Source organism: Actinoplanes sp. NPDC048796 (genome assembly GCF_040650035.1).
Classification (GTDB): domain Bacteria; phylum Actinomycetota; class Actinomycetes; order Mycobacteriales; family Micromonosporaceae; genus Actinoplanes.
In genome coordinates this window covers 168,819-278,986 of the sequence record NZ_JBEZGO010000001.1, presented here as the reverse complement: position 1 = coordinate 278,986, position 110,168 = coordinate 168,819, and the positions used below count along the sequence as shown (strand labels likewise).

Genomic DNA, 110,168 nt, shown 5'->3' with positions numbered 1-110,168 from the left:
TCTCGTTCGCGGTCGAGCGGGGCGAGATCTTCGGCATTCTCGGCCCCAACGGCGCCGGCAAGACCACCACGGTCGAGTGCGTCAGCGGCCTGCGCACGGCCGACGGCGGCGTGATCAGCGTGCTCGGCCGGCCGCCGGCCGACACCGCGCTGCGCCGCCTGGTCGGCGTGCAGCTGCAGGAGAGCCAGCTGCCCGACAAGCTCAGCGGCCGGGAGGCGCTCGAGCTGTTCAGCTCCTTCTATCCCGGCCCGGCCGACTGGCAGGCGCTCGCCCGCGACCTCGACGTCCCGCTGACCACCCGCTACGCCAAGATGTCGGGCGGGCAGAAGCAGCGGTTGTCGATCGCGCTGGCGCTTATCGGCAATCCGGAGATCGCCATTCTGGACGAGCTCACCACCGGGCTCGATCCGCAGGCTCGTCGCGACACGTGGGGTCTGATCGAGGCCGTCCGTGCTCAGGGGGTGACGATCCTGCTGGTCACGCACTTCATGGAGGAGGCCGAGCGGCTCTGCGACCGGCTGGCGGTGATCGACCGCGGCACTGTCGTCGCGCTCGACACGCCGGCCGGGCTGATCGCCGGCACCACCACCGAGCAGCGGATCCGCTTCCGCCCGTCGGCGCCGGTCGACGTGGCGCTGCTCGAGGCGCGCCCGGAGGTGCGCCAGGTGCTCCGGCACGGCTCGCAGCTCGAGGTCGCCGGCACCGGCAACCTGCTGCACGCGGTCACCTCGGTGCTCGCGGCCAACGACATCATCGCCAACGACCTGCGCATCGAGCAGGCCAGCCTGGACGACGCGTTCGTCCAGCTGACCGGCCGGTCCGACACCGGGGAGTGACCACCGTGAACGTGTTCGCCAAGCTGACCCTGACCGAGCTGCGGCTGTTCCTGCGGGAGCCGATGTCCGCCTTCTTCGTCATCATCTTCCCGACCGTGCTCGTGGTCATCCTCGGCTGCATCCCGGCGTTCCGGGAGCCGCAGGACAGCCTGGACGGCGGCCGGGTGATCGACCTCTACGTCGGCATCGCGGTGGTGCTGACCTTGGCCATGGTGGCCGTCCAGATCGCGCCGGCCGTGCTGGCGACGTACCGGGAACGCGGCGTGCTGCGCCGGTTCGCCACCACCCCGGTGTCGCCGCTGAAGCTGCTCGGCGCGCAGCTCGTGACGAACCTGCTGTGCGCGGTCGTCGCCACCGCGCTCGTGCTGGCGGTGGGCCGGATCGCCTTCGACGTGCCGCTGGCCTCGCAGTTCGCCGGTTTCGTGCTGACCTTCCTGCTCAGCGCGGCCGGGGTGCTGGCGATCGGCCTGGTCATCGCCGCTCTGGTGCCGTCCGGCAAGGCCGGCAATTCGGTGGGTACGCTGCTGTTCTTCCCGCTGATGTTCTTCGCCGGGCTGTGGACGCCGCGCGAGGTGATGCCGGAGGCGCTGCGTACCGTCGCCGACTTCACGCCGCTGGGCGCGGCCGAGCGGGCGCTCAACGACACCATGACGGGACATTGGCCGGCGGCCGTCTCGGTTACGGTTCTCCTCGGGTACGTGGTGGTGTTCGGGTTCCTCGCGGTCCGCTGGTTCCGCTGGTCCTGAAGGGATTGACGGTGACGGTCATGGCAGTGGGCGGGAAGTCCGATCGGCTGATCACGGTGGTGCCGTACATAGCCCTGGTCTGCTCGATCGGCCTGATCGCGCTGGGCGATCTGGCCGGTGTGCCGCACCAGCCGTGGCCGATCATCGGAGGCGCGCTCGCCGTGACCGCGGCCTGGCTGTTCTGGTGGGTCACGATGCACCCGGAGTGGGAGCAGCATCGCGGCAAGATGGCCGTCTTCTTCGGCGGCCTGATCGTGCTGATCTTCTTCCTCGTCTGGTGCAGCCCGCTGTTCGGCTTCTTCGCGTGGACCGGCTACCTGTTCACCGCGTACGCCTTGCGGAGCCGGTGGATGGTCACGGGTGGCGTGTTCGTCGCCATCCCCGCCGGCCTGTCCCAGGCGGGCGGCTTCTACGTGCTCGACCAGAAATCGGCCTGGCCGGTCATCGCGGTCCTGCTGATCATCAACATCGGTGTCTCGGGCACCATGATCAGGCTGACCGCGCGGGCCGACGAGCGGGCCGCCCAGCAGATTCAGGAGATCGACGAGCTGGCCGAGGCGAACGCCAAGCTGGCCGCCGCACTCAAGGAGAACGAGAGCCTGCACGCCCAGCTCATGGTGCAGGCTCGCGAGGCCGGCAAGCTCGACGAGCGGCAGCGGATGGCCGGCGAGATCCACGATGTGCTGGCCCAGGGCCTGACCGGCATCGTGACCCAGCTCGAGGCGGCCGGCTCGCCCGGCGGCGACCGCGACCGGCATCTCGAGGCGGCGAAGAAGCTGGCCCGCGACAGCCTCACCGAGGCCCGCCGTTCGGTGCACGCGCTGCGGCCGCGCACGCTCGACGCGGCCGCGCTGCCCGAGGCGATCGGCGAGGTGATGACCAGCTGGTCGCGGCTCAGCGGGGTCGGGGCCGATCTGGTCACCACGGGCACCGCCCGGCCGCTGCTGCCCGAGATCGAGGCGACCCTTCTGCGTACGGCGCAGGAGGCCCTGGCCAACGTCGCCCGGCACGCGTCGGCCGAACGGGTGACGCTCACGCTGTCCTACATGGAGGATGTGGTCACCCTGGACGTGCACGACGACGGCGCCGGCTTCGACCCGGCGGCCCCCCGGGCCGGCGGCGAGAAGGGCGGATACGGCCTGGTCGCGATGAAGGAGAGGCTGCGCCGCATCGCCGGCACGCTCGAGGTGGAGTCGGAGCCGGGCGGCGGCACGGCGGTGTCGGCCTGCGTGCCGGCCCTGTTCGCGGGGGCCGGCGCGTGATCGGGCTGCTCATCGTCGACGACCACCCGGTCGTCCGGGACGGCCTGCGCGGCATGTTCGCCGGCGACGGCCGCTTCGCGGTGCTGGGCGAGGCCGGCGACGGCCGGGAAGCGCTCGCGGTGGCCGGCTCGGTCGACCCGGACGTGGTCCTGCTCGACCTGCGGATGCCGGTCATGGACGGGGTCAGTACGATCCGCGCGCTCGCCGGGCAGGGGTCGCGGGCGCGTGTCCTGGTGCTCACGACGTACGACACCGACAGCGACGTTCTTCCGGCGATCAAGGCGGGGGCGACCGGCTACCTGTTGAAGGACACGCCGCGCGAGGAGCTGTTCCGGGCGGTCGTGGCGGCGCACCGGGGCGAGTCGGTCCTGTCGCCGGCGGTGGCCGGCCGTCTCATGGGGACGCTGCGCTCGCCGGCCAAGGAGCCGCTGAGCCAGCGCGAGGTCGAGGTCCTGAAGCTCATTTCCCGGGGGCATTCCAACCGCGAGGCGGCCAAGCTGCTGCACATCAGCGAGGCCACCGTGAAGACACACCTTCTGCACGCCTATGCCAAGCTCGGGGTACGGGACCGGGCCGCCGCCGTGGCCGCCGCGTTCGAGCGCGGGCTGTTGTAGTCCCGACTACTGGGAGAACTTGCCACGAACACTCTCCGTTTCCTATTCTCACCAAACCAACTTGCTATGTGGGATATCTAGGGAAACGGTGGTCAGGGACATGCGCAAGCTGTTGCTCCTCGCCCTGGTCGGCCTGGGCGCCCAGTTGGTCGACGGGAGCCTGGGCATGGCCTACGGCGTCACGTCGACCACGCTGCTGCTCGCGATCGGCACCAGCCCGGCCGCCGCCTCGGCCACCGTGCACCTCGCCGAGATCGGCACCACCCTGGTGTCCGGGGTGTCGCACTGGAAGTTCGGCAACGTCGACTGGAAGGTCGTCCTCAAGATCGGCGTACCCGGCGCGATCGGGGCGTTCGCGGGCGCGACCTTCCTGTCGAACCTGTCGACCGAGACCGCGGCCCCGCTGATGTCGATCATCCTGCTGGCGCTGGGCCTGTACGTCTTCATCCGCTTCACCACGCAGGGCCTGCCCAAGGACCGCCTCGGCAAGCCGCTGCGCAAGCGCTTCCTGGCTCCGCTCGGCCTCGTCGCCGGCTTCGTCGACTCCACCGGTGGCGGCGGCTGGGGCCCGGTCGGCACGCCCGCCATCCTGGCCAGCGGCCGGCTCGAGCCGCGCAAGACGATCGGTTCCATCGACACCAGCGAGTTCCTGGTGGCGGTGGCGGCCAGCCTCGGCTTCATCGTCGGCATCGGCAACGAGAACATCAACTACACCTGGGTGCTGGCCCTGCTCATCGGCGGCGTCATCGCCGCGCCGATCGCCGCCTGGCTCGTCCGGCACATCCCGCCGCGCGTGCTCGGCTCGCTGGTCGGCGGCCTGATCATCCTCACCAACACCCGCACCCTGCTGCGCAGCGACTGGATCGACGCCCCCGACGGCGTCCGCTACACGTTCTACGCCGTGATCTACGCGGTCTGGGCGGCGGCGATCGCCTACTCGGTCGCGCAGTACCGCAAGCACCGCACCGAGGACGAGGCCATCATCGCCGAGGCCGAGGCCATCGTCGCCACCGACGACCGCCCCGACGAGAAGGCCCCCGCCCCCGCCGCCTGACCTTCAGGCCGGTGTCCCTCGGTAGGTGCCGAACTGCCACAGGTTGCCCTCGGGGTCGCGGGCCGCGAAGTCACGCGAGCCGTAGTCGGTGTCGTACGGCGCCCGGAGAATGTCGGCGCCGGCCCGGACCGCCCGCTCGTGCAGGGCGTCGATGTCGTCGGCCACCACGTAGCAGCCGAACGTTCCGGGCTGGAGCTTCCAGAGGCCGCCGTCCTTGACGTCGCCGAGCATGATGCCGCCGCCGAGCGGCCAGGCCAGCTCGGCGTGGGCCACGCCGGTGTCGTCGCCGTGCACGACGGTCTCGGTGAAGCCGAACGCGTCGACGAGGAAACGGATCAGGACGCGGGCGTCGGTGGCCACCAGCGTCGGCCACACCTGAGGGCGAGGTTCAGTCATACCGCTCATGGTGCGCGTCCGCGCCGGCCATGGCTTGGACAAAACCGAACTCGTCGGCCAGCCAGGTCCCCGGCGCGCATCCGGCGAGCGCGTGGAACTCCCGGACGAAATGGGACTGATCGAAGAACCCGAAGCCGCCGGCGACATCGGCGATCCGGGCGCCCGGCCGCAGCGCCCGGCGGGCCCGGTCGAACCGCGCCACGCGCGCGGCCTCCTTCGGCCGGAGCCCGACCTCGGCCCGGAAACGCGCGGTCAGATGGCGCCCGCTCCAGCCCACCTCCGCCGCGACCGCGGCGACACTCACGCTTCCCGTCATGAGGCGTTCCCAGGCGTACGCCACCTCAGGCGCCCCGGATTTGGGAAAGCCGCCGTGAGCTGGTGCTTCGGGATCGTTGAGGGCGCCGCCGGCTGCCCAGCCGATCCGCACGGGGCGGTCGAGAGCCCGGCACAGCGCCTGGTCGACCACCGCGAACCGCTCGGGCCACGCCGCCGCCGCGTACAGTCGCTCGCGGATCTCGGCGATCGGGGCGTGGCCGAGAAGAGACGACGCCGGTAGATCCAGACCGGACAATTCGCCCGCCGGCACTCCGAGCAGCGCCCGGCATCCCAGCGGCCGCAGAGCCACCTGCACCCCCGACTGCCGCCCCTCGTGACTGATGATCGCCGGCCCCAGGTGAAGCCCGCCGATCAGCGCGTCGTAACTGCCGCCCCGCTGCCGCGGATCCGGATGAGCGTCGACGATCAGCGGCTCGTCCATCGTGAAGATCAGCGTCAGGTACGGCGACGGCAGTCCCCGATGCCGCCCGGGCGCGACGCCGCGCTGCCGATAGCCCGAATAGAACGCGACATGCGGCCGCAGCCGAGCGGATGGCCGGCCGGTCGCATACTCATCGACGACGGACACGGGTCGAGCATGACACGATGCGACCATGCCGAACGCCACAGTCATCGGAGCCGGAGTGGGTGGCCTGGCCGCCGCCGTGGCCCTGGCCCGCCGGGGCTGGACGGTCACCGTCCTGGAACGCGCGGCCGGCCTGGAGAACGTCGGCGCCGGTCTGGCCGTCGCCCCCAACGGCCTGCGCGCCCTCGACGTCCTGGGCCTCGGGGAGCGGGTGCGCGCCCTGGCCGCCCTGCAGGGCACGGCCGGCATCCAGCGCCCCGACGGCACCTGGATCACCCGTACCGACGCGGCGGCCGCCGAGGCCCGTTTCGGTCTTCCCACGATCGTCATCCACCGGGCCACCCTGATCCAGCTCCTCGCCGACGCCGCGACGGCCCATGGCGTCACGCTCAACCTGAACACGCCGGCCGAGGACGCCGAGGTGCCGGGAGATCTCGTGGTCGCGGCCGACGGGCTTCATTCGGCCGTACGGCGAAAGCTGTTCCCCGAAGCACCCGGCCCCGCCTACACCGGTGTGACGAGCTGGCGTTTCGTGGTGCCGAGGCCACCCGGCGAGCTGAAGCTCTCGGAAACCTGGGGCGACGGCGCCGTGGTCGGCGTGGTCAACCTGGGTGACGACCTCGTGTACTGCTACGCGACGGCCCTCGCCCCACCCGGCGAGAAGGCCGGCGACGAGCGCGCCGAGCTCCGGCGCCGGTTCGGCGCCTGGCATCAGCCCATCCCGTCCCTGATGTCCGCCGCCACCGAGATCATCCGCACCGACATCCGCTGCCTGGACATCCCGCTGCCGCAGTTCCACAAAGGACGGGTGGCGCTGCTGGGCGACGCCGCCCACGCCATGACCCCCAACCTGGGCCAGGGCGCCTGCCAGGCCCTGGAGGACGCGGTGACCCTGGCCGCCCACGCCGGCGACCTGCCCGGATACTCGAAACAGCGAGCATCCCGTACGGCCACCGTCGCCGCGGCCTCCCGCCGCATCGGCCGCCTCGCCGCCCTGCGCGGCCCCGCGGCCGCCCTGCGCAACGCGGGCATGACTATCGCCGGCCGCCTGGGTCCCAACCTGGTCCTGCGCCAGATGGATCCCATCTTCAGCTGGCGCCCGTAGGCGCGGATCGTGGCCGTCCCGGACGGCCACGATCCGCTCCGGCGCTAGTCGGCCAGGGCCTTGGCCAGGTCGTCGCGGAAGGCGCGCTCGTTGTCGGTGACGGTTTCGGCGCCGATGCCGAGGACGCCACCGGTGGAGGCGGCGCCGACGACGCTCTCGGCGATCTCGACGAGCCAGTGCTTGTAGGTCTCGGCGTCGGCCTGGTCGGCCTTGACCGTCAGCAGCGCGTTCGCCTCGGCGGCGCGGCCCAGCACGTCCTCGGCGTAGGCGATCGGGTCGCCGGGCTCGATGACCGGGGGCTCCTCGCCCAGGTCGGGGTCGCCGACCCGGGAGACGATCGCGCCGGCCACGGCGGCCACGAGCGGGCTGGCCGACGCCCGGGCGTCGGAGATGACGTCGAGCCCGGCGGCGCTCTCCTGCCGGGTCTTGCGGGTGCTGTCCGGCGAGGCGGCGCTCGCCGCGGTGAGCACCGACTGGGGAAGGCCGACCAGCAGCCCCCACTCGGGGTCGGTGAAGCCCAGCTTCGAGTACAGCGGCTCGTCACTCACAGGTGAAATCCTCACATCCAGCGGTCAGTTGGCCGCTGCACTTATACCCCACGGGCCCGCGTCCGACGCGGAGCCACCGTCAGACCTTCAGAACGTCGATGTCGTACAGAGCGACCGAGGCATCGCGAGAAACCAGCGTCAGCCCTTCCACGGCCGCCTGAGCCACGAGCATCCGATCGAAGGGGTCGCGGTGGTGAAAAGGCAGACGCGCCGCCGCTGATCGCCCACAAGGCGATGGGGGTGTCGAGGAGCAAACTCATTCGCCGAGACCGAACCCGACTGCGATCTCGGCGTTGGTCGCGGGCGAGTCCCAGTCACGTAGATCGCAGGGTGGCTCGACACGATCGTGCCGGGTAGTAGCCGCGGGCCCGGACGCCGGCGGCCGGCCCCCCGGCCCGGGGCGCCGGCGTCCGGGCCGGTCTCAGGCGGCCAGGGGCTGGGGCTCGGGGGCCGGGACGGCCGTGCCGGCGATCAGTTCGGCGGCGGCCTGGCCGCAGGCGCGGGTGGCGCCGTAGGTGGCGATGTGCACCGCGCCGAGGATCGTCACCGGGAGGCCCATCTCGACGACGATCGCGTCGGGGCGGGACGCCAGCCAGGTCGTCAGGGCTTCGGCCTGCCACGGGTGGCGGTGCACGTCACGGACCACCACCACCAGCGGGCGGTCGCCGGCCTCGTCCAGTACGGCCGTGGGGTCGTCGTCCTCGGTGAGGCGGACCGTCTCCGTGCCGGGGAGCAGTTCGTCCAGCGGCGCGCTCAGGCCCCACGGCGTTTCGGCGCCGATCGCGATGTTGCGGGGCGGGGCGAACTCGACCACGTACGCCGGGCCGGTGATCGGCAGGGCCGGGGCGTCCTCGGTGCGGGTCACCCGGACCGCGCGGCGGGCCGCGTCGAAACCGATGCCCGACCCCGCCGACAGCACTGCCACCTCGGGGCCGGCGTCGGCCACGGCCCGGGCGCCGGTCGCCGTCTGGGTGCGGGTGGTCCATTCGCCGAGGTCACGGACGCGGGCCGCGGCGTCGCGCAGCCGCTGTTCGGGCAGGGTGCCGTCGAGCACCGCGGCCACGATGGCGTCGCGCAGTTCGGTCGCGGTGTGCTCGTCGGCGTGGTCACCGCCGACGCAGATCGCGTCGACGCCGGCGGCCAGGGCGCGCACGGTGGCGCCGGTCAGGCCGTACTTGCGGCGCACGCCCTGCATCTCGATGCCGTCGGTGACGATCAGGCCCCGGAAACCCAGCTCCTCACGGAGCAGGCCGGTGAGGATGCGGCGGCTGAGCGTCGCCGGGAGTTCTTCGTCGTACGCCGGGACGAGCAGGTGCCCGGTCATCACGACCCGGACCCCGGCCTCGATCGCGGCCCGGAACGGCACGAGTTCGCACTCGGCCAGCTGCTGCCGGTCGCGGTCGATCAGCGGTACGTCGTGGTGCGAGTCGACGCTGGTGTCGCCGTGGCCGGGGAAGTGCTTGGCGCAGGCCGCGACGCCGGCCGCCTGGAGGCCGCGGACGAACGCCGCCGAGTGGCGGGCCACCAGGTGCGCCTCGGCGCCGAACGCCCGTACGCCGATGACCGGGTTGGCGGGGTTGCTGTTGACGTCCGCGTCGGGCGCGTAGTCGAGGGTGATGCCGGCCTTGGCCAGGTCGTCGCCGAGGTCGCGGGCGACGGTCTCGGTCAGCGCGGCGTCGTCGATCGCGCCCAGCGCCAGGTTGCCCGGACGGGAGCTGCCCAGGCGCGACTCGAAGCGGGTGACGTCGCCGGCCTCCTCGTCGATGGCGACCAGCACGTCCGGGCGTTCGGCCCGCAGCTGGGCGGTCAGCGCGGCGACCTGGGCCGGCGACTCGACGTTGCGGGCGAACAGCGCGACACCGCCGAGCCCTTCGCCGAGCCAGCGGCGGACCCAGTCGGGTGCGCTGGTGCCGACGAAGCCCGGCTGGAGCACCGTCGCGGCAAGCTCCGGCAATTCGCCAAATTTCGGCATTTGTCCCCCGTACGTTCCGGCTGCCTGGTCGCGTGCGGTCCCAATGGTCACATCGCTCCGCGATTTAGTCAACAAACCTTTCTATTAGCTGAGATTGAGTACGCTGTCGCCGTGACTGCCATCCCGCTCGCCGCCTCGGGCGTCGACTGGTCCGAGGTGCACGCCGTCCGTCTGCTCGGCGTCGCCCTGGCCGCGCTGTTCCTGCTGTGGGCCATCCGCCGCATGTTCGGCGGCAAGAAATAGGGGTATCTCCGGCGGTATGCGCATCGGATACTTCCTGTCTTGCGAGGAATACACCCCGGCCGAGCTGATCGAGCAGGCGCGCGGCGCCGAGCGGGCCGGCTTCCAAGGCCTGTGGATCTCGGACCACTACCACCCGTGGGTCGACGCCCAAGGCCAGAGCGCCTTCGTCTGGTCGATGATCGGCGCGATCAGCCAGGCCGCGCCCAGCCTCGAGATCACCACGGCCGTGACCTGCCCGACCGTACGGATCCACCCGGCCGTCATCGCCCAGGCCGCCGCCACCAGCGCCGTGCTCACCGGCGGCAAGTTCCGGCTCGGGGTCGGCACCGGCGAGGCCCTCAACGAGCACATCTTCGGCGACGCGTGGCCCGAGCTGGACGTACGGCTGGAAATGCTCGAAGAATCCATCGAGATCATGCGCGGGCTCTGGACCGGCGAGAACTACTCCCACCACGGCAAGCACTACACAGTGGAGAACGCCCGGATCTACACCCTCCCCGACAAGCCGGTCGAGATCCACATCTCGGGCTTCGGGCCGAAGGCGACCGAGGCCGCCGGACGGCTCGGCGACGGCTACGTCAGCGTCATGCCCGACGGCGACCTGGTGTCACGCTTCCGCTCCTCGGGTGGCGGCGACAAGGTCGTCCAGGGCGGGTTCAAAGCGGCCTTCGCGGCTTCCGAGGAGGAAGGGGCGCGGATCGCGTACGAGAAATGGCCTAACTCCGGCGTGCCCGGTGAGCTCTCCCAGGTGTTGCCGTCGCCGAAGCACTTCGAGCAGGCGTCCGAGCTGGTCACCCAGGACATGGTCAAGGAGAGCTTCGTCTGCGGCAACGACCCCCGCGCGCACCTCGAGATGATCGAGCAATACCGCAAGGCCGGGTTCGACGAGGTGTACGTGGCCAACACCGGACCGAACTACCAAGGCCTCTTCGATCTGTACGCCAAGGAAGTCCTCTAGGCGTTTGCGCACCGGTGAGCCGGGGCACAATGGCCGCTCGATGAAGATCCCCGTCTACGGACCCCGCCTGCGCAAGGCCGCCCGCAAGCACTTCGGGTGGCCCTCCCTGCGCCCCGGCCAGTTCAAGCCGATGCGCGCCGTGCTGCGGCGCCGCGACGCCCTGGTCGTCCTGCCCACCGGCGCCGGCAAGTCGGCGATCTACCAGATCCCGGCGGTCCTGCTGCCCGGCCCGACAGTGGTGATCTCACCACTGCTCGCGCTGCAGCAGGACCAGATCGCCGCCCTCAACGAGCGCGACGACCCGGCCATCCGCGCCGTGCGGGTGAGCTCGGCCGAGACGCCGGCGCAGCAGCGCGCGGCCATCGCCGAGATCGCCGAGGGGCGGGCCGAGTTCCTCTTCATCACCCCGGAACAGCTCAGCGACCCGGAGCGGATGGCCGAGGTGCGCGCGCTGCGCCCGGGCCTGGTCGCGGTCGACGAGGCACACTGCATCTCGTCGTGGGGCCACGACTTCCGCCCCGAGTTCCTGGCCCTGGGCGACCTCATCAAGGGCATCGGCCGCCCGCCCGTGCTCGCCCTGACCGCCACGGCCTCGCCGCCGGTCCGCGAGGACATCATCGAGCGGCTGCACCTGAACAAGCCCGAGATCCACGTCTCCGGCCTGGACCGGCGCAACCTGTTCCTCGAGGCCGCGTACTGCCCCGACGAGAACTACCGCTGGCGCAACCTCACCGCGCTGCTCGACTCGGCCGGCCGCCCCGGCATCATCTACGTGCCGACCCGGCGCTCGGCCGAGGAACTGGCCGAGAAACTGACCGAGGCCGGCTACCCGGCCGACTTCTACCACGGCGGCATGGCGGGCGGCGCCCGCGAGCAGAAGCACGAGGACTTCACCAACGACAAGGTCGAGATCATGGTGGCGACCTCGGCCTTCGGCATGGGCATCGACAAGCCCAACATCCGCTGGGTCGCCCACATGGCCCTGCCCGACTCGCCCGACAGCTACTTCCAGGAGATCGGCCGGGCCGGCCGCGACGACGACCCGGCCCGGGCGCTGCTGCTGTGGCGGGCCGAGGACGAGGCCATCCAGCGCTTCTTCATCGGCGGCGCCCCCGACGAGACCGAACTGCGGGAGCTGGCCGCGGCCGTACGGTCGGGACCGTCGACAAAGGCCGAGCTGAAGGAGAAGACCGGCCTGGGACCGCGCAAACTCTCGGCCTACCTGGCCCTGCTGGAAGAGGTCGGCGCGTCCGTCACGGGCCGCGGCAACCGGATCACCGTGCCGGTCTTCGCCCCGCTGCCGGCGGCGGCCGCGGCGGCCGCCCTGAAAGTCCACGAACGCCAGCAGAGCCTCGACCGCTCCCGCACCGACATGATGCGCGGCTTCGCCGAAACCCGGGCCTGCCGTACGCAGACGCTGCTGGCCTACTTCGGCGAGGAGCTGCCCAAGCCGTGCGGCCACTGCGACAACTGCTCGGAGGGCTCCGCCCAGGAGATCGAGCAGGCCGCGGGCGACGAGCCGTTCGCGGTGCACAGCAAGGTCCGCCACGCCGAATGGGGCGAGGGCATGGTGATGAGCTACGAGGAGGAACGGGTGACGGTCCTGTTCGACGAGGTCGGCTACAAGACCCTGTCAGTGCCGGTCGTCGTCGAGAACACCCTGCTGACCGCGGTCTGACAGCCATTGCTGGAAGCTGGTCCGCCCGACGCGGGCGGCACCGAGCGGGACAAGCGAGTCCCGCACGATCGGCACCCCGAAGTACGAGGCGGCGGCGCTCGGCTTGACCGGCCGGTCGTCGCCGTCCGCGGCGAGCACCGGCCCGACGAACCGGGCGAACGGCGCCCGCTCCGGTCCGGCGACTTCCACCGCACCGCCGGCCGGCGCACCCAGCACGACATCGACGAGGGCGGCGGCGACATCGTCAGCGGCGACCGGCTGAAGGTCGGCGGTGGGAAGCACGATCACGTCGTCCTCGGCCATCCCGGCCCCGATGGTGAGAAGGTTCTCGAAGAACTGCGTGGCCCGCACGATCGTGAACGGCACTCCCGAGGAGGCGACGAGCCGTTCCTGCGCGGCCTTGGCGTCCAGATAGCCCGGGTACGAGAGCCGGTCGACCCCGACGATCGACAGCACCACATGATGGCGCACCCCGGCCGCCCGCCCGGCCTCCAGCAGAGTTCGGGTCGAGGTGGTGAAGAAGTCCATGACCACGGCGGGCTCGAACACCGCCCGATTGGTCACGTCGACAACGGCGTCGGCCCCCGCGAAAGCCTCGGCCACACCCCGCCCGCTGATCGTGTCCACCCCGGCCTGCGGCGCGGCGATCACCACGTCATGCCCCAGCGGGCGCAGCAAGTCGACCACCTTCGACCCGATGAGCCCGGTTCCCCCAGCAACGACGACGCGCATGGCCACACCTCTCACATTCAGCCGACAACATCGTGATGACCATCGCGCCCACCAGAATGTGACAGCCGGCCGGTCAGATGTACGCGCGGGCGGTCCAGGTCTGCACGGCGGTGGCGGTCCAGGCCTCCGCGTCGACCGAGTAGACCTCCACCCGGCCCTGGTGCGTTCTGTCGTAGACCGGGCTGGCGTCGGAGGCGGCGTACGCCTCGTCACCGGTCAGGGCGGAGGCCAGGTCGGCCAGCACGCCCACAGTGGCCGCTCCCCACTTGAGGCAGGGGTCGATCCACGGCAGGGAGTCCGTGCAGACCGTCGTCGACGTACGGACCTTGACGGTCACCGTCGCGCCGCTGCGGAAGGTCACGACGGCTGACCTCTTCGTGCCGACGCCTCCGGAGCCGCTGAAGAGCGTCTGCGAGTAGCGCTTGTTGACGTAGACCTTGATCGCGTCGGCGCTGCTGGTCCGGCCGCTCGCGGTCGCCGTGAACGCGCCGCTCCTGAGCGCTTTGACGGTGGTGGTGTACTTGCCGTTCTTCTTGCCGGCCTTGACGTTCTTCACGGCCTTGCCGTTGAACTTGATGGTCACCGTGGCGCCCTTGGCCGCCTTGCCGGTGATCCGGATCGGGGCGCCGGCCTTGGTGACCTCGGCGGCGTCGATCGTGGGCTTGACCTTGGCGGCGGCCGCGGCCGGATCGGCGGCGAGGGCGATGGCGCCGACGGCGAGGGCCAGGGCGGCCGAGGTGCGCGCTGTGCGGTTCAACAGAGAGTTCCTTCGGTACGTGTTCCGGCTGAGCCCGGTGATCATGACAGAAGGAAGCGGCCTGAATTTCGGTGCGGGGTGGCCACCTTCGCCGAGGCCATCGAGGTCACGTTGCGCGCCGGTGATCGCCCGCGTCAACCGCCCCATCCACCAGATCGAGGGCGCCGTCGGCTACGCGTTCGACCTCGTCCGGGACGGCGACGCGAGACTCCCGGTCCTGATCCTGCGCCTGCGCACCGGCGAGGTCGTCGCGCTGAGAGGATCGGCCGGCCCTCGCTCGACGACGTTCGCCCTGTTGCACCGCGGCCCGGCCGACCACGCCAAGACCCTGCCCCACTTCCGCGACCTGACCGGCTTGAGCGACATCGAGCCGCTCTGAGCCGCGGCGAGCCTCAAGCTGCTCCGGCGCCGGCGACGCCCAGCGCGCCGGCGAGGAAGACCCAGAAGAAGACGAGGATGGCGGGTGCCAGGCAGACGTAGCCGAGGACCAGGCCGGCGATGGCCATGCCGCGGCCTTCCTTGGGGGTTCGCTTCATCTCGTTGAGGGCGGCGTGCCCGAGGACCACGGCGAGGATGCACGGGACGGCGAAGGTGCACCAGCCGCCGAGGATACCGACGATGCCCAGCACCATCGAGGCCACGGCGTAGCCGGAGGTGGGGGCCGGGTGGCCCACGACAACGAAGGGTGCCGCGGCAGGAGAGTAGGCGCCGGGCGGAAACGGGGGCGGGTAGGCGCCGGACGGCGACGGCGATGGATAGGCGCTGGACGGTGAAGGGGGTGGATAGGCGCCGGGCGGTAACGGGTGGGTCTGGGGAACCACATCGGGCGGAACGGGCGGGTGGCCGTTCTGGTAGTGGTGGGGTGCGGGATCGTACGACATGGCGCTCCGAGTTTTTGATCTTTGTTGCCGCCTCATTCCAGCGGATCGGGGCGGTGCGCGCAGTCGGCCGATCGTCCACGTTCGGGCGGACGGAGCTGGTGTTTCATCGGAGCTGATCAATTAACATCAATGGATGGGCCGCCCGACGATTTACGATGTGGCTCGCGAGGCCGGGGTGGCGCCGTCCACCGTGTCGCGGGCCTACGCGCGTCCGGGGCGGGTCAACGCCGACACCGCGGATCGGGTCTTCGCGGCCGCGGACCGGCTGGGCTATCGGGTGCGGCCGGTTCGGCGCAGCGCCGGCGCCGAGAAGGTTCCGCACAAGGCGATCGCCCTGGTCATCGCTGATGTCACCAACCCGTTCTACGGCGACATCATCAAGGGGGCCTACGAGGCGGCGCGGGACGCCGGCTACCAGCTGATCCTGTCGCACACGAACGAGTCGCCCCGGGTGGAGCGGCAGACCATCGAGCAGGAGCTGGAGCAGGTCGACGGTGTCGTCATCGCCAGTTCGCGGATGACCGACTCGGCCCTGCGGATGGTGGCCCGGCGTAAGCCGGTGGTGCTGTTGAACCGGATCATTCCGGAGGCCAACTGCGTGCTCAACGACGCCGAGCGCGGCATCAAGCGGGCGGTGGAACATCTGGCCGAGCTGGGACACGAGCGGATTACCTACGTGGCCGGGCCCGAGACCAGCTGGTCGGACGGCGTCCGCTGGCGGGCGCTGCGGCAGGCCGCGGCCGAGCTCCATCTGGATGCCCGGCGCGTGGGCCCGTACGGCCCGACCGTCCTGGCCGGTCTGAGCGCGGCCCTGCGCGTGGCCGAACTCGAGGCGACCGCCGTGCAGGCCTACAACGACCAGTTGGCGATCGGTGTCCTGAAGGGGCTGCGCCAGCTCGGCATCGGCGTCCCCGAGCAGGTGAGCGTGGTCGGCTTCGACAACATCATCTTCGACGAGCTGGTGGAGCCCCAGCTGACGACGATCGCCTCGCCGCTGTACCGGATGGGTTTCACCGGCATGAGCAACTGCATCGCCATCACCCAGGGCGCCCGCCCCAGCGGTCAGCCTCTGGTTCTTCCCGTACGTCTCGTGGTGCGCCGTTCGACGGCCCGGGTCAGTGGTCGACGCGGCCGGCGAGGGCCTTCCGGGCCCAGGTGAACGACATGCGGTGCGACTCCCGTCTGGAATCGACGCTGGGCTCGTCCACCTCGATCATGTAGTCGCCGTCGTAGGCCGGCGGGATGGCGTCCAGGACGGCGTCGAAGTCGACCACGCCCAGGCCCGGTTCGGCCCACAGGCGCTTCGACGCGGTGGCCTCCCGGTAGGACCTGGTGCGGTCGCCCAGCAGGTCGGGGAAGCAGTCCTTGATGTGAATGCCGCCCAGCCGGTCGGCGTAGCGGCTGATGAACGGGGCCGGGTCGATGCCGGCCCAGCGCAGGTGGCCGGTGTCGGGGCCGAAGCCGATGACGCCGGGGCCCAGTTCGTCCAGCAGCCGGGTGATGTCGTGTTCGGTTTCGAAGATGCCGCCGACGTGCGAGTGGTGCAGCGGGCGCAGCCCCTCGGCGGCCAGGGCGCGGCACACCTCGCCGCACATGTCGATGGCCCGGGTCAGGCGGGCCTCGTCGAAGCCGGCGCCGGCCGCGGGGTGGGCCAGGCGTTCGGGGCGGCTCATCGAGGAGACCATCGTGCGGTCGAGTCCGAGCGCGACCTGGGTGGCGGCGAAGCGCTTGGCCTTCTCGATTTCGCCGGCGGCGGTGACGGTCTCGTCGAACGGTGAGTTGAACAGGCTCAGCGCCGGTTGCAGGCCGTAACCGGCGATCCAGTCACGGTACGTGCCGGCGGTCATGTCGTCGGGGACGTCGGCTTTGACGGCGGTGAATCCGATGTCCTGGAAGTCGGCGAACGCCTCGGCCAGGACGGCCCGGGTTTTCCCGGCGGTGGCCCAATACGGGATGGGATTGGCGGCGATGCGGCTCATCCGAGTTTCACCGGCTTTCCGGTGCGGGCCGACTCGTAGACGCCGGTGATGACGGCTATCGATCGGCGGTTCGTTTCCAGGTCGACCACCAGACGTTCGGTTCCGTCCAGAGCGCCCAGGAAGTTCAGGTATTGCCGGCGGTGCGCGTCGGACAACGAGCCCGGGTTCGCGGCGGCCACCGAATCGGATTCGGTGCTCGACAGGGTCTGGGTCCCGCCCATCAGCTTCTCCTCGATGTCGACGCCGGCCGGGGTGGCGTGGAAGAACGCCAGCTGGTCGTTGTCGATCACGGCCGAGCCGCGGTCGCCGTGGACGTGCAGGCGGGCGCTCAGGCCGGGGTAGGCCGAGGTGGTCGCGTGCAGCACGCCGAGCGCGCCGGACTCGAAGCGGACGACGCCGGCCGCCACGTCCTCGACCTCGATGCGCTCGTGGGCCAGCGTGGCGGCGTACGCGAAGACCTCGACCGGCTTGCCCAGCGCCGCCACCAACAGGTCGACCGTGTGCACGCCCTGGTTCATCAGGGCGCCGCCGCCGTCGAGGTCCCAGGTGCCGCGCCAGTCGCCGGAGTCGTAGTAGCTCTGCCCGCGCCACCAGTCGATGGCCGCGATACCCGAGGTGATCCGCCCGAACTGTCCGCCGGAGATGGCCTCGAGGACGCGAACGGTAGACGGATCGAACCGATGCTGGGAGATGACCGTGACCAATTTATCCGACTTGTCACGCGCGCGGATGATCTCATCGGTCCGCGCGACGGTGATCTCAGCCGGCTTCTCGATGATGACGTGCTTGCCGGCCGACAGCGCCTCGATCGCGAGTGGACCGTGCAGGCCGGTCGGCGTGCAGACGACCACGACGTCGATCTCCTCAGCGGCCAGAGCAACGCTCAAGGAATCGTAAGGCCGTCCCCCGTGAACCGAGGCCAGCGTCGCGGCCCGCTCCCGGACCACGTCGGCGACCGCGACCAACTCGACCGCTGACGACAGCTGGCTGATGACCATCCCGTGATGACGCCCGATGACGCCGGCGCCGGCCAGGGCGATGCGGTAGCGGCTCATGCGTACTCGATCTCCTCTTTCTTCAGCAGGCCGGTGAAGGCCTGCCACGCGGTGCGGAACAGCTCGGGCCCGGAATAGCCGCCGTAGGCGTGCCCCGACGCGAGATGCGGCTCCAGCGAGAAGAACCCGTCGAATCCGTCGTGGCGCAGCGCCCGGATGGTCGCCGCCACCTCGCCGTCGCCCGCACCGGCCGGAACGACAGTCCCGTCGGCGAACAGCGCGTCCTTGATCTGCACGTACTCCACGTGCGGGCGCAGCATCGCGTAACCGTCGGTGTAGGGCCGGACCCCCACCTGGACGAAGTTGGCCGGATCCCACGCCAGCCGCAGATAGGGCGAGCCGACCGACCGGATCAGGTCGAGGCAGCGGGCCGGCACGTCCCCGTAGATCTCCTTCTCGTTCTCGTGCAGCAGGATCAGGTCGGCCTGCTCGGCGACCCGCACCAGCGCCCGCATCCGCTCGATGACCTCGGCGCGATGGGCGGCCGGGTCGGTGAGGAAGAAGGAGAAGATCCGGATGTACGGGGCCTCGAGCAGCTTCGCCACCTCGGCCGCGTGGCGCATCCGCTCGAGGTGAGGCCCGAAGTCATCGTCGATGGGGATCTTCCCGATGGGCGATCCGATGCTGGAGACCTTCAGCCCGTACCGCGAAAGCGTCTCCCGCATCGTCGCCAGCTGATCGGCTGACAGATCGAGGATGTTGACGTCCCAGGCGCTGCGTACCTCGAGATAGCGCAGGCCGAGCCCGGTCGCGACCTCGCACTGCTCGGTGAAGTCGGGCGAGATCTCGTCGGAGAAGCCGGACAGAGTCCACATGGTGTAGCCCTTTCAGATGTTCTGTCGGTAGATCTCGTCGACCAGGCGCAGGGACTTCATCCCCTCCTCAAGATCAACGGCAAAGCGTTCCCCGGTACGCAGGCAGCGGTAGAAGTCGGCGATCAGCAGCTCATGCGAGGCGCCCCAGTAGTCGCGCCCACCGGAGTCGGCCCGCCGCTCGGCGATGACCTCGACCCGCCCGTCCGCGTGCCGGACGGTCAGATCGCCCCGGATGGTCAGCGTCGCCGACGCGGTCGCGATCTCGATGGTCACCGGCGAGTCCACCGCGTTGGCCACCGTGGAGAAGAAGACACTCCGCGCCCCGCTCGCATGATCGAGCACGGCCGAGGCGGTGTCCTCCACTTCCCGCCCGGCGAAATATCCCACTTGAGCGCGCGTCTCGGAGACGTCGCCCAGCAGCCACTGCAGGAGATCGAGCGTGTGGATCGCCTGGTTGATCAGAACGCCACCACCGCTGCGCCCGATCTGCCCGCGCCAAGGGCGAGCCTCGTAGTACGCGTCGTCGCGGTGCCACATGACCGTCGCCGACGCGCCGGCGACCGGCCCGAGCGAGCCGGAGACAAGCAGCTCCCGGGCCGCCGCCGACGCCATGTTGTAGCGGTTCTGCAGGCACACCCCGACCGTCACCGAGGGGTTGTCCTTCGCCGCCGCCAGCAGTTCGCCGGCCGCCGCCACCGTGTGCGCCACCGGCTTCTCCAGCAGCACGTGCACGCCCCGCGCCAGGGCGTCCAGCGCCACCGGCACATGCTGATCGTGGGGAGTGCAGATGTGCACGGCGTCCGGGCGTACCTCGTCAAGCAGCACCCGATGGTCGCGATAGCGACCCTCCGACGTCGCGACCAATTCCACGCCGAGCCGGGCCAGAGCGGCCAGATGCACCACCGACACCGTGCCGAGGCCGATCACCGCCACCCTCACTTGACGCTGCCCGCCGTCAGGCCGCCGACCAGATAGCGCTGGAACGCCAGGTAGAGCAGGACCACCGGCAGCGCGCAGATCAGCGCGGCCGCCATCATCTGCGAGTACACCGGCAGCGCGCCGCCCTCCTGGGCCGAGCCGAAGATCGACAGGGCGACCGCCGCCGTGTGCGTCTCGGGCCGGGTCAGGACCGAGGCGAACAGCACGTCGTTCCAGCCGAGCAGGAAGGCGAAGATCCCCGCCACCACGATCGCCGGCAGGCTCAGCGGGAAGATGATCCGCCACAGGATGACCAGCGTGGACGCGCCGTCCGTACGGGCCGCCTCCTCCAGTTCGCGCGGCAGCCCGCGCAGATAGGTGACCATCACCCAGGTCGAGAACGGCAGCGCGAAGGTCAGGTAGGCCACGAACAGTCCCCACCGCGTGCCGATCACGGTCAGCCCGAGGTAGTTGCCGGCCGAGGAGAAGAGCACGAAGACCGGCAGCAGCATCAGCGTGCCCGGGATGCTCTGCAGGCCGACCAGCCCTCGCAGGATCGTGAGCCGCCCGAGGAAGCTGTAGCGGACCAGCACGTACGCCGTCGTCGTGCCGAGCAGGGCCGAGGCCACCGCCGTACAGGAACACACGATCAGGCTGTTGACGATGCCCGTCGACAGATCCGCCGTGGTCCAGATCTTGGTGTAGCTCTCCAGGCTCCACGAGCTCGGCCAGAACTCGCCCGCGGCCACGCCGACGTCCGAGTTGAGCGGGGCCAGCACGATGTACGACACGGGGACCAGCACCATCGCGCAGAGCAGCACGGTCAGGGTCGCGAGCATCGGCCGCGGCAGCAGTCGGGTGGCTTCCGCCGACGCGCTCATCTTTTGCCCCCTTCCTCATGGACGTCGAGACGGACGGCTCGCAGGTACACGTACAACGGGATCGCGATGATGATCAGCGACACCACCGCCATGGCCGCGCTGAGCCCGAACCGCAGACTCTGGAAGCTGGTGACGTAGACCAGCATCGGCATCACGTTCACGTCGTCCGGGGCCGGCGCCCCGAACAACACGAACGGCAGCGTGAAGTTGTTGATGTGGTTGAGCGTGGCCAGCAGGCAGGCCAGCAGCACCGGCCCGCGCAGGTAGGGCAGGATCACCCGGCGCAGCTTCGGCCACCAGGTCACCCCGTCCACCGCCGACGCCTCGTGCACCTCGTGGTCGACCGACTGCAGCGCCGCCAGCGCCATCAGATAGATGAACGGCCAGGCCGCCCAGATCTCCACCAGCACCAGCGTCCAGTACGACTTCGGGCCGCTCAGCCACAGCCCGGCGTCCACGCCCACTTTGGACAGCCACGCGTTCACCACGCCGTCCGGTTGCAGCATGGTCCGCCAGACCGAGGCCACGACGAAGGACGGGAGGACGTACGGGATGAGGAAGGCGGCCCGCACCAGACCGCGCCCCCGGTAGGCGTTCTGGGTGACCAGCGCCGCCGCGATGCCGATCGGCACGGTCGCCGCCGTCGACAGGACCGAGAACGAGACGCTGATCCAGATCGAGTGCAGCAGGCCGGAGTCGAGCGACTCGACGTAGTTGCCCAGCCCGATGAACGGCGCCTCGATCCACCGGCGCAGCGTGTACTGGTCGAGGTCGAGCAGCGAGAGGTAGACCGCCAGGGCCAGCGGGATCAGCACGATCAGGATCAGCAGGATCCCGCCGGGAGTGAGCAGCCACAGCGGGCGCTGCTGCTGGGTCACACCCTTTTCTTTGGCCGGAGCCTTCTGTTCCGGCCGCACCAGGGTGGTCACTACTTCGCCCGGTCGAGCGCGGACTGTGCGGACTTCTGCGCGTCGGCCACGCGGGCCTCGATCTGCGCCGTGCTGATGGAGCCCTTGGCCAGGTCGGGCAGCGACTGCACGGCCACGTTGGTCAGCGCCAGCTGGATGTCACCCCAGGCGCCGGTGAACGGCGTGGCCACCGACTTCTTGGCCGCCTCGGTGACCGGGCCCAGGGTCGGGTCGCCGGCCAACGTCTGCAGGGCGGCGGCATTGGCCGGCAGGTTGCCGAACTTCTTGTAGTAGTCGAGCTGAACCTCCTGGTCGGTCACGAGTTTGACGTACTCGAAAGCCAGGTCTTTGCTCTTGGAGTAGTCGGCGACGAGCAGGTTGTCGCCGGAGAGGATGCTGGCGGCCTCGACACCGCCGGCCGGGCGGCTGGTGGCGCCGGGCGGCACGGTCGGCAGCAGGGCGAACTTCCACTTGCCCTTGACCGAACCCTGGTTGAGCGAGTTGGCGGCGGTCGTCGTGGTCAGCGCGAAATATCCGGTCTTGCCCTTGGCGAACGCGGCCACGGCCTGCGGGTTGGTCCAGCCGACGGCGGCCGGGTCGACCACCTTGTCCTTCGCCAGCCAGCCGAAGTACGTCTCGTACGCCTTCCGCACGGTCGGGTCCTGCAGCCGGGCCGTCTTGCCGTCCACCAGCGGATTCCCGGCCTGGGCAGACATCCCCCAGACGAACTTCCACGGGTCGAAGTTGTCCTTGTAGGCGATCGCCAGCCCGTACTGGTCGCCCTTGGTCAGTTGTTTGGCCTGCTGCCCGAGCTCGTCCCAGGTCGTGGCCGGCTTGTCGATGCCCGCGGCCTTCAAGATCTCGGTGTTGTACGCCATGACGAACGGCCGGCTGACCCACGGGATCCCGACCTGGTTCTGCTCGTCCGGCCCGGAGATGCCCAGCGTGGCCGGGTTGAACTTCTCCTTGCCGCCGATCTTCTTCCACTCCTCGTCGCCCAGCTTGACGAAGGCGCCGGTCGAGTACGCGGTCGGCGTGAAGGTGGTGCCCACGGCGTACACGTCCGGCCCGGAACCGGCGACCACCGAGGTCTGGATCTTCGTGAGCTCGTCGTTGGCGCTGGCGAAGGTCTCGAACTTCACCTCGGCCCCGGTCTGCGCCTTGAACTTGGCGCTGATGTCCTTCTGCCAGGCCTGGAACTCGTCCGGGTACTGGGTGTTGGCGCCGATCAGGACGTTGAGCGTCTTGCCGTCACCGCCACCGCCGTCGTCACCGCCGCCACAGGCCGTCAGCGCGACGGCCAGCACCGTCGCACCGGCCAGCGCCGTCGCCGCACGCATCTTCCTCATCTCGTCTCCTCCGCGCCGCCGGTGCGGGGGTGACCCGCATCACTGTTACGCGATGGTTTCGTCGAGGGCACGGCGGCGGCAAAGAGTTGCCAGTTGTTGCTCGGCCGGCCCGCACACACACCCGGGACTTTGGTCCCGGGCCGCCGCGGGAAAGATGCGCCAAGATGGACTCATGAGAGCCAAGGACGTGATGACCAGCCCCGTTGTCACCGTCGCGCCGACCGCGCCCGTGGAGGCCGCGGTAGCCCTGCTCACCGAGAACGGCGTGACCGCCCTGCCCGTCATCGCCTCCACCGGCGACCTGGTCGGCATGGTCAGCGAGGGCGACCTGCTCCGCCACCGGGTACCGGCCGACCTCACAGCCCACCTGCTCACTCCGGCGCCGGCCACGGAAACCCGCCCCACCGCGGTGGCCGAAACGATGTCCTCCCACCCGATCACCACCTGGCCCGGAGCCGACCTGGCCGAAATAGCCGAAACCATGCTCAGACACGACGTCCGGAGCATCCCCGTCCTCGACGACGGCACGGTGGTCGGCATAGTGAGCCGCCGAGACATCCTGAGAGCCATGGTCCGTACGGACGAGGCCCTGGCCGCCGAGGTCCAGCACCGCCTGGACGACTACGCCCCACACTGGACCGCCACCGTGAAGTCGGGCGCCGCCACCATCACCGGCCCGTTCACCGACGACACCGCCCGCGCCGTGGTGACCGCCCTGACCCGCACCGTACCCGGCGTCGTCGCGGTAGACCTTCACGACCTGTCGTAGGGCGGCTGTTCCTCGGCGAAACGCTCGGTGGCCGCTCCCTCCTCCGCAGCGGCACATGACGTGTCGCGGCTTTCTCCATGCCGGGCGCCGCGAACGTCGCCCCGCGAGAGGACGGCCCGGCTCGGCCGCGCGATCCTGAGGATCGGCTTCTCCGACGCCGCCTCGTACCGGCGGCCCAGGCCGGCACGGACACCGTCCAGCGCCGCGAAGCCGCCGCCGCGATTCCGGCGACATGGCGCCGCGGAGGCCCGGTGAAACTCACGTGCTCCTCGGGGACTCGTCACAGACCGGTGCCAGTCGGCCGATGACGCCTCGCCCTTTGCCGGCGCGCACGCGCCGGCGGGTGGTCAGCGGGGGCGGGGGACCAGGCGGGTCAGCTGGGTGACGTGGGCGGGGGTCAGTTCCTCCAGGGAGTGGGCGCCGAGCAGCTTCATCGTGCGGATGATCTGGTCGGTGAGGATCTGGATCGTGCGGTCGACGCCGGCCCGGCCGCCGGCCATCAGGCCGTACAGGTAGGCGCGGCCGATGAAGGTGAACTTCGCGCCCAGCGCGATCGCGGCCACGATGTCGGCGCCGTTCATGATGCCGGTGTCGATGCTGACCTCGACGTCGTTTCCGACCTCGCGGACCACCGACGGGAGCAGGTGGAACGGGATGGGGGCGCGGTCGAGCTGGCGGCCGCCGTGGTTGGACAGGACGATGCCGTCGACGCCGAAGTCGGCGAGACGACGAGCGTCCTCCACTGTCTGGACGCCCTTGACGGCCAGCTTGTGGGGCCACATCTCGCGGATGACGCGCAGGTCCTCGTAGCTGATGGTCGGGTCCATGGCCGCGTCGAGCAGTTCGCCGACCGTTCCTCCGGTGGCCGACAGGGAGGCGAACTCGAGTTTCGGGGTGGTCAGGAAGTCGTACCACCACCAGGGGCGGGGGATGGCGTTGGCGATCGTCTTCACGCCCAGCTGGGGCGGGATGGAGAAGCCGTTGCGCTTGTCGCGCAGGCGGGCGCCGGCCACGGGGGTGTCGACCGTGAAGAACAGGGTGTCGAAGCCTGCCTTGGCGGCGCGTTCGGTCAGGGCGTACGAGATCTCGCGCTTGTTCATGACGTAGAGCTGGAACCAGTTGCGGCCGGTCGGGTTGGCCTCCTTGACCGTCTCGATGCTGGTGGTGCCGAGCGTCGAGAGGGTGAAGGGGATGCCCGCCGCGCCGGCCGCGGAGGCTCCGGCCGTCTCGCCCTCGGTCTGCATGAGGCGGGTGAAGCCGGTGGGGGCGATGCCGAACGGCAGGGCCGACGGGCCGCCGAAGACCGTGGTCGAGGTGTCGACGTTCGCCACGTCGCGCAGGACGTTCGGGTGGAACTCGATGTCTTTGAACGCCTGGCGGGCCCGGGCCAGGGAGAGCTCGCCCTCGGCGGCGCCGTCGGTGTAGTCGAAGGCCGCGCGCGGGGTGCGGCGCTTGGCGATCAGCCGGAGGTCTTCGATGGTGAGCGCGGCCTCGAGCCGGCCGGCCCGCCCGAGTCGAGGCTTCTTGAACTGCATGAGCTCGAAGATCTCGGCGGGTTTGGGGAACTGACGTTGGACCACCGGTGTCTCCTCAGGCGCGGGACTTAAGACACTAGTACCGGCCGGACCACCGCGGAGAGGGCGGGCCACAGGCTGGGAGCGGCGCCGATGGTGAGCTCGGGGGTGAAGTCGTCGCCGTGGCCGCCGAGGACCACGCCGGCCTCGCGGGCGATCAGGGCGCCGGCCGCGATGTCCCACAGGTTCGTGTCGAGGGCCAGGCCGCCGTCGAGGCGGCCGGCGGCCTGGTAGACCAGGTTGAGCGCGGCCGGCAGGCGGCGGATGTCGCCGGAGACGGGCAGCAGCTCGCGGACGACCTTGGCGGCGCGTTCCTTGGTGGCCGGGTTGGGCTGGAAGCTGACGCCGACCAGCGCCTTGTCGAGCGAGGGGCCGCCGGTCACGGTCAACGGGTGGTCGTCGAGGTAGGCGCCGCCGCCGTCGACGGCGCTGAACGTCTCGCCCGCGACCGGCTCGTGCACGACCGCGACGCGGGGCTGGTCGCCCTCGTACAGGGCCACGCAGACCGACCACGGGCCGGTCCGGCTGATGTAGTTGCGGGTGCCGTCGAGCGGGTCGACGACCCACATCCAGCCGCTCGTGCCGTCCCGGCCGTGGCCCTCCTCGGCCTGGACGGCGTCGCCGGGCCAGGCCGCGGTGATGGCGTCGACGATGAGGCGTTCGCTGGCGATGTCGACGTCGGAGACGACGTCGTTGGCGTGTGCCTTGGGCGCGCCGACCCGCAGGGTGTCGTGCCGCTCGAGCTGCAAGCGGCCGGCCTGGGCGGCGACGGTGGCGGCGAGGTCACGCGCCGCGGCAAGATCCCGGTTCATCGCCGGAAACACTAGCGGTAGTCGGCGACCAGGTCCTCGTACTCCGGGTGCTCGGCGACGAACTGGGCGAAGAAGGGGCAGGAGGGTACGACCTTGACGCCGCGGGCGCGGAACTCATCGAGGGTACGGGCAGCGAGCTCGTTGCCGAGACCGTGGCCGCGGAAGGCCGGGTCGATCTCGCTGTGCACGATGACGGCCACGCCGTCGCGCATCCGGTAGTCGGCCTTGCCGCCCCACTCACCGTCCACGGTGAGCTCGAATCGGCGGTGCGAGGGGTTGTCCCGTACCTCAATGTCGCTCATCGACCCAATGTAGGGTCGCGCGGTCCCCGTATCCTGGCAAGGGTGTTGAAACCCACCCGGCGAATCGCCGCCGCACTCACCTCAGCCGCCCTCGGCCTCGCGTTGCTCACCGGTTGCAGCAGCGACAACGTCGACTGCGGACTCGACCAGTGCACCGTGACGATCCAGCGGGAGACGAGCGCCAGCGCGAGCTTCCTCGGCGTCGAGGCCAAGTTCATCAGCGCCGACGCCAACACGGTCACCCTCGAGGTGGCCGGCGAGCAGATCAGTCTGACCAAGGGCCAGCAGGCCGTCGAGGTCGCCGGCTTGCAGGTGCAGTTGGACAGCGTCACCGCTGACACAATCGGACTCCAGGTGTCAAAGGCCTGATAAGTCTTTAGTCGAGTCAAGGGCGGCGGTGGGGTGGTTGGATGGGGAGTTTGGGGATCTTGTGTTCTGGTGACATTCAGGGGCATGACGAGCACCGCCTCTAACGCCAAGTACGCAGCCTCTCGGGCCGCCGACAGTAAGCCGCTGGAGTATCTGGCCCGGGGCGGCTTCATCGGCTACGGCATCATCCACCTCATCTTCGCCTGGATCGCCCTCCAGGTGGCCTTCCAGGGTTCCTCCCAGGAGAGCGACCAGTCGGGCGCCCTCCAGACGCTGGCCGGCAACGGCCTCGGCAAGACGCTGCTGGTCGTCATCGCGATCGGAATGGCCGCGATGGCGATCTGGCAGGCGTTCGAGGCGGCCATCGGCGAGAGCGGCGAGCAGAACCGCATGGCCATCGCCGAGCGGGTGCTCTCCGGCGTCCGCGCCGTCCTGTACGGCTACCTCGCCTTCCTCGCCGTCAAGATCCTGCAGGGCTCGAACGCCTCGATGGGCGACAACTCGCAGAGCAAGTCGTCCACGCTGATGGACAGCACCGGCGGCCGCTGGCTGATCGGGCTGGCCGGCCTCGTGGTCCTCGGCGTCGGCGTCGGCATGGCGATCTACGGCCTGAAGCGCAAGTTCGTCAAGCACCTCAACACCCAGGAGATGACGCACGGCACGCGCCAGCCGATCATCCGGCTGGGCATGGCCGGGTACGCGGCCAAGGGCGTCGCCTACGCGATCGCCGGTGTCCTGTTCGTCGTCGCGGCCGTCACGTACGACCCGGAGAAGGCCCGCGGTCTCGACGCCGCGCTCAAGACGCTGGCCGGCAACTCGTGGGGCGTGTGGCTGCTGGCCCTGATCGCGGTCGGGATCGCCGCTTTCGGCGTCTACTGCATCGCGCAGGCCAAGTACCGCAAAGTGTGAGCATTTCCCTCTTCCGCTGCGGGACAGTTGCGGGGACCGGCGACCTGGGCAAGGTAGGTCGCCGTTCCCCGTTTTCGGCGACAGGAGAGGAATGTGCCTGACGTACTGAGGGCAACGCTGATCGTTCTCGGGTCGGCGGCCCTCGCCGTAGTGGTGGTGGAGATCCTGCACCGGCTGGTCACCAAGGCCGGTCACCGGTCGGCCATCGCGGCCGACCTGGCCCGTACGACCCACCGCCCGTTCCTGGCCACTGCCACGGTCTTCGCCGTGCAGCAGGCGATCCGGGCCGGCGCCGGCGAGTTCCCGGCCCGGGCGGGAGTGCTGCACACCCTGGTGATCCTGTTCATCGCCTCGTTCGCCTGGCTGGTGGCGGCGTTGTTGCTGGTGCTGGAGGACGCCGCGCTCAACCGCTGGCGCCTCGACGTGCCGGACAACCTCAAGCGCCGCCGCTTCAAGACGCAGGTGGTGATCCTGCGCCGGGTCACCGTGGCCGCCATCGTGGTCATGGCGCTCGGCGTCGCGCTGATGACCTTCCCGAACATCCGGGCGCTGGGCGCCAGCGTGCTGGCCTCGGCCGGCATCGTCAGCGTGGTCGCGGCCCTGGCCGCGCAGAGCACGCTCGGCAACGTCTTCGCCGGCCTGCAGCTCGCCTTCAGCGACGCCGTGCGGGTAGACGACGTCGTGGTGGTCGAGGGGGAGTGGGGCCGCATCGAGGAGCTCACCCTCACCTACGTGGCGGTGCAGATCTGGGACGACCGGCGGCTCATCCTGCCCACCTCCTACTTCACCACCAAACCCTTCCAGAACTGGACGCGTACGGGTTCCGCGGTGCTCGGCACGGCGGAGGTCGACGTGGACTGGGCCACCGACATCGAGCCTTTGCGTACGGAGTTGCGCAGCACCTGCGAGGGCTCGGAGCTGTGGGACGGCCGGGTCTGCGTGCTCCAGGTGACCGACGCGGTGGGTGGCATGGTCCGGTTGCGCGCGCTGGTCAGCGCCAACGACGCCGGCGCGCTGTGGGATCTGCGCTGCCTGGTGCGCGAGCGGCTGGTCACCTTCATCTGGCGGCACCAGCGCGACTCGATGCCGCGGGTGCGGGCCGATCTGAGCCAGCCCGGCCCGGCCGGTCCCGTACGGCCGGTCCCCAAGCCCGATCCCGACTCGCCGGACTCCCGCGTTTTCTCGGGAGGGGACGACGGCGACAGCCGGGGCATCGCCTTCGGCGGGCCGGAGGAGCCGGTGGCGGCGACGGGCCAGCGTTGATCGCTTTTGCCGGGTTTCCAGCAACAGGATTGACTCTCCGGTGATCAGGGCATACACCGGGACACGGAAGGAGGTCACCATGGCCGATGTTCTGAACGGCAGTGAGGCCAAACCGCTCGCCGATCAGTCCACCGCCGAGTTGGTGCAGCGCGCGAGCGACCAGATCAGCAGGTTGGTTCGTGACGAGCTGGCGCTGGCCAAGGCGGAACTCGCGGAGAAGGGCAAGCACGCCGGCATCGGGATCGGCCTGTTCGCCGGAGGCGGCGTCTTCGCGCTGTACGGCGTGGGTGCCCTCATCGCGACGCTGATCATCGTGTTCAGTCTGTTCCTGGACCTGTGGCTGGCGGCTCTGATCGTCACGGTGGCGCTCTTCGTGGTCGCCGGCGTGCTGGCCCTGATCGGCAAGAAGCAGGTGTCCAAGGCGGTGCCGCCCGAGCCGAGCGCCGCGATCGAGAGCGTCAAGGCCGACGTCGACGAGGTCAAGCTGGCCGTCGCTAAGGAGCGGAACCGGGCATGAGCGTGGACGACAAGAGTCAGCCCCCGGCGCCGAAACCGACGGTCGAGGAGCTGCGGGCCGAGATCAAGCAGACCCGGGCCGAGCTCGGCGAGACCGTGCAGGCGCTCGCGGCCAAGGCCGACGTCAAGGCGCGGGCCAAGGACCAGGTCGAGCAGACGAAGCAGCGTGTCCTGGACAAGGTGCGCTCGACCGCCGACAAGGTCAACCAGACTGGTGAGGACGCGGTACGGACCAGTCCCGTGCCGCTGCAGTTGGTCGTGGCCGGTGTGGTCGCGATCGTGGGTGTCATTCTGATCGTTCGAGGGAGGCGCCGGTGAGCGGCAAGGTTTCCAAGCTCGCCTACAAGCCGGTCGGGATTCTGCTGGGCATCGGGGCGGGCACGATCGCCGGCTTCGTCTTCAAAGAGGTCTGGAAGGTCGCCTCGGGAGACGACGACGCGCCGAACGCCACCGATGAGGACCGTGGATGGGGCGAGATTCTCGCGGCGGCCGCGTTGCAGGGGGCGATCTTCGCACTCGTGAAGGCGGCCGTCGATCGAGGCGGCGCCGCCGGTGTTCGGAAACTGACTGGTCAATGGCCGGACTGAAGATGTCTTAACGAGTGAAGGTCTCCCACATCGCGAGAGCGAAGTGGGGGACCTTTTCCGAATCAGCTGACCTTTTTCGTATTGGCTTGGGGGGAGCTTTACGAGGCTCTTTTCAGGTACAGTGTGGCCAGTTTTTGCGTACGTGGTTCGCTGCTTCCGCCGAGATCCTAGATCTTGACGGATGGGACGTGCTCTGAAAGGCCGCCTCACGGCGCCGCTGCTCGAAAACGGTCATCGGCCCGGGCATCACGGGGTCGGCATTTTCAGAAGGAGAGTTCAGCATGGCGCAAGGAACCGTGAAGTGGTTCAACGCAGACAAGGGCTTCGGCTTCATCACCGTTGACGGCGGGGGTGCTGACGTGTTCGTCCACTTCTCGGCCATCCAGACGAGCGGTTACCGCACGCTGGAGGAGAACCAGCGGGTCGAGTTCGAGATCGCCCAGGGCCAGAAGGGCCCGCAGGCGGAGCAGGTTCGCCCGCTCTGAGACCCTGTCGGCCCTAGGCCGGCTGCCGATCGCCTGGCGGAGGTCGGCGTTCCAAACCAATGAATCCCCCGCATCCGGTCTCGGATGCGGGGGATTCGCTCTTTCCCAGAGCTTTTTCAGGCTCGCTTGGAACGGGCCCGGGCGCGCTGACCCAGAATGATCAGAATCAGTCCGGCGATGGCGATGGCGGGGCCGACGAACGACCAGATGGCGACGCCGCTCATCCGACTGTCGGTGATGATGTCCAAACCCTGCAGTGTCCACAGAGCACCGACGACCAGCGCCAACACCCCTAAAGACATGAGAAGCCAGCCTTTGAGCTTTTTCGGAGGCGTTGCCGCTTCGTTCACCATCTGTCGTGAACCTGCGGGCGGATCAGCTCGTCATAGACGGCCGTGACCGTCTCGTGCGTCTCCGCGGACAGGGGCGCGAGGTCGGCCGCGGACGCGTTCGCGTGCGCCTGCGACTGGTTGCGGGCGCCCGGGATGACGACCGTGACGGCCGGCTGGTCGATGATCCAGCGCAGGGCGAACTGGGCCATGGTGGCGCCCGCGGGCACCAGCGGCCGCAGCCGCGACACCGCCTCGAGGCCGGTCGCGAAGTCCACGCCGGAGAAGGTCTCGCCGACGTCGAACGACTCGCCGTGCCGGTTGTAGTTGCGGTGGTCGTTCGCCGCGAAGGTGGTGTGCTCGTCGTACTTGCCGGAGAGCAGGCCGCTGGCCAGCGGCACTCGGGCGATGATGCCCACGCCGGCCTCGGCCGCCGCCGGCAGCACCCGCTCGAGCGGTTTGAGCCGGAACGCGTTGAGGATGATCTGCACGCTGGCCGTGCCCGGGCGGGCGATGGCGGCCAGGGCCTCGTCGACCTTCTCGACGCTCACCCCGTACGCCTTGATCCGCTTCTCCTGGACGAGCGTGTCGAGGGCGTCGTAGACGGCGTCGGTCGAGAAGACCGGCGTCGGCGGGCAGTGCAGCTGCACCAGGTCGAGGGTGTCGACCCCGAGGTTGGCCCGGGACCGGTCGGTCCAGGCCCGGAAGTTGTCGAGCGTGTAGTTGCCGGGCTCCTGGGCGACGCGACGGCCCATCTTGGTCGCGACGGTGAGCTGCGGTTTGTCCTTGATGAAACTGCCGATGATCTGCTCGCTGCGGCCGTCGCCGTAGACGTCGGCCGTATCGATGAAGGTAACGCCGGAGTCCACCGCGGCCTGCAGGGTCGCGTGCGCGTCGGACTCGCTCACCTCGCCCCAGTCGGCACCCAGCTGCCAGGCGCCCAGGCCGATGACCCCGACTGTCCGTCCCATCCTGCGAAAACTTCGATTCTCCACAGGTTCGCACCCTACCGTTCTCCTGATAGTTTGCTTGCAAAACGTACGTACGGTTTGGGAGGAACGATCATGTGGGATCCGGCCGTCTATGCCCGGTACGGCACCGAGCGCTCGCGCCCCTTCTTCGACCTGGTCAACCGCGTCGGCGCGGCCTCGCCCCGAGCGGTCGTGGATCTGGGCTGCGGCCCCGGCGAGCTGACGCTCGCGCTGGCCGAGAGGTGGCCGTCGGCCCGCCTGACCGGCATCGACTCCTCACCCGAGATGATCGAGAAAGCGCGGGCGCACGGTGGGCCTGCGGGTTTCGAGATCGGTGACGTCCGCGACTACCGTCCCGCCGCCGACGTCGACGTGCTGGTCACCAACGCGACGCTGCAGTGGGTGCCGGGACATCAGGACCTGCTGGCCCGCTGGGCGGGGGAGCTGCCGGCCGGCGGGTGGCTGGCCATGCAGGTGCCGGGCAACTTCGGGGCGCCCTCCCACCGGCTGCTGCGCGAGGTCGGCCGCCGCTACGGGCTCGGCGACGTGCTGCGCGAGGCGCCCGTCGACGACCCGGTCGATTACGCCGGGCTGCTGGTCGCGGCCGGGGCCGAGGTCGACGCGTGGGAGACCACATACGTCCATCTGCTCCCGGCCCATGAGCCGGAGCATCCGGTGCTGCGGTGGATGGAGGGGACGGCATTGCGTCCCGTCAAGGCCGCGCTGGACGAGAATGCTTGGCAGTCGTTCCGTGCCGACCTGGCGCGGGAGCTGGCCGGCGCCTACCCGGCGGCCGGCGACTACGTCGCGTTCCCGTTCCGCCGCGTCTTCGTGGTGGCCCGGGTCGCCGCTTGATCGCTCCTGGAGAAGAAATGACCGAGCTGACCTCGTTCATCGCCGGCCTGCCCAAGGCCGAGCTGCACGTCCACCACGTCGGCTCGGCGTCGCCGCGGATCGTCGCCGAACTGGCCGCGCGCCACGAGGGCAGCACGCCGGTGCCGGCCGACCCGGCCGCGCTGGCCGACTACTTCGCCTTCCGCGACTTCGCGCACTTCATCGAGGTGTACCTCAGCGTCGTCGACCTGATCCGCGACGACGAGGACGTGCGGACGCTGACCTACGAGGTGGCCCGCGAGCTCGGCCGCCAGCAGGTCCGGTACGCCGAGCTGACCATCACGCCGTACTCCAGCGTGCGGCGCGGCATCGCGGCCCCGGCCTTCTGCGCGGCCATCGAGGACGCCCGGCGGGCGGCCGCCGAGGAGTTCGGCGTCGAGCTGCGCTGGTGCTTCGACATCCCCGGCGAGGCCGGTCTCGTCTCGGCCGAGGAGACGCTGCGGGTGGCGTTGGAGGAGCAGCCCGACGGCCTGATCAGTTTCGGGCTGGGCGGACCCGAGATCGGCGTACCCCGGCCGCAGTTCAAACCGTTCTTCGACAAGGCCCGCGCGGCCGGGCTGCACAGCGTGCCGCACGCCGGCGAGACCACCGGCCCCGAGACGATCTGGGACGCGCTGCGCGAGCTCGGCGCCGAGCGCATCGGGCACGGCATCTCGGCCGCCCAGGATCCGGCGCTGATGGCCCACCTGGCCGAGCACGGGATCCCGCTGGAGATCTCGCCGACCTCCAACCTGCGGACCCGGGCGGTGCCCTCGCTCGACGAACACCCACTGGCGACCCTGGTCGGCGCCGGCGTGCCGGTGAGCATCAACTCCGACGACCCGCCGATGTTCGGCACGACGCTCGATCAGGAGTACGCGGTCGCCGCCCGCCTGCTCGATCTCGACGCGCGTGGCGTCGCCGGGCTGGCCCGGGCCGGTGTCGAGCAGAGCTTCCTCGCGCCGGAACGCAAGAAGGCCCTGCTCGCCGAGATCGACGACTACACGGAGCGCAACGCGTAAAGGGGCTCCTGCCACACCGCCAGCACGACCACGATCCCGATGGTCAGGATCGCGATCACGCGGATCAGGCGGCGCTTGTTGAACCTGGCGGGGCCCTCCTCGGGCTCTGCCAGGGGCTTGCTCAACGTGCTGGGCATGGCTACCTCCCGGTTCAGTCGGGTACCGCCGTCCAACTCTGGTGACGCTGGCCGTTGCCGTTCTGGAGCACGAGCACCCGGTGGGCGCCGAAACGCTGGCCGCCCACCCCGGCGACCAGGTCGCCGACGGTCGTGCGCAGGGTGAATCCGTACGGCGAGGCCTGCAGGGTCCACTCGGCGCCGCCGGCCGCGCAGTCGACCTGCACGAGGGGCGCGCCGGCGACCACGTCGCCGCCGAGCGGGCCGACGCACTTGTTGGTGGCCCGCGACACCAGCGAGTAGCTGCCGCGGCCGGCCGGCACCAGCTGCCACTGCTGCTGGGCGTCGTCGTCGGTGCCGCTGAGGGTGATCGGCGTGCCGAGGGCGGTCCGGGCCGCGTACAGGTCGGCGGCGCCGCCGGTCAGCGCGTTGGTCAGGGTGAACCACGAGCTCTGGGCGGGCCGGGCGGCCGGCGCCGTCTCGACGGTGACCCGGGCCGCGTACCCGAGGACGGATTTGACCGTGAGCTGATAGCGCGCGGCCGGCCTGAGGCCGATCAGCCGGGCCCGGGTCGCCTTGGTGGTGGCGATCGGCTGCTTGTCGACCCAGACCTCGTACGTCGCGGTCTCGGAGGCGGCGCTCCACGTGAGGCGCACCGAGCTGCTCGTCGCGTCGCGGACCTCGACCACGGCCTGGACCGCGCCGCCCTCCTGGACGCCGTCGCGGGCCGGCACCTTCTCCGTCGGCACGGTGGTGGCCGACGGGCTCGGGCTGACCGTCGCGGCGACCGGCAGGGCCGCCGCCTCGGCCCCGGGGTCCACGGTGGTCTCCTCGTCCGGGACGGCCGGGCTCTCGCTCGGGGTGACCGAGGGGGACGGCGGGGCGTCGCCGCCGCCGTCGGCCGTGCCGGGACCGGCGCTGGGCGTCTCGGTGGGCGCCGGCGTCGTGCTCTCGCTCGGCGTGGGGGAGGACGGCGACGTGGTGGCCGTGGCGGGCGGAGCGGCCGTCTCGGCCGGTTCCGGGGCGCCGGGCACGTCCGGGATGTCGTCGCCGCCGTCGCTGCGCAGCAGGAACTCGCTCTGCGCGACGTTCCAGTTCTTGTCCAGGTAGCTGCCCGGCCTGGGGTCGGTGCTGAAGTAGTCGTCGTGGCCGCAGTCGAGACGCGTCTCGTGCTTCTTGGGGCAGACGGTACGCACCTGCTTGCCCGAGCGGTCGGGCCCGCACAGCAGGTCGTAGTCGTCGAGGCAGTTGCCCAGGCCGCTCGAGTTGGGCGAGCCGGCCTGCATGGCGCCGAGCGAGCGGGTCAGCTCCTGGGCGGCCATGGCCGAGCTCCAGCAACCCGCGTCGACCCGGCCGTACGACGGGCCGCCGTTGTTGCGGTTGCTCAGCCCGGGGCGCCGGTCGGCGACGTAGGTGGCGATACCGCAGTAGACGTTGGCGTCGGCGAACAGCAGGTATTTGCGGTCGGTGCGGTTGTAGCCGAGGGTGCGCAGCGCGGCGATGCTGCCGGCGAACGACCCGAGCTTGCCCGCGGGCACCTGCACCTCGGAGACGTCCACCCGGCACTGCGGGGTGGTCACGAAGCGGACGTGCCGCGAGCCGCCGGTCTCGGCCGCGCTCTCGTCGAAGATCTGGTCGACGCCGGCCGACCACGTGCGGATCGAGCCGAGGAACTCGGTGTACCGGCTCGGCGTGCCGAACTCGTGCAGGTAGATGACCTGGACGCGCTTGCCGCCGCGACCGTCCCCCTCGCAGGCCACGTCGTGCGCGCCGATGATGAAGTCGGCGTCGCCGGGCGCGGCGTCCGGGATCAGGGCCGGCGCGTCGGCGGTCAGCGCGCTGCCGCCCTCGTCGCGGGCGATCTCGGCGTCGGCCGGCACGGCCGAGGCCGGCTCGCGCCGGGGCTGCACCGGCTCGGGGGCCTTGTCCGTGACCGGGCTGACGTCCCGGCGCACCTTGAGGCCGACCGGCGCCGGGTCCGGGCCGTGCGTGCACGTCTGGTCGTCGACCTGGTAGGACCCGGCGCAGACGGTGCCCGCCCGGGCCGGTTGCAGGCCGTCGTAGACCAGGCCCTGGTCGGGCACGTCGCGCGGCATCGAGGTGAGCGCGAGGTCGCGGGTCGGCGCGGTGCCGGCCACGTTGTCCACCACGCTGGGGCCGACCACGCCGCCGACACCCAGCAGCGCGAGGCCGAGGGCGACGGGCAGCAGCCGGTGGCTCCGCGAGCGGGCCGCTCGGCGGTGACCCTTGGGGACCGGCCGGCGGTGGGTGGACAACTCAGCTCCTTGCCTGACGGGTGCGCGGTGGGAGGTGGCGATGGGGCGACCACCTCTCACCGCGCGGGGGCCTCCGCGGCTCGTCTCGTGGGGACGGAACGGGCCGGGAAGCCGGATGGGATCGGAGGGAAGGTTGCCAGCCCGGGCGCGCGGAGGGAACCCCTTTAATACAGATCTAAGCAACGATTCGGTCCCGTTCAATCGTCAGCGGGACGGCTTGCCGCCGCGCTCGCGGGCGAGACGTCCGACAAGGCCGAAACGGTTCACCTGCTTGGGTGTCGCCTCGGCGTCGGCGAGCAGCATGACGACGCTGGCGCCGCCCATCGCGGCCCGGTCGAGGTCGACCGATCCGCCGGCGGCCTGGGCCGCGCGGCGGGCGATGTCGAGCCCGAGACCGGTCGAACCCTGATTGCTCTGGCCGCGTTGCATCGCTCTCTCCGGATCGGGAATTCCCGGGCCCGCGTCGTCGACCCGCACCGCCACCCAGCCGTCGCGCCGGGAGATGCCCACTTCGAACGCCGTGCCCTGAGGGGTGTAGCGGAACACATTACCCAGAATCGCGTCGAGGGCGGCCGCCAGTTCGGCCCGGGCCACCGGCACCGGGATGCGCATCTGCGCCCCCACCACCCGGTAGGTGCGGTTCTGGTCGTCGGCGAGCGCCGACCAGAAGGTCATCCGTTCGCGTACCACCTCGCTGACGTCACAGACGCCGGGCTCGGGCGCGGAGGCCACCTGGGCCGCGACCGCCTGCCGGGTGGTGTTGATCAGCTGGTTGACCTCGCCCTCGAGGGTGACGATGGCCTGCCGGATGCGGCGGATGCCGCGCCGGCGGTCGACCTCGTCGGCGGTCAGGTCGATGATCTGGGTGTCGTCCGGGTCGAGCGCCTCGGCGTCCAGGCGCAGCGCGGTCAGCGGGGTGCGCAGCCGGTGCGACAGGTCGGCGACCAGCTCGCGTTCGTTGGTGCGCGAGGTGACCAGGCGGTCGGCCATCCGGTTGAAGGCGTACCCGGCCTCGGCCAGCTCGCGCGGGCCGGACGGCGTGATCCGCACGCCGAGGTCGCCGCCGCCGACGGCCAGGGCCGCGTGCACCAGGTTGCGCGCCGAGTTGACGGCGCCCCGGGCCAGCCGGTCGACCACGATCACGGCGCCCGCGACCAGCACCAGCGCGATGCCGAACAGCAGCCACCAGTCCCGCGCGGTGCCCTCCCTCAGCTCGGCGTCGGGCACGAAGACCTCGACCACGGCCGTACGGCTACCGACCGTCACCGGTTGCAGACGGGCCACCCCGCCGTCCACGTCCACGGTGATCGTGCCGCCACTGCTCGCGGCGCGCCGTACGTCCTCGGCCGGGGCCTGGCCGCCGGCGGCCTGGCCGGGCGGGTGGACGGTGGTCTGGCCACCGGCCGCGACCACGGTGGCGGTCACGCCCTTGGCCGGCGCGCCCGAGGCGATGGCGCCGGCCACGGTGGCGCTGCGCCGTTCGGCGGCGGCCAAGGCCTGGTCACGGTGGTCGTTGCGGAGTTCCCAGCCGAGCGGGATCAGGAAGGCCAGCGCGGCCACGGCGGTGGTGGCGGCCGTCGTGTAGGCCAGCCGGGCCCTCAGTCCGGCGCCACCAACCGGAATCCGACCCCCCGCACGGTGCGCAGGTAGCGAGGTTTCGCCGCGGACTCGCCCAGTTTCCGGCGTAGCCAGTACAGGTGCACGTCGATCGTCTGGTCCTCGCCGACCGATGGCTGTCGCCATACCTCCTCCAACAGCTCACGGCGTGAGACAACTCGGCCCGGACGGGCGGCGAGGTACGCCAGCAGGTCGAACTCCTTGCGGGTCAGCGCCAGCGGCTGATCCGCCAGGGTGGCGCTGCGCTCGCCCACGTCCACCCGCAGCTCGCCCACCTCGTGCACGGCCGGCTGGGCCGTGCGGCTGGCGCGGCCGACGCGCCGCAGCACGGTGGCGATGCGGGCGTCCAGGTGGGCGCCGGTGAACGGCTTGACCATGTAGTCGTCGGCGCCGGCGCGCAGCAGCCGGACGACGGTCTGCTCGTCGTCGCGGGCGGTGGCGATGATGATCGGGATGTCGGTGATGCCGCGCAGCATGCGCAGCGCGTCCGAGCCGTCCAGATCGGGCAGCCCCAGATCGAGCACCACCAGGTCGGGCGTCTCGGCGGCGACCCGGCGCAGCGCGTCCAGCGCCGTGCCGACGGCGTGCACGGCGTGTCCCCGATCGGCGAGCGAACGGAGCATGGCGCCGCGCACGACGTGATCGTCCTCGACGAGCAACACCGTGGCCATGCGAAGAAGGTACTGCGGTTGGCAAGCTGGTCCTAACCGGTCATCCAGGGACACCGGTCGATTACCTAACGTGACCTATTACTATCCGTACTGCCGATGTCATTCACTCTTTTTCCCGGTACGCGCTTGGCCCTGGCCCTCGAGAGCCTTGCGGGCCTGAGCGTGGGCGACGCGCTCGGCGCTCAGCACTTCGTGGCCAAGGTCGACCTGGCCGATCCACCGCCCGCACCCTGGGAGTGGACCGACGACACCGAGGAAGCCTGCTGCCTGGTCGCGGTGCTCACCGAGGGCGACTTCGACCGCGACCGCTTCGCCGACCTGCTCGGGCGCCACCACGACCCGTACCGCGGCTATGGTCCCGGCGCGGTGGTGATGCTGCGCGAGATCCGCGAGGGGCTGCCCTGGCCGATCGCCGCGGCCGCCGCCTTCGACGGGCAGGGCTCGGCCGGCAACGGCGCCGCCATGCGGGCCGCACCGCTCGGCGCCTGGCACGCCGACTCGCTGACCCACGCGGCCGCCCAGGGCGCCCGCGCCGCCGAGGTCACCCACGCGCACGCCGAGGGCATCGCCGGCGGGGTCGCGGTCACGGTCGCGGCGGCCGTGGCGGCGGCGGGCCGGCTCGACGGGCAGCGGCCACCGCTGCTGCGGGCGGTCGCCGCGCACACCCCCGACGGGCCCGTGCGCGACGGCCTGGTGGCCGCGGCCCGGATCACCGACCCCGGCGAGGCCGCGTACGAGCTGGGCAACGGCGCCCGGGCCATGGCCCGCGACACCGTGCCGTTCGCGGTGTGGGTGGCCGAGAAGTTCCTCGACGACTACCCGGCGGCGATCGGCGCGTGCGCCACCGCCGGCGGCGACGTGGACACCACCTGCGCCATCGCCGGGGGCATCGTGGCCGCGTACACCGGCCTGGACGGCATTCCGCCGTCCTGGTTGTCGGCCCGCGAGCCGCTGCCCGGCTGGCTGGCCGCCGCGACCGAGTGACCGGCCCGGTGATCTGCCACCCATTCGCTACCTCGGGTCGGGTCAGGTGAATCCGGCGGGCGCCGATCTGCACCGCCGTGATCAAGAGCGAGAACGTGCTGGCCGGTTCGGGCCTCATCGTCGCGGCAGCGTGGTGGCTGATCGAGCCGACCGCCCGCGGCGGCGTGGAGGCGGCGGCCATCCTGGTCATGCTGGTGCTGCTCTCGCGCCTGCTCGCCGACCGGAACGAGAGCCTGCGCGCCCTGCGCCGGGCGGTCGCCCGGGAGCACGTGCTCAGCCAGCTCGGCACCTCCCTGATCATGACCACCGAGGCGGCCGAGGTGCACCGGCTCGCGGTGACCGCCGCCGGCGAGCTGCTGGCCGAGTGCCCCGGCGCCCGGGCCTCGACGGTCGAGGCGTCGGCCGAGGGCTTCTCGATCGCCGACTCGGCCGGTGACGACACCGGCGCCGTGCTCGGCCGCCAGGTGCCGGCGGCCAGCGTCCCGCCCGAGATCCTGACCCGGCTGATGGCCGGCGAGGTGGTCCGGGTGGCCGACATGGCCGCGGCCGGGTACGCCGACGTCGACCGGGCGACCCAACGCCCGTACATCCTGATGCCCCTGCGCAACGGCGACCGGTTCCTCGGCGTGCTCAGCGTCAGCGCCGACGCCGAACTGCCGGCCGAGGTGTTCCAGGCCCTTCAGGCGCTGCGCACCCAGGTGTCGCTGGCGCTGGCCAGCGTGGCCCTGACCGCCGAGCTGACCGATCGTGCCCTGCACGACCCGCTCACCGGGCTGGCCAACCGCGCGCTGCTGCGCGAACGGCTCACCGTCGCGCTGTCCCGCTCGCGCCGCAGCGGCCGCCCGGTCGGCGCCCTGCTGCTCGACCTCAACGGCTTCAAGCGGGTGAACGACATGCACGGGCACGCGGCCGGCGACGACCTGCTCAAGGTGGTGGCCGAACGGCTGCGCCGGTGCGTGCGTACGGAAGACGTGGTCGGCCGCCTCGGCGGGGACGAATTCGTGATCATCGCCGAGGACCTGCGGTCGGCCCGCGACGCCATGGTGATCGCGGACCGGGTCGTGGCCGCGCTGAACGAGACGGTACCGGTCGGGCGCCGGCAGCTGAGCACCCCGGCCAGCATCGGCATCGCCCTGTCCCACACCGACGTCAAGGACCCCGACGAGCTGCTGCGGATGGCCGACGCGGCGATGTACACGGCCAAGCGGCGCGGCGGCGGATCGTACGAGCTGCACGGCGCCACGTCGTACGCACCGGATGTCCTTCCCGCCGGGACCGTCCTCCCGGCCGCCGGGACCGTGGACCGGCGGCGGCCTAAGCTGCCCGTGTGACGGACGACGCTGCGTACGCCGAGACGGGTGAGCCGGACGGCCTGGAGCGGCTGTGGATGCCGCACCGGCTGGCCTACGTCACCGGCGAGGACCGCCCCGACGGCTGCCCGTTCTGCCTGGCCCCCGGCCTGCCCGAGGCGGACAGCCTGGTGGTGGCGCGCGGCGAGACCGTGTACGCGATCCTGAACCTGTACCCGTACAACCCCGGCCACCTCATGATCGTCCCGTTCCGGCACGTCGCCGACTACACGGACCTGACCGAGGACGAGACGGCCGAGCTGGCCGCCCTCACCCGGACCGGCATGCGGGTGCTGCGCTCGGTGAGCAGCCCGCACGGTTTCAACATCGGCATGAACCAGGGCTCGATTGCCGGCGCCGGCATCGCCGCCCACCTGCACCAGCACATCGTGCCCCGCTGGGGCGGCGACGCGAACTTCATGCCGGTGATCGGCCGCACGAAGGTCCTGCCCCAGCTGCTCGGCGAAACCCGGCAGCTCCTCATCAAAGCGTGGCCGTCGTAGTGCGGATCGCGAGCGTGAACGCGTGGGGTGGCGCGCTGTTCGACCAGCTGGCCGGGTGGCTGCCGGAAAGCGGGGCGGACGTCGTCTGCCTGCAGGAGGTGACGCGGACCCCGGGCCTGAGCGGGTGGACGCGCTTCGCGGACGAACACCGAAGTCTGCCCCAGCGAGCCGACCTTCTGCGGGACGTCCAGGTCGCGCTGCCAGGCCACCAGGCGATCTTCGTGGCGAGTGACGCCGGGCCCGTGGCGGACGGCGAGGGGGTTCGCCATCGACAGGACTTCGGCGTGGCGACGCTGATCGCCGACCATCTGCCCGTCATCGGTGTCGACTCGGCGTTCGTCCACGGCGAATTCGCCGATCACGTCGAATGGAGTGTCGCGGACCGGCCCCGCGTCGCGCTTGCCGTGCGTACGGCCGACCGCGCCGCCGGCCGCCCGGTCTGGATCGTCCAGGTGCACGGGCTGCGCGACCCGGCGGGCAAGGCGGACAGCCCGGCCCGTCGCCGGCAGGCGGAGCGGCTCGCGGAACTCGTGGTCCGCATCCGCGGCCCGCGTGACCTGGTGGTGCTCTGCGGAGACTTCAACCTGCGGCCCGAGAGCGAGACGTTCGGCATCCTCGCGGAGGTGGGTCTCACCGATCTGGTCGGAGAGGCTGACACCCGGACATCGCACTACGGCAAGCCGGTACGCCACGCGAGCTACCTGCTGGTGTCGGACATCGCCGCGGTCAAGAACTTCGACATCATGGCCGCGCCGGAGGTCTCGGACCATCGCGCGCTGATCCTCGACCTCTGAGCCGCGGAAGCTGCCCTCAGGCGCTGGGGCGGGGCAGCTGCTGGAGGCCGGCGACGATCTGGTCGGGGCCGGGGGCGCCGGCCGGGTCGGTCAGCCACTGGGTGACGATGCCCGAGAGCAGGGCCATCTGTACCGAGCCGACGCCGCGGGCGGTCGCGTCGTCGATCTGATCCTCCGGTACGCCCAGCGCTATCGCGGCCATGCCCCGCCGGCCCGCGTCGAGGCCGGCCGCCAGCTGTTCGCGAAGGACCGGGTTGTGCTCGGCCTGGATCATCACCTCGACGCTGGCCAGCCACAGCGGCCGGTCGGCCTCGATCGACGCGATGATGCGCCGCCAGAAACCGGCCGGTGTGCCGTCGCCGGAGGACAGGGCCCTGTCCAGGGTCTCGCCCCACTCCTGCATGGCGGCGAGCATGGCCGCTGTCATCAGCGCCTCGGTCGAGCCGTAGTGGTAGCCGATCGATCCCAGGTTGGTGCCGGAGAGGGCCACGATGTCGCGCGCCGTGGTTCGCGCGTACCCCTTCTCGTACAGCGCTCGCTTGGCTCCCGCCAGCAGGTCTTCCCGGTGCCCCATGACCGTGGATCCTAACTTCTATACAAACGTATAAGACGTTTGTATAGTACGAGGCATGACGATCCTCATCTCGGGCGCCGGCGTGGCCGGCCCGGCATTGGCTTACTGGTTGACCCGGCACGGGCGGCGGGTCGAGATCGTGGAAAGGGCGCCGGAACCGCGCGCCGGCGGCTACAAGGTCGACGTGCGCGGAGCGGCCAGCACCGTGCTCGGGCGGATGGGGCTGCTCGCGGCGGCGAAGGCGGCCGACACCGGGATGCGCCGGATCACGTACGTCAGCAAGCGGGGTAAGACGATCGCGGCGCTGCCGGCCGACCTGATCATGGGGCGGCGTGGGGACGACGTGGAGATCATGCGAGGGATCTGGGGCGGATCCTGCACGACGCGACCGTGGGGGAGGCCGATTACCGCTTCGGGGACGCGATCGCCTCGCTCGAGGACGGGCCGGACGGGGCCGACGTCACGTTCACCAGCGGGCGTGCCGGGCGCTACGAGCTGGTCGTCGGGGCCGACGGGCTGCACTCGGCGACCCGGCGGCAGGTGTTCGGGGAGGTGCCGCTGACCCACCTCGGCGGCAACATCGCCATCTTCACCACCGAGAACACGCTCGGGATCGACCGGGAGGAGATCATGTACGCCGAGCCGGGGCGCCTGATCTTCGCGTACGCCGCGGGCGGCCCGGCCCGAGTCGGAATGATCTTCGCGGGGGAACCCAAGAGCTCCATCGACGAAGCCTTCCGCGGCGGCGGCTGGCGCACGGCGGAACTGCTGGCCGCCATGCAGAAGGCCGGCGACCTGTACTTCGACTCGCTCAGCCAGGTCGAGGCGCCGCGATGGTCGTCGGGCCGGGTCGCGCTGCTGGGCGACGCCGCCCACTGCCCGTCACCCGCCTCGGGCCAGGGCACGAGCATGGCCCTGGTCGGGGCGTACGTCCTGGCCGAAGCGCTGGCCGAGGCCGGTGACCACACGGCCGCGTTCGCCACGTACGAGAGCCGGATGCGCCCGTACGTGGCCAAGAACATGGCGTTCGGCCGCCGGATGGTCAAGGACATGGTGCCCGGCGGCAGCTTCGCCATCGCGTTCCGCAACTACGGCATGCGCACCCTCAAGTACCACCCGCGCAAGGAGCAGGTGATCGAGAGGGTGCTGGCGCCCCTGCGCGAGGCGGCCACCGCGATCGCTATTTAGAGCTGTGATCCTTGCGTACGGCCTCGGCCAGGTGCGACGGCATCGGCTCGTGCCGGACGTACGTGCGGGTGAAGGTGCCCGAGCCCGACGACAGCGCCCGCAGCTCGACCGCGTAGCGGACCAGTTCGGTGGCCGGCACCTCGGCGCGGACCAGGCTGTGGTCACCGTCGTTGTCGGTGCCGAGCGGGCGGCCGCGGCGGCCGGACAGGTCGCTCATCACCGGGCCGACGTAGACGTCGGGCACCCGGACCACGATCTCGTCGATCGGCTCGAGCAGGGTCACCTGGCCCGCGCCGGCCGCCTCGCGCAGGGCCAGCGCGCCAGCCGTCTGGAACGCGGCGTCCGACGAGTCGACGCTGTGCGCCTTGCCGTCGTGCAGCGTGACCCGCAGGTCGACCACCGGGTAGCCGGCTACCAATCCGCGTTCGAGCTGCGCCCGTACGCCCTTCTCGACCGACGGGATGTAGTTGTGCGGCACCGCGCCGCCCACCACCTTGTCGACGAACTCGAAGCCGGAGCCGCGGGGCAGGGGCTCGACGGTGATGTCGCAGACGGCGTACTGGCCGTGGCCGCCGGACTGCTTCACGTGCCGGCCGTGCCCCTTGGCCGGGCAGCCGAAGGTCTCGCGCAGCGGCACCTTCACCGGCTCGGTGTCGAGCTCGACACCGCCGGAGCGCAGCCGGTCGAGCACCACGTCGGCGTGTGACTCGCCCATCGTCCAGAGCACCAGCTGGTGCGTGTCGGCGTTGCGTTCCAGGCGCATGGTCGGGTCGCCCGCGACCAGCCGGGCCAGGTTCTTGGCCAGGGCGTCCTCGTCCGAGCGGGACTTGGCGACCACGGCGATCGGCAGCAGCGGCTCGGGCATCGACCACGGCTCCATGAGCAGTGGCTGGTCCTTGCCGCTGAGCGTGTCACCGGTCTCGGCGCTGCCCGACTTGGTGATCGCGCAGATGTCGCCGGCGATGGCGTACGGGACCTCGCGCAGCTGGGCGCCGAGCGGCGAGTAGACGTGGGCGACCCGCTCGTCCGCGTCGTGGTCGGGGTGGCCGCGCTCGGCCAGGCCGTGGCCGGAGACGTGCAGGACCTGCTCGGGGCGCAGGGTGCCGGAGAAGACCCGGACCAGTGAGACCCGGCCCACGTGCCGGTCGATGGTGGTCTTGACCACCTCGGCCACCAGCGGGCCGTCGGGGTCGCAGGTGATCGGCGGCCGCGGCGAGCCGTCCACGCCGGTGACCACCGGCGGCTCGTGTTCCAGCGGCGACGGCGCCCCGGTGACCAGGCCGTCGAGCAGCGCGTCGAGGCCCACGCCGGTGCCCGCGCAGACCGGGATGACCGGGTAGAAGTTGCCCCGGGCGACCGCCTTCTCCAGGTCGGGGACCAGGGTGGCGGTGCTGATCAGCTCGCCGCCGAGGTAGCGGTCCATGAGGGTCTCGTCCTCGCTCTCGGCGATGATGCCCTCGATCAGCGCGTTCCGGTCGTCGGAGATCGGGTTGAGGTGTTCCCGCTCGGCCTCGCGCTCCTTCGGCGGGTAGCCCTCGGAGTAATCCAGCACCCGCAGCGTGACCAGCCCGATCAGGCCGACGACGGACTGGCCGTCGTCGCCGAGCATGGGCTGGTAGATCGGCATCACGTTCTCGCCGAACTTCTCCTGGCAGTCCTCGAGGGTCTGCTCGTAGTCGGCCCGCGGATGGTCGAGCCGGGTGATGGCGACGGCCCGGGGCATGCCGACGGCGGCGCACTCCTCCCACAGGGCGGCGGTGGCCTCGTCGACGCCGTCGACGGCCGAGACGACGAAGAGCGCGGCGTCCGCGGCCCGCAGGCCGGCGCGCAGCTCCCCGACGAAGTCGGCGTAACCGGGCGTGTCCAGGAGGTTGATCTTGGTGTCGTGGTAGCTGAGCGGCGCGCAGGACAGCGACACCGAGCGCTGCTGGCGGATCGCGGCCGGATCGTGGTCGGACACCGTGGTGCCCTCGGTCACCGAGCCGGCCCGCGAGATCGTGCCGGTGGCCGCCAGCAGGGCCTCGACCAGGGTCGTCTTCCCCGAGCCGGAGTGTCCCACCAGCACCACGTTGCGTACTCTGCCGGGCTCGGTCACCACCGGCGCCGTGGCGCCGTTGAGCCCCTTCTCCGAGGAGGTCTTCTGCGCCATTGCGGCCCTTCCCGTCCGTTTCATGACTGTTACGAGCCTGTTTGTAAATCCCACACCCAGCGGTGTGTGACTGGCAACCCTTTGTAGTTGGCGCCTTTCGACAAGAGGCCTTCAGGCATTTTAAGGGCGGCGGCGGGGCGGCCGGATGGGGACGATACGGCCACGGTGGCTTGCCGAGGCGCCAGGACCCCGGCCTCGCCGATAAGGTGGTCAGGCCATGGCAAAGATCGTCCAAGTTCCCGCGCGCGCCGTAGTCGCCTACGGCGTCAACCCGACCGCACGCTTCCTGCTGCGCATCGGGGTCACGCCCAACGCCGTCACCATCGCCGGCACCATCGGTGTGCTGATCGGCTCCTACTTCGGCGCGAGGGGTCACCTGTTCTGGGCGACCTGGATCGTCACCGCCTGCGCGCTGACCGACGTGCTCGACGGCACGATGGCCCGCATGCGCGGCGGCGGCGGCAAATTCGGCGCCCTGCTCGACTCGTCGATGGACCGGATCGCCGACGCCGCCGTCTTCGGCGCTGTCGCGTTCTACCTGGCCGGCGAGGACAACCCGTACGGCGGAATGATCGCCGCTCTGATCAGCCTGGCCGCCGGCCAGGTCGTCTCGTACGTGAAGGCGCGCGCCCAGAGCCTCGGCCTGAACGCCGACGTCGGCATCGCCGAGCGTCTCGAGCGGCTGGTCATCGTCGGCATCGGCGGCCTGCTCGGCAGCGCCGGGCTCGACTGGGGCCTGCCGGCCGCGCTGTGGGTGCTGGCCGCCCTGTCCATCGTCACGATCTTCCAGCGCCTGGTCTCGGCGAGCCGCTCCGACCTGCCGGCCGGCGCGCGCACCGAGCCGACAGTGGCCGACTCGCCGGTCGCCGTCCCGCCGGTCGACCCCAAGGATCCGGCTGCGTGAAAGACGGCCTGATCGAGTTCGGCTACGCGGCCGGGTGGCGGCTGGTCCGCGCCCTGCCGCTGCCGGTGGCGCGGCGCCTGTTCACGGCCGCGGCCGACCGGGCGTACGGCAAGAACGGTCCCGGAACCCAGCGCCTGCGCCGCAACCTTCAGCAGGTCGTGCCGGACATGCCCGACGAGCTGGTGCGCGACGGCCTGCGGTCGTACGCCAGGTACTGGATGGAGGCCTTCCGGCTGCCGTCGCAGACCAGGCAGCAGTTCCTGGACGGCTTCGCCATCTCCGCCGAACACTACGACTGGCTCAAGACGGCGATGTCCGACGGCAACGGCGTGGTCCTCGCGCTGCCGCACGTCGGCAACTGGGACGCGGCCGCGGCGTGGGTCGTCTCCAACGGCTGGCCCATGGTCACCGTGGCCGAGCGGCTCCAGCCCGAGGGCGTCTTCCAGCAGTTCGTGGCCTATCGCGAGAAGCTCGGCATGGAGGTGCTTCCGCTCACCGGCGGTCAGCGCCCGCCGCTCGACGTGCTCGCCGAACGTCTCCAGCAGGGCTTCGCGGTGTGCCTCCTCGGCGACCGCGACCTCTCGCGGAGCGGGGTCGAGGTCACCTTCTTCGGCGGCCGTACGAAGATGCCGGCCGGCCCGGCCATCCTGGCCATCCGCACCGGCGCGCCACTGTTCGGCGTCGACCTGTCATTCACGGACACCCAGACGGTCGCCGTGCTGCGGCGGGTCACCCCGCCGACGGACGGGCCGTTGGACGTACGGGTCAAGCAGACCACCCAGATGCTGGCCGACGCCTACGCCGAGGGCATAGCCGAGCACCCGCAGGACTGGCACATGCTGCAGAAACTGTGGCTGTAGGGAGAGTGCCATGCGGATCGGGATCGTCTCGCCCTACTCGTTCGACGTGCCCGGCGGCGTGCAGAACCACATCATGGACCTCTCCGAGGCCCTGATCGGTCTCGGGCACGAGGTGTCGGTGCTGGCGCCGGCCGACGAGGACGCGGACCTTCCGCCGTACGTGGTCCCGGCCGGCCGGGCGCTGCCGCTGCCCTACAACGGCTCGGTCGCCCGGATCGCCTTCGGCCCGGTCTCGACGGCCCGGGTACGGCGCTGGCTCAACAAGGGCCAGTTCGACGTGCTCCACGTGCACGAGCCGATGACGCTCAGCCTGTCGCTGCTGGCCGTGCTGTCGGCCCGCGGCCCCGTGGTGGCCACCTTCCACACGGCGATGACCCGCTCCCGGGCCCTGTCCGCCGCCCAGGGCCTGCTCCAACTGGTCGTCGAGAAGATCACGGCCCGGATCGCGGTCAGCGAACTCGCCCGCAAGGTTCAGGTGGAACACCTGGGCGGGGGAGCGGTGGAGATCCCGAACGGGGTCGCGGTGGCCAAGTTCGCCGGCGCCGAACCCATGGACGGCTGGCCCGGCGACGGCGGCACGCTCGGCTTCCTGGGCCGCTTCACCGAACCCCGCAAGGGCTTCGAGCTGCTGCGCTCGGCCTTCGTGACGCTCGCCGCCCGCCGGCCCGGCCTGCGCCTGCTGGTCGCCGGCCCGGGCGACCGGGACGACCTGTACGGCCCGATCCCGGCCGAGCTGCACGACCGCGTGACCTTCCTGGGCCTGGTCTCGGAGGCCGACAAGGCGCGCATGCTGCGCAGCGTCGACGTGTACGTCGCCCCGAACACCGGCGGCGAGAGCTTCGGCATGATCCTCACCGAGGCGATGGCGGCCGGCACGGCCATCGCGGCCAGCGACCTGGACGCCTTCCGCCGGGTCCTCGACGGCGGCCGGGCCGGCGCGCTCTTCCCGACCGGCGACGCCTCGGCCCTGTGCGGCCTGCTCGACCAGCTGCTGGACGATCAGGAACGCCGCGCCGCCCTGTCGGCGGCGGCGAGCGTCGCGGTCGGCGCCTTCGACTGGCCGAGCGTGGCCCAGCGGGTGCTGGAGGTGTACGCGACGGCCATCGAGGCCACCGACGGCCGTGTGATGGACGACGAGCCGTTCACTTCCTGAGTCTCGGCTGTGACGGGCCGGACATGCCCTAACATGCGCAAGCGCCGGGGCACTACCATTCCCGCCATGTGGTGGGTCCTGGCAGTCGTAGCGGTGGTCGCACTGCTGACGGCATATCTGGGCTGGACCGCCCACCGGGTCGAGCGCGTCCACGTGCGGGCCCAGTCGGCCGAGCGGGCCCTCGACGCCCACCTGATGCGCCGCGCCGCCGCAGCCGCCGTGGTGGCCGAACACGGCGACCACGTGGAGCTCTACGCCGCGGCCCGCCTGGCCCTGGACGCCGCCCCCGGCGACCGCGAGTCCGCCGAGAACGACCTGACCCGCCAGCTCAACGCGGTCCAGGTCGACGAAACCGACCCGGCCGCCCGCACCTTGACCGCGACAAGCCGCCGCGTGGTCCTGGCCCGCCAGGTACACACCGACACGGTCCGCGACGCTCTGACGGCCCGCCGCCGCCTCCTGGTCCGCGCCCTGCGCCTGGCTCGCCGTTATCCCCGCCCTCAGTACTTCGACATCGAAGACCCAGCCCTGCCCCTGGCAGCGGTCCCGGCCCCCGCCGCCCCACCGGTCCCCCTGGAAGCGGTCTAACCCACCCCGCGGACGGGCATCGCCCCAGCGGCCCCGTGGAACCTAATCCACCCTCCGCGCGCGGCATCCGCCCCAGCGGTCCTGTGGAAGCTGTCCACCCTCCGCGCGCGGCATCCGCCCCAGCGGTCCTGTGGAAGCTAATCCACCCTCCGCGCGCGGCATCCGCCCCAGCGGTCCTGTGGAAGCTGTCCACCCTCCGCGCGCGGCATCCGCCCCCAGCGCCCTCGTGCGGGCGCCCCCTGCTTCCTGCGTCAGCGCTGGTCCGCTCTTCTCTGCGTAAGCGCTGGTCTGCTCTTCTCTGCGTAAGCGCGCGTTCGCTCTGCTGCGGAGCGCCCGCCTGCCCATACTCGCCGCCCTTCTTCCGCGCGCCGAGACGGCATTCTGTTTACCGCTCGCGCACAACCTCTAAGTGAGATTTGTCCGTACTTATGAGGACTTGGCAGGTTGGGCTCGGCGGGAGCGAGCGCTGCGGAGGGGCTACGAGAGCTGCTGAGCGTGTCGGGGCGCCGTGAGGATTGGCTTGCCGAGGGGCGCGGAAGGGGGAGTCGTGGGGCATGGCGCGGGAGGGGTCGACAGTGGGCGCTGGGGTTGGCGCGGGAGCGGCTGGAGGTTGGAGCGTGGGAGTGGGGTGGGCGCTGGGGTTGGCGCGGGAGCGGCTGGAGGTTGGAGCGTGGGAGTGGGGTGGGCGCTGGGGTTGGCGCGGGAGCGGCTGGAGGTCGGAGCGTGGGAGTTGGGTGGGCGCTCGGGTCGGCGCGGGGGCGGTCGCGGTCGGAGGTGGCGGGAGCTGGGCGGGTTGGGGTTGGCGCCGAACCGGCCGGAGGGCGGTGCGGAGAAGGAGTTGCAGGGAGGCCGTCGCTGCGGCGGGGGCGGTCAGGGTTTGGCGGAGCGGTGTGTGTGCGTACCGCTGGAAGAGCGTGACCTGACCGCCCGGGCTTGCGAAGGCGCCGGCGGGGAGTTACCAGCCGCGTTCGGCTAGGCGGTGGGAGACGGGGACGTCGTCGACGTTGATGCCTACCATGGCCTCGCCCAAGCCTCGGGAGACCTTGGCCAGGACGTCGGGGTCGTCGTGGAACGTGGTGGCCTTGACGATGGCGGCGGCGCGCTGGGCCGGGTTGCCCGACTTGAAGATGCCGGAGCCGACGAAGACGCCCTCGGCGCCCAGCTGCATCATCATGGCGGCGTCGGCGGGGGTGGCGATGCCGCCGGCGGTGAACAGGACGACCGGGAGCTTGCCCAGTTCGGCTACCTCTTTGACCAGGTCGTACGGGGCCTGGAGCTCCTTGGCCGCGACGAACAGCTCGTCCTCTGGGAGAGTCTGCAGGCGGCGGATCTCCTGGCGGATCTTGCGCATGTGGGTGGTGGCGTTCGAGACGTCGCCGGTGCCGGCCTCGCCCTTCGAGCGGATCATGGCGGCGCCCTCGGTGATGCGGCGCAGGGCCTCGCCCAGGTTGGTGGCGCCGCAGACGAACGGGGCCGTGAAGTTCCACTTGTCGATGTGGTTGGCGTAGTCGGCCGGGGTCAGCACCTCGGACTCGTCGATGTAGTCGACGCCGAGCGACTGCAGGATCTGCGCCTCGACGAAGTGGCCGATGCGGGCCTTGGCCATCACCGGGATGGAGACGGCGTTGATGATGCCGTCGACCATGTCGGGGTCGGACATGCGGGAGACGCCGCCCTGCGCGCGGATGTCGGCCGGTACGCGCTCGAGGGCCATGACCGCGACCGCGCCGGCGTCCTCGGCGATCTTCGCCTGCTCGGGGGTGACGACGTCCATGATGACGCCGCCCTTGAGCATCTCGGCCATGCCGCGCTTGACGCGGGCGGTCCCGACGGCGGGCTTGTTGTCGGACATGGGAATCGGCTCCTCACGCAGGGATGTCGGTGCCGAGAAGCGTAGGCAGCGGCCGGGGATCGGACGATGGCCAATCGACCCCCAGGTGGCCTGCTGTCACGCCAGCAGCTGCGGGATCCGGGCGAAGAGCTGCTCGGTGTACGTGATCATCTCGTGCAGCATCCAGTTGCCGGAGAACAGCAGGGCCGCACCGACGGCGGCGGCCTTCGGGACGAACGAGAGCGTCGCCTCCTGGATCTGGGTGACCGACTGGAACAGCGAGATGGCGAAGCCGACGACCAGCGCCGTGATCAGCGTCGGCGCGCACATCTTGGCCGCGATGGTCATCGCCTGCAGGCCCAGCTCCACGATCATCGTGTCGGTCATACCCTGCTGTTCGGGCCTTGCCGGGAGCGCGCTGAGTGCGGGACGGTTGCGAAACGGTTAGAACGCTCAGGTTCGCGGCTCGACGAGCACCAGCCAGTTGCCGGTGTTGTCGCGCATGACGGCCTCGACGCCGTACGGCCGGTCGGAAGGCTCTTGAAGGAAGACCACGCCCGCGGCGCTGAGTTCGGCGTACGTCTTGTGACAGTCGTCCACGCGCAGGCCGAGGCCGCCGATCTGACCCGACTCGAGCTGCTTGCGCACGAGATCGGCGGACTCCGGTGACAGGGGCGGGCCCGGCACCATGAGGGTGACCTCCAGTTCGGGCTGGGCCGGATGCGCGATGGTGACCCAGCGGAACTCGCCGAGCATGGTGTCGACGCGCGGCTCGAAGCCCAGGTGCTCGACGTAGAAGTCGCAGGTGGCGTCCTGGTCGAGGCAGTAGACCGTGGTCAGCGAGATGTTCAGAATCATGGGCTGACGCTAGGCCCGGTGTCGCCGGCCGCGCTTCTCCCCGATTGCGGTATGACGCCGCGCATGAACAGATAGCAGCCCGGAATGTGGGGATTGTCGGTGGCGTAGCGGCGCTGGTAGGCGGCCGGGCTCTCGCCGACCAGCTCGGTGAAGCGCGAGGAGAACGAGCCCAGGGACGAGAAGCCCACGGCCATGCAGACCTCGGTGACGGTCAGGTTGGCGTGGCGCAGCAGCTCCTGGGCGTGCGCTATGCGGCGGCGGGACAGGTAGTGGATGGGTGTCACGCCGTACGCCGACCGGAACGCCCGTACCAAATGAAAGCGCGACATGCCCGCCAAGCGCGACAAATCGCTCAGCCTGATCTGGTCGGCGGAATGCCGGTCGATGTGGTCGCGCACCCGGCGCAGGGCGAACACGCGACGAGCCTAAGCTTGCCCGGTGAACATCGGAGTGCTGGCCCTGCAGGGCGACGTGCGCGAACACCTGGCCGCGCTGGCCGAGAGCGACGTCCTGGCCCGGCCCGTCCGGCGGCCCGAGGAGCTGGCCGACGTCGAGGCGCTGGTGATCCCCGGCGGCGAGTCGACAGCCATCAGCAACCTGGCCGTGGCGTTCGGGCTGCTCGACCCGATCCGCAAGCGGATCGCCGACGGCATGCCCGTCTACGGCTCCTGCGCCGGCATGATCATGCTGGCCTCCACGGTGCTCGACGGACGGAAAGACCAGGAGTCCTTCCAGGGGATCGACATGACCGTGCGGCGCAACGCGTTCGGCCGGCAGGTCGACTCGTTCGAGGCCGCGGTGACGATCGAGGACATCACCGGCGACGATTTTCACGCTGTTTTCATCCGCGCGCCATGGGTCGAGGAGGTCGGCGACGACGTGCGGGTGTTGGGCCGCGTGAGCGACGGACCCGCCGCCGGTAGGATTGTCGCCGTTCGGCAGGGCAACCTGCTCGCCACGGCTTTCCACCCGGAGCTCACCGGCGATCTTCGCGTCCACCGGTACTTCGTCGAGATGGTCCGCCAGGCCGCCTGACAACACGGAGGTTTTGCATGTCCGGCCACTCCAAGTGGGCGACGACCAAGCACAAGAAGGCCGTCATCGACGCCAAGCGCGGCAAGATGTTCGCCAAGCTCATCAAGAACATCGAGGTCGCGGCCCGCACCGGCGGTGGGGACCCGGCGGGCAACCCGACCCTCTACGACGCCATCCAGAAGGCGAAGAAGAGCTCCGTCCCCAACAACAACATCGACAACGCGGTCAAGCGGGGCTCCGGCCTCGAGGCCGGCGGCGCCGACTGGCAGACGATCATGTACGAGGGTTACGGCCCCAACGGCGTGGCCCTGCTCATCGAGTGCCTGACCGACAACCGGAACCGCGCGGCCACCGAGGTGCGGACGGCCCTGACCCGCAACGGCGGCACGTTCGCCGACGCCGGCAGCGTGTCGTACCTGTTCAACCGCAAGGGCATCGTGATCGTGCCGAAGGCGGGCCTGAGCGAGGACGACCTCATGATGGCCGTCCTCGACGCGGGCGCCGAGGAGATCAACGACCTGGGCGACTCCTTCGAGGTCGTCAGCGAGCCGACCGACATGGTGGCGGTCCGCACGGCGGTCGTCGACGCCGGCATCGAGTACGACTCGGCCGAGTCCTCCCTGGTCCCCACGATGACCGTCCCGGTCGACGAGGAGGCCGCCCGCAAGGTCTTCAAGCTGATCGACGCCCTCGAGGACTGCGACGACGTCCAGAACATCTTCGCGAACTTCGACGTCAGCGACGAGGTCATGGCCGCCATCGACGCCTGATATCGCATCCGGGAAACGGGGCCTGGTCGCTTGGCGACCGGCCCCGTCTCCTTTTGGCACTCCTGGTCCGATGACATCTAGTCGTGAGACCAGTATCGTCCATGGCGACGGATCGATCGGTTCGTCGCCATCGGCGTCTTGATGGGCAGGTCCACCATGGTGATCACGCTCGAAGCGGATACGCTGACCGGCGAGGGGGTGTCCGTGATGACCAGCATTTCTCTGCCGCCGATCGAGGACCTCGACGTCGACGACCTGGCCTCGTTGCCCGAGGGCTACCGATACGAGTTGCGCGGGGGAAATCTCGTCATCATGACGCCTTCCAGCTTCTGGCACAAAGAGTTGGCGTGGCGCATCTGTACGATGCTGCGCGCGGCCGGAGCCAAAGCCTTCGAGGATCCTGGCGTCCGCGGGAAGTTGCCCCGGGACTGCCGTCTTCCCGACGTTGGCGTGGTCACCACCCTGCCGTCGGGGCTGCAGGAGGTTTCGAGCCTGCCGGGATCGTCCTACAGCCTGGTCGTCGAAGTCGTGTCGGAGCGGTCACCGAACGGTGAGTACACCGAAAAGGCTGCTTGGTATGCGGAGCAGGGCATCCCTGAGTACTGGATCGTGGATCAGGCCGAGGGGCGCCCCGACGACGACGGGCTCGTACACATCCACCGCCTGACATTGACCGGTGACGTGCCTGCCTACATCCGGGAACGCAATGTCCTTCTCGCCGAGCTCGAGTCCGAGTACCGCACCCGTTGAGTCGGCGCAGGACAATGTCCGAGGTCGATGCCTAATCGCGTGCTCAAGGCGTGGTGGAGATCGAGGTCATGAATTGGATCATTGCGGCTATCAGGAGGATGCCGCCGACTATGAGGCGGCCGGCTCGGTGCCACAGCTGGCGGCGGTAGGCCTGGACCCACGCTATGCCGGCGTCGGCGGTGGCCTCCACGCCTGAGCGGTGCGTGTCGGGGAGCAGGTCGGCCTTGCGCAGGGCCAGGGACGCCGTGGGGCCCGAGCGGCTGTAATAGGCCGGCGGTGGGGGGATCACCCGTACGTCCACCTCGTAGAACTGGTCGTCTCGCCACTGTTTTGTCCTCGTGGCCAGGCGGTGGGTCATGTAGTCGGCGGCGGCCTGGGGGTGGCCCAGCAGGCGGCGGCGCCAGAGCAGGCGGCGCCAGTGGCAGGCCACGTCGGCCAGGACGTCCATGTACAGGTGGGCGGCCTCGCGGTCGCCGCCGACCAGGCGCAGCGTCTCGCGGCGCAGGTCGTTGACGTGCAGGGCGACGAACGTGACGTAGTCGGGTGGTGGCTCGTCGTCCATGGGCGGCACGAGATACATGGGGCTCACCCCCTCCACTGCCATCGTCGGGGCGTGTCGCTGCCGGGCGCAAGTGGCGGCCGTACTAGGGTGTCGAACACACGTACGTGAGGCAGGGGAGGTCCATGGTGCGCGTGCTCGGCATCGACCCGGGGCTCACACGCTGCGGAGTCGGAGTCGTCGAGGGCATGCCGGGCCGTCCGTGCAAGCTGGTCGCCTACTACGTGGTCTACTCCGAGCCCGACGACGACATCGCTCTGCGGCTGCTGCATCTCGACAAGTCGCTCGGTGAGCTCGTGGCCGAGCACCAGCCCGAGAGCGTTGCCGTCGAGCGGGTGTTCTCGCAGCACAACGCGCGGACCGTGATGGGCACCGCCCAGGCCAGCGGCGTCGCCATTCTCTCCGGGGCGCGGGCCGGGCTGCCCGTCGAGACCTACACGCCGAGCGAGGTCAAGGCCGCCATCACCGGGTCCGGTACGGCCGGCAAGGCGCAGATGACCGCGATGGTGACCCGGCTGCTCGGGCTCGACGCGCCGCCGAAACCGGCCGACGCGGCCGACGCGCTCGCCATCGCCATCTGCCACATCTGGCGCGGCGGCACCCGCGCCCGTATCCAGGCGGCGGCCGTCGCCGCGGCCACCAAGGTGGCCGCCCAGCGGGCCGCCGCGCAGAAACTCAAGGGGGGAACCCGCCGATGATCGCCAGTGTGCGGGGGGTCGTGGCCGCCATCGCGGCCGACAGCGCCGTCATCGAGGTCGGCGGGGTCGGCCTGCAGCTGCACTGCGCGCCGGGGACCCTGGCCGGGCTCAAGCCGGGAGCCGAGGCGCGACTGGCCGCCAGCATGGTCGTACGGGAAGACTCGCTGACCCTTTACGGTTTCGCCGACGACGACGAGAAGCACCTGTTCGAGCTCTTGCAGACGGCCAGCGGCGTCGGTCCCCGCCTCGCCCAGGCCGTGCTGGCCGTGCACTCGCCCGAGACCGTCCGCCGGGCTCTCGCCGGTGGTGACCTGGCCACCCTGACCCGGGTTCCCGGCATCGGCAAGAAGGGCGCCGAGCGCATGGTCCTCGAGCTGCGCGACAAGATCGGCCCGATGCCGATCGCCGGCGAGAACGGCACCATGCTCAGCGGCGCCTGGCAGGAGCAGGTGCGCCAGGGTGTGCTCGCGCTCGGCTGGTCCGCTGCCCAGGCCGACCAGGCCGTGGCCGCGGTCGCCGAGTCGATCGACGGTGAGGTTCCGCCCGTTCCGCAGCTGCTGCGCCAGGCGATCAGGCTGCTGGGCAAGACCCGATGAGCGATCTCGTCTCGGCCGACGCGGGCGACGAGGATCTCGACGCCGAGGCCAGCGTCCGGCCGCGCCGGCTGGCCGAGTTCATCGCCCAGCACCGGGTCCGTGACCAGCTCGACCTGCTGCTCAAGGGCGCGATGGGCCGCGGCGCGCCGCCCGACCACATCCTGCTGTCGGGGCCGCCCGGCCTCGGCAAGACCACGCTGGCCAACATCGTCGCGGCCGAGCTCGGCACCGGCATCCGCACCACCAGCGGCCCGGTGATCGAGCGCAGTGGCGACCTGGCCGCGATCCTGACCAGCCTCGCGCCGGGTGACGTGCTGTTCATCGACGAGATCCACCGCATCGCCAAGCCGGCCGAGGAACTGCTCTACAGCGCGATGGAGGACTTCCGGGTCGACGTCGTGGTCGGCAAGGGCCCCGGCGCCACCGCCATCCCGCTCGACGTCGAGCCGTTCACCCTGGTCGGCGCGACCACCCGGGCCGGCCTGCTGTCCGGCCCGATGCGTGACCGGTTCGGCTTCGTGGCCCACCTCGACTTCTACTCACCGGCCGATCTGGACGCTCTGCTGCACCGCTCGGCTCGCATCCTCGGCGTGCCGATCACCGAGGAGGGGGCGGCCGAGATCGCCGGCCGGTCGCGGGGGACACCGCGTATCGCAAACCGTCTCCTTCGGCGCGTTCGGGACTTCGCCGAGGTACGCGCCGACGGCGTGGTGACCGAATCCACAGCCCGTGACGCCCTCAAGGTGTACGACGTGGATGAGCTGGGCCTCGACCGTCTCGACCGGGCCGTGCTGCGGGCGCTGATCGAGTCTTTCCGGGGCGGGCCGGTCGGTTTGTCCACCTTGGCGGTGGCGGTCGGCGAGCAGTCTGACACCGTGGAGGAGGTGTGCGAGCCTTTCCTGGTGCGGGCCGGGCTTCTGGCCCGTACGCCGAGAGGCCGGGTCGCCACCGAAGCGGGTTGGGTGCACCTGGGAAAGACGCCCCCGTCGGGCGTGGTCCAAGGGGATTTGTTCGCACGCGACGCGTGAGAGATTCCTCGTAATGCGAACGTGATGTGTGCCGCATTCGGACTTCCCAGGTTGACCGATTAGACTCGCCGCCGTTCCAACCCGGGATGTGTTTATCGCCCCGGTCACGCGCACGGGCGCGTCGCCGGCGGCCTACGGAAGGCTTTTTTGGTGATTCAGGCAGCCGAGGCATCGGGTGGTGGCAGCTTCACGCCGCTGCTTCTCATCGTCCTCCTCTTCGCCGTCATGTACTTCCTGATGATCCGGCCGCAGCAGAAGCGCCGCCGCGAGGCGCAGCAGATGCAGAACGCGCTGGGGCCGGGCGACCGGATCGTGACGATCGGTGGCCTGCACGGCACCGTGGTCTCGGTCGGCGACGACGTCGTCCACCTCGAGATCGCCGACGGCGTCGAGGTGCAGTTCGCGCGCCCGGCGATCGCCCGCGTCGTCTCGCAGGCCGACGCGCCGGTGGAGACCGGCGTGATCGAGGAGGCCGCCGAGCCCGCCGTCGAGGAGCCGGTCGCCGACCCGATCGTCGACACGCGTAAAAAGGACTGACAGTTCACTCCGGCGGGCCGGTCCAGACGGGCCGGTCCGTCAGGCCGCGCGCGGCCACCAGATTCGGACATTAAGACACAGGGAGACCGAAAGCCGTGGCACGACCACCACAGGGACAGATGCATCCCGGACGGCAGCTCGCCGTGCTCGGCTTCATCTTCGTCGTTCTGTATCTGCTGGTCTTCTTCGCGGGTGGCGCGAGTGGCAGCTTCACCGACCGGTTGCACCCGAAACTGGGTCTCGACCTGGTCGGTGGCACGCAGGCCACCTACATCGCCTCCGTGCAGGGCGGCCAGGTGCCGTCCAAGGAGAGCATGGAGCAGGCCCGCGGGATCATCGACCAGCGCGTCAACGCGCTCGGCGTCTCCGAGGCCGAGGTGGTCATCCAGGGTGACCGCAACATCGTGGTCTCCCTCGCCGGTAAGGCCGACGACCAGCTCAAGGACCTGTCGCAGGCGGCGCAGATGCGCTTCCGCCTGGTGATCGGCGCGACCGGCGACGTCTCGACGGTGGCGCTGAACCCGCCGACCGCGACGCCGGCCCCGAGCGCGTCCGGCAGCGCCAAGCCGAGCGCCGGCTCCAGCGCCAAGCCGGGCGCCGGCTCCAGCGCCAAGCCGTCGACCCCGGCGAAGGCTCCGGCCGCCTCCAACAGCCCCTCGTCCGGTGGTCAGGGTGGCGGCGAGGTCGTGAAGGCCCCGACGCCGACCCCCACGCCGTCCGCCTCGGCGAGCGCGAGCGCGAGCCCGAGCCCGAGCGCCGCCGCGACGCCGCCGGCCACGGCCGACGAGAAGGCGCTGCTGGCCGAGGTCCAGAAGAAGGTCGGCACCGCCGTCTGGGCCGCCGCGAGCAAGCTGACCGCGCCGGTCGACCTGAGCACCGACCCCAACGCCGGCAAGGCGTACGCCCCGTTCGCGAAGCTCAGCGGCGACGAGGTCAACGTCCTCACCCCGCAGATGCAGATGTACGTGCCGACCGTCGGCTGCCCGCAGCTCGACGCCCGTCCCAACGGCGCGATCGACAACAAGGACAGCCAGGTCGTCGCCTGCTACAACGGCGGCAAGATCCTGATGGACAAGGCGTCGGTCGTCGGTGACGACATCGACAAGGCCAGCCCGCAGCTCGACCAGCAGACCGGCCAGTGGGTCGTCTCGCTGGACTTCAAGAGCGAGGGCTCGACCAAGTGGGCCGCGCTGACCCGGCAGGCCTTCGAGGCCACCTCGTCGGCGCCCTGCTACACCGCCGCCACGGCGATGTACGGCTCGATCGAGCACTGCGCCGTCGCGGTCGTGCTCGACAAGTCGGTCATCTCGGCCCCGCAGATCCAGGGCGTGCTCACCGGCACCTCGCAGATCACCGGCCAGTTCAACGCGAAGAGCTCCAAGGAGCTCGCCGACCAGCTGAACTTCGGCGCGCTGCCGGTCACCTTCAGCTCGGGCCCGGCCCAGACCGTCTCGGCCACCCTCGGCACCCAGCAGCTGCAGGCCGGTCTGATCGCGGCCGCGATCGGCATGGGCCTGGTGGCGATCTACGCGTTCTTCTACTACCGCCTGCTCGGCTCGGTCATCTTCCTGAGCCTGCTGCTGTCCGGTCTGCTCACCTTCGGCGCCCTGGTCTTCCTGGGCCGGACGGTCGGCTTCACCCTGACCCTGGCCGGTATCGCCGGATTCATCGTGTCACTAGGTGTCGCGGCCGACTCGTTCGTCATCTACTTCGAACGGTTGAAGGACGAGATCCACGAGGGCCGCAGTCCACGCAGCGCGGTGCCACGGGCCTGGGCCCGCGCCCGCCGTACGATCATCTCGGCGAACACGATCACGATCCTCGCCGCCGTGGTGCTGTACATCGTCTCGGTCGGCGCGGTGCAGGGCTTCGCCTTCGCACTGGGCGTCGCGACGGTGCTCGACCTGGTCGTGGTGTTCCTCTTCCGTCACCCGATCATGACGATGTTCGCCAGCACCAAGGCGTTCCTCTCGCCGCGCGTGAGTGGTCTCGGCCGCGTGCTGCGCCGCGCTCCGACCGACGTCAAGGAGGCCTGACATGGCCAGCCAAGGTCTTGCCGCCCGGCTCTACGCGGGTGAGGCCAATGTCAACATCATCGGCCGGCGCAAGCTGTGGTTCACCATCGCGGCCGTGCTCGTGCTGATCTCCATCGCCAGCATCGCGGTCCGCGGGTTCCACCTGGGCATCGAGTTCGCCGGCGGCACGTCGTTCAGCGTGCCGGCCACGACCGGCAGCACGACCTACACCGAGGACGAGGTGTCGGACGCGGTCGATCGGGCGATCAAGTCGGTCGACCCGGCCGCCAAGGTCGTCTCGTCGCAGACGCTCGGCAGCACCGGCGGTGGCGGCGACACGTACACCGTCCGGGCCTCGACGCTCACCGCGGCGCAGGCCGAGCAGGCCAAGACCGCGCTGGTGAGCGACCTCAAGCTCGACGCCACCAAGGTCAGCGACGACCAGGTCTCCGCGGCCTGGGGTGGGCAGGTGACCCGGCAGGCGCTGCTCGGTCTGATCATCTTCCTGATCGTCGTCATGATCTATCTGATCATCCGGTTCGAGTGGCGCATGGCGGCGGCGGCCGTCTCCTCGCTCCTGCTCGACCTGATCTTCACGGCCGGCGTGTACTCGCTGGTCGGCTTCGAGGTGACGCCCTCGACGGTGGTCGGCTTCCTGACGATTCTGGGTTATTCGCTGTACGACGTGGTGGTCGTGTTCGACAAGGTGCAGGAGAACACGCGGGGCATCACCGCGAGCAGCATCCGCACCTACAACGAGGCGGCCAACCTGGCGGTCAACCAGACCCTGATGCGCTCGATCAACACCGGTCTGGTGGCCCTGCTGCCCGTCGGCGGCCTGCTGTTCATCGGCGCCGGCCTGCTCGGCGCGGGCACGCTCAAGGACCTCGGCCTGGTGCTGTTCGTCGGCATGGGCTTCGGCGTCCTCGCCTCGATCATGTTCGCGGCGCCGCTGCTGACCGTGTTCAAGGACCGCGAGCCGAAGATCAAGGCGCACACCGCCCGGGTCCTGGCCCGGCGGGCCCAGGCCAAGTCCGGCGACGTGGCCCGCGGCGAGCGCGCCGGCCGCCAGTCGAACCTGACCGAGTCGGACGAGGCCCCGGCCCTGGCGTCCTCGGCGCCGCGTCCCGGCGCCCGGCCCACGGCCAAGCGCAGCACCGGCGGTAACGCCAACCGCGGTCCGGGCAACCGGCCGGGCGGCAAGCGCCGCTGACACGTCGGCACAGAAAAGGGCGGCCCGGTCGGGCCGCCCTTTTCGTTGTGAAAGGCTTGCCCCCGTGACAGACCAGCACACCGACCTGGCCGCCGTCGTCGAGAGCGGCACCGTGGACGTGCCCGACTTCCCCAAGCCGGGTGTCGTCTTCAAGGACCTCATGCCGCTGTTCGCGGACGGGCCGGCGTTCCGCCGGGTGATCGACGGGATCATCGCGCACCACGGCGCGGACAGTTTCGACGTCGTGGCCGGCGTCGAGGCCCGCGGTTTCGTGGTGGCCGCGGCCATCGCCTACGCCACCGGGACCGGCGTGGTGCCGGTGCGCAAGGCCGGCAAGCTGCCGCGCAAGGCCCTGTCGGCCTCGTACGAGCTCGAATACGGTGAAGCCACCCTCGAGGTGCACGAGGACGCGTTCATCGCCGGACAGCGCGTCCTGGTGGTCGACGACGTGCTCGCCACGGGCGGTACGGCGACCGCCGCGCTGGAGCTGGTCGAGCGGGCCGGCGGCACGGTCGCCGGCTTCACGGTGCTCATGGAGCTGGCGTTCCTGAAGGGCCGGGAGCGGCTGCGCCCCCGTACGGTGCACGCGCTCTTGACCGTCTGATTCTTTTCTCGGGCTTCGGCCGGGTTATCGGGGAAGAGGGTGCGGGTAGGATGGCGTTCCTAACCAGGTGAACCAACCCACTATTGACGAGGGTGTGAGGAGGCCGGTGTCCAGCGACGTCGCCCCTCCGGCGGAGGGCACGGTGCAGCCGACCGAGAACACACGGACCGGTGCGGACGCTACGGCGCCCGCTGTCGAGTCACAGCCTGACGGCCCCCGGCCGGCCGTTCCCGCGGCCGACGCCGAGGCCACCCAGCCGCTGCCCGGGGGTGAGGAAAGGTTCGGCCTGGCCAGCGCGCCCACCGGGCGCCGGGTCCGGGCCCGTCTCGCGCGCTTCAACGCGCCGTGGCAGAGCACGCAGGTCAGCGAGGTTCTCGAGCCGCTGATCGCCACTCACCGGGCGAGCCACCCCAAGGCCGACGGGCGCATGCTCCAGCGCGCCTTCGACGTGGCCGCCCGCTGGCACTCGGGTCAGTACCGCAAGTCCGGCGACCCCTACATCACGCATCCGCTCGCGGTGGCGACGATCCTGGCCAACCTCGGCATGGACACCACCACCCTGGTCGCGGCCCTGCTGCACGACACGATCGAGGACACCGACTACTCGCTCGAGCAGATGAAGGCCGACTTCGGCGCCGAGGTGGCGCTGCTGGTCGACGGCGTCACCAAGCTCGACCGGGTCAAGCTGGGCGACGCGGCCAAGGCCGAGACCATCCGCAAGATGGTCGTGGCGATGGCCAAGGACCCGCGGGTGCTGGTCATCAAGCTGGCCGACCGGCTGCACAACATGCGCACCCTGACCTTCCTGCCCCGTCCCAAGCAGGAGCAGAAGGCCAAGGAGACGCTGGAGATCCTGGCCCCGCTGGCCCACCGCCTCGGTATGAACACGATCAAGTGGGAGCTCGAGGACCTCGCCTTCGGCACGCTGTTCCCGAAGCGGTTCGAGGAGATCAACCGCCTCATCGGCGAGCACCAGCCGCAGCGTGAGGCGCTGCTGCGCCAGGTGACCAACCGGGTCTCGCTCGACCTGAAGTCCGCGAAGATCAAGGCGGAGACCACCGGCCGCCCGAAGCACCTCTACTCGATCTATCAGAAGATGATCGTGCGGGGCCGGGACTTCAACGACATCTACGATCTCGTCGGCGTCCGCATCCTGGTCGACACGGTCCGCGACTGCTACGCCGCGCTGGGCGTCATCCACGCGAACTGGCAGCCGGTGCCGGGCCGGTTCAAGGACTACATCGCGATGCCGAAATTCAACATGTACCAGTCGTTGCACACCACGGTCATCGGCCCGACCGGCAAGCCGGTCGAGATGCAGATCCGCACCTTCGCCATGCACCGCACGGCCGAGTTCGGCATCGCCGCCCACTGGAAGTACAAGGAGCAGAAGGGCGCGACGATCGTCGGCCCGCCGGCGCACATCGACGAGATGACCTGGCTGCGGCAGCTGCTCGACTGGCAGCGCGAGGCGAGCGACCCGTCGGAGTTCCTCGACGCGCTGCGGTTCGACCTGTCGAGCCAGGAGGTGTACGTCTTCACGCCCAAGGGCGACGTCATCCCGCTGCCGACCGGCTCGACCCCCGTCGACTTCGCGTACGCGGTGCACACCGAGGTCGGGCACAAGTGCATCGGCGCCCGGGTCAACGGCAAGCTGGTCCCGCTCGAGTCGACGCTGTCGAACGGCGACGTCATCGAGATCTTCACGTCGAAGTCGTCGAACGCCGGCCCGACGCAGGACTGGCTCGGCTTCGTCAAGAGCCCCCGGGCCCGTACCAAGATCCGGCAGTACTTCAACAAGGAGCGCCGCGAGGAAGCGATCGAGGTCGGCAAGGAGGCGATCGTCAAGGCGATGCGCAAGCAGGGCCTGCCCCTGCAGCGCATGCTGACGAACGAGAACCTGACGACCATCGCCCGCGACCTGCACCTGCCCGACGTGGCCTCGCTGTACGCGGCCATCGGCGAGAACACGGTGAGCGCCCAGTCCGTCGTGCAGAAACTCGTCGCCGGTTTCGGTGGCGAGGAGGGCGCGGTCGAGGACATCGCCGAGACCGCCGTCGCCACCCGCCCGCCGCGTAACCGCAGCACCGCCCAGGACCCGGGCGTGGTGGTCAAGGGTGTCAGCGACGTGTGGGTCAAGCTGGCCCGCTGCTGCACCCCGGTGCCGGGCGACGCGGTCTTCGGCTTCGTCACCCGGTCCGGCGGCGTCAGCGTGCACCGGGAGGACTGCGCCAACGCGGAGGACCTGCGCGAGCAGGAGGAGCGCGTGGTCGAGGTGACCTGGAAGCCGACCAGCGCGTCGACGTTCCTCGTGGCCATCCAGGTCGAGGCGCTCGACCGGCACAAGCTGCTGGCCGACGTGACCCGGGTGCTCTCCGAGGAGCGGGTGAACATCCTGTCGGCGACCGTGACCACGACCCGCGACCGGGTGGCGGTCAGCCGGTTCACGTTCGAGATGGCCGACCCGAAGCACCTGGGCCACCTGGTCGCCGCGGTGCGCAAGGTGGACGGTGTGTTCGACGCGTACCGGGTCACGTCCGGCGCCTGACTTCGCCACAGACGAGAACGGCGGAAATTGACCGAAGAGCCCGAGGGAATCCCCTCGGGCTCTTCTGTCGCGTTGTGCGGAATGTCAGGCGGCCGCCATGGTGAGCGACTTGATGTCGATCTCCTGCTTGGGGTGGCCGTCGCCCTGGCCGTTGGCGTTGTCACTGCCGGCCTTGGCCACCTTCTGGACGATGTCCAGGCCCTTCGTCACGGTGCCGAGCACCGTGTACTGCGCGGGCAGCGAGGCGGCCGCGATGTCCCCGTACACCAGGAAGAACTGGCTGCCCGTGGTGCCCGGCTGCTGGGTACGGGCCATGGCCAGGGTCCCGGTCGGGTAGGTCGGGTCCTTGCCGACCGGCAGGTTCTCCTCGGGGTACTCGAAGTTCGGTCCGCCCGAGCCGTCGGTCTGGCGGTATCCCTTGCCGGTGGCGAAGGGGTCGCCGCACTGGAGGACCTTGATGCCCTCGGTCACCAGGCGGTGGCACTTGGTGTTGTCCCAGAACTTCTTGCTGGCGAGGAATTCGAACGCCGCCGCCGTGCAGGGCGCCTTGGTCTTGTCGACAGTGGCCGAGATCGTCCCGAGGCTGGTGGCGATGTTCATGGTGTCGGTGCCGGTGTTCGGCACGGTGGCCGGGGGAGTGCCGCCGACATCCTTGATCTTGGCGCCGGTCGACGTGTCCGTGTTCGGCGTCCACGTGCAGGCGACCTGGCCGGCCGGCACCGGGCTGGCCGACGACGTGCTCTTCTTGTCGTCCTTGTTGAGCTGGGTGACGACGAGCACCGCGGCGCCGGCGATCAGCACGACCGCGATCGCCGAGCCGATGATGGCCTGGCGCTGCCGGCGCTTGCGGGCTGCCGCGGCGCGCTCGGACATCTCCTTCTCGAGCCGGGCCCGCGCCGCCGCGCGCTGCCGGTCCTTGATCGACGACACGGTGTTCCTCCTGCTGTGTTCGGCCGTGGGGATTAAGACTGAGTGCTCGCCGACGGAGACGGGGCGGTGGCCTCGTCGCCGACAGTCAGGCTCTTGATGGTGATCTTCTGCTTGGGCTTGACCTTGTCGCCGGTGGCGTTCGCCACCGTCTCGATCTTGCTCATCTTCGTCACCGTCTCGAGGCCGCCGGCCACCGTGCCGACGATCGAGAACTCCGGCGTGGCCGGGCTGTAGTCCTTGGCGAAGATGAGGAACTGGCTGCCGTTGGTGCCCGGCGGGTCGCCGATCAGGGCGACGGTGCCCTTCGGGTAGAGCGGCGCTTTCCCGGCCGTGCCGGTGGAGGCCGACGGGCTGGGCTCGGGCGCGGACGGCACGTTCTCGTTGTAGACGCTGTACGTCGGGCCGCCCTGGCCGGTGCCGCTCGGGTCGCCGCAACGGATCGCCCCGTACGTGGTGATCTCGTGGCAGTCGGTGTTGTCGTAGAACTTCTTGCCCGCCAGGAACGCCAGGCTTTCCGCACCGCAGGGCGACAGCGTGTTGTCGAGACTGACCTTGATCGGGTCACCCTGGTTGGTGGTGATCGTCATGGTCCGCGTGCCGGAGGTCGGGATGTCGGTCGTGGGCGGGGTGCCGACGTCCTTGAGGTTGGGGTTGGCGGTCGCGCTCTGCGGCGTCCACGCGCAGATGTCCTCGGCCGCCGTGGTCTCGGCGTCGTCGGAGTCGAAGGCCCCGCCGGCCCAGGCGATGCCGGCGACGATGAGCAGGACCGCGACACCGGACCCGACGCCCGCGAGCATGCGGCGTCGGCGGCGCTCCTTCACGGCTCGCCGGGCCATCTGCCGATCGAGCTTCGCCCGCGCCAGCTTGCGCTGCCGGTCCCTGCTGGATGCCACCGAAACCTGTCCTTCCTACGACCCTTGTCACACGCCCGCAAGAGTGTACGGGTACCTCCTGGGAAAGTGGTGTGCGACCGCCGGGCTACTCTCGTTACGATTTCGCTCTAATCTGTGAGAGAGGGGCCGTTGTGCTCGTCACCGGCTTTCCGGCCGATGCCTTCGGCACCAATTGCTACGTCGTGGCCACCGGCCCCGGCGAGCAATGCCTGATCGTCGATCCCGGCATCGGTGTTCTCGACCGCCTCGACGAGGTGCTGGCCGAGCACCGGCTGCACCCGGCCGCGGTGCTGCTCACCCACGGCCACCTCGACCACACCTTCTCCGTCGCGCCGGTGTGCGGCGCGCGCGGCATCACGGCGTACGTGCACCCGGCCGACCGGGAGATGCTGGCCGACCCGTCCAAGGGCCTCAGCATGGACCTCAATCAGCTGTTCGGCGGCCGCATCGAGTACTCGGAGCCCGAGGACGTCGCCGAGCTGACCGACGGCGCCACGCTGTCGCTGGCCGGCCTCGAGGTGACCGTCGACCACGCGCCGGGCCATACCGGCGGGTCGGTGCTGTTCCGACTGCCCGGCGCGAGCTCCACGTGGGACGCGGACCAGGTCTGCCTCTCCGGGGACGTCCTCTTCGCCGGCTCGATCGGTCGCACCGACCTGCCGGGCGGCAGCACCGAGACGATGCTGGCCAGCCTGCGGGACAAGATCCTGCCGCTGGCCGACGACACCGTCGTCCTGCCCGGCCACGGACCGGCCACGACCATCGGCCGCGAGCGCGCCCAGAACCCCTACTTGCGGGAACTGGCTGACGCACCGCGCCGTGGTCTCTGAAGACTTTTTTCCTAGGAGATTCTGAGAATGCCCATTTCCGGTTTTCCCGAATGGATGCCGCCGCAGCGCATGATCGAGCAGCGGGTGATCGACCGCGCGCGGGCCACGTTCGAGCTGTATGGCTACGCCCCGCTGGAAACGCGATCGGTCGAGCCGCTGGAGACCCTGCTCAGCAAGGGGGAGACCTCCAAGGAGGTCTACCTGCTGAGCCGCCTGCAGGCCGAGGAGGGTCAGAAGAGCGACGACCAGCTCGGGCTGCACTTCGACCTGACCGTGCCGTTCGCCCGCTTCGTCACCGAGAACGCGGGCAAGCTCCAGTTCCCGTTCAAGCGCTACCAGATCCAGAAGGTGTGGCGCGGCGAGCGGCCGCAGGAGGGCCGCTACCGCGAGTTCCTTCAGGCCGACATCGACGTGGTCAACCGGGGGACGCTGCCGTTCCACTACGACACCGAGATGCCGCTGGTGATCGGGGACGTGCTGTCGGGGCTGCCGCTGCCGAAGGCCCGCATCCAGGTCAACAACCGCAAGGTGTGCGAGGGCTTCTACCGGGGCCTGGGTCTCGAGGACACGGCTCAGGTGCTGCGCGTTGTCGATAAATTGGACAAAATCGGCCCCGCCAAGGTCATCGAGCAGTTGATCGAGACGGCCGGCGCGTCCCAGAAACAGGCCGAGGCGTGTATCCAGCTGGCGGAGATCTCATCGGAAAACGGCTCGTTTGCCGATGCGGTTCGCCAACTGGGCGTCACTGACCCGCTCCTGGACGAAGGGCTCGAGGAACTGCTCCAGGTCGTCGAGACGGCCCGCGACATCAACCCCGGCCTGGTGGTGGCCGAGCTGAAGATCGCGCGGGGCCTCGACTACTACACCGGCACGGTCTACGAGACCCAGCTCGAGGGCTACGAGCGTTTCGGGTCGGTCTGCTCGGGTGGCCGCTACGAGAACCTGGCCACCGTCGGCAACGAGAAGTTCCCCGGGGTCGGCATCTCGATCGGCGTCTCCCGCATGCTCGGCGTCCTGTTCGGGCAGAACGCCCTGTCCGTCTCCCGCTCGGTGCCGACCTGCGTGGTGGTCGCGCTGCCCAACGAGGAGCTGCGGCGCTCGTGCGACCGGACGGCGGCCGCCCTCCGCAAGCGCGGCATCCCGGCCGAGGTGGCGCCGACCGCCGCCAAGTTCGGCAAGCAGATCCAGTACGCCGACAAGCGCGGCATCCCGTACGTCTGGTTCCCCGGCCGCGAGGGCGAGCCCGACACGGTCAAGGACATCCGCTCGGGGGAGCAGGTCGAGGCCGACGCCGCCACGTGGGCCGCGCCGGCGGCCGACCTGTACCCCGTGGTCAGCGGGTCCTGAACGGTTCCACGTAGGACGACTTCAGGGTGACGGCCTGGTCGCCGCAGAGCGCGGTGACCAGGAAGTCGCTCGCCGCCACGTCGATCGGGTGCGGTTCGGTGGGCGAGGTCTGATAGAAGGCCATGCTCTGCGCGTACGTCACCTGACGCACCCCGTCCGGGCTGTGCCAGGAAACGGTCTGGTGGCCGATGGTTCCGCCGTCGTGTCCCCAGATCCGGCCGCACGGCAGATCCACGTAGTAGAGGCCGAGCCCGTACCCGTCCACGCCCGTGGTGGTCTTCATCTGGGCCAGCAGGGACGGCTTGAGCAGGCGGCCGGTCAGCAGCGCGCGGTAGAACACGTTCAGGTCGCGGGCGGTGGAGACGATCTCGCCCGCGGCCCAGCCCCACGACATGTTGCAGCGGGTGAAGTCGCGCAGCTCGCCGTCGGTCCACGGGACGTACGCGTGCATGTGCGGCCCGCGGATCAGCGGATCCGTACCCTCGAAGTAGGTGTCCCTGAGCCCGAGGGGCTGCAGGATCCGCCGGCCGATCTCACCGCGGTAGCTGTGCCCGGTGACCTTCTCGACGATCAGCCCGGCCAGCACGTAGTTGGTGTTCGAGTACGAGTAGACGCCGGGCTCGGTGGGCGGGGCGGCCAGCCCGATCCGGACCAGCTGCTCCGGCCGGTACGTCCGCTCGCACAGCGTGATGATGTCCTCGGCCGTCTTCAGCAGTTCGGTGTCGTAGTCGCCGATCCCGCTGGTGTGGTTGAGCAGCGTCCGCAGGGTCACCCGCCGCCCGACGTCGGCCGGCACCAGCCGGGGCAGATAGCGCCCGATCGGCGCGTCCAGGTCGAGCCGGCGTTCCCCGGAGAGCTGGAGCACGGTCGTGGCCAGGAACGTCTTCGAGATGCTGCCGACGCGGTGGCGCAGGCCGTCGCGGACCGGCTCCCCGGTGGCCACGTCGCTGACCCCGGTCGTCAGCCGCAGGGTCTTCTTCCCGTCCCGCACCTCGGCAAACGCACCCGGCATGCCGGCCGCGTGCACGGCGTCCAATTTCTCCTGCAAAAGCGACTTGTCGGAAGCGGCCGCGGGAACGGCCGGGGCGATCAATCCGACGGTGGCGATCAGAGCGATGAGCGCGCGTCGTACCAAGACTGCCTCCTCGAGGGTCGGTCGTGGCCATCCATCGTGGTCGACGCGTGCCAGCCCCGCGCTCACCGGCGGGGTGGGGGAGTAACCTACGGTTGCGTAACCGTAGGGAGTGCTGGGCAGTTGGAGGTTGGGGACATGGATCAGACCGCCTTGCTCATCGAGCTGGAGCCCGTTGTGGCGACCAACCTCGACCGGCACCTCTCGCTGGCCAAGGAGTGGTTCCCCCACGAGTACGTGCCGTGGAGCGACGGCCGCACCTTCGACGGCCTGCTCGGCGGCGACCCCTGGCGCGAGGACGACTCGCAGATCCCCGACGTCGCCCGCACCGCCCTGATCGTCAACCTGCTCACCGAGGACAACCTGCCCTCGTACCACCACGAGATCGCCACGCTCTTCGGCCGCGACGGCGCCTGGGGCACGTGGGTGCACCGGTGGACGGCCGAGGAGGGCCGGCACGGCATCGCCCTGCGCGACTACCTGACCGTCTCGCGGGCCGTCGACCCCACCGAGCTGGAACGCGCCCGCATGTCACACATGCAGGCCGGTTACAGCAACGGGCACCCCGACGAGATCCTGCACTCGATCGCCTACGTGGCCTTCCAGGAGCTCGCCACCCGCATCTCGCACCGCAACACCGGCAAGGCCACCGGCGACCCGCTCGCCGAGCAGCTGCTCGCCCGCGTCGCCGCCGACGAGAACCTGCACATGGTCTTCTACCGCAACTTGCTGGCCGCCGCCTTCGACCTCGACCCCAACCACGCCATGCGCGCGGTGACCGACGTGGTCAGCTCGTTCGAGATGCCCGGCGCCAACATCGAGGGCTTCGGCCGCAAGGCGCTGTCGATAGCCTTGGCCGGCATCTACGACCTGCGCCAGCACCGCGACGAGGTCCTGCAGCCCGTCATCCGCCAGTGGAACGTCTTCAGCCGAACCGACCTGACCGGCGACGGCGAGAAGGCCCGCGAGGAACTGGCCGCCCACATGGCCGACCTGGACACCCAGGCCGCCCGCTTCGAGGAGAAGCGCGAGGCCCGCCGCCAGCGCCTCCTGCGCAAGACCTCTTAGAGATACGGAATCAGCGACAAGCCCCCGCCGCAGGGCCCAGCTGAGAGGTGGTCCGGGCCGTCCCCGGCCGCCGGGCTGTCCGGCAACGCCCGCGCCTGGCGGCGCTGACTCAACCCACGCCCGGCGAGACCGCTCCGGCCTCAGAGCCCGCCCAGGCCGTTCCGGGCGGCGTGACTGGGTGACAGGGTGATCGGCCCGGCCCACCCCCGGATGACGGCGCGGATCTGGCTGCGCCGGGGTCGAGCGGGATGGACATCACGGCCCTGTGCCCAGTTGTCCAACAGGCCCCGAGTGGTCTCCAGCGCGGTGGTCACCATGGTGTGGGCCGGTCCGGTTCACCGCAGCCGTCGTCCGGGAAGTGATGGTGCCGAAGAATGCGCGCCAGTTCGTTGACCGAGCGTTGCAACGGGGTGGCGTCCGCCGGGTCGTCGCCACACGTTTGCCATCCCTCCTCCCGTGCCGCGGCGACCACGTCAAGGGCGAGCAGCTCGATCTGCCGTAGGTGATCCCGCCCGTCGAGTTTCTGCCTCCAGCGTCGGCACAGTGTGGTCGATGCTGGAGAATCCTGTCGCACGATTTGGGCCGGGGCCGGCCGGCGGCGCTGTCCAGTGGTGCTCCTCGACCGGGCCGAAGACCTGCTCGTCCCGGGGGCGGTCATTCGCCTGCCAGGTCTCGTAACCGTCGGAGGAGGCCATCTGGAGGCGCTCGACGCACATCGGGTCGAAGAAGAGGCGGGTGCCGTGGTGGAGGCGGAACTCGGCGCAGCGGACCAGGAACGAACCGGGGGCGGGGTCGGGTTCGAGCGCGCCGAAGCGGGCGGTCGCCGCGTAGCGGATCTCGGTTATCGGGTGGGGCATGGTGGTGTCGAAGAACAGGGAGCCGATCGAGGCGGTGGCGAACTCCTCGTCCTCGCCGATCATGTAGTCCGAGGTGGTGGGCTCGGTGGCGAAGCTGAGGGTCAGGAAACCTTCGTAGGCGGTGCCGTCCAGGTGGAGCAGGCGGTCGCCCAGGTCGAGGTAGGCACGGCCCATCAACCGGGCGAAGCGGGGTGGTCCGTTGTCGGTGTCCAGGTATCCGGGTAGCAGGATGTCGTGCAGGTGGGCGCCGTCGAGGGCGGTCAGCAGGGAGTTCATGGTTTGAGCTTTCGTTGCAGGACAGCCCGGCGGCGGGCGACGGCCCGGACCACGACGGCGCTGATCCCCGTGGCGGGTGGTCTTTCGTCGATCCCGTATCGCTAAAGGTTGAAGAGCATGCAACTCGACATGGCCTGAGCCACCAGGCGGTCCTGGGAGTCGGTCAGGCGGGCCTCGGCCAAGGCGGTGCGGCGGCCGCTCTGCAGGACGCTGCCGGTGCAGGTCAGGCGGCCGGAGGTCAGGGTCACGGGGCGCAGGAACTTCACGTTGAGGTCGAGGCTCGTGTAGCCGACGCCGGCCGGCAGGGTGCTGTGGACGGAGCAGGCGGCGGCCGTGTCGAGCAGGGTGGAGATGACGCCGCCGTGCATGGTGCCCAGGGGGTTGTAGTGGAACTCCTGGGGGTCCAGGTAGACGGTGACCGCGCCCTCCTCGACGTGCATGCCGGCCGAGTCGATGAGGTGCATGATCGGGGGCGCGGGGAGTTCGCCCGAGGCCATGGCCCGCAGGAGTTCCAGGCCGGATCGGCGGCCGATGAGCTCGGCGTGGACCGCGGGGTCGGTCCAGCTGAAGGTCCGGGTACGCGTGTCCTGCTGGGTCTGGGTCATGGACGCAGCCTCGCAGTCGTTTGCTGGGTCTGTCCAGTGGACTTAGCCTGGTGTCGTGAATTCCACTGAGGCGCTGGAATGGTCGGTAGATGCCTGCACGATCGAGCGGTCGATGGCGATCCTCGGGGAGAAGTGGACCGTGGTGGTGCTGCGGGAGATCTTCAGCGGGATCCGGCGCTTCGACGACATGCGGGTGCGTACCAGGATTCCGCGGCAGGTGCTGACCAACCGGCTGGCCACCCTGGTCGAGAACGGGGTGCTGCGCCGCGAGCCGTACCAGGAGCCAGGGGCGCGGGTCCGGCACGAGTACCGGCTGACGGCCAAGGGGTTCGACCTCTACCCGGTGATGATCGCGGTGGCCGCGTGGGGCGACCGTCACCTGGCCGATCCGGAGGGGCCGCCGCTGCGGTTCGAGCATCGCGGCTGCGGTCACGAGGTAGGTGTGCGGGTGGTCTGCGACGGCGGGCATGAGGTCGGTGATTACCGTGAGGTGCTGCCCCGGCCGGGGCCGGGAGCGCGGCGCCGGTAGATTCTCGCGGTGAGTCCATGGTCGCCGCTCCGGGAGCGGGTCTTCCGTCATCTCTGGATCGCCGTGCTGGCCGGCAACGTCGGCACCTGGATGCAGACGGTCGGCGCGCAGTGGCTGGTGGTCGGCGAGCCGAACGCGGCCACCTGGGTGTCGCTGGTGCAGACCGTGACCATGCTGCCGGTGCTGCTGCTGGCGCTGCCGTCGGGGGCGCTGGCCGACGCGGTCGACCGGCGGCGGTTGCTGCTGGCCGTGCAGCTCGGGCTGTTCGCGGTGGCCGGCGTGCTGACCGTGCTGACGATCCTCGACCTGATGCCGCCGGTGCTGCTGCTGGTCTTCACGTTCCTGCTGGGCGTGGGGCAGGCGCTGACCCTGCCGACCTGGCAGGCGGTGATCCCGGAGGTGGTGCCGCGCGACGAGCTGCCGGCGGCGTCGGCGCTGGGCGCGGTCAACACGAACCTGGCCCGGTCGGCCGGGCCGGCGGTGGCCGGCCTTCTCGTCGCGCAGACGGGGTCGGCGACGGTTTTCGCGATGAACGCTTTGTCGTACGGGGTTTTCGCGCTCGCTCTTTTCCGGTGGCGACGGCCCGCCCGGAAACTCCCGCAACCTGAACCTTTCGGGCAGGCGGTACGGGCGGGCGCGCGATATGTCCGCTATTCGCCGACGGTCATGCGCATCCTGGCGCGAGTTGTGGCTTTTGTCGTGCCGGGAGCGGTCGTCTGGGGACTCCTCCCGCTGGTCGCTCACCAGGAGCTGCGCATGGGCGCGAGCGGCTACGGCATCCTGCTGGCGGCACTCGGCGTGGGCGCGATCGCCGGCGCGCTGCTGATGCCCCGGATCCGGCAGCGGCTGTCGCCGAACCGGCTGATCGTGCTGGCCGGGCTCGTCTACGGCGGGGCGCTGGTGGTCACCGCGCTGGTGCCGAACGTGATCGCGGTGACGGCCGTGCTGGTCCTGGCCGGGCTGGCCTGGATGACGCTGGTCTCGCGGATGAACGCCACCCTGCAGCTCTTCCTGCCGAACTGGGTACGGGCCCGCGGCTTCGGGATCTACCAGGTGGTCTTCGCCGGGTCGCAGGCGCTCGGGGCGCTGGTCTGGGGGCAGGTGGCCTCGCTGTTGGGCCTGGACACGGCCTTCCTGGCCGCCGCGGTGGCGCTGCTGGCGGGCACGGTGACGATCCGCTGGTGGCCGGTGCACGAGCAGGACGGCGCCGACCGGAGCCCGGCCATCTTCTGGGCCGAGCCGCACATCATGCTCGAGCCGCACCTGGACGAGGGGCCGATCCTGGTCACCGCCGTCTACCGGGTCGCGGCGGACAAGGCCGGCGAGTTCGTCGCGGCCATGGAGGCGGTACGGGGTTCGCGGCAGCGCACCGGCGCGTCGCGGTGGGGTCTGTTCCGGGACGGCGAGGAACCGGGCAAGTACGTCGAGGTCTACCAGGTGCCGACCTGGGAGGAACACCTGCGCCAGCACGAGGGGCGGATGACCGGCAGCGACGAGCAGGCCGAGAAGCGGGCGCTCGCGCTGGCCGCCGGGCCGCCCGAGGTCACTCACCTCCTGCCCGCCCATAACGCCGATTAGCCGGATGTTTCGGTTTTGTTCCGATTAGCCTCCTAGTGAAGGGGGGCGCGTCGCATGAAGATCGAATCCCTGCGCCGGCTGCGCGGCCCGAACGTGTACCTCTCCCGGCCCGCCATGGTCGCCCGGCTGCGGCTGGAGGAGCTGACCGGCGTCGAGACCTCGGACGTGACCGGCTTCGCCGAGCGGCTGCTGCGGGCGCTGCCGGGGCTGGCCGAGCACCACTGCGCGGCGGGCGCGCCGGGCGGGTTCGTGAGCCGGTTGCGCGGGGGGACGTACTTCGGTCACGTCACCGAGCACGCCTGCATCGAGCTGTCGCAGATGATCGGCCGGGACGTCAGCTTCGGCCGTACGGTGTCGGCGGGCGCACCGGGCCTCTACGACCTGATCATCGAGTGCCCGGTGGACGAGTCGCCCGACTCGTCCCTGCCGGCCGAATTGCTGCAGGCCGCGGTCGACCTCGTGCTGAGCGCGCACGCCGGCGGCGCCGTGGGAAGGACCGGGCTCGAGCGCTTGTCCGATCTGGCCGAGAGGGAAGCGGCCGGGCCGAGCACCCGGGCCATCATCACGGCGGCGCGGCGGCGGGGGATCCCGGTCGAGCGCTTCGACGACCTCAGCCTGCTGCGGCTCGGCTGGGGTGTGCGGCGGCGGCTGGCCTGGGCCGCCATGACCGACCGGACCAGCGGCGTCGGCGTCGACATCGCCGGCGACAAGCAGGTCACCCGCCGGCTGCTGGGCGAGGCGGGAGTGCCGATGGCCGAGGGCGGCCCGGCCCGTACGGCCCGGGAAGCAGTTGATCTTCTCGCCCGCCTCGGCGGGCCCGTCGTGATCAAGCCCCGTCAGGGACGGCACGGCGAGCACGTGACGCTCGACGTGGGCACCGCCGCGCAGGCCGAGCGGGCCTTCGAGGCGGCCGGCCGGGACGTGATCGTGGAGCGGCAGCTCGCCGGCCGTGACTATCGCGTGCTCGTCGTGGCCGGTGAGGTGGTGGCCGCGGCCGAGCGGATCGCCGCCCACGTGGTCGGCGACGGCCGGTCGACGATCGCCGAACTGATCGGGCGGACCAACGCCGACCCCCGCCGCGGCATCGGCCATTCCCGGTTGCTCACCCGGGTCGAGGCCGACCCGGACCTGCTCGAGCGCCAGGGATGGGCGCTCACGGGCGTACCGCCGAGCGGGGTTGCCGTCTGGCTGGCCGGCACGGCGAATCTCTCCACCGGCGCCACCAGCCACGACGTCACCGACCGGGTGCATCCCGACGTGGCCCGGCTCTGCCTGCGGGTGGCCGCGCTGCTCGGCCTCGACATCGCCGGGATCGACCTGCGGCTGCCCGACATCGCCGAGCCGGTGCCGCCGGTGACCGACGGCGGCGAGGTCGCCGGGGGCGTGATCGAGGTCAACGCGGTGCCGGGCCTGCGCATGCACCTGGCCCCGGTGCGCGGCCGGGCCCGCGACGTGGGCGACGCGATCGTGCGGGCGATGTTCCCCGGCGGCTCCGACGGGCGCATCCCGACCGCCGCCGTCACCGGCACGAACGGCAAGACCACGGTGGTCCGGCTGGCCGCGCATCTGCTGGCCGCCGGTGGTACGGGGGTGGGCCTGACCACCACCGACGACGTGCGCGTGGGCGGGCGGGTGATCTACCGGGCGGACGCCACCGGGCCGCTCTCGGCCCAGATGGTCCTGGGTGACCCGAGCGTTCAGGTGGCCGTGCTCGAGACGGCGCGCGGCGGGCTGATCCGCCGCGGCCTGGGCTACGACTGGTCGGACGTCGGCGTGATCACCAACATCACCGCCGACCACCTGGGGCAGGACGGCCTCGAGACGATCGAGGACCTCGCACACGTCAAGGCGCTGGTCGCCGAGCGGGTCCGCGAGGGCGGCACGCTGGTGCTCAACGCCGACGACCCGTGGGTGCGCAACCTGGTCGAGCGGCCCCGGGTACGGGCCGACCGCAAGCGGATCGTCTGGTTCGGCCTGGACGCGCGGCAGCCGGTGGTGGTCGAGCATCTGGCCAAGGGCGCGACCGCGTACCTGCTCCAGGACGGCTGGCTGACCCAGGCCACCGGGGCCCGGCGGACCCCGCTGATGCGGATGGCCGAGCTGCCCGGCGCGTACGGGGGAGCGGCACCCCACGTGGTGGCGAACGCGCTGGCCGCGATCGCCACCGCCCGCGCGCTCGGCGCCGGCCAGGAGGACGTGGTGCGCCGCCTGACCGAGTTTCGGTGGACGGTCGACAACCCGGGCCGGGCCACGCTGCTGCGGCTGGGCGACGTCTCGGTCTTCGTGGACTACGCGCACAACCCGGCCGCGCTCGCCGCCACACTGCGCACCCTGCACAAGCTGTGGGGCCCGGACCGCTGCGTGGTGGCGCTGACCCTGCCCGGCGACCGGCGCGACGACCTGCTGGCGGGAAGCGCCCAGGTGGTCGCCGACGGCGTGACGCGGGCGGTCCTCTACGAGGATGAGGACCCGGGCGGGCGGGCTCCCGGTGAGGTGTCCGAACTGGTCGAGCGGGAGATGCGGGCGCGCCGCCCGCAGCTGACGGCGGTGCGGGCGCGGGGCTACGAGGAGGCCGTGCCGGCGGCGCTGCGGCTGGCCCGCGCGGGCGATGTGGTGCTGGTCATCTACGAAAAGCTCGACCCGGTGCTGGACCTGTTGGCTCGGCTGGGCGCGCTCCCGGCCGGGGAGGCGCCCGTGCCGGTGCGGCTGACTCCGCCGAAGCGGCCGTCGCCGGCGTCGGTACTTTTCGGGAACGGGAGCGTTCCCGCGACGGATCGACACGCCGCGTTCTCAGGTTGGCATGAGAAATAGGCTGATCAGCGGAGGTATTCACCCGATCAGCGGGGGTTGCTCAGGTCAAGGCTTCAACAATTGCCCTACGGTAAGTAATTGCTCATGATCGTTACCTGTGGCGGTCCGTTATCTTTCGGCGACCGCCAGTTAAGCGGCTCTTAAGGGGCGGCGGGAATCTCGTTCCTGCCGTCACTTCCGATGAAGCGGGCATTCACCGCCTTATCCGGATATCGCCACCCGACGTCAGTCGGAGATCCGACTTTCGGGGGTCTTCCCCCTGGGCGCCACGGCCGGGATGCGTCGTGAAACGGACGGTAACGAACCGCAGGTAGACCGCCCGACGCGGGATTCTGATACAGGCGATCATCGGCTAGCATCCGACCCGTCGATGGGGAAAGCTTCCCCCGGCGCTGAGGAGCATGGCGGTGCGACTCGGCGTTTCTCACGAGGCGCGCATGTGGGGGCACATGAGCCAGCCGGACCTGCCCGGTTCGAGTTTGCTGGCCGGTCGTTATCGACTGGTCGAGCGGCTCGGCGCCGGCGGGATGTCAGTGGTGTGGCGAGGGTTCGACGAGGTCCTCGGGCGCCAGGTCGCGGTCAAGGTGTTGCCGCCGTCGACCAGCACGGACCCGGCGTTCCGCCGCCGGCTGCGCGCGGAGGCGCAGGCGGCCGCCCGTCTCAGCCACCCGAACATCACCAACGTCTACGACTACGGCGAGGCGACCACCGCCGACGGTGAGCCGGTGCCGTACGTCGTGATGGAGCTGATCGACGGCGAGTCGCTGGCCGCCGTGCTTGCCCGCGCGCGCAAGCTTCCCTGGCAGCACGCCGTGCGGATCACCGCCGAGGTCGCCGCCGCCCTGGCCGCCGCGCACGCCCGCGGCATCGTCCACCGCGACGTCACCCCGGCCAACGTCATGCTCACCCCGACCGGGGCCAAGGTCGTCGACTTCGGTATCTCGGCCCTGATCGGCGAGAACGACATCGACCCCGACGGCAGCCTGCTGGGCACGCCGGCCTACCTCGCGCCCGAGCGGCTCGAGGGCGGCCAGGTCAGCCCGGCCACCGACGTGTACGCGGTGGGCCTGCTGATCTACCGCACGCTGATCGGCCAGCTGCCGTGGGACGTGGGCACCACCACGGCCCTGCTCCGCGCTCACCAGTACGTCGAGCCCGACCCGCTGCCGCCGGTGGAGGGCCTGCCGGCCGAGGTGGACGCCCTGGTCGGCCGCTGCCTCGAGAAGCGGCCGGCCGACCGGCCGTCCAGCGCCGAGCTGGCCCGGATCCTGGCCGCGCTTTCGGCGGGCGCGCCCGCGGTGGCCCGCGGTTATGTGCCCGAGTGGGCCGACGACGCCGAGAACACGACGATCCTGCCGACCGCGAACGAGTACATGACCGAGGCGGCGGCGGCCGCGGCGGCCGCGGCCGCTCCGCAGTCCCCGGCGCCCACGTCGGGCAACCCGGCCGCCCCGGCCCGCAACAGCCGGTTCGCCGGCCTCGAGTCGGTGCCGATCGAGGCCGGGCAGCAGCTGCGCCCGGCCTACGGCAACCAGGCCGCGCCGGCCGCGGGGCAGCGCGGCCCGGGCAACCGGACCCGGCGCATCCTGGTCGTCACGGCCGGCGTGCTGCTGCTGGCCATCGGCACGTACGGCTGGAGCGCCAGCGGGAGCAGCCCCAAGGACAAGACGGCGATCGCCGGGCCTCAAGTGGTGGCGCCGACGGGCGAGTGCGTCGTCAACTACGCGGTCGTGAACGACAGCAACGGCCGGTTCAGCGCCCAGGTCACGGTGGCCAACAAGGACGACACCCCGGTCAACGACTGGAAGCTCTGGTTCCTCATGCCGGGCGACCAGACCATCTCCGGCAACGGCCGGACCACGCTGAACCAGAACGGCCAGAGCATCGAGGTCAGCTCGCCCACGGCGGCCGCGATCAAGGCGAAATCGACGGTGAGCGTGCCGATCACCGGCCGGTACACGTCGACCAACATCGCGCCGCTGACGTTCACCCTCAACGGCGCGACGTGCGAGACCTTCGTGTCGACCAAGCCGGGCGGCCCGCCGCAGAAGGTGGAGCAGCTCAGCGATGGCAGCACGCGGCTGGTGCCGACGACGACCGATCCGGGCTACAGCATCGCGCCCGACGGCACCGTCACGATCACCCCGACCGTGAAGCCGACCGGGGGCGTCAACGTCAAGCCGATCACCACGTCGCCCAAGCCGGGCACGACGACCACGCTGCCCAAGCCGGGCACCACGACGACCGGGACCACGACCACCCCGGCAACCACCCCGACGGGAACGCCGACCACCACGACCGGCGGCGGCGCGCCCGACCCCGAGCCTCCGCCACGTACCACGCCGACGCCGACACCCACGCCGACACCGACGCTGCCGGTCGAGGAGGGGCCGACCGATCCTCCGGCGACGCTCAACTGCGACGACCCGGAGGAGGATCCGAACTGTGACGCCGGTGCCGGGCCCAACCTGCCGCCCGACGTCCCCTGATCCACGGTGCTGCACAGGGCCGGCCCGGCTTCCGGGCCGGCCCTGTCGCGTCCGCCCCTAAAAAGCAGACGACACCCCGCGCGGCACGGAGTTAGGGTGAACCTGATGGCGCATGCATTTTCTCCCGATTCGCCCGGCGTGTTGGCCGGGGCGGGAGGGGCGCGCGAGGAAGATGAGGTTTGCTCTTTCCGCTCCGATCGGTTGTAACCACCGCCGACCGGGCATTAAGGGCAGCGCACTAGTTGTCGTACATCGGGGAGTTCGACATGATCAGCATTGTCAAGGATCTGGCGGCGGAGGCCCTCTTCGTCTCGGATCTCCAGCCGTCCCAGTGCCCCAGTCAGGCGGCCGTCGAGCGGGCGGTCACCGCCATGCTGCTGCTGCACGGCAGCGACGGATGCGCGGCGGAGGTGGCGCTGGAGTTCGGCGACCACCCGGACATCGCCGTCACGCGCATGCACTGGGTGCACGAGGAGCTCACCGGGGTCCTGCGGAACCGGCACGTCGCCGCCTTCCACTGAACCTGAGCTTTTCTCACGAAAAGCACCCTAATAGCAACCGAGTTCGGCCGCCTTCGCACCTTTCGTTCGTAAAAGTTCTTCTCGTTAGCCGGTTTTCACGCAACCGGTCGAATAGCGAGGAGGACCACGTGAGCGACACGACCGAACTCCCCGCCACCATCGGCACGACCCACGACGCGCCGTCCGCGCGGGACATCGAGGACCTCGTCCGCGAACACATGCCGATGGTTGGCCACCTGGTCCGGGAACTGCTGAACCGCGTACCCGGCCACGTCCACGCGGACGACCTTTCCTCGGCCGGATTCGCCGCCCTGCTCGGCGCGGCCCGGTCCTTCGACGTCACCCGCGGCATCCCGTTCCACCGATTCGCCGCGGTACGCATCCGCGGCGCGCTCCTGGACGAGCTCCGCGGCCAGGACTGGGCCAGCCGCTCGGTCCGGGCCCGGGCCCGGCGCACCGCCGCCGCCCGCCAGGAACTGACCGCCGCGCTCGGCCGCACACCCACCGACGCCGAGGTGGCCGAGATGCTCGGCATCGGGGTGCAGGAGCTGGCGACGGTCGAGGACGACGTGCAGAAGGCGGCGCTGCTCAGCCTCCAGGGCTTCCCCACCGGGGCGGCCGAGGAGATGGTGCCCGAGCTGTCCGAAGGCCCCGAGGACCTGCTGCTCAAGAGGGAGCGCCTCGGCTACCTGCACCAGGCGATCCAGGCGCTGCCCGAACGGCTGCGCCTGGTCGTCACCGAGTCCTTCCTGCAGGAACAGCCCCTCAGCGACGTGGCGGCCCGGCTCGGCGTCACCGAGTCGCGCATCTCCCAGCTGCGCACCGAGGCGCTGCAACTGCTGCGCGAGGGCCTGAACAGCTCCCTGGCCCCGGAACTGCTGACGGTGGCCGCGGGCGGCCCGAGGACACGTAAGGGCTGCATGCAGCGGCGCCGCAGCGAGTACTTCGCCCGCGTGGCCCAGCAGGGCAACCTGCACACCAGGCTGGCCCTCACCGACGCCCACGGCGTACCGATCGCGGTAGCGGCCTGAGCTCACCCGACGGCGAGGGCGGCTCCGGCCGACCTCGCCGCGTACAACGGATCGAAGGCCGCACACAACGGGTCCAGGGCCGCGCGCACCTGCCGGATGTCCCGGCCGACCGCGGTGGCCAGCATGCCCGGGCCGGCGAGCGGCATGAGCACGGCCTCGCCGCCCAGCAGCGCGGGATCCGCGACGGTGGTCGTGACCACGGTGCCGATCGCCCGGCCGCCGCCGAGCACGGCGGCGCCGGACCAGCCGGGAGCGGACGGGCCCACCGAGAGGTCATGGCGGTAGAGGGTCCGGCCGGCATGACGGACGGTGGTCTCGGTCCGTACGTCGCCGGGGTCCTCGCCGTGACGGCCGCAGACCAGATCGTCGCGCCAGAGCAGGCGGCCCCCGTCGGCCACCTCGACCCGGGTGACGGTGACGTGGTCGCAGCCGGCGGCGGCGATCAGCGGCTCGGGAAGCCAGCGCAGCTCACCGCCCTCGGCCACCCGGGCCTGGACCTCGTAGCGGGACGTGGGCAGATGGGACCGGCCGGGGAGCGCGAGCTGAGCCGCGACGCTGCGAATCTCTAGGGTCGCCCCGGAACCGACGGCGATCTCCAGGCGGAGGTCGTCGCCGCGCAGCGGTCCGGCGGCGCCGCCCACGAGGTGGACCCGGCCCGGCCCGGTGCGCCGCACCAGCAGCGGCGACTCCCCGCGCAGCTCGGCGGGCCGGGTGCCGCCGCGCCCGTCGGACTCGGCGGCGATCCGCGCGAACGCCTTCACCGTGCGGCGACCAATCCCCGGACCCAATCGGCCACCGGGGTGGCGGCGCGGTCCTCGACCAGAGACAGGAAGACCGTGGGCAGCTCGCCGCGGCGGGCCCGGGCGTCACGGTCCATCACCGACAGGTCGGCGCTGACCAGCGGGGCCAGGTCAGTCTTGTTGATCACCAGCAGGTCGGCGGTGGTGACGCCGGGGCCGCCCTTGCGGGGCACCTTGTCGCCGCCGGCCACGTCGACCACGAAGATCTGCTGGTCGATCAGGCCCTTGCTGAACGTCGCGGTCAGGTTGTCGCCGCCGCTCTCGACCAGCACGAGGTCGAGCGGGCCGAGCGCCGCCTCCAGGTCCTCGACGGCGTCCAGGTTGGCCGAGATGTCGTCGCGGATCGCCGTGTGCGGGCAGCAGCCGGTCTCGACCGCGCGGATCCGCTCGACCGGGAGCACGCCGTTGCGCTTGAGGAAGTCGGCGTCCTCGGTCGTGTAGATGTCGTTGGTGACCACGGCGAGCCGCATCTCGTCCCCGAGCGCCCGGCACAGGGCGGCCACCAGCGCCGTCTTGCCCGACCCGACCGGCCCGCCGATGCCCACCCGCAGCGCCCGGGGCGCGTCGGGGAGGGGCGCGTGCGGGTCGACGCCCGGCTCGGGATGCGTGTGCGGCACCTCGTCAGCGGCATGCGTGTGAGTTTCAGGATGCAAAGAGACGCACCTCCCAGGTGGCGTGGAGCTCGGCGCCGATGTCGAGCAGGGGAGCGCCCGCGGCCGGCAGGTCGCCGACCGGGTCGCCGGCCCGGGCCGCGGCCGACGCCGCCACCCGGTCACAGTCGGGGGCGAGCCGGGCCAGGAGCCCGTGCACCGCGTACGGATCGAGACCCAGCAGCCGCACCCCGGCGCTGGCCGACCCGGTGACGGTGCCGTGCGCCGCGGCGACGGCCGCCTCGAGAGGTCCCAGGCCGGCCGCCCGGGCCAGCACGCCGAGGGCGACCGGCTGATGCGGTTCCCGCCCGATCTCCGGGAGCGCCCACATGGCCCGGCCCGCCCGCAGCAGCGCCCGGCCCTGGGCCCGCGACGCCTTCCGGAGCGCGGGCGACGGCGTACGGGAATCAAGCCCTTCGTCCAGGTCCGCCAGGTTTTCCGGCGTGCGGTGGCAGGCCGCGGCGGCGAAGGCGGCGGCGACCAGGCCCGAGGTGGCCAGCTTGCCGCGGAGGAAGCCGGCCAGGCCGTCGAGGTCACGCACCCGGCCCGCCGAGACCTGCGCCTCCAGGCCACCCGAATGGGCGTGGCCGCCGGCCGGGAGGCGGCCGTCGGCCAGCAGGAGCAGCGTCGCGAGGCTCATGGTCAGAACAGGAAGTAGCGCTGGGCCATGGGCAGCTCGGTCACCGGCTCGGGCTCGATGATCTCGCCGTCCACCCGGACCTCGAACGTGTCGGCGTCCACCTCGATGCGGGGGAGGGCGTCGTTCAAGGGCATGTCGGCCTTGGTGACGTGGCGGGTGTCGGCGACCGGGGCGAACGCGCGCTTCACGCCGACCCGGTCGGTCAGCATGGCGTCGATGGCGGCCGGGGCCACGAAAGCCAGCGACGTCTGGGCCGGGACCACGCCGTACGAGCCGAACATGGGTCGTGGCAGCATCGGCTGCGGCGTGGGAATCGAGGCGTTCGCGTCGCCCATCTGCGCGGAGGCGATCATGCCACCCTTGAGGACCAGCGACGGCCGTACGCCGAAGAAAGCGGGCTCCCACAGGACGAGGTCGGCCAGCTTGCCCGGCTCGACCGAGCCGACCTGATCGGCCATGCCGTGCGCCACCGCCGGGCAGATCGTGTACTTGGCGACGTAGCGGCGGGCGCGGTTGTTGTCGGCGGCCGTGTCACCGGGGAGGGCGCCGCGGCGGGCCTTCATCACGTGGGCGGTCTGCCAGGTCCGCAGGATGACCTCGCCGACGCGGCCCATGGCCTGCGAATCGGAGCCGATCATCGAGATGGCGCCCAGATCGTGCAGCAGATCCTCGGCGGCCATGGTGGACGGGCGGATCCGGCTCTCGGCGAACGCCAGATCCTCCGGCACGGCCGAGTTGAGGTGGTGGCAGACCATCAGCATGTCCAGGTGCTCGCTGAGGGTGTTGCGGGTGTACGGCCGGGTCGGATTGGTCGACGACGGCAGGACATTGGGCTGCCCGGCGACCGTGATGATGTCGGGCGCGTGGCCGCCGCCGGCGCCCTCGGTGTGGTACGCGTGGATCGACCGGCCGCCGATCGCCCGCAACGTCTCCTCGACGAAGCCGGCCTCGTTGAGCGTGTCGGTGTGGATCGCCGCCTGCACGCCGGAGGCGTCACACACCCGGAGGCAGGCGTCGATCACGGCGGGAGTGGTGCCCCAGTCCTCGTGCAGCTTGAAACCCCCGGCGCCCCCGCGCAGCTGCTCCCACATCGACTCGGCCGACATGGTGTTGCCCTTGCCGAGAAGCAGGACATTGACCGGGTACGTGTCGATGGCCTCGAGCATCCGGGCCAGATACCAGGCGTTCGGGGTGACGGTGGTGGCTTTGGTGCCCTCGGCCGGCCCGGTCCCACCCCCAATGATCGAGGTGATGCCGGACGCGATCGCGGTGTCCAGAATGGTCGGGCTGATCAGGTGAACGTGACTGTCGATCGCCCCCGCGGTGAGGATCTTGCCGTTACCAGCGATGATCTCGGTGCCGGGCCCGATGACAAGATCCGGATGTACGCCGTCCATGGTGTCCGGGTTGCCGGCCTTGCCGAGCGCGACGATCCGCCCATCCCGGATGCCGATGTCAGCCTTGACGACACCCCAGTGGTCGAGCACGACAGCACCGGTGATGACGGTGTCGGGCGAGCCCTCGGCCCGGGTGGCCCGCGACTGCCCCATCGACTCCCGGATGACCTTCCCACCCCCGAAGACGACCTCGTCGCCCGGCCGGGGTCCGGCGCTGCGATCCTCTTCGACCTCGATGAGCAGATTGGTGTCGGCAAGCCGGATCCGGTCGCCGACCGTAGGCCCGTAGAGAGCCGCGTACCGGCTCCGCTCAAGGCGCCCCGCGCTGGTCATCACAAGCTCCCGTTCTGCGGTCCGGCCGTGGTCATCGCCAGCTCCCGTCCTGGTCTATACGCGGTCACGGCGCGCTCCCGTCCCACGGTCCGGCTGCGGTCACCGCCAGCTCCCGTCCTGGCCCGTACGCGGTCACTGCGTTCCCCGCGCCGCGGTTGGTCCGCGCTCCCGCGCCGCGGTTGGTCCGTAATTACCGCGTTCTCGCGGTGCGGTTCGTCGCCGGTCACCGCGCTCTTGCGCCGCCGTTGGTCCGCGGTCACCGCGTTCCCGCGCTGCGGTTGGTCGGCGGTCATCGCGTTCCCGTGCCGCGGTTGGTCGGCGGTCATCGCGTTCCCGTGCCGCGGTTGGTCGGCGGTCATCGCGTTCCCGCGCCGCGGTTGGTCCCCGGTCACCGCGAACTCCCGTCTTGGGCGCATTCCCTCAAGACAACAAATCGGAAATATCCGAAAGGTGGGCGGGTGAGGGCGAGCGGGCGGTGGGAGCGCCGCGCCCTGCCGTTCGGTCGCGGTCACCGCGACCTTCCGTTCTGCGGTCCGGTCGTGGTCACCGCGACCTTCCGTTCTCCGGTCCGTCTGCGTCACCGCGAGCTTCCGTTCTCCGGTCCGGCCGTGGTCACCGCGACCTTCCGTTCTCCGGTCCGGTCGTGGTCACCGCGACCTCCCGTTCTCCGGTCCGTCTGCGTCACCGCGAGCTTCCGTTCTCCGGTCCGTCTGTCGAAGGCGATAAATCGGAAATGTCGGAGAACGAGCGCGAGGGAGGAGGGGCGGTCGGGAGTGCGGCGCCTTGCGGTCCGGCAGCGGATGGGCCGGTGGTGGTCTGCGGGCTGGTGGTGGCCGGGTCGGTGGTGGTCTGCGGGGCGGTGATGGGGAACCCGGGGGTGGGGGGAGGTGGGTCCAAGGGGCCGGCTGCCAAGCCTCGTAGGCCGGGGACTATGCGGGCGCCGGCCAAGGGGATCAGGGTGATGTCCCGGGGCATGCCGGGTTCGAAGCGGACCGATGTGCCGGCGGGGACGGCCAAGCGGTGGCCCCAGGCCGCGGTGCGGTCGAAGTCCAAGGCCGCGTTCGACTCGGCGAAGTGGAAGTGGGAACCGACCTGGATGGGGCGGTCGCCGGTGTTGCGGACGGTCAGGGCTATGGGCGTACGGCCGGAATTTATCTCGATGTCGCCGTCGCCGTGGAGGATCTCGCCGGGGATCATGCGATCGGCCCGTGGACGGTGACCAGCTTTGTGCCGTCCGGGAACGTCGCCTCGACCTGGACCTCGCCCAGCATCTCGGGGACGCCCGGCATCACGTCGTCGCGGGTGAGGACCCGCCGTCCCGCGTCCATCAGGTCGGCTACCGTGCGGCCGTCGCGGGCGCCCTCGAGCAGGAACGCCGTGATGATCGCCGTGGCCTCGGGGTGGTTGAGCTTGAGGCCCCGTTCGCGACGTTTCTGGGCGACGTCGGCCGCCACGTGGATGAGCAGCCGTTCCTGCTCGTGCTGGCTGAGGAACAAGGGACCTCCCCGGTTAGCGCTCCGCGAGCCTCGCAGGCCGACGTTTCGCTCGTGTTACCCGTTCGTGGCGCGAGCCTCCAAGGTGATCAAACCAGGCTCGCGCACACGAAGCGGGGAAACGCGCTCAGGCCCCGGTGTAGAGAACCGCGTCGATCTCGATGTCGAAGCCGACCAGCGGCACCGGCAGGGTGGTCCGCACCGGCGGGTTCTCGCCGTTCACGTACTCCTTGTAGATCTCGTTCATCTCCGCGAAGTCGTCGAAGTCGCGCAGGTAGACGCCGAGCCGTACGGCCTGGTCGAGGCTCGCGCCGGCCGCCTCGGCCACCGTGGCCAGGTTGCGGAAGGCCGCGTGGGCCTGCTCGGCGAAGCTGCCGGTGACCCAGGTGCCGTCGGGCAGCGACGGGATCGCCCCGGCCAGGTAGATGAAGTCGCCGGCGACGACCGCCTGCGAGTACGGCCCGCCGACCGGGCCCGCCTTGTCGGTGTTGATGGCGCGCTTGGGCATCAGATGTCCCCCTCGGATGTTCGCGGAAACTGCTCGGCCAGCCCGTCCACGCCGACCAGCGGCGCGGCGAGCATCTCCCGAAGATCTTGCTCCCGCCGGTCGAGCGCCGCGCGCTGGGCACCGGTCAGCGGGACCCAGGGGGCCGGTGGGGCCGGCAGTCGCGGCCGCAGCAGCCGGCCGGCCACGTAGGTCGCGGTGTTCACCAGGCGCACCGGCGCCCGGCGTACCTGGCGGTGCGAGTCGACGACCTCGTGCTCCTCGTCGCGTACCTCGAAAACCGCCAGATCGGCCGGCGAGCCCGGCGTCAGCGTGCCGCCCGGCAGGCCGAGGATCTCGGCCGGGCGGGTGGTCGCCATCGCCAGCACGTCGGGCAGCGGCAGGCCGACCGCGAGCAGTTTGGCCATCGTGGTCGGCAGGTCGAACACCGGGCCGTACAGCGATCGGCAGTGCAGGTCGGTCGAGACCGTGTCCGGGATGATGCCCGATTCGAGCTGCCGTTCCAGCACGTCGAAGGCGAATCCGCCCGAGCCGTGCCCGATGTCGAACCGGACCTCCCGGCCGAACGCCGCCTTGACGGCCGGCCCGAGCGGCTCGGCGATCCCGCTGGAGCAGTGGGTGACGATGTCGCCCGGCCGCAGCAGATCCAGCACCTCGTCCAGCTGCGGCGGTGTGGTCCCGACGTGGACCATGACCGGCAGGCCGCATGTCTCGCCGACGGCCAGCGCGCGCCGCAGCGGCTCCACCCCGTTGTCGCCCACGGTGTCCCGGTCGACGCGGACCTTGACACCGCGGATCAGCTCGCGGTGCGCCTGCACGGTGTCGATGGCCAGGGCCACGTCGCAATTGTCAAGGTCACGACCTTCGCCCGTACGGCCGGAAAGCCCCACCGCCGAGATGTTCAGGAGCACGGGGACCCGTACCTGAAGAACCCTGTTCGTCAGATCCGGCAGTGTGTAAGCGCCCGTCGATCCGGCGTCGACCCACGTCGTCACGCCCGTGTACCAGGCCACCGAGTCCGGCGAGATCCCCCAGTATCCCGGCCCGACATGAGTGTGCAGATCGATCAGTCCCGGCGTGACCAGCTTGCCGCTGACGTCCACAATCGTGCGGGCGTCCCGCGGCAGGTTCGTGCCCACCGCCGCGATCTTCCCGTTGGTCACCGCCACATCGAACGGCTCGCCCCCGCTCAGGAGCAGGTCGTGCGTCACTCGCATACTGTAATAAGCGATGATTCCGCAGCCGGTGTCCATCACCCGTAAAGACGGCTTCTTCCACCTAAATCCGGCCGTGCCGCTCGACGCCGGGCCCGGTCTCGACGGCGTGGCCACCTGGCTTCGCCACGCTCTGCGCTGCCCACTCCCGCCCGGGCGGGGCGGCGTCACGCTGCGCGTCGACGACGCAAAACCGCTTGAGGGGTACGCCCTGACGTGCGCCCCGACCTCCTTGGAGATCGTCGGCGGGTCGCCCGCGGGCGTGTTCCGGGGCGCGCAGACCCTGCGCCAGCTGCTGCCCGCGGCGGCGCTGCGCCGGGCCGGCGAGGTGGACTGGAACGTTCCCGCGGTGCACATCACCGACCAGCCCCGGTTCGCCTGGCGTGGCGTGATGCTCGACGTGGCCCGCCATTTCATGCCGGTGGCCGACGTGCTGCGCTTCCTCGACCTGGCCGCGTTCCACAAGCTGAACGTCCTGCACCTGCACCTGACCGACGACCAGGGCTGGCGCGTGGAGATCCCCGGCTGGCCCCGCCTGACGTCGGTCGGCGCCTGGCGCCCGTCCTCGATGCTGGGCGCCCGCGTCCACGCCCGCGACGACGGCCGCCCGCACGGCGGCTTCTACACGACGGACGACCTGCGCGAGATCGTGGCGTACGCGGCGTCGCTGCACATCACCGTGGTCCCGGAGGTCGACATGCCCGGGCACATGCAGGCCGCGGTGGCCGCGTACCCCAGGCTCGGAAATGGTTTCTCCGGCGGCGTCCGGACCACATGGGGCATCTCCTCGCACGTGCTCAACCTGGGCGAGGAGGCCATGGCGTTCTGCCGCGACGTCCTGGACCACCTGTGCGACATCTTCCCCTCGGAGCTGATCGGCATCGGCGGCGACGAGTGCCCACCGGGCGAATGGGAGGGAAGCCCCCTGGCGGCCCGGCTGGGCCTGCCCGGCGTGCAGCCGTGGTTCACCGCCCAGATGGCCGCCCACCTGGCCCGTTCCGGCCGCCGCCTCTACGGCTGGGACGAGATCCTGGCCGGCGGCACCCCACCCGGCGCGGTGGTGGCGGCCTGGCGGGGCCCGCGCCCGACCACGGTGGCGGCCCGCCTGGGCCACGACGTGGTGTCCTGCCCCGACATAGCGGTCTACCTGGACTACCGCCAGTCGGACGACCCGGGCGAGCCCACCCCGGTCGGCACCCGGCTGACGCTGGAGGACGTGTACGGCTTCGACCCCGTCCCGCCAGGTCTGACGGAGCGGGAGGCGGCCCACGTCCTGGGCGGCCAGGCAAACGTCTGGACCGAACACATGGAGAACGCCCATCGCGTCGACTACATGACATACCCGCGGTTGTGCGCCCTGGCCGAGGCGGTGTGGGACCCGCCGGGCCGCTCCTACGAGTCGTTCCGGGCGCGTTTGCCGGAGCATTTGTCCCGCTTGGACGCCCTGGGGGTCAACTACCGCCCACTGACCGGCCCGCGCCCGTGGGACGCCCGCCCCGACGCTCCCGGCAACCCGCGGAGCATGCCCGACCGCTTGGCCGAGCTGGCCGAGATGACCGCCGACCTCCCGCCCACGGACTGACAGGATCTCCCGCCCTTTTTCGTCCACTCTTTCCTTCTCGCGTGTCCCTCTCTCCTCTGCGGGCGCCGTGACCTGTGAGTATCCATGGCCTATAGTTGAACATGTTCAATTATAGGAGGTCGCTGTGTGGGCCCTGGTCAACGCGCTCATCACGCTCGGCATGGTGCTCGTGGTGCCGGCGGGCCTCCGCCTCATCGGCGTCGAAGGCCCGGTCGCCGGGTCGTGGCCCTTCGCGGCGGCCGCAGGCGCGGCGAGCCTGTGGCTACCGCGCGGCATTCCAGCGACCGGCCTCGCGGTCCTCTACGCGCTCGCGGCTGTGGCACTCGCCCTTCAGGCCCTACAGCCCCGGTTTCTTACCCCGGCCCCAGCCCCAGCCCCAGCCTCGGCGGCGACTCCGGCTTTCGCCCCAGCACCTACTCTGGGTCCAGCTCCAGCCGTCATTCCGTCCCCGGCGCTCATCCCGGCTCCAGCCCTCGGCTCAGCCGCGGCGCTCACTTCAGCCCCGGCTCCGACACCAGCGCTTGCCCGGCTCCCGGTTTGGTGTTGGCGCCGGCTCTCGCGCGGGTGGCGGGAGTGGATTGCTCTGGCGACCGCGCTGGCCGGGCCCGCTGTCGCGGCCGGGGCGCTGGTTGCCGAGCGGGCCGGGTACCGGCTGTTCGGGTTCGAGCTGGGTGTGCTGACGCTGACCGTGGCGCACTTCCACTTCGCCGGGTTCGCGGCCGCGCTGATCGCCGGGCTCCACCGGCGCCTGGCGCCCGGTCGCCTCGCCGACGCGGCCGTGCTCACCGTGCCGGCGGGCACGCTGCTGGTGCTGGCCGGCTACTTCACCAGCGAGTTCGTCGAGCTGGCGGGCGCCCTCGTCCTCACCACCGGCATGTGGGCCATGGGCTGGTCGACGTGGCGCCACGCCCGTACCCGCGTCCCCGACCGCCTCACCGCCGCTCTGCTGGCCACCTCGGCTCTCGTCCTGGCCGCCTCGATGGTGCTCGCCGTGAGCTGGGCCTTGGGCGAGGCCACCGGCCTGCCGCACCCGTCGCTGGCCTGGATGGCCGCCACCCACGGCGTGGCCAACGCCCTCGGCTTCGCCGTCTGCGGCCTGGCCGCCTACACCCGCCTCCACACCGCCGCGCTCCGGACGCCCGTACTGACCCGCGACTGACTCGCCGCGCGCCGCCCTCAGCCGGTGCGGAGACCATGAGCGCCTTGCCCGCGACTGGTTCGCCGTGCGGCGCCCTCAGCCGGTGCGAAGACCGCCAGCGCCTTGCCCGTGACGGGCTGGGCGGCGTGGTGCGCCATGCCGTTGGCGCCGTCCCAGCGGCTGATTCGGGCTAGGGCGTCCAGGGCGCCGGCGGCCAGAGACAGAGCGGAAAGGGAAGCGAGGGCTGGGCCGCGCACGAGAGCAGCGACATGGACAGGAGGGGCGACGTCGCGGGGGCAAGGGGCGAAAGCGCGAAACGGGCCTTGAGGACCATCGGAACGAAAAGGGCGAGAACCTGCACGACGCCGGCGGCAACCGGCCACTACGCCCCGTCGCTCCGCCCTTCCTGGTCTGATGACCGCCCGCACCGGTCTCTACCGCCGGGAGGGGGCCTGTGTGGAGGCGCGGCCTGCTGCGGTTCGGGTGAATCGGCGGGCGAGGTGCGCAAAGGCCTCGGCCAGTTCGTCCGGGCCGACGACGTCGATGTCGGCGTCGTAGCGGGCGATCGCGGCGGCCAGGCTGGTCCAGGACCAGGACCCGAGGGTGAGCCGGCACCGGCCGGGGCTGATCTGTTCGACGAGCCCGTCACGGGTGTAGAGCGCCACGGTGGCGGCTGGCAGGTCGAGCAGCACCGTGCCCTGGCACGGCCAGTTGCCGGAGGCGTCGCCGGATCCGCGGAAGACGCCGGTGACGTACGCGGCGACGTCTGCGCCGGGTAGCGCACGGGGAGTGAAGCGTGGCCCGTTGGGGGTGCGCGGGCTGATCCGGTCGACGCGGAAGGTGCGCCAGTCGTCGCGGTCGAGGTCCCACGCGATGAGGTACCACCGTCCGTCCCGGGTGATCACGTGGTGTGGTTCGGCGCGGCGCGGCTGTTTGGTGCCGTCGTCGCCGTACTCGAAGCGCAGGATCTCGCGGGCGCGCACGGCGGCGCTGATGGTCAGGAGCACGTTGCCGTCGACCGGTTCGGCCGGGCGGGTGGTGGGCCGCTGGACGGCGGTGACGTCGAGGGCGCCGAGGCGGTGCCGTAGCCGAGACGGCATCACCTGACGGATGGTATTCAGCGCCCGTTCGGCGTCCTCGGCGAGGCCGCTGTCCGGGGTGGTCGCGGCGATCTGCAGGGCGACGGTGAGAGCGACGGCCTGGTCGTCGTCGAACAGCAGCGGGGGCAGCTCGGTGCCCGCGCTGAGCCGGTAGCCGCCGTCGGGGCCTTTGACCGCGGCGATGGGATAGCCGAGCTCGCGCAGCCGATCGACGTCGCGGCGCACGGTACGCAAGCTGACGTCCAGGCGGTCGGCCAGCACTGTGCCGGACCAGTCCCGGCGGGTCTGCAACAGCGACAGCAGGGCCAGCAATCGCGCGGAAGTTTTCGGCATGAACCTGATTCTGCTCACAGTAGGTGCCACATCCTGTCACCTACTCCTGCAAGTCTTGAACTCGAGCCGGTCAAGCACGGTGCTTCGGCGACGCCGAGAGCCGCTCATCCCCCTTTCATGTACGGAGTCAACACATGTTCGATGTTCTGGGCGATCTCAACTGGCTCGGGATTCTGGTCGGCTTCATCGCCTTGACCCTGCTCGGCGGCCTCTGGTTCGCAGTCCTGTTCCCCAAGGCGTACAACCGCTCGCTCGGCCGCGACACGAACGCGAAAGCGCCGACGACGCCACTGTTTCTCGCCGGGCCACCGCTCACCAGCCTGATCATCACCTTCACCAGCGCAATCCTGTTCGCCGCGCTGAACATCGACGCCTACGGCGACGCGCTGCTGTTCGGCCTCATCGTCGGCTTCGGCTACCTCACCGCGAACACCGTCACCATCGCCATCAACCCCAACTTCCCGCGACCGCTGCTCTACGCAGCGATCTCCGGCAGCTACAACATCGTCGGCAGCCTCGTCGTCAGCACCATCCTGCTGGCCATCTGACACGCGCCGGAAGCGGTCGGATCCACCGGTCCAGCCGCCCACCACCGCTTGCTCTGGTTCCCTCGCATGAGGTCCAACCAGCCCATATCGGGCTGATCCCGCCCGAGAACAACCACCCGAGGAGTCCCGTATGGCCATCACCACCACGACGCACCTGAACTTCCGCGGCGACGCCCGCGCGGCGCTGGAGTTCTACCAGTCCGTCTTCGGCGGACACCTCACCGTCGTCGCCTACGGCGACTTCGGCATGCCCAAGGAACTCCCGGACGCCGACAAGGTCGTCTTCGGCCAGGTCACGGCCGACAACGGGTTCAGCGTCATGGCCTACGACGTGCCCAGCCAGAGCCCCGCCGCTGCGCCGGCCGCGATCACCACCCGTGAGAACGGTATGACCTTGACCGGCGAACGGTTCTTCGTCTCCGTCCGCGGTGAGACCGCCGACGAGGTCAGCGCGCTGTGGGACAAGCTGTCCGAAGGCGCCGAGATCATCGAGAAGTTCGGCCCTTCGCAGTGGGCGCCCGGCTTCGGGATGCTGACCGACCGGTTCGGCGTCACCTGGATCCTCGACGTTGCCGTGGCCTACGCCGGCTGACCCACCACACCCGTTTCCGGTCCGGGGCCGCCGAGCCAGGCCGCCCCGGGCCGCCCCCGTCCCGCATAGGAACAGCACATGCGCATGCGCTCCCTCGGCCGCACCGGCATTCAGGTCAGCCCCTACTGCCTGGGCACCATGATGTTCGCCCCGTTCGGCAACCCCGACCCCGACGACTGCGCCAGGATCATCCATCGGGCCCTGGACGCCGGCATCAACTTCATCGACACCGCCGACGTCTACGGCGGCGACGGCGAGACCGAACGCATCGTCGGCAAAGCCTTGAAAGGCCGCCGCGACGGCGTCGTGCTCGCCACCAAGTTCAACGGCGTCATGGGCACCGACCCGAACCGGCGCGGCAACTCCCGCCGCTGGATCGTCACCGCGATCGAGGACTCCCTGCGGCGCCTCGGCGTTGACCACATCGACCTCTACCAGGTCCACCACCCCGAACCCGGCACCGACATCGAGGAAACCCTCGCCGCCCTGACCGACCTGATGCGGGCCGGTAAGGTCCGCGCGATCGGCCACTCCAGCATGCCGGCCGCCGACATCGTGGAAGCCCAATGGACCGCCGAACGCCGCGGGCTGGCACGGTTCCGCACCGAGCAACCGACCTACTCGATCCTGAACCGCGGCATCGAACGCGACGTCCTCCCCGTGTGCGAACGCTACGGAATGGGCGTACTGACCTGGAGCCCACTCGCGTCGGGTCTGCTCACCGGCCGCTTCCGCCTCGGTGGCGAACAGCCCTCCGCCCGGCGCATGCACTGGGTGCCGAAGCACATGACCGACCCCCGCAACCACGCGGCCGTCGAACAACTCGTCCCGATCGCCGAGCAGGCCGGCCTATCGCTGACCCACCTGGCCCTGGCGTTCGTCGTCAGCCACCCCGCCGTCACCTCGGCGATCATCGGCCCTCGCACCATGGCCCACCTCGACGACCTGCTCGCCGGCGCCGGCACCGCCCTTGACGACGACACCCTCGACCGGATCGACGAGATCGTCGCGCCCGGGGCCAACCCCGGAACCCTCGACATCGCCTACACACCGCCCACCCTCACGCACACAGACCTGCGCCGCCGCCGCACCGGCGACCGCGCCGCCGCCTGAACGCTCGCCGGCCAGGCGCATGTTCTCAGAAACGCCCTCTCCACCGGCATCGACTTCCCACCCGCCGCCCAAGCCTTCCGAATCCGCCGCCACTGGCACATCGAAGACCAGATCCACTGGGTCCGCGATGTCGCCTACACGAAGGCCGGTCCCAAATCCGTACCGGCAACGGACCGCAAGTCATGCCGCCCTCCGCAAGGCCGCCACCGGCGCACTGCGCCTCACCGGCGTCACCAACATTGCCGCCGTCAACCGCCATCACGCCCCCGGCAGCACATGATCCCTGGCACTACTCGGAATCACCTGACGACTTCGCGAGACATCGCAGAAAGCCGCCGGGGTAGGGATAGCCCCCGTGCGGTGGTGACGGTGCCCGTAGGGCGGATCGGCAGGGCAGCAGGATCGAACCTCACGCGGCGGACGCGAACTATTGATCTTGCCCGCCCAGTGGGCCGCCGCGGTCAGCTTCCACTACCGCGAACCCGCAATCCTTGAAGGAACCCCCATGAACTCCTACTTCCCCGCCCCCCTGCGCCGAGCCGTGCTCGCCGTCGTGCTCCCGGCGATGGCCGTCGGGGCTCTCGTCGCTTGCAGTGAAACCCCAGCGCCGGCCCCCGCCGCAGCAACGCTCCCGGCGACGAGCGCGCCGGTCACGAGCGCGCCGGTCACAGAGACTCACATGATCACCAACAAAAGCCACAGGCTGGCGTTCTACGTAACCCCCGGGCACCAGCCGGCAATTGTGCTGGACGCCGGTGGCGGCGAGGACCACACCCAGTGGAAGGACATCGTCCCCCGGTTGGCGAAGGCCACTGGGTCGGAGATCATCACCTACGACCGGGCGGGCCTGGGCGCCAGCGACGAAGTCAAGGGGGCCTGGGACGTGCATGCCGCGGTGTCGGACTTGCAAGCCGGTCTTCATCAGCTTGGCGTTACCGGAAACGTCATTCTGGTGTCGCACTCGCAGGCTGGCGAGGTCGCCACCTACTTCGTCAACAAATACCCCAAACTCGTCTCAGGTGCTGTCCTGGTCGACGCCAGCCTGCCGCAGTTCTCCACCGATGAACAGGTCGAGCGGATCATCGCCGTCACGACCCCGCAGATCGAGGAGCTCAAGAAGCAGCCGTCGACGAAGCAGACCCGCCAACTGATCGCGACCGCGGCGAACTACGGCCCGATGCACCACGCCTACCACAAGGTGTCCTGGCCCAGCAGTGTGCCGGCCACCGTGATCGTTTCGGAGAAGACGCCCTTCGACGGCTCGCCGCAGGACGCCCAGCACTGGCGCGATGCGGCCGCCGCGTTCGTCAATGCCGCGCCGGACCGCACGCTGGTGACCGCGGTCGGTAGCTCCCACGAGATCCCCCAAGATCAACCGGAGTTGGTACTCGAGCAGATCGAGAAGATGGTCGCCGAGCACGGCTGAGCTTGCATTCCTGAGACCGACTCACGGTCCCAGCAGGAGTGTGAGGCCCTCGGTGCGGGGCTCCGAGCACGAAAAGGCCGGATGCACCCCAGGGGAAGAACATCCGGCTTGATCACTATCGGAGGTGCCGGCGGCTGGGCTGCTCGTCGCCACTGTCGGGGTCACGCAGCCGCCGGTAGGTACGTCCGCCCAGGTCGGGCAGCGTGAACGTGTAGTGGCCGTGGACGCGGATGTGATGGCGCACGTACGGCGAGAGCCGGGCGACATCCGCGTCCAGCACCGGATAGCCCTGCCCGCGCAGCCCGGCCAGGTCCAGGTCCAGGTCCAGGTCCAGGTAGAGGGTGTTCCACAAGGTGATACCGCCTCACGCCCGGGCCAGCCCGATGCCGTCCTGGGCGTCGATCAGCACGCTGTTGGCTGCGGCGTAGGTCTCCGGCCGCAGGTAGGTCGCGTCGACGTGGCTGATCCGGCCCCGGGTCAGCGCCGGGATCCCGTCGGAGATCACCGGCCCGAAGCCGGCGTTGAGCGCGTGCGCCGTCAGGGTCGCGGCGACCGTCACGTGCAGGTCGTCCCGGCGCGTGGCCGCCCCGGACAGCGCGGTGAACGCGGCGTCGAAGATCGCCTTCGGGCCGTCTCCCGCGGTCCACGCCCGGGCGTCGATCCAGCGGATCGGATCCGGTTCCGCCGCGGCGAAGTCGTTGTAGCCGTACTCCCGGGCGATCTCACGCTGATGCTCGAACCGGGTCGGCCGGCGCCAAAGACACTCCTTGACCTTCGACGGATCAGCCGCACCGACCTGCCCGGCGACGTCATCGACCGCCTCGGTCGGCACATCCAGGGGATCGGCCAGGAACAGACCCGGCGCCCGCACGGTCGCCACCTGCAATCCGAACCCGATCCGGTTCTCAAGTCCCGGTCGAAGTCGTCCAGGAAGAACAAGCCCTCCAGCTGTGTCGGCGTCAGCCTGTCGGGAGACCGGCCATAGGAGGTCGCCTGCTCATCAGGGAGGAACTCAACCGGCACAGCCCGAAACGACAGGGAGGCAGCCGGCGCCGACGTCGACGGCGAGGAGCGGGAGGTCTCGGTGATGGCGGGCGGTTGGGGTGGGAGCGAGGAGAGGCAGAAACGGTGAGGGCCATGGCGGGGGAGGCGGGGACGGGAGGGATGCCGTGGAGGAAGTGGAAGGGCAGGAGGGGTTACAGGCTCATCCAGCAGAAGAGGGAGTCGCCGGTGGCTTGGGCTCGGGTGGCCAAGGCGGACAGCTCGGTGATGAGCTCGGCGAAGTACTGCGGGTCGGTGTTGGGCTGTAGCTCCTCGATGGCGGACCACTGAACGGCCAGGGACGGCACGCGGTCGGCGGGCACCGCGGCCAAGGTGTCGCGGGTCTCGTTGTCGAGGATGGTGACCCATGGGCCCTCGTGGGAGGTGTCCTGTTCGCCGCCCTCGGGCCAGATCAGGTGGTCGTCGACGATGTGGGGATGCCACGGCTCGTCGCGGATGAAGCCGATGAGCTTGCCCAGTACGACGCTCGTGTCGATCCATTTGGCCTCGACGCCGTCGTAGACGGTGGTGGACGGGTCGCTGGTCAGCAGCGGGCCGCCTTCGTTCAGCGTCAGCTGTTCCTGGACGGCGGCGGCCGAAGGAGCGCGGAAGTAGTCGGTCAGAACACCCATGCCGGTAGCACACCACACGGGTGCGACAAGAATCGTTGGTAGGCTTCCGGCAGCGTCGCGGTGCGCCCGGCAAAGAGACCGCCGAGGGCATGGAGGCGCCGGACCATGGGACTTGCCTCCGTGGACAAATCGAACGTCAACCGATTGAGGGCGTACGGCAATCAGTTGATCGCCTGCCATCACCATCTCCTCGAGATGATCGACGAGATACGCGAGGGCGACGGCGACGGCGTGGCCTTCTGCGCCGCTCTCACCCGGCATCACACCGGCGAGGACGCCACCGTCTTTCCGGTTCTGGCTGGACGGCATCCGGAGTTGCGGGAATTTCTGGACAGCCTCGCCCGTGATCACGCGATCATCGCGGGGATGGTGAAGGACGACATGACGCGCGAGGAGCTGGACGGGCTCACCGCCGTACTGGAAACGCATTTCATCGGGGAGGAGAAGCGCCTGGTCGCCGTGCTGAACGCGCTTGAGCCGACCCCACGACTGGACGGGGTGATCGACGATGCGGGTTCCTGAGGTCACCGTCGACTGGCGCAGCAAGGGTTTCTGGCTGCCGGAGGGCGAGCGCGCCGCGGCCGACATCGCGCGGGAGAGCCCGGGCATGTTCGACGGGCTGCTCACCTGGCCGGTCCTGGTGCTGCGGCGGGCCGCGGCCGAGGCGAACATCGCGACCATGGCCGCCTACTGCCGGCGGCACGGGTGGGATTTCGCGCCGCACGCCAAGACGACCATGGCGCCGGGGCTGCTCGCTGCCCAGCTCGACGCCGGGGCCTGGGGCATGACCGTGGCCACCGCCAACCAGGCTCTGGTTCTGCGCCGGCTCGGTGTGCGGCGCATCCTCATCGCCAACCAGGTGCTCGACCCGGTCGCTCTGCGCTGGCTGGACGGTGAACCGGACGTCTACTTCCAGGTCGACTCCGTCGCGGGGGTCGCCGCCGCGGCCGGCAGGAGTGTGCGGGTTCTGGTCGAGCTCGGGCACTCCCACGGCCGTACGGGGGTGCGGACGCTCGACGAGCTGGAGGCTGTGGCCCGCGCCGCCGTGTCCAGCGAGAACGTCGAGCTGGTGGGCGTGACCGCGTACGAGGGTCAATTGACGACCGAGCGGGAGGTCGACGACTTCCTCGACCTGTTCGCCGCCGGTGTCGCCCGGCTGGTGGAGGCGGGGCTTCTGCCGGCGGAGCCGATCGTGTCGGCCGGCGGCAGTGCCTGGTTCGACCGGGTGATCGACCGGCTGGCCCCGATCAAGCAGGCCCGTCTCGTTCTGCGCAGCGGCGCCTCGGTGACCCACGACGACGGCTTCTACCGTGAGCGCACCCCGTTCCTTCGGGTGCCGGCCGAGGGGCCGCTCGCGGCCGCGCTGGAGATCTGGGCTCAGGTCACCTCCACCCCCGAGCCGGGGCTGGCCCTGGTCGGCATGGGCAAGCGGGACGCGCCGTTCGACGAGGGGCTGCCGGTGCCGATGGAGATCCGCCGGGTGGACGGCTCGTACGCCGCCACCACCGGCGTCGAGGTGACCAAGCTCAACGACCACCACACGTACCTGGCCGCCGACGACCTTCAGCCCGGTGATCTCATCCGGTTCGGGATTTCCCATCCCTGCACGGCTTTCGACAAATGGCGGCACATTCCCGTCATCGACGAGGATCGACGCGTGGTGGACGTCCTGGAGACCTATTTTTAGCGGAATGAAGACTTCGGACGGGCAGGGCGGCTACCGGGTTCGGTTCGATTGGGGGCCGGTGGGCGCGGATGCCGTGGCGCCCGAGGTCGCGTTCGTGGCGGTGGTCGACGTGCTGTCGTTCACGACCACCTTGAGCGTGGCCGTGGAGCAGGGGATCAGCGTGCTGCCGTACCGCTGGCGGGACGACTCGGCGGTGGCGGTGGCCCGGCGCAACGGGGCGGCGCTGGCCGTGTTCCGGTCGCAGGCGGGCCCGGGGCAGATCACGCTGTCGCCGGAGAGCATCCTGCGTACCGACCTGAAGGCGGCCCGGATCGACCGCCTGGTACTGCCGTCGCCGAACGGGTCGGCCATCTCGGCCCGGATGGCCGACGCCGGCGCCACGGTGGTCGGCGTCTGCCTGCGGAACGCGGCGGCGGCCGCCGAGTGGGTGCGGCAGCGCTGCGGTGACCGGCCGGTGGCGGTGGTCGCGGCGGGGGAGCGGTGGCCGGACGGGTCGCTGCGCCCGGCGGTCGAGGACCTGTGGGGCGCGGGGGCCTTCCTCGACGGCCTGAAGCAGGAGGGGCTGTCGCCCGAGGCGGCCACGGCCGTGGCCGCCTATCGCGGGGTGGCCGACCGGCTGGCCGAGGAGTTGCACGAGTCGGTGAGCGGACGGGAGTTGCGCAACAACGGCTTCGAGGGTGATGTGACGGTGGCGGCCGCCGTCGGGGCCAGTAAGGTCGTGCCGGTTTTGCGCGACGGATGGTTCGTCGACGGAGGATCCGACGCGGCAGCCTGAGCAGATGGCGGAAAGCGGCAGCTGGAGGGTTCTGGTTGCGAAGATCGTCGGGAGGGAAGCCACCGTTGGGGTGACGAAAGGAACCCCGTAATGCGTAAGTGGTGGCCCCTGGTGACCGTCTGCCTCGGCACCTTCATGCTGCTCATCGACGTCACCATCGTGAACGTGGCGCTGCCGCGGATGGCGGACGACCTGCACTCCACGTTCGGCAACCTGCAGTGGGTGATCGACGGCTACGCCCTCGCGCTCGCCGTGCTGCTGCTCGGTGCCGGCGCCCTGGCCGACCGGATCGGGCACCGCCGGCTCTACGCGGCCGGGCTCGCCCTGTTCGCGCTCTCCTCGCTCGCCTGCGGCCTGGCCACCGGCGACGGCGTGCTGATCGCGGCCCGGGTGGTGCAGGGCGCCGGCGCGGCCGCCATGTTCACCACCACGTTCGCCCTGCTCAACAGCTCGTATCAGGGGCGGGAGCGCGGGGTCGCGTACGGCGTCTGGGGTGGCGTCTCGGGCGCCGCCGCGGCGATCGGCCCGGTGCTCGGCGGCCTGCTCACCGATGCGCTGAACTGGCGCTGGATCTTCCTGGTGAACCTGCCGATCAGCGTCGCCGCGCTGCTGCTGTGCAAGTTCGTGCTCCGCCCGGACGGCGCCGGCCGTGGGGGCCGGTTCGACTTCGCCGGCACCGCCGCCTTCACGGTCGCGGCGACCGCGCTGACCCTGACCGTGATCCGGGCCAACGAGCACGGCTGGTCGTGGTGGCTGTTCGCGGTGGCCGTGGTCGCGCTGGCCGGCTTCGTGGCGATCGAGCTGCGCAGCCCGCACGCCATGTTCGACCTGCGGCTGCTGCGCAACCGCTCGTTCGCCGGCATCCTGATCGCCGCCCTTCTGGTCAACTTCGCCGGGTTCGCGATCCTCACGTACACCTCGATCTGGCTTCAGTCCCTGATCGGGCTGACGCCGTTGCAGGCCGGGCTCACCGCCCTGCCGATGGGCCTGCTCTCGCTGGTGGTCTCCGGGGTGGCCGGGGCCAAGCTGCACGGGCGTTCGCCGCGTGTGCTGATCGGCACCGGCATGCTGCTGATCGCGGCCGGCGCCGCGCTGGGCGCGATCCTGCTCGACCGGGGATCGAGCTGGCCGGCGTTGCTGCCCGGGTACGCGCTGGTCGGCCTCGGCGTCGGCCTGGTCATGCCCAACCTGGCCGAGTCGGGCATGGCCGCGGTGCCCACGCACCGGGGTGGCATGGCGGCCGGCGCGCTCAACACGGCCCGCCAGCTCGGCTACGCGATCGGCGTCGCCGCGGTGGGCGCCGTCTTCCTGTCCCGGGCCACGTCCTACCTGGGCGACTCGGCGGCCGCGCACGCGCTGGCGTCGGGTCGTGGCGGTTCGCCCGCGGCCGCCGCGGCCGGTCTGGACGCCGGCTTCTGGCTCTCGGCCGGGGTCGGGCTGGTCGGTGCGCTTGCGGTCTTCTTGCTCGTACGGCCGGTGGAGCGCACCCCGGCGCGGCAGCCCGAACCCGCGACCGCGGGATAGCGGAGCAGCCTATTCTGGAGGACATCACCCGAAAAGCCCCTTTTGACCTCCTGGGAACCGGGGCGCGCACCGCGGCCCGGCAGTCGGCGATGCTCTTCTTCCTGGCCGGCGCGCTGGCCCTGGTCGGCATCGCCGGCCAGGGCGGCTCGCCGGCCCGGCTCCTGCTGGTCGCGGCGCTGGACTGCGCGCTCGGCCTGGCCGGCTTCCTGCTGCCCTGGGAACGGGTGCGGCCGGAGTCGCCGGCCCTGCTCGGCCTGGCCGGGTTCGCCGTCCTCGGCCTGTCCACCTGGTCGTTCGGCGGGGTCGCGGCCGGGACCGGCCCGTTCCTGGTGCTGCTCTACACCTGGGCGGCGCTGCACTTCCCCCGGTGGATCCTGCTGGCGTACGCCGTGCCGGCCGGGGTGGCGTACCTGCTGCCGCTGATTGTGACCCACCGGCCGCCGGAAGTGCTCAGCAGCGCCCTGGTCCTGCTCCCGGTCGCCGTGGCGATCGCCCTGCTGGTCGAGGCGCAGGCCCGGCACCTGCGCGAGGACCGGGAACGGCTGGCCCGCATCGAGACCTGGCAGTCGGCGATGATGAGCACCCTGGCCCACGACGTCCGGTCGCCGCTGGCCACGCTCCAGATCGTGCTCGAGGAGCTCGGCGAGAACGCCTCCCCGGCGGACGCGGGGATGATCGGCGCCGGGCTCCGGCAGGCCACCCGGATCCGGCGGCTGGCCGACGGGCTGCTCGACGTGCAGCGCATCGACAGCTCCGGGCACCTGCGCCTGGACCGGAAGCTGACCCCGGCCGGGCCGCTCGTGCGGGAGGCCGTGTCCTACACCAGCGGCAAGGACGTGACCGTCCGGATCGACGACGGCCTGGAGATCTACGTCGACCCGCAGCGGTTCGAGCAGATCGTCGTCAACCTCGTCGGCAACGCCCTGCGGTACGGCCGGCCGCCGGTGATCGTCACGCTCACCCGCGACGGCGGCACCGACCGGCTGGAGGTCCGTGACCACGGGGCCGGGATCCCGGAAGCGCTCCGGCCGCGCCTGTTCGGCCGGTTCGCCGTCGGCGGCCCCGACGGCATCGGGCTCGGCCTGTGGATCGTGCGCAGCCTCACCGAGGCGCACGACGGCCGGGTGGTCGCCGAGGCCCGCGAGCCCGGCGTCGCCATGGTGGTCACCTTCCCCGCGCCCGGGGCGCCGGTTCAGGCGTAGGGGTCGCGGACCATGCCGTTCTCGATCAGGAAGTGGGCCTGCTTGACCCGGGTGAGCTGGGGGACCGTCTCCACGCTGTGGATGCCGTCGATGGCGGCCACCTCGGTGGTCAGATAGCGGTAGAGGGCGGCGGCGTCGCGGCAGCGGGCGGCGGCCATCAGGTTGGCCGAGCCGGTGACGGCGGCGGCGAACGACAGCTGGTGGTGATCGGCCAGCCGGGCGCCGACCTCGGCCAGATGGGCCGGGGCGATCGTGAACCACAGGTTGGCCGAGGCCAGGATGCCGATCGCGGCGTCGGCCACGTCGAGGTCGAAGAGGATCGCGCCGCTGCCGGTCAGGGCGGCCACCCGCTGCGCGACCTGGCGCTGCGTCCAGCCGGTGGCCTCGGCCAGCGACGCCCAGCTGGCGCGGCCGTCGCGGGCCAGCGCGTCGAGCAGCGGCTGGTCGGCCGGCTCGACGCGGGCGTCCGAGTCCAGGGCGGCCGCGTGGCCCATCACCACCGTCGTGCCCTCGGTCAGCGCGGCCTGCTGGCCGGCGTCGAGCTCGTGGCCGGTGGCGACCCAGTCGACCTCGCCCCGCCCGGCGAAGCGGTGCAGGATCTGGTGCGCGCTGAAGGTGAGCACGTTGGAGGCCCGGGGCAGGTGGTGCAGCAGGCCGCCCTGGCCGGCCGCGACGACAGCCGAACAGGTGATCTCGGCGCCGCCCGCGCCGATGCTGATCCAGGCGGTGTCGCCGCGCCGGGCCAGGGCGTCGGCCAGGGCCGGGGCGGTGCCGGGCCGGCAGCCGATGCGCAGCGTCCAGTGCGTCGTGCCCGGCATCTTCACCGGGTCGGGGCGGGCCAGCACCCGCAGGATGCCGGTGCCGCGCATCCGCTGGTAGCGCCGGGCGACGGTCTGCTCGGACACGCCGATCACCGCGGCGACCCGGGCGAAGGGCGCCCGAGGCGAGAGATGAAGCGCGTGGAGGATCTGCCGGTCGATGTGGTCCGGCCCGCGGGACTCTGTCGCCACCAGGTCATTCTATGGCGGGGTGGTACGTGGGCTGTCAGTCCCCACGTCGAGGGATGGGTCCCGATGATCTCCGCGCCTAGGGTCGGGATCACCCGGTTTGCCCCTGCCGATGGGAGCCCGCTCCATGTCTGTCTTCCGCGCGTCGAACAACAACCCGTCGAAGCCGCGCGACCCCTACCAGATCAACCAGAGCGCGGGCATCCCGGACGGGCCGACCGAGAAGCTCGGCGGTACGAAACCCCGGCCTCGCCGCAACTGGCCGCTGCTGCTGGTCGCGGGAGTCGCGCTGTTCGCGCTGAACGTGGCCGCGGTGGCCGTCTTCGTCGCCTGGCGCTCCTCGCAGGCGGCGCGCGCGGTCGCCGAACGCCCGCCGGCGGCGCCGGTCCCGACCGGCGGCGGCTACCACGTCACGTACGCCCAAGAGCCCCTGAAAGTGCAGGTCGGCTGCTCGGCCGTACTCTTCCTCGACCTGGACGAGCCCCGGTCCAACGCCGAGGAGAAGAAGAGCGATTTGCGGTACGACAGTCGCTGCGGCACCGGCGTGCCCAATCTGACCCTCGGGCCCGGCGCGACCGCGGGCGCCCAGGTGCAGGGCTCCGACACCGACGCCGCCGGCTGCGACCGCGCCATCCGCACCGCCCCGCTCGGCCCGGGCGCCACCGTGGCCGTCCGCAAGGGGGCCGTGCTGTGCGTGCTGACCGCCGGCACGCCGGCCAAGATGGCGCTCGTCGAGATCACCGAGGTCGGCACCACCGGCACGGCGGGCATGCGGGCCACCTCGTGGAAGGTCGGGGGCTGAGCACCTGACAGAATGGCGGGTGCCCTGACAGCTTGATGAGGAGAGCATCCCGTGATCCGTACGCACAACGCCGGCAGCCTTCGCGCGAGCGACGCCGGCTCGACGGTGACCCTCGCCGGGTGGGTGGCCCGCCGGCGCGACCACGGCGGTGTCATCTTCGTCGATCTCCGGGACGCCTCCGGCGTGGTCCAGGTGGTCTTCCGCGAGGAGGACGCGCACGCGCTGCGCAACGAGTTCTGCGTGCTGGTCGAGGGCCAGGTCTCGGCCCGCCCCGAGGGCAACGCCAACCCCGAGCTGGCCACCGGCGAGATCGAGGTGGTCGCCTCGCAGCTGACCGTCCTGTCCGAGGCGGCCCCGCTGCCGCTGCCGGTCGACGACACGATCACCGCGTCCGACGACCTGCGCCTGAAGTACCGCTACCTCGACCTGCGCCGCTCCGGCCCGGCGAGCGCGCTGCGCCTGCGCAGCCGGGCCAACCAGATCGCCCGCGAGGTGCTGCACGCCCGCGACTTCAACGAGATCGAGACGCCGACCCTCACCCGGTCGACTCCCGAGGGCGCCCGCGACTTCCTGGTTCCGGTACGCCTGCAGCCCGGCACCTGGTACGCCCTGCCGCAGTCCCCGCAGCTGTTCAAGCAGCTGCTCATGGTGGCCGGCATGGAGCGGTACTACCAGATCGCGCGCTGCTACCGCGACGAGGACTTCCGGGCCGACCGGCAGCCCGAGTTCACCCAGCTCGACATCGAGATGTCCTTCGTGACCCAGGAGGACATCATCGAGCTGGGCGAGGAGATCGTGTCCCGGCTGTGGGGCGAGCTCGCCGGCTACCAGGTGCAGCTGCCGATCCCGCGGATCACCTGGACCGACGCGATGAACCGCTACGGTTCCGACAAGCCCGACCTGCGGTACGGGGTCGAGCTGGTCGAGCTGACTTCCTACCTTGCGGGCACCTCCTTCCGCGTTTTCGCCGGCGCCATCGACGCCGGTGGCTACGTCGGTGCGGTGGTCATGCCCGGCGGAGCATCGCAGACCCGTAAAGAGCTGGACGGCTGGCAGGACTGGGCCAAGGCTCGCGGGGCCCGCGGTCTGGCGTACGTGGTGCTCGACGCCGACACCGGCGAGGCTCGGGGACCGGTTGCGAAAAATCTGTCTGCTGAGCATTTGTCGGGGCTGGCCGACGCGGTGGGCGCCAAACCGGGCGACGCCATCTTCTTCGCCGCGGCGGCTGAGCGTCGCGAGGCGCAGGAGCTGCTCGGCGCGGCCCGTATCGAGATCGCCAAGCGCTCGAACCTGATCGACGAGTCGGCCTGGGCGTTCTGCTGGGTCGTCGACGCGCCCATGTTCGAGAAGACCGACGAGGGCGGCTGGACCGCCGTCCACCACCCGTTCACCTCGCCCAACGACGAGTGGATCGACCGCTTCGAGGAGGCGCCCGACCAGGCCCTCGCGTACGCGTACGACATCGTCGTCAACGGCAACGAGATCGGCGGCGGCAGCGTCCGTATCCACCGGGCCGACGTGCAGAGCCGGGTCTTCGACCTGCTCGGCATCACCCCCGAGGAGGCGCAGGACAAGTTCGGCTTCCTGCTCGAGGCGTTCAAGTACGGCCCGCCGCCGCACGCCGGCATCGCGCTCGGCTGGGACCGCACCTGCATGCTGCTCTCCGGCAACGACTCGATCCGCGAGGTCATCGCGTTCCCCAAGACGCGCGGCGGCTACGACCCGCTGACCACGGCGCCCACCCCGATCACGGCGCAGCAGCGTCTCGAGGCCGGCATCGACGCCAAGCCGAAGCCGGCGGCCGGCACCCCCGGCACCGACGGCCAGGCGGCGCCCGTGGAGCGCTCGAACTGACCTTGCCGGCCGAGAGAATCTGAGGTACTTCCGTCCTATGAGCACACTGATCGTCGGAGCCTCGGGATATCTCGGCAGTGAGGTCGTGCGGCAGGCCCGGGCCGCCGGGCACGCGGTGGTGGGAACGGCCACCACCGCGGCCGGCGGTCACGTGCCGGTCGACGTGACCGACCGCAAGGCGGTGCACGCGGTCGTCACCGCGGTGCTGCCCCGCCTGGTCGTCAACTGCGTCGGCCACGCGAACGACTGGCGTGTCCTGGCCGACGGCGGCGCCGCCGTGGCCGCGGAGGCCGCCGCGATCGGCGCCCGCCTGGTGCACGTGTCCACCGACGCGCTGCACGCGGGGCGAGCGGCGTGGTACACCGAGGCGGACGCCCCGACGCCGGTGTCCCAGTACGGTTCGGCCAAGGCGGCGGCCGAGACGGCGGTGGCCGCGATCTCCCCGGCCGCGGTGATCGTGCGGACGTCCCTGATCGCGGGCACGGACGAGAGCAAGCACGTGCGGTTCGCCCTCGACGTGGCCGCGGGCCGCGAGCCGGGCACGATGTTCTCCGACGAGATCCGCTGCCCCATCCACGTGGCCGACCTGGCCGCCGCCATCCTGGAACTGGCCGACTCCCGCTTCAGCGGCGTCATCAACGTGGCCGGCCCCGAGCCCATCTCCCGCGCCGACTTCGGCCGGCTGGTGGCCCGCACCCACGGCCTGAACGAGTCCGCCGTCCCGGTCGGCCTCAGCACCGACGCGGCCATGGGCCCCCGCCCCCTCGACGTCAAACTCGACACGTCACTGGCCCGCTCCATCCTCCGCACGCGCCTACGGCCCGTCTCAGAATTCCTCTGACACCGCCTGCCAGGCCCCACCTCCGCGCCTACCTGCGGCCCCCTTGACTGCGCCCTCGCGCCGCCCATCTCCGCGCGCCTTGCGCCGCCCCACCCCTCGTCTCCGCCCCACCTCACTTCCACGCCGCCTTACCTCTGCGCCGCTGCACCTCCGCACCTCTGCCGCGCCTAATCTCCATCTCCGCGCCTCCGTGCGTTCGTGCCTTCGCGCCTCCGTACCTTCGCGTCCTTGCGCCTCCGCGCCTTCGCGTCCTTGCGCCTCCGCGCCTTCGCGTCCTTGCGCCTCCGCGTCTTCGCGTCCTTGCGCCTCCGCGCCTTCGCGTCCTTGCGCCTCCGCGCCTTCGCGCCCTTGCGCCTCCGCGTCTTCGTACCTCCGCGTCTCCGTGCCTTCGTGCCTTCGTGCCTGGGTGCCTTCGTGCCTGGGTGCCTGGGTGCCTGGGTGGCTGGGTGCCTGGGTGCCCTTGCGGCCCTTGCGCCTCCGCGTCGCTTCACGTCCGCGTCGCTTCACGTCCGCGTCGCTTCACTTTCGCATCGCCTTACCTTTGCGCCGCCTCACCTCGGTACCTCCGCACTTCCGCCCGCCTCGCCCCCGTACCTCCGTACCTCCGTGCCGCTTTTATCAGCATTTATTAGCATCGACCGTCTTCGCGCCCCTCGCCCTCGCGTCTCCTCTCCGCTGCCCTGGCGGGGTAAGCGCTTCCCCGTCCGGGTGGTGGCGCTTCGGGGCATCGAACGGGTGGCGGGCGGGAGCCGCCGACGTGCGGGTGGGGTGATGGGCTGTGAGACTGGGATGGTGGAGCCGAAGATCGTGGAGCTGGGTGAACAGCCGTACGTCGGGCGGCGTGAGTCGATCACGATGACCGAGTTCGCGCGGGTCGCCGACCATCTGCCCGGCATGCTCGCCCGCCTCGCCGAGCGGGGTGTGCCGGTCGCCGGGGCGCCGTTCTTCCGGTACCGCGTGATCGACATGTCGGCCGACCTCGTCGTCGAGGCCGGCATCCCGGTTTCGGCGCCCACCGAGATCGCCTCGCCGATGTTCGCCGACACCCTGCCCGCCGGTCGCTACGCCACCCTCACCCACGTCGGGCACCCCGACGAGCTGATGGGTGTCACCGCCCGGCTGCTCGGGTGGGCGCAGGACCGCGGTCTGGCCTGGGACATGCAGCCCACCCCGACCGGCGAGGTGTGGGGCTGCCGGCTCGAGATGATGATGACCGACCCGGCCAAGGAACCGGACATGCACAAGTGGGAGACGGTCCTGCTGTTCAAACTGGCCGCATGATGGGCGTGTGCCCGACGAGATCGAGAAACTGACCGAGGCGCTCGGCCCCGCCTGGCGGCGGCGGACCCGCGGCGAACACCGGTGGCCGGCCACGGTCGCGATCGCCGTGATGATCGCGCTGCAGTGGACGCTGCCGGCCCGGCTCACGCTGGGACCGCACTGGCTGCTGCCGGCGATCGAGCTGACCATCGGCGTCGTCCTGTTCGCTGCCGACCCCGGCCGCATCCACCGCGACACCCCGGCCCTGCGGATGCTCAGCCTCAGCCTGATCGCCGTGGCCAGCCTCGGCACCGCCTCCTCGGTCGGGATGCTGGTGCACGCCATCGTCAGCGGGCGCGACACCGGCTCGGCGGCGCAGCTGCTGGCCGGGGGCAGCGCCATCTACCTGATCAACGTGCTCACCTTCGCGGTGTGGTTCTGGGAGCTCGACCGGGGTGGCCCGGCCCGGCGGGCGCACGGCACCGACCCGTACCCGGACCTGCTCTTCCCGCCCATGACGGCCCCCGACATGGTGGCCAAGGACTGGGAGCCGCGCTTCCTCGACTACTTCTACGTCGCGTTCACCAACGCCACGGCGTTCAGCCCGACCGACACCCTGCCGCTGACCCGGTGGGTCAAGGCCGCCATGGCGCTCGAGTCGGCGATCGCGCTCGTGACGGCGGCGCTGGTCATCGCCCGGGCGGTGAATGTCCTATGAGTTTGGTGAGCGAGGTCACCTGGGTATCTGCATGTCAGCGCTCTCACCCCCCGGAGGAAATAGACATGCTTGCTATCGCCGCCGCCATCGTCTTCGGCATCTGGCTGCTTCTCGACCTGTTCAACACCAACCTCGGCGCCCCCGATCTGTTCAACTTCCCCACCATGGCGTCGCTCGGCCTGCTGCTGCTCGCGCTCTACCTGGCCGGCGTGGGCTCGGGCCCGCGCGCCGGTTCCGGCAGCGGCCGCCGCTTCTACGGCCGTCGCCCCGGTCGCGGCTGATCCGACGGCACCGGCCCGTGGCGGCGCGTTTCGAACGTGAAGCCACGGGCCGGTACTGTTTTCCCCGATGGAAATGGACGGGCTCTTCTCCCTGGCGCAGCCGGGCGCATCCGCACCAGGTGACGCCCTGACCCCTCCCGCGGAGGACTCGCCGCTCCCGGTGCGGATGCGCCCGGCGAACCTCGACGAGCTGGTCGGCCAGGGACATCTGCTCGCCCCCGGCGCCCCGCTGCGCCAGCTGGTCACCGGGGCCAGCCCCATGTCGGTGATCCTGTGGGGCCCGCCCGGCACCGGCAAGACCACCATCGCCCATCTGGTCGCCGGCGCCACGAACCGCAAGTTCGTCGCCATGTCGGCGCTGACCGCCGGTGTCAAGGACGTCCGCGCGGTGATCGACACGGCCCGCCGCGAACGCCGCTCGGGCGGCCCGCCGACGGTGCTGTTCATCGACGAGGTGCACCGCTTCAGCAAGACCCAGCAGGATTCGCTGCTCGCCGCCGTCGAGGACCGGACGGTCACGCTGCTCGCGGCCACGACCGAAAATCCGTACTTCTCGGTCATCTCGCCTCTGCTTTCCCGCTGTGTGCTGCTGACGCTGCAGGCGCTGGACGACGATGACGTCCGCGGCCTGCTGCGGCGCGCGGTA

General features: G+C 70.8%; 115 protein-coding genes and 3 pseudogenes (2 of these 118 cut by a window edge). 68 read left to right on the top strand and 50 right to left on the bottom strand.

Annotation, left to right across the window (positions count from 1 at the left end; all coding sequences use genetic code 11):
* The 5 genes from AB0C26_RS01385 to AB0C26_RS01365 form a co-directional block, all read left to right on the top strand.
* Positions 1 to 836, top strand: the 3' portion of a protein-coding gene (locus tag AB0C26_RS01385) for an ABC transporter ATP-binding protein (protein ID WP_360239674.1). Its footprint begins 64 nt before the window's first position; only the last 836 of its 900 coding nucleotides appear in the window; the start codon falls outside the window, past its left edge; the stop codon is at positions 834 to 836.
* Between the two features lie 5 nt (positions 837 to 841).
* Positions 842 to 1,582 carry an ABC transporter permease gene (locus AB0C26_RS01380; protein ID WP_360239671.1) on the top strand — a complete coding sequence of 247 codons (741 nt, stop codon included), beginning with the start codon at positions 842 to 844 and terminating at the stop codon, positions 1,580 to 1,582.
* A 20-nt stretch (positions 1,583 to 1,602) separates the two neighbouring features.
* Positions 1,603 to 2,844, top strand: a complete 1,242-nt coding sequence (locus tag AB0C26_RS01375; RefSeq protein WP_360239668.1) for a sensor histidine kinase — start codon at positions 1,603 to 1,605, stop codon at positions 2,842 to 2,844.
* On the top strand, positions 2,841 to 3,458 hold the full coding sequence (locus AB0C26_RS01370; RefSeq protein ID WP_360239665.1) for a response regulator transcription factor: 618 nt from the start codon (positions 2,841 to 2,843) through the stop codon (positions 3,456 to 3,458). Before AB0C26_RS01375 ends, AB0C26_RS01370 begins: the two co-directional genes overlap by 4 nt.
* 100 nt (positions 3,459 to 3,558) lie before the next feature.
* Positions 3,559 to 4,512: a sulfite exporter TauE/SafE family protein gene (locus AB0C26_RS01365; protein WP_360239662.1), complete on the top strand. Its 954-nt coding sequence runs from the start codon at positions 3,559 to 3,561 to the stop codon at positions 4,510 to 4,512.
* A 3-nt stretch (positions 4,513 to 4,515) separates the two neighbouring features.
* Here the strand turns inward: AB0C26_RS01365 and AB0C26_RS01360 are convergent, their stop codons facing one another.
* Together AB0C26_RS01360 and AB0C26_RS01355 are read right to left on the bottom strand one after the other, a co-directional pair.
* A complete protein-coding gene (locus AB0C26_RS01360) occupies positions 4,516 to 4,908 on the bottom strand; it encodes a VOC family protein (RefSeq protein WP_360239659.1) in 393 nt (130 codons plus the stop codon).
* Positions 4,901 to 5,812: a helix-turn-helix domain-containing protein gene (locus AB0C26_RS01355; RefSeq protein ID WP_360239656.1), complete on the bottom strand. Its 912-nt coding sequence runs from the start codon at positions 5,810 to 5,812 to the stop codon at positions 4,901 to 4,903. The genes AB0C26_RS01360 and AB0C26_RS01355 overlap by 8 nt, the downstream gene beginning before the upstream one ends.
* 25 nt (positions 5,813 to 5,837) lie before the next feature.
* Here AB0C26_RS01355 and AB0C26_RS01350 point away from each other — a divergent pair, with 25 nt between their 5' ends.
* Complete coding sequence (locus AB0C26_RS01350; RefSeq protein WP_360239653.1) at positions 5,838 to 6,914, top strand: FAD-dependent monooxygenase; 1,077 nt, start codon at positions 5,838 to 5,840, stop codon at positions 6,912 to 6,914.
* A gap of 44 nt (positions 6,915 to 6,958) precedes the next feature.
* Here the strand turns inward: AB0C26_RS01350 and AB0C26_RS01345 are convergent, their stop codons facing one another.
* The 3 genes and pseudogenes from AB0C26_RS01345 to AB0C26_RS01335 all read right to left on the bottom strand — a co-directional run bounded on the left by AB0C26_RS01345 (position 6,959) and on the right by AB0C26_RS01335 (position 9,434).
* Positions 6,959 to 7,462: a hypothetical protein gene (locus AB0C26_RS01345; RefSeq protein WP_360239650.1), complete on the bottom strand. Its 504-nt coding sequence runs from the start codon at positions 7,460 to 7,462 to the stop codon at positions 6,959 to 6,961.
* A gap of 79 nt (positions 7,463 to 7,541) precedes the next feature.
* A pseudogene (locus AB0C26_RS01340) lies at positions 7,542 to 7,679 on the bottom strand (PIN domain nuclease); the annotation flags it as partial.
* A gap of 204 nt (positions 7,680 to 7,883) precedes the next feature.
* Positions 7,884 to 9,434 (bottom strand): glycoside hydrolase family 3 protein, encoded by a 1,551-nt coding sequence (locus tag AB0C26_RS01335; RefSeq protein ID WP_360239647.1) that lies wholly within the window; start codon positions 9,432 to 9,434, stop codon positions 7,884 to 7,886.
* Positions 9,435 to 9,545: 111 nt separating this feature from the next.
* Between AB0C26_RS01335 and AB0C26_RS01330 the strand changes: the two genes are divergently transcribed.
* From AB0C26_RS01330 to AB0C26_RS01320, 3 genes are read left to right on the top strand one after another with little or no spacing between them, the layout of a single operon-like run.
* Positions 9,546 to 9,677, top strand: a complete 132-nt coding sequence (locus tag AB0C26_RS01330) for a hypothetical protein (protein WP_360239644.1) — start codon at positions 9,546 to 9,548, stop codon at positions 9,675 to 9,677.
* Positions 9,678 to 9,693: 16 nt separating this feature from the next.
* Complete coding sequence (locus AB0C26_RS01325) at positions 9,694 to 10,635, top strand: TIGR03557 family F420-dependent LLM class oxidoreductase (protein WP_360239641.1); 942 nt, start codon at positions 9,694 to 9,696, stop codon at positions 10,633 to 10,635.
* 40 nt (positions 10,636 to 10,675) lie between these two features.
* On the top strand, positions 10,676 to 12,313 hold the full coding sequence (locus AB0C26_RS01320; RefSeq protein ID WP_360239638.1) for a RecQ family ATP-dependent DNA helicase: 1,638 nt from the start codon (positions 10,676 to 10,678) through the stop codon (positions 12,311 to 12,313).
* Here AB0C26_RS01320 and AB0C26_RS01315 read toward each other — a convergent pair.
* Together AB0C26_RS01315 and AB0C26_RS01310 are read right to left on the bottom strand one after the other, a co-directional pair.
* A complete protein-coding gene (locus AB0C26_RS01315) occupies positions 12,269 to 13,045 on the bottom strand; it encodes an NAD(P)H-binding protein (protein ID WP_360239635.1) in 777 nt (258 codons plus the stop codon). The two genes, AB0C26_RS01320 and AB0C26_RS01315, sit on opposite strands and share 45 nt — an antisense overlap.
* Positions 13,046 to 13,118: 73 nt before the next feature.
* Positions 13,119 to 13,802: a hypothetical protein gene (locus AB0C26_RS01310; protein ID WP_360239632.1), complete on the bottom strand. Its 684-nt coding sequence runs from the start codon at positions 13,800 to 13,802 to the stop codon at positions 13,119 to 13,121.
* Between the two features lie 121 nt (positions 13,803 to 13,923).
* On the opposite strand from AB0C26_RS01310, the gene AB0C26_RS01305 reads away from it, so the two are divergent.
* Entirely contained in the window at positions 13,924 to 14,181 is a 258-nt protein-coding gene (locus AB0C26_RS01305) for a hypothetical protein (protein WP_360239630.1), read from the top strand.
* 13 nt (positions 14,182 to 14,194) lie between these two features.
* On the opposite strand, the gene AB0C26_RS01300 is transcribed toward AB0C26_RS01305, so the two are convergent.
* Positions 14,195 to 14,683 (bottom strand): DUF4190 domain-containing protein, encoded by a 489-nt coding sequence (locus tag AB0C26_RS01300; RefSeq protein ID WP_360239627.1) that lies wholly within the window; start codon positions 14,681 to 14,683, stop codon positions 14,195 to 14,197.
* Between the two features lie 157 nt (positions 14,684 to 14,840).
* Between AB0C26_RS01300 and AB0C26_RS01295 the strand changes: the two genes are divergently transcribed.
* Complete coding sequence (locus AB0C26_RS01295; protein ID WP_360239624.1) at positions 14,841 to 15,842, top strand: LacI family DNA-binding transcriptional regulator; 1,002 nt, start codon at positions 14,841 to 14,843, stop codon at positions 15,840 to 15,842.
* Here the strand turns inward: AB0C26_RS01295 and AB0C26_RS01290 are convergent.
* From AB0C26_RS01290 to AB0C26_RS01260, 7 genes are read right to left on the bottom strand one after another with little or no spacing between them, the layout of a single operon-like run.
* Positions 15,799 to 16,662, bottom strand: coding sequence for a sugar phosphate isomerase/epimerase (locus AB0C26_RS01290; protein ID WP_360239621.1), 864 nt, complete (start codon positions 16,660 to 16,662; stop codon positions 15,799 to 15,801). The two genes, AB0C26_RS01295 and AB0C26_RS01290, sit on opposite strands and share 44 nt — an antisense overlap.
* On the bottom strand, positions 16,659 to 17,717 hold the full coding sequence (locus AB0C26_RS01285) for a Gfo/Idh/MocA family oxidoreductase (RefSeq protein WP_360239618.1): 1,059 nt from the start codon (positions 17,715 to 17,717) through the stop codon (positions 16,659 to 16,661). The genes AB0C26_RS01290 and AB0C26_RS01285 overlap by 4 nt, the downstream gene beginning before the upstream one ends.
* Positions 17,714 to 18,532, bottom strand: a complete 819-nt coding sequence (locus AB0C26_RS01280; protein ID WP_360239615.1) for a sugar phosphate isomerase/epimerase family protein — start codon at positions 18,530 to 18,532, stop codon at positions 17,714 to 17,716. The genes AB0C26_RS01285 and AB0C26_RS01280 overlap by 4 nt, the downstream gene beginning before the upstream one ends.
* 12 nt (positions 18,533 to 18,544) lie before the next feature.
* A complete protein-coding gene (locus tag AB0C26_RS01275) occupies positions 18,545 to 19,471 on the bottom strand; it encodes a Gfo/Idh/MocA family oxidoreductase (RefSeq protein WP_360239612.1) in 927 nt (308 codons plus the stop codon).
* Positions 19,468 to 20,331, bottom strand: a complete 864-nt coding sequence (locus tag AB0C26_RS01270; RefSeq protein ID WP_360239609.1) for a carbohydrate ABC transporter permease — start codon at positions 20,329 to 20,331, stop codon at positions 19,468 to 19,470. The genes AB0C26_RS01275 and AB0C26_RS01270 overlap by 4 nt, the downstream gene beginning before the upstream one ends.
* Positions 20,328 to 21,209 (bottom strand): sugar ABC transporter permease, encoded by an 882-nt coding sequence (locus tag AB0C26_RS01265; protein WP_360239606.1) that lies wholly within the window; start codon positions 21,207 to 21,209, stop codon positions 20,328 to 20,330. Before AB0C26_RS01265 ends, AB0C26_RS01270 begins: the two co-directional genes overlap by 4 nt.
* A gap of 50 nt (positions 21,210 to 21,259) precedes the next feature.
* Positions 21,260 to 22,588 carry an ABC transporter substrate-binding protein gene (locus tag AB0C26_RS01260; RefSeq protein ID WP_360239603.1) on the bottom strand — a complete coding sequence of 443 codons (1,329 nt, stop codon included), beginning with the start codon at positions 22,586 to 22,588 and terminating at the stop codon, positions 21,260 to 21,262.
* 172 nt (positions 22,589 to 22,760) lie between these two features.
* On the opposite strand from AB0C26_RS01260, the gene AB0C26_RS01255 reads away from it, so the two are divergent.
* Entirely contained in the window at positions 22,761 to 23,357 is a 597-nt protein-coding gene (locus tag AB0C26_RS01255) for a CBS domain-containing protein (protein ID WP_360239600.1), read from the top strand.
* A 347-nt stretch (positions 23,358 to 23,704) separates the two neighbouring features.
* On the opposite strand, the gene AB0C26_RS01250 is transcribed toward AB0C26_RS01255, so the two are convergent.
* Genes AB0C26_RS01250 through AB0C26_RS01240 form a run of 3 tightly spaced genes read right to left on the bottom strand, consistent with a single transcriptional unit; the run spans position 23,705 to position 26,045 of the window.
* A complete protein-coding gene (locus tag AB0C26_RS01250; protein ID WP_360239597.1) occupies positions 23,705 to 24,937 on the bottom strand; it encodes an alpha-hydroxy acid oxidase in 1,233 nt (410 codons plus the stop codon).
* A 23-nt stretch (positions 24,938 to 24,960) separates the two neighbouring features.
* The gene (locus AB0C26_RS01245) at positions 24,961 to 25,743 is read right to left on the bottom strand and encodes an inositol monophosphatase family protein (protein ID WP_360239594.1); all 783 of its coding nucleotides are present in this window, start codon (positions 25,741 to 25,743) and stop codon (positions 24,961 to 24,963) included.
* 11 nt (positions 25,744 to 25,754) lie between these two features.
* Positions 25,755 to 26,045: a GNAT family N-acetyltransferase gene (locus tag AB0C26_RS01240; protein ID WP_360239591.1), complete on the bottom strand. Its 291-nt coding sequence runs from the start codon at positions 26,043 to 26,045 to the stop codon at positions 25,755 to 25,757.
* A 42-nt stretch (positions 26,046 to 26,087) separates the two neighbouring features.
* Here AB0C26_RS01240 and AB0C26_RS01235 point away from each other — a divergent pair, with 42 nt between their 5' ends.
* The 7 genes from AB0C26_RS01235 to AB0C26_RS01205 all read left to right on the top strand — a co-directional run bounded on the left by AB0C26_RS01235 (position 26,088) and on the right by AB0C26_RS01205 (position 30,174).
* Positions 26,088 to 26,414 (top strand): hypothetical protein, encoded by a 327-nt coding sequence (locus tag AB0C26_RS01235; protein ID WP_360239588.1) that lies wholly within the window; start codon positions 26,088 to 26,090, stop codon positions 26,412 to 26,414.
* A gap of 84 nt (positions 26,415 to 26,498) precedes the next feature.
* Positions 26,499 to 27,323 (top strand): DUF1206 domain-containing protein, encoded by an 825-nt coding sequence (locus AB0C26_RS01230; protein WP_360239585.1) that lies wholly within the window; start codon positions 26,499 to 26,501, stop codon positions 27,321 to 27,323.
* A gap of 93 nt (positions 27,324 to 27,416) precedes the next feature.
* Positions 27,417 to 28,586, top strand: a complete 1,170-nt coding sequence (locus AB0C26_RS01225) for a mechanosensitive ion channel domain-containing protein (protein ID WP_360239582.1) — start codon at positions 27,417 to 27,419, stop codon at positions 28,584 to 28,586.
* A gap of 79 nt (positions 28,587 to 28,665) precedes the next feature.
* Positions 28,666 to 29,103 (top strand): phage holin family protein, encoded by a 438-nt coding sequence (locus tag AB0C26_RS01220; RefSeq protein WP_360239579.1) that lies wholly within the window; start codon positions 28,666 to 28,668, stop codon positions 29,101 to 29,103.
* Entirely contained in the window at positions 29,100 to 29,420 is a 321-nt protein-coding gene (locus AB0C26_RS01215) for a DUF3618 domain-containing protein (protein WP_360239576.1), read from the top strand. The genes AB0C26_RS01220 and AB0C26_RS01215 overlap by 4 nt, the downstream gene beginning before the upstream one ends.
* Positions 29,417 to 29,689: a DUF4235 domain-containing protein gene (locus AB0C26_RS01210; RefSeq protein WP_360239573.1), complete on the top strand. Its 273-nt coding sequence runs from the start codon at positions 29,417 to 29,419 to the stop codon at positions 29,687 to 29,689. Before AB0C26_RS01215 ends, AB0C26_RS01210 begins: the two co-directional genes overlap by 4 nt.
* A gap of 281 nt (positions 29,690 to 29,970) precedes the next feature.
* The gene (locus tag AB0C26_RS01205; protein WP_011905669.1) at positions 29,971 to 30,174 is read left to right on the top strand and encodes a cold-shock protein; all 204 of its coding nucleotides are present in this window, start codon (positions 29,971 to 29,973) and stop codon (positions 30,172 to 30,174) included.
* Between the two features lie 116 nt (positions 30,175 to 30,290).
* Here AB0C26_RS01205 and AB0C26_RS01200 read toward each other — a convergent pair whose 3' ends face one another.
* The gene (locus tag AB0C26_RS01200; protein ID WP_360239570.1) at positions 30,291 to 30,527 is read right to left on the bottom strand and encodes a hypothetical protein; all 237 of its coding nucleotides are present in this window, start codon (positions 30,525 to 30,527) and stop codon (positions 30,291 to 30,293) included.
* Positions 30,521 to 31,498, bottom strand: coding sequence for an aldo/keto reductase (locus AB0C26_RS01195; RefSeq protein ID WP_360239567.1), 978 nt, complete (start codon positions 31,496 to 31,498; stop codon positions 30,521 to 30,523). Before AB0C26_RS01195 ends, AB0C26_RS01200 begins: the two co-directional genes overlap by 7 nt.
* A gap of 69 nt (positions 31,499 to 31,567) precedes the next feature.
* Between AB0C26_RS01195 and AB0C26_RS01190 the strand changes: the two genes are divergently transcribed.
* Both AB0C26_RS01190 and AB0C26_RS01185 read left to right on the top strand, forming a co-directional pair.
* Positions 31,568 to 32,329 carry a trans-aconitate 2-methyltransferase gene (locus AB0C26_RS01190; RefSeq protein WP_360239565.1) on the top strand — a complete coding sequence of 254 codons (762 nt, stop codon included), beginning with the start codon at positions 31,568 to 31,570 and terminating at the stop codon, positions 32,327 to 32,329.
* Positions 32,330 to 32,346: 17 nt separating this feature from the next.
* Entirely contained in the window at positions 32,347 to 33,369 is a 1,023-nt protein-coding gene (locus AB0C26_RS01185; protein ID WP_360239562.1) for an adenosine deaminase, read from the top strand.
* Here AB0C26_RS01185 and AB0C26_RS01180 read toward each other — a convergent pair.
* The 4 genes from AB0C26_RS01180 to AB0C26_RS01165 form a co-directional block, all read right to left on the bottom strand.
* The gene (locus AB0C26_RS01180) at positions 33,348 to 33,506 is read right to left on the bottom strand and encodes a hypothetical protein (RefSeq protein WP_179855454.1); all 159 of its coding nucleotides are present in this window, start codon (positions 33,504 to 33,506) and stop codon (positions 33,348 to 33,350) included. The genes AB0C26_RS01185 and AB0C26_RS01180 overlap by 22 nt on opposite strands.
* 14 nt (positions 33,507 to 33,520) lie before the next feature.
* Positions 33,521 to 35,761: an RICIN domain-containing protein gene (locus AB0C26_RS01175; RefSeq protein WP_360239558.1), complete on the bottom strand. Its 2,241-nt coding sequence runs from the start codon at positions 35,759 to 35,761 to the stop codon at positions 33,521 to 33,523.
* Positions 35,762 to 35,965: 204 nt separating this feature from the next.
* Positions 35,966 to 37,321 carry a HAMP domain-containing sensor histidine kinase gene (locus AB0C26_RS01170; protein WP_360239555.1) on the bottom strand — a complete coding sequence of 452 codons (1,356 nt, stop codon included), beginning with the start codon at positions 37,319 to 37,321 and terminating at the stop codon, positions 35,966 to 35,968.
* Between the two features lie 38 nt (positions 37,322 to 37,359).
* Positions 37,360 to 38,049 (bottom strand): response regulator transcription factor, encoded by a 690-nt coding sequence (locus AB0C26_RS01165; protein ID WP_360239552.1) that lies wholly within the window; start codon positions 38,047 to 38,049, stop codon positions 37,360 to 37,362.
* Between the two features lie 96 nt (positions 38,050 to 38,145).
* On the opposite strand from AB0C26_RS01165, the gene AB0C26_RS01160 reads away from it, so the two are divergent.
* From AB0C26_RS01160 to AB0C26_RS01145, 4 genes are all read left to right on the top strand, one after another.
* Positions 38,146 to 39,033, top strand: a complete 888-nt coding sequence (locus tag AB0C26_RS01160) for an ADP-ribosylglycohydrolase family protein (protein WP_360239549.1) — start codon at positions 38,146 to 38,148, stop codon at positions 39,031 to 39,033.
* 77 nt (positions 39,034 to 39,110) lie between these two features.
* Positions 39,111 to 40,364, top strand: a complete 1,254-nt coding sequence (locus AB0C26_RS01155) for a sensor domain-containing diguanylate cyclase (protein ID WP_360239546.1) — start codon at positions 39,111 to 39,113, stop codon at positions 40,362 to 40,364.
* A 56-nt stretch (positions 40,365 to 40,420) separates the two neighbouring features.
* Positions 40,421 to 40,885 carry an HIT domain-containing protein gene (locus AB0C26_RS01150; protein ID WP_360243436.1) on the top strand — a complete coding sequence of 155 codons (465 nt, stop codon included), beginning with the start codon at positions 40,421 to 40,423 and terminating at the stop codon, positions 40,883 to 40,885.
* Positions 40,873 to 41,679: an endonuclease/exonuclease/phosphatase family protein gene (locus tag AB0C26_RS01145; protein ID WP_360239543.1), complete on the top strand. Its 807-nt coding sequence runs from the start codon at positions 40,873 to 40,875 to the stop codon at positions 41,677 to 41,679. Before AB0C26_RS01150 ends, AB0C26_RS01145 begins: the two co-directional genes overlap by 13 nt.
* A gap of 16 nt (positions 41,680 to 41,695) precedes the next feature.
* Here AB0C26_RS01145 and AB0C26_RS01140 read toward each other — a convergent pair whose 3' ends face one another.
* Entirely contained in the window at positions 41,696 to 42,253 is a 558-nt protein-coding gene (locus tag AB0C26_RS01140) for a TetR/AcrR family transcriptional regulator (RefSeq protein WP_360239540.1), read from the bottom strand.
* Positions 42,254 to 42,424: 171 nt separating this feature from the next.
* Complete coding sequence (locus AB0C26_RS01135; protein ID WP_360239537.1) at positions 42,425 to 42,634, bottom strand: hypothetical protein; 210 nt, start codon at positions 42,632 to 42,634, stop codon at positions 42,425 to 42,427.
* Between the two features lie 9 nt (positions 42,635 to 42,643).
* Between AB0C26_RS01135 and AB0C26_RS01130 the strand changes: the two genes are divergently transcribed.
* The gene (locus tag AB0C26_RS01130; RefSeq protein WP_360239534.1) at positions 42,644 to 43,441 is read left to right on the top strand and encodes an FAD-dependent monooxygenase; all 798 of its coding nucleotides are present in this window, start codon (positions 42,644 to 42,646) and stop codon (positions 43,439 to 43,441) included.
* On the opposite strand, the gene AB0C26_RS01125 is transcribed toward AB0C26_RS01130, so the two are convergent.
* Entirely contained in the window at positions 43,434 to 45,590 is a 2,157-nt protein-coding gene (locus tag AB0C26_RS01125; protein ID WP_360239531.1) for an elongation factor G-like protein EF-G2, read from the bottom strand. The genes AB0C26_RS01130 and AB0C26_RS01125 overlap by 8 nt on opposite strands.
* A 217-nt stretch (positions 45,591 to 45,807) precedes the next feature.
* Between AB0C26_RS01125 and pgsA the strand changes: the two genes are divergently transcribed.
* The 4 genes from pgsA to AB0C26_RS01105 are packed head-to-tail and all read left to right on the top strand — an operon-like array spanning position 45,808 to position 49,095.
* Positions 45,808 to 46,494, top strand: a complete 687-nt coding sequence (gene pgsA / locus AB0C26_RS01120) for a phosphatidylinositol phosphate synthase (protein WP_360239528.1) — start codon at positions 45,808 to 45,810, stop codon at positions 46,492 to 46,494.
* The gene (locus AB0C26_RS01115; protein WP_360239525.1) at positions 46,491 to 47,354 is read left to right on the top strand and encodes a phosphatidylinositol mannoside acyltransferase; all 864 of its coding nucleotides are present in this window, start codon (positions 46,491 to 46,493) and stop codon (positions 47,352 to 47,354) included. The genes pgsA and AB0C26_RS01115 overlap by 4 nt, the downstream gene beginning before the upstream one ends.
* 10 nt (positions 47,355 to 47,364) lie before the next feature.
* Positions 47,365 to 48,507 (top strand): glycosyltransferase family 4 protein, encoded by a 1,143-nt coding sequence (locus tag AB0C26_RS01110; RefSeq protein WP_360239522.1) that lies wholly within the window; start codon positions 47,365 to 47,367, stop codon positions 48,505 to 48,507.
* 57 nt (positions 48,508 to 48,564) lie between these two features.
* Complete coding sequence (locus AB0C26_RS01105) at positions 48,565 to 49,095, top strand: hypothetical protein (protein ID WP_360243433.1); 531 nt, start codon at positions 48,565 to 48,567, stop codon at positions 49,093 to 49,095.
* Between the two features lie 955 nt (positions 49,096 to 50,050).
* On the opposite strand, the gene pdxS is transcribed toward AB0C26_RS01105, so the two are convergent.
* From pdxS to AB0C26_RS01085, 4 genes are all read right to left on the bottom strand, one after another.
* Positions 50,051 to 50,947 (bottom strand): pyridoxal 5'-phosphate synthase lyase subunit PdxS, encoded by an 897-nt coding sequence (pdxS, locus tag AB0C26_RS01100; protein ID WP_360239519.1) that lies wholly within the window; start codon positions 50,945 to 50,947, stop codon positions 50,051 to 50,053.
* Positions 50,948 to 51,043: 96 nt separating this feature from the next.
* Positions 51,044 to 51,313, bottom strand: a complete 270-nt coding sequence (gene fliQ / locus AB0C26_RS01095; protein WP_097324397.1) for a flagellar biosynthesis protein FliQ — start codon at positions 51,311 to 51,313, stop codon at positions 51,044 to 51,046.
* Positions 51,314 to 51,379: 66 nt separating this feature from the next.
* The gene (locus tag AB0C26_RS01090; RefSeq protein WP_360239516.1) at positions 51,380 to 51,784 is read right to left on the bottom strand and encodes a VOC family protein; all 405 of its coding nucleotides are present in this window, start codon (positions 51,782 to 51,784) and stop codon (positions 51,380 to 51,382) included.
* The gene (locus AB0C26_RS01085; protein WP_360239514.1) at positions 51,781 to 52,200 is read right to left on the bottom strand and encodes an AraC family transcriptional regulator; all 420 of its coding nucleotides are present in this window, start codon (positions 52,198 to 52,200) and stop codon (positions 51,781 to 51,783) included. The genes AB0C26_RS01090 and AB0C26_RS01085 overlap by 4 nt, the downstream gene beginning before the upstream one ends.
* Before the next feature lie 22 nt (positions 52,201 to 52,222).
* Here AB0C26_RS01085 and pdxT point away from each other — a divergent pair, with 22 nt between their 5' ends.
* The 3 genes from pdxT (at position 52,223) to AB0C26_RS01070 (ending at position 54,339) form a co-directional block, all read left to right on the top strand.
* Positions 52,223 to 52,819, top strand: coding sequence for a pyridoxal 5'-phosphate synthase glutaminase subunit PdxT (gene pdxT, locus AB0C26_RS01080; protein ID WP_360239512.1), 597 nt, complete (start codon positions 52,223 to 52,225; stop codon positions 52,817 to 52,819).
* A gap of 17 nt (positions 52,820 to 52,836) precedes the next feature.
* Entirely contained in the window at positions 52,837 to 53,589 is a 753-nt protein-coding gene (locus AB0C26_RS01075; RefSeq protein WP_360239510.1) for a YebC/PmpR family DNA-binding transcriptional regulator, read from the top strand.
* Positions 53,590 to 53,745: 156 nt separating this feature from the next.
* A complete protein-coding gene (locus AB0C26_RS01070) occupies positions 53,746 to 54,339 on the top strand; it encodes a Uma2 family endonuclease (protein WP_360239508.1) in 594 nt (197 codons plus the stop codon).
* Between the two features lie 43 nt (positions 54,340 to 54,382).
* Here AB0C26_RS01070 and AB0C26_RS01065 read toward each other — a convergent pair whose 3' ends face one another.
* Positions 54,383 to 54,919: a hypothetical protein gene (locus tag AB0C26_RS01065; RefSeq protein WP_360239505.1), complete on the bottom strand. Its 537-nt coding sequence runs from the start codon at positions 54,917 to 54,919 to the stop codon at positions 54,383 to 54,385.
* Between the two features lie 107 nt (positions 54,920 to 55,026).
* Here AB0C26_RS01065 and ruvC point away from each other — a divergent pair, with 107 nt between their 5' ends.
* The 8 genes from ruvC (at position 55,027) to AB0C26_RS01025 (ending at position 64,137) form a co-directional block, all read left to right on the top strand.
* Positions 55,027 to 55,596, top strand: coding sequence for a crossover junction endodeoxyribonuclease RuvC (ruvC, locus tag AB0C26_RS01060; protein WP_360243430.1), 570 nt, complete (start codon positions 55,027 to 55,029; stop codon positions 55,594 to 55,596).
* A complete protein-coding gene (gene ruvA / locus AB0C26_RS01055; RefSeq protein ID WP_360239503.1) occupies positions 55,593 to 56,192 on the top strand; it encodes a Holliday junction branch migration protein RuvA in 600 nt (199 codons plus the stop codon). Before ruvC ends, ruvA begins: the two co-directional genes overlap by 4 nt.
* On the top strand, positions 56,189 to 57,220 hold the full coding sequence (gene ruvB / locus AB0C26_RS01050; RefSeq protein ID WP_360239500.1) for a Holliday junction branch migration DNA helicase RuvB: 1,032 nt from the start codon (positions 56,189 to 56,191) through the stop codon (positions 57,218 to 57,220). Before ruvA ends, ruvB begins: the two co-directional genes overlap by 4 nt.
* A 150-nt stretch (positions 57,221 to 57,370) precedes the next feature.
* Positions 57,371 to 57,757 (top strand): preprotein translocase subunit YajC, encoded by a 387-nt coding sequence (yajC, locus tag AB0C26_RS01045; protein ID WP_360239497.1) that lies wholly within the window; start codon positions 57,371 to 57,373, stop codon positions 57,755 to 57,757.
* Between the two features lie 119 nt (positions 57,758 to 57,876).
* Positions 57,877 to 59,793 carry a protein translocase subunit SecD gene (secD, locus tag AB0C26_RS01040; RefSeq protein WP_360243427.1) on the top strand — a complete coding sequence of 639 codons (1,917 nt, stop codon included), beginning with the start codon at positions 57,877 to 57,879 and terminating at the stop codon, positions 59,791 to 59,793.
* 1 nt (position 59,794) lies between these two features.
* Entirely contained in the window at positions 59,795 to 60,985 is a 1,191-nt protein-coding gene (gene secF, locus AB0C26_RS01035; RefSeq protein ID WP_360239494.1) for a protein translocase subunit SecF, read from the top strand.
* Positions 60,986 to 61,049: 64 nt separating this feature from the next.
* Complete coding sequence (locus tag AB0C26_RS01030) at positions 61,050 to 61,589, top strand: adenine phosphoribosyltransferase (protein WP_360239492.1); 540 nt, start codon at positions 61,050 to 61,052, stop codon at positions 61,587 to 61,589.
* A 106-nt stretch (positions 61,590 to 61,695) separates the two neighbouring features.
* Positions 61,696 to 64,137 carry a bifunctional (p)ppGpp synthetase/guanosine-3',5'-bis(diphosphate) 3'-pyrophosphohydrolase gene (locus AB0C26_RS01025; protein ID WP_360239490.1) on the top strand — a complete coding sequence of 814 codons (2,442 nt, stop codon included), beginning with the start codon at positions 61,696 to 61,698 and terminating at the stop codon, positions 64,135 to 64,137.
* A gap of 84 nt (positions 64,138 to 64,221) precedes the next feature.
* On the opposite strand, the gene AB0C26_RS01020 is transcribed toward AB0C26_RS01025, so the two are convergent.
* Both AB0C26_RS01020 and AB0C26_RS01015 read right to left on the bottom strand, forming a co-directional pair.
* The gene (locus AB0C26_RS01020; protein ID WP_360239487.1) at positions 64,222 to 65,067 is read right to left on the bottom strand and encodes a peptidylprolyl isomerase; all 846 of its coding nucleotides are present in this window, start codon (positions 65,065 to 65,067) and stop codon (positions 64,222 to 64,224) included.
* Between the two features lie 32 nt (positions 65,068 to 65,099).
* Positions 65,100 to 65,960, bottom strand: a complete 861-nt coding sequence (locus tag AB0C26_RS01015; RefSeq protein ID WP_360239484.1) for a peptidylprolyl isomerase — start codon at positions 65,958 to 65,960, stop codon at positions 65,100 to 65,102.
* A 131-nt stretch (positions 65,961 to 66,091) separates the two neighbouring features.
* Between AB0C26_RS01015 and AB0C26_RS01010 the strand changes: the two genes are divergently transcribed.
* Both AB0C26_RS01010 and hisS read left to right on the top strand, forming a co-directional pair.
* Positions 66,092 to 66,790, top strand: coding sequence for an MBL fold metallo-hydrolase (locus AB0C26_RS01010; RefSeq protein WP_360239481.1), 699 nt, complete (start codon positions 66,092 to 66,094; stop codon positions 66,788 to 66,790).
* 27 nt (positions 66,791 to 66,817) lie between these two features.
* The gene (hisS, locus tag AB0C26_RS01005; RefSeq protein ID WP_360239478.1) at positions 66,818 to 68,137 is read left to right on the top strand and encodes a histidine--tRNA ligase; all 1,320 of its coding nucleotides are present in this window, start codon (positions 66,818 to 66,820) and stop codon (positions 68,135 to 68,137) included.
* On the opposite strand, the gene AB0C26_RS01000 is transcribed toward hisS, so the two are convergent.
* Complete coding sequence (locus tag AB0C26_RS01000; protein WP_360239475.1) at positions 68,124 to 69,272, bottom strand: serine hydrolase domain-containing protein; 1,149 nt, start codon at positions 69,270 to 69,272, stop codon at positions 68,124 to 68,126. The genes hisS and AB0C26_RS01000 overlap by 14 nt on opposite strands.
* Positions 69,273 to 69,407: 135 nt before the next feature.
* Here AB0C26_RS01000 and AB0C26_RS00995 point away from each other — a divergent pair, with 135 nt between their 5' ends.
* Positions 69,408 to 70,337, top strand: coding sequence for an acyl-ACP desaturase (locus AB0C26_RS00995; RefSeq protein WP_360239474.1), 930 nt, complete (start codon positions 69,408 to 69,410; stop codon positions 70,335 to 70,337).
* Positions 70,338 to 70,810: 473 nt separating this feature from the next.
* Here AB0C26_RS00995 and AB0C26_RS00990 read toward each other — a convergent pair whose 3' ends face one another.
* A complete protein-coding gene (locus tag AB0C26_RS00990) occupies positions 70,811 to 71,470 on the bottom strand; it encodes a hypothetical protein (RefSeq protein ID WP_360239471.1) in 660 nt (219 codons plus the stop codon).
* 101 nt (positions 71,471 to 71,571) lie between these two features.
* Positions 71,572 to 72,075: a PaaI family thioesterase gene (locus tag AB0C26_RS00985; RefSeq protein WP_360239468.1), complete on the bottom strand. Its 504-nt coding sequence runs from the start codon at positions 72,073 to 72,075 to the stop codon at positions 71,572 to 71,574.
* Between the two features lie 112 nt (positions 72,076 to 72,187).
* Between AB0C26_RS00985 and AB0C26_RS00980 the strand changes: the two genes are divergently transcribed.
* The 6 genes from AB0C26_RS00980 (at position 72,188) to AB0C26_RS00955 (ending at position 81,034) form a co-directional block, all read left to right on the top strand.
* Positions 72,188 to 72,604, top strand: coding sequence for a helix-turn-helix domain-containing protein (locus AB0C26_RS00980; protein ID WP_360243424.1), 417 nt, complete (start codon positions 72,188 to 72,190; stop codon positions 72,602 to 72,604).
* 9 nt (positions 72,605 to 72,613) lie between these two features.
* Positions 72,614 to 74,182, top strand: a complete 1,569-nt coding sequence (locus AB0C26_RS00975) for an MFS transporter (RefSeq protein WP_360239465.1) — start codon at positions 72,614 to 72,616, stop codon at positions 74,180 to 74,182.
* A 54-nt stretch (positions 74,183 to 74,236) separates the two neighbouring features.
* Entirely contained in the window at positions 74,237 to 76,993 is a 2,757-nt protein-coding gene (gene cphA, locus AB0C26_RS00970; protein ID WP_360239462.1) for a cyanophycin synthetase, read from the top strand.
* A gap of 449 nt (positions 76,994 to 77,442) precedes the next feature.
* The gene (locus AB0C26_RS00965) at positions 77,443 to 79,482 is read left to right on the top strand and encodes a serine/threonine-protein kinase (RefSeq protein WP_360239459.1); all 2,040 of its coding nucleotides are present in this window, start codon (positions 77,443 to 77,445) and stop codon (positions 79,480 to 79,482) included.
* Positions 79,483 to 79,748: 266 nt separating this feature from the next.
* A complete protein-coding gene (locus tag AB0C26_RS00960; RefSeq protein WP_360239456.1) occupies positions 79,749 to 80,003 on the top strand; it encodes a hypothetical protein in 255 nt (84 codons plus the stop codon).
* 128 nt (positions 80,004 to 80,131) lie between these two features.
* Positions 80,132 to 81,034, top strand: a complete 903-nt coding sequence (locus tag AB0C26_RS00955) for a sigma-70 family RNA polymerase sigma factor (RefSeq protein WP_097324464.1) — start codon at positions 80,132 to 80,134, stop codon at positions 81,032 to 81,034.
* A gap of 2 nt (positions 81,035 to 81,036) precedes the next feature.
* Here the strand turns inward: AB0C26_RS00955 and AB0C26_RS00950 are convergent, their stop codons facing one another.
* The 8 genes and pseudogenes from AB0C26_RS00950 to AB0C26_RS00915 all read right to left on the bottom strand — a co-directional run bounded on the left by AB0C26_RS00950 (position 81,037) and on the right by AB0C26_RS00915 (position 88,063).
* Entirely contained in the window at positions 81,037 to 81,795 is a 759-nt protein-coding gene (locus AB0C26_RS00950) for an urease accessory protein UreD (protein WP_360239452.1), read from the bottom strand.
* The gene (gene ureG / locus AB0C26_RS00945) at positions 81,792 to 82,487 is read right to left on the bottom strand and encodes an urease accessory protein UreG (protein WP_360239449.1); all 696 of its coding nucleotides are present in this window, start codon (positions 82,485 to 82,487) and stop codon (positions 81,792 to 81,794) included. The genes AB0C26_RS00950 and ureG overlap by 4 nt, the downstream gene beginning before the upstream one ends.
* A complete protein-coding gene (locus AB0C26_RS00940) occupies positions 82,477 to 83,124 on the bottom strand; it encodes an urease accessory UreF family protein (RefSeq protein WP_360239446.1) in 648 nt (215 codons plus the stop codon). Before AB0C26_RS00940 ends, ureG begins: the two co-directional genes overlap by 11 nt.
* Positions 83,125 to 83,126: 2 nt before the next feature.
* A complete protein-coding gene (locus AB0C26_RS00935; RefSeq protein WP_360239443.1) occupies positions 83,127 to 84,854 on the bottom strand; it encodes an urease subunit alpha in 1,728 nt (575 codons plus the stop codon).
* Between the two features lie 912 nt (positions 84,855 to 85,766).
* Positions 85,767 to 86,051, bottom strand: a pseudogene (locus tag AB0C26_RS00930) (urease subunit beta); the annotation flags it as partial.
* On the bottom strand, positions 86,048 to 86,350 hold the full coding sequence (locus AB0C26_RS00925; protein ID WP_360239440.1) for an urease subunit gamma: 303 nt from the start codon (positions 86,348 to 86,350) through the stop codon (positions 86,048 to 86,050). The pseudogene AB0C26_RS00930 and the gene AB0C26_RS00925, both read right to left, overlap by 4 nt.
* 124 nt (positions 86,351 to 86,474) lie before the next feature.
* Positions 86,475 to 86,855: a RidA family protein gene (locus tag AB0C26_RS00920; protein WP_360239437.1), complete on the bottom strand. Its 381-nt coding sequence runs from the start codon at positions 86,853 to 86,855 to the stop codon at positions 86,475 to 86,477.
* Positions 86,855 to 88,063 carry an amidohydrolase/deacetylase family metallohydrolase gene (locus tag AB0C26_RS00915; RefSeq protein WP_360239434.1) on the bottom strand — a complete coding sequence of 403 codons (1,209 nt, stop codon included), beginning with the start codon at positions 88,061 to 88,063 and terminating at the stop codon, positions 86,855 to 86,857. Before AB0C26_RS00915 ends, AB0C26_RS00920 begins: the two co-directional genes overlap by 1 nt.
* 19 nt (positions 88,064 to 88,082) lie before the next feature.
* Here AB0C26_RS00915 and AB0C26_RS00910 point away from each other — a divergent pair, with 19 nt between their 5' ends.
* Positions 88,083 to 89,648 carry a beta-N-acetylhexosaminidase gene (locus AB0C26_RS00910; protein WP_360239431.1) on the top strand — a complete coding sequence of 522 codons (1,566 nt, stop codon included), beginning with the start codon at positions 88,083 to 88,085 and terminating at the stop codon, positions 89,646 to 89,648.
* A 124-nt stretch (positions 89,649 to 89,772) separates the two neighbouring features.
* Positions 89,773 to 90,807, top strand: coding sequence for a YndJ family transporter (locus tag AB0C26_RS00905; protein ID WP_360239428.1), 1,035 nt, complete (start codon positions 89,773 to 89,775; stop codon positions 90,805 to 90,807).
* Between the two features lie 413 nt (positions 90,808 to 91,220).
* On the opposite strand, the gene AB0C26_RS00900 is transcribed toward AB0C26_RS00905, so the two are convergent.
* Entirely contained in the window at positions 91,221 to 92,219 is a 999-nt protein-coding gene (locus AB0C26_RS00900) for a YafY family protein (RefSeq protein WP_360239425.1), read from the bottom strand.
* Between the two features lie 134 nt (positions 92,220 to 92,353).
* Here AB0C26_RS00900 and AB0C26_RS00895 point away from each other — a divergent pair, with 134 nt between their 5' ends.
* The 4 genes from AB0C26_RS00895 to AB0C26_RS00880 all read left to right on the top strand — a co-directional run bounded on the left by AB0C26_RS00895 (position 92,354) and on the right by AB0C26_RS00880 (position 95,898).
* Positions 92,354 to 92,767: a DUF1761 domain-containing protein gene (locus AB0C26_RS00895; RefSeq protein ID WP_360239422.1), complete on the top strand. Its 414-nt coding sequence runs from the start codon at positions 92,354 to 92,356 to the stop codon at positions 92,765 to 92,767.
* 130 nt (positions 92,768 to 92,897) lie between these two features.
* Complete coding sequence (locus AB0C26_RS00890) at positions 92,898 to 93,359, top strand: VOC family protein (RefSeq protein ID WP_360239419.1); 462 nt, start codon at positions 92,898 to 92,900, stop codon at positions 93,357 to 93,359.
* 78 nt (positions 93,360 to 93,437) lie between these two features.
* Entirely contained in the window at positions 93,438 to 94,472 is a 1,035-nt protein-coding gene (locus tag AB0C26_RS00885) for an aldo/keto reductase (protein WP_360239416.1), read from the top strand.
* A gap of 505 nt (positions 94,473 to 94,977) precedes the next feature.
* A complete protein-coding gene (locus AB0C26_RS00880) occupies positions 94,978 to 95,898 on the top strand; it encodes an alpha/beta hydrolase (RefSeq protein WP_360239413.1) in 921 nt (306 codons plus the stop codon).
* A gap of 115 nt (positions 95,899 to 96,013) precedes the next feature.
* Here the strand turns inward: AB0C26_RS00880 and AB0C26_RS00875 are convergent, their stop codons facing one another.
* The 3 genes and pseudogenes from AB0C26_RS00875 to AB0C26_RS00865 all read right to left on the bottom strand — a co-directional run bounded on the left by AB0C26_RS00875 (position 96,014) and on the right by AB0C26_RS00865 (position 97,571).
* Entirely contained in the window at positions 96,014 to 96,250 is a 237-nt protein-coding gene (locus tag AB0C26_RS00875) for a Tn3 family transposase (protein WP_360239410.1), read from the bottom strand.
* 12 nt (positions 96,251 to 96,262) lie between these two features.
* Positions 96,263 to 96,802, bottom strand: a pseudogene (locus tag AB0C26_RS00870) (DUF4158 domain-containing protein); the annotation flags it as partial.
* A 292-nt stretch (positions 96,803 to 97,094) separates the two neighbouring features.
* A complete protein-coding gene (locus tag AB0C26_RS00865; RefSeq protein WP_360239407.1) occupies positions 97,095 to 97,571 on the bottom strand; it encodes a hypothetical protein in 477 nt (158 codons plus the stop codon).
* Between the two features lie 105 nt (positions 97,572 to 97,676).
* On the opposite strand from AB0C26_RS00865, the gene AB0C26_RS00860 reads away from it, so the two are divergent.
* The 5 genes from AB0C26_RS00860 (at position 97,677) to AB0C26_RS00840 (ending at position 102,759) form a co-directional block, all read left to right on the top strand.
* Entirely contained in the window at positions 97,677 to 98,093 is a 417-nt protein-coding gene (locus AB0C26_RS00860) for a hemerythrin domain-containing protein (protein WP_360239405.1), read from the top strand.
* Positions 98,080 to 99,258 (top strand): alanine racemase, encoded by a 1,179-nt coding sequence (locus AB0C26_RS00855; protein WP_360239402.1) that lies wholly within the window; start codon positions 98,080 to 98,082, stop codon positions 99,256 to 99,258. Before AB0C26_RS00860 ends, AB0C26_RS00855 begins: the two co-directional genes overlap by 14 nt.
* Positions 99,259 to 99,262: 4 nt before the next feature.
* Positions 99,263 to 100,033: a 2-phosphosulfolactate phosphatase gene (locus AB0C26_RS00850; protein WP_360239399.1), complete on the top strand. Its 771-nt coding sequence runs from the start codon at positions 99,263 to 99,265 to the stop codon at positions 100,031 to 100,033.
* 90 nt (positions 100,034 to 100,123) lie between these two features.
* Positions 100,124 to 101,557 (top strand): MFS transporter, encoded by a 1,434-nt coding sequence (locus tag AB0C26_RS00845; RefSeq protein WP_360239396.1) that lies wholly within the window; start codon positions 100,124 to 100,126, stop codon positions 101,555 to 101,557.
* Positions 101,558 to 101,646: 89 nt separating this feature from the next.
* Positions 101,647 to 102,759 (top strand): HAMP domain-containing sensor histidine kinase, encoded by a 1,113-nt coding sequence (locus AB0C26_RS00840; RefSeq protein ID WP_360239393.1) that lies wholly within the window; start codon positions 101,647 to 101,649, stop codon positions 102,757 to 102,759.
* Here the strand turns inward: AB0C26_RS00840 and AB0C26_RS00835 are convergent.
* Positions 102,750 to 103,769 carry an AsnC family transcriptional regulator gene (locus AB0C26_RS00835; RefSeq protein ID WP_360239390.1) on the bottom strand — a complete coding sequence of 340 codons (1,020 nt, stop codon included), beginning with the start codon at positions 103,767 to 103,769 and terminating at the stop codon, positions 102,750 to 102,752. The genes AB0C26_RS00840 and AB0C26_RS00835 overlap by 10 nt on opposite strands.
* Positions 103,770 to 103,893: 124 nt before the next feature.
* Between AB0C26_RS00835 and AB0C26_RS00830 the strand changes: the two genes are divergently transcribed.
* The 7 genes from AB0C26_RS00830 to AB0C26_RS00800 all read left to right on the top strand — a co-directional run.
* On the top strand, positions 103,894 to 104,568 hold the full coding sequence (locus AB0C26_RS00830; protein WP_360239387.1) for a hypothetical protein: 675 nt from the start codon (positions 103,894 to 103,896) through the stop codon (positions 104,566 to 104,568).
* A gap of 51 nt (positions 104,569 to 104,619) precedes the next feature.
* Positions 104,620 to 106,422, top strand: coding sequence for an aspartate--tRNA ligase (gene aspS, locus AB0C26_RS00825; protein WP_360239384.1), 1,803 nt, complete (start codon positions 104,620 to 104,622; stop codon positions 106,420 to 106,422).
* A gap of 37 nt (positions 106,423 to 106,459) precedes the next feature.
* Positions 106,460 to 107,263: a sugar nucleotide-binding protein gene (locus AB0C26_RS00820; RefSeq protein ID WP_360239381.1), complete on the top strand. Its 804-nt coding sequence runs from the start codon at positions 106,460 to 106,462 to the stop codon at positions 107,261 to 107,263.
* A gap of 789 nt (positions 107,264 to 108,052) precedes the next feature.
* The gene (locus AB0C26_RS00815) at positions 108,053 to 108,544 is read left to right on the top strand and encodes a GyrI-like domain-containing protein (RefSeq protein WP_360239378.1); all 492 of its coding nucleotides are present in this window, start codon (positions 108,053 to 108,055) and stop codon (positions 108,542 to 108,544) included.
* Positions 108,545 to 108,551: 7 nt separating this feature from the next.
* Positions 108,552 to 109,241, top strand: a complete 690-nt coding sequence (locus AB0C26_RS00810) for a hypothetical protein (protein WP_360239375.1) — start codon at positions 108,552 to 108,554, stop codon at positions 109,239 to 109,241.
* Between the two features lie 65 nt (positions 109,242 to 109,306).
* Positions 109,307 to 109,522 carry a hypothetical protein gene (locus AB0C26_RS00805; protein ID WP_360239372.1) on the top strand — a complete coding sequence of 72 codons (216 nt, stop codon included), beginning with the start codon at positions 109,307 to 109,309 and terminating at the stop codon, positions 109,520 to 109,522.
* A 67-nt stretch (positions 109,523 to 109,589) separates the two neighbouring features.
* A protein-coding gene (locus tag AB0C26_RS00800) for an AAA family ATPase (RefSeq protein WP_360239369.1) crosses the window boundary here: on the top strand, positions 109,590 to 110,168 show its 5' portion. The gene runs 1,308 nt beyond the window's last position; 579 of the gene's 1,887 nt are visible here — the first part of the coding sequence; it begins with the start codon at positions 109,590 to 109,592; its stop codon lies beyond the right edge, outside the window.

Coding starts and splice junctions, on each gene's coding strand:
- AB0C26_RS01375 (WP_360239668.1), top strand. CDS start 1,603: ATGGCAGTGGGCGGGAAGTCCGATCGGCTGATCACGGTGGTGCCGTAC.
- AB0C26_RS01365 (WP_360239662.1), top strand. CDS start 3,559: ATGCGCAAGCTGTTGCTCCTCGCCCTGGTCGGCCTGGGCGCCCAGTTG.
- AB0C26_RS01360 (WP_360239659.1), bottom strand. CDS start 4,908: ATGACTGAACCTCGCCCTCAGGTGTGGCCGACGCTGGTGGCCACCGAC.
- AB0C26_RS01350 (WP_360239653.1), top strand. CDS start 5,838: ATGCCGAACGCCACAGTCATCGGAGCCGGAGTGGGTGGCCTGGCCGCC.
- AB0C26_RS01335 (WP_360239647.1), bottom strand. CDS start 9,434: ATGCCGAAATTTGGCGAATTGCCGGAGCTTGCCGCGACGGTGCTCCAG.
- AB0C26_RS01325 (WP_360239641.1), top strand. CDS start 9,694: ATGCGCATCGGATACTTCCTGTCTTGCGAGGAATACACCCCGGCCGAG.
- AB0C26_RS01320 (WP_360239638.1), top strand. CDS start 10,676: ATGAAGATCCCCGTCTACGGACCCCGCCTGCGCAAGGCCGCCCGCAAG.
- AB0C26_RS01315 (WP_360239635.1), bottom strand. CDS start 13,045: ATGCGCGTCGTCGTTGCTGGGGGAACCGGGCTCATCGGGTCGAAGGTG.
- AB0C26_RS01300 (WP_360239627.1), bottom strand. CDS start 14,683: ATGTCGTACGATCCCGCACCCCACCACTACCAGAACGGCCACCCGCCC.
- AB0C26_RS01290 (WP_360239621.1), bottom strand. CDS start 16,662: ATGAGCCGCATCGCCGCCAATCCCATCCCGTATTGGGCCACCGCCGGG.
- AB0C26_RS01285 (WP_360239618.1), bottom strand. CDS start 17,717: ATGAGCCGCTACCGCATCGCCCTGGCCGGCGCCGGCGTCATCGGGCGT.
- AB0C26_RS01280 (WP_360239615.1), bottom strand. CDS start 18,532: ATGTGGACTCTGTCCGGCTTCTCCGACGAGATCTCGCCCGACTTCACC.
- AB0C26_RS01270 (WP_360239609.1), bottom strand. CDS start 20,331: ATGAGCGCGTCGGCGGAAGCCACCCGACTGCTGCCGCGGCCGATGCTC.
- AB0C26_RS01260 (WP_360239603.1), bottom strand. CDS start 22,588: ATGAGGAAGATGCGTGCGGCGACGGCGCTGGCCGGTGCGACGGTGCTG.
- AB0C26_RS01255 (WP_360239600.1), top strand. CDS start 22,761: ATGAGAGCCAAGGACGTGATGACCAGCCCCGTTGTCACCGTCGCGCCG.
- AB0C26_RS01245 (WP_360239594.1), bottom strand. CDS start 25,743: ATGAACCGGGATCTTGCCGCGGCGCGTGACCTCGCCGCCACCGTCGCC.
- AB0C26_RS01240 (WP_360239591.1), bottom strand. CDS start 26,045: ATGAGCGACATTGAGGTACGGGACAACCCCTCGCACCGCCGATTCGAG.
- AB0C26_RS01230 (WP_360239585.1), top strand. CDS start 26,499: ATGACGAGCACCGCCTCTAACGCCAAGTACGCAGCCTCTCGGGCCGCC.
- AB0C26_RS01220 (WP_360239579.1), top strand. CDS start 28,666: ATGGCCGATGTTCTGAACGGCAGTGAGGCCAAACCGCTCGCCGATCAG.
- AB0C26_RS01215 (WP_360239576.1), top strand. CDS start 29,100: ATGAGCGTGGACGACAAGAGTCAGCCCCCGGCGCCGAAACCGACGGTC.
- AB0C26_RS01205 (WP_011905669.1), top strand. CDS start 29,971: ATGGCGCAAGGAACCGTGAAGTGGTTCAACGCAGACAAGGGCTTCGGC.
- AB0C26_RS01200 (WP_360239570.1), bottom strand. CDS start 30,527: ATGGTGAACGAAGCGGCAACGCCTCCGAAAAAGCTCAAAGGCTGGCTT.
- AB0C26_RS01190 (WP_360239565.1), top strand. CDS start 31,568: ATGTGGGATCCGGCCGTCTATGCCCGGTACGGCACCGAGCGCTCGCGC.
- AB0C26_RS01185 (WP_360239562.1), top strand. CDS start 32,347: ATGACCGAGCTGACCTCGTTCATCGCCGGCCTGCCCAAGGCCGAGCTG.
- AB0C26_RS01180 (WP_179855454.1), bottom strand. CDS start 33,506: ATGCCCAGCACGTTGAGCAAGCCCCTGGCAGAGCCCGAGGAGGGCCCC.
- AB0C26_RS01165 (WP_360239552.1), bottom strand. CDS start 38,049: ATGGCCACGGTGTTGCTCGTCGAGGACGATCACGTCGTGCGCGGCGCC.
- AB0C26_RS01160 (WP_360239549.1), top strand. CDS start 38,146: ATGTCATTCACTCTTTTTCCCGGTACGCGCTTGGCCCTGGCCCTCGAG.
- AB0C26_RS01150 (WP_360243436.1), top strand. CDS start 40,421: ATGCCGCACCGGCTGGCCTACGTCACCGGCGAGGACCGCCCCGACGGC.
- AB0C26_RS01140 (WP_360239540.1), bottom strand. CDS start 42,253: ATGGGGCACCGGGAAGACCTGCTGGCGGGAGCCAAGCGAGCGCTGTAC.
- AB0C26_RS01125 (WP_360239531.1), bottom strand. CDS start 45,590: ATGGCGCAGAAGACCTCCTCGGAGAAGGGGCTCAACGGCGCCACGGCG.
- pgsA (WP_360239528.1), top strand. CDS start 45,808: ATGGCAAAGATCGTCCAAGTTCCCGCGCGCGCCGTAGTCGCCTACGGC.
- AB0C26_RS01110 (WP_360239522.1), top strand. CDS start 47,365: ATGCGGATCGGGATCGTCTCGCCCTACTCGTTCGACGTGCCCGGCGGC.
- pdxS (WP_360239519.1), bottom strand. CDS start 50,947: ATGTCCGACAACAAGCCCGCCGTCGGGACCGCCCGCGTCAAGCGCGGC.
- fliQ (WP_097324397.1), bottom strand. CDS start 51,313: ATGACCGACACGATGATCGTGGAGCTGGGCCTGCAGGCGATGACCATC.
- AB0C26_RS01090 (WP_360239516.1), bottom strand. CDS start 51,784: ATGATTCTGAACATCTCGCTGACCACGGTCTACTGCCTCGACCAGGAC.
- AB0C26_RS01075 (WP_360239510.1), top strand. CDS start 52,837: ATGTCCGGCCACTCCAAGTGGGCGACGACCAAGCACAAGAAGGCCGTC.
- AB0C26_RS01070 (WP_360239508.1), top strand. CDS start 53,746: ATGGTGATCACGCTCGAAGCGGATACGCTGACCGGCGAGGGGGTGTCC.
- AB0C26_RS01065 (WP_360239505.1), bottom strand. CDS start 54,919: ATGTATCTCGTGCCGCCCATGGACGACGAGCCACCACCCGACTACGTC.
- ruvA (WP_360239503.1), top strand. CDS start 55,593: ATGATCGCCAGTGTGCGGGGGGTCGTGGCCGCCATCGCGGCCGACAGC.
- ruvB (WP_360239500.1), top strand. CDS start 56,189: ATGAGCGATCTCGTCTCGGCCGACGCGGGCGACGAGGATCTCGACGCC.
- secD (WP_360243427.1), top strand. CDS start 57,877: ATGCATCCCGGACGGCAGCTCGCCGTGCTCGGCTTCATCTTCGTCGTT.
- secF (WP_360239494.1), top strand. CDS start 59,795: ATGGCCAGCCAAGGTCTTGCCGCCCGGCTCTACGCGGGTGAGGCCAAT.
- hisS (WP_360239478.1), top strand. CDS start 66,818: ATGCCCATTTCCGGTTTTCCCGAATGGATGCCGCCGCAGCGCATGATC.
- AB0C26_RS00995 (WP_360239474.1), top strand. CDS start 69,408: ATGGATCAGACCGCCTTGCTCATCGAGCTGGAGCCCGTTGTGGCGACC.
- AB0C26_RS00990 (WP_360239471.1), bottom strand. CDS start 71,470: ATGAACTCCCTGCTGACCGCCCTCGACGGCGCCCACCTGCACGACATC.
- AB0C26_RS00985 (WP_360239468.1), bottom strand. CDS start 72,075: ATGACCCAGACCCAGCAGGACACGCGTACCCGGACCTTCAGCTGGACC.
- AB0C26_RS00980 (WP_360243424.1), top strand. CDS start 72,188: ATGGCGATCCTCGGGGAGAAGTGGACCGTGGTGGTGCTGCGGGAGATC.
- cphA (WP_360239462.1), top strand. CDS start 74,237: ATGAAGATCGAATCCCTGCGCCGGCTGCGCGGCCCGAACGTGTACCTC.
- AB0C26_RS00965 (WP_360239459.1), top strand. CDS start 77,443: ATGAGCCAGCCGGACCTGCCCGGTTCGAGTTTGCTGGCCGGTCGTTAT.
- AB0C26_RS00960 (WP_360239456.1), top strand. CDS start 79,749: ATGATCAGCATTGTCAAGGATCTGGCGGCGGAGGCCCTCTTCGTCTCG.
- AB0C26_RS00940 (WP_360239446.1), bottom strand. CDS start 83,124: ATGAGCCTCGCGACGCTGCTCCTGCTGGCCGACGGCCGCCTCCCGGCC.
- AB0C26_RS00935 (WP_360239443.1), bottom strand. CDS start 84,854: ATGACCAGCGCGGGGCGCCTTGAGCGGAGCCGGTACGCGGCTCTCTAC.
- AB0C26_RS00920 (WP_360239437.1), bottom strand. CDS start 86,855: ATGCCCAAGCGCGCCATCAACACCGACAAGGCGGGCCCGGTCGGCGGG.
- AB0C26_RS00910 (WP_360239431.1), top strand. CDS start 88,083: ATGATTCCGCAGCCGGTGTCCATCACCCGTAAAGACGGCTTCTTCCAC.
- AB0C26_RS00900 (WP_360239425.1), bottom strand. CDS start 92,219: ATGCCGAAAACTTCCGCGCGATTGCTGGCCCTGCTGTCGCTGTTGCAG.
- AB0C26_RS00895 (WP_360239422.1), top strand. CDS start 92,354: ATGTTCGATGTTCTGGGCGATCTCAACTGGCTCGGGATTCTGGTCGGC.
- AB0C26_RS00890 (WP_360239419.1), top strand. CDS start 92,898: ATGGCCATCACCACCACGACGCACCTGAACTTCCGCGGCGACGCCCGC.
- AB0C26_RS00885 (WP_360239416.1), top strand. CDS start 93,438: ATGCGCATGCGCTCCCTCGGCCGCACCGGCATTCAGGTCAGCCCCTAC.
- AB0C26_RS00880 (WP_360239413.1), top strand. CDS start 94,978: ATGAACTCCTACTTCCCCGCCCCCCTGCGCCGAGCCGTGCTCGCCGTC.
- AB0C26_RS00865 (WP_360239407.1), bottom strand. CDS start 97,571: ATGGGTGTTCTGACCGACTACTTCCGCGCTCCTTCGGCCGCCGCCGTC.
- AB0C26_RS00860 (WP_360239405.1), top strand. CDS start 97,677: ATGGGACTTGCCTCCGTGGACAAATCGAACGTCAACCGATTGAGGGCG.
- AB0C26_RS00855 (WP_360239402.1), top strand. CDS start 98,080: ATGCGGGTTCCTGAGGTCACCGTCGACTGGCGCAGCAAGGGTTTCTGG.
- AB0C26_RS00850 (WP_360239399.1), top strand. CDS start 99,263: ATGAAGACTTCGGACGGGCAGGGCGGCTACCGGGTTCGGTTCGATTGG.
- AB0C26_RS00845 (WP_360239396.1), top strand. CDS start 100,124: ATGCGTAAGTGGTGGCCCCTGGTGACCGTCTGCCTCGGCACCTTCATG.
- AB0C26_RS00840 (WP_360239393.1), top strand. CDS start 101,647: ATGCTCTTCTTCCTGGCCGGCGCGCTGGCCCTGGTCGGCATCGCCGGC.
- AB0C26_RS00830 (WP_360239387.1), top strand. CDS start 103,894: ATGTCTGTCTTCCGCGCGTCGAACAACAACCCGTCGAAGCCGCGCGAC.
- AB0C26_RS00820 (WP_360239381.1), top strand. CDS start 106,460: ATGAGCACACTGATCGTCGGAGCCTCGGGATATCTCGGCAGTGAGGTC.
- AB0C26_RS00815 (WP_360239378.1), top strand. CDS start 108,053: ATGGTGGAGCCGAAGATCGTGGAGCTGGGTGAACAGCCGTACGTCGGG.
- AB0C26_RS00805 (WP_360239372.1), top strand. CDS start 109,307: ATGCTTGCTATCGCCGCCGCCATCGTCTTCGGCATCTGGCTGCTTCTC.